The organism is Candidatus Pantoea deserta, assembly GCF_003813865.1.
In the GTDB taxonomy this organism is placed as follows: Bacteria; Pseudomonadota; Gammaproteobacteria; order Enterobacterales; family Enterobacteriaceae; genus Pantoea; species Pantoea deserta.
The window spans coordinates 229,453-341,908 of sequence record NZ_RMVG01000001.1; the positions used below are offsets into that span (position 1 = coordinate 229,453).

Sequence of the window (112,456 nt, forward strand, 5' to 3'; positions counted from 1 at the left end):
TGTTTCATCAGCGACCGCAAACGCCGCCGCCGGTTATCAGACTGAGCGGCGACGAGCGCCTGCACCTCGACTTTAATCTGCGCATCGGACTCTACAACCGCGCCAGCCTGCTGGGCGCGATGATGCTGGCGCCGACGCGGCTGGGACTGCCGTCAGGCGTCGATAAAGCGCGCGCGTAGCCAGTGCGTAAAGGTCGTCACCGCGCGCGGCACCTGCGCGGCGTACGGCCGGACGATCCACAGCCTTGCGGCAAAGGCTTCCACCGCCCGCCAGCGCGGCAGCACCTCATGCAGCGCGCCGGACGCCAGCGCTTCGCTGGCGCTGAAGTCCGGCAGCATGGCGATGCCCAGCCCCTGAAGCGCCGCGTCGCGTATCGACTCGCTGTTATTGGTGGCGAAGCGTCCCTGAATGCGCACCTGCACCCGCTCGCCCTGCGCCGCATCGGCAAAGGTCCAGCGCGGAGATTCCACGCCGCGCGGATAATAGAGACAGTTGTGCTGCGCCAGATCGTGCGGCGTCAGCGGTGCGCCCTGCGCCGCGAGATACTCCGGCGAGGCCACCAGCAGCGTGCGCGTGTCGCACAGCGGCAGCGCGACGTGGGTTTCCGGCAGCGTATCGCTATGGCGAATCGCCAGATCGAAGCCTTCGCTGCTGAGTGACACAAGGCGATCGGTAACGTCGAGCTGCAACCGTATCTGCGGATAAGCGCGCAGAAAATCCCCGATAATCGGCACCAGCTGCTGACGCGCGAACGCCACCGGCGCGCTGACCCGCACCAGACCGCGCACCGGCCCGACGGCGTCGCGCACGCTAAAGAAGCCCTGTTCGATACGCGCAAAGGGATCGCGCAGCTCCTCAACCAGCTTCTCCCCAGCCTCGGTGAGCCTGACGCTACGCGTGGTGCGCTGCACCAGCGCCACGCCTGCCGCCTTCTCCAGCTCTTTTATTTTCTGGCTCATTGCCGCCTTGCTGACCTCAAGCCGCTCCGCCGCGCGGGTAAAACTGCCCTGCTCCGCCAGCACCAGCAGCCAGTGCAGGTGAACCCAGAGCGCATCTGTTTTTATCTCTTTCATCGTAGATTGTTCATCATATTGAATAATCAGTTCAGCCAGGGCGCTTTTTCTTTGCCCTCATAAACGCCAGGATAAGGCCATCAGCATACGCAAAGCGCGACCTCAAGAGGAGTCAGAATCATGCCGTTACTGCAATTTGATGTTATACAGGGCCGTTCCGAAGCCGAACTGCGCACCTTGCTGGACGCCGCGCACCGCGCGGTGTTGACCGCGTTTAAGGTGCCAGAGCGCGATCGCTATCAGATTGTTCACGAAAACAAAGCTTATCAGATGGTTTTTCAGGACACCGGGCTGGGCTTTACGCGCGGCGATAACCTGGTCATGGTGCGCGTCTATACCAGCCCGCGCAGCGCTGAGCAAAAGCAGCATTTTATGGCGGAGCTGGCGCGCGAGCTGCGCGAAAGCAGCGGCGTGGAAGGTCGCGATCTGATGATCAGCTTTATTACTAATGACAAAGGCGACTGGAGCTTTGCCGACGGCGAAGCGCAATATCTTACCGGTCGGCTTTGATTTAGCGTCGTTTTCTCCTGTTGTCGACGATGGCTGCCCGGCCATCGTCGCCCGTTCCTTTCGGAAAGATTATCCACCGCACAATTCCAGCTGCGCAGGTTGCAGCGCTATGACAGCCATTATAGATTGACGCCAATCACTCCACGCTTATCGCGGGCCGCGCAGGAAGCGCTGATTTATTGCAAGAGAGGATCTGACGTTGTCCGAATTTGTCTCGGTGGTGCTGTTTCTGGCCGCTATCGCTGTTTACTCCTGGAAAGCCGGGCGGAATAAGATCTGGTTTTCGCTGGTGTTAACCCTGCTGGTGCTGTTTGTCCTGCTTAATGCGACGCTCTACGCCAGCAACTACTTTACCGGCGACGGCATTAACGATGCGGTGCTCTATACGCTGACCAACAGCCTGACTGGCGCAGGCGTCAGCAAATATGTCGTGCCCGCTATCGGGCTAATTTTGCTGTTGTTTTTGCTGATCTGCCTGCTTAGCTGGCTGCTTCGACGCCACGACCGACCGCATCGGCTGGGCTGGAGCCTGCTGGCGGTCGCCTGTGCCGCCGGTTCGGTGCAGACGACGCCCGCCTTTCGTCAGGTCGCCAGCCTGGTCGCCTCGCACACTCGCCTGGCCGACTCCGACTTTGACGACTACTACAAAGTGCCGAAAAAGGTCATCAGTCACCCTCAGCTCAACCTGGTGTATATCTATGGAGAAAGCCTGGAGCGCACCTATTTCGATGAGCAGGCGTTTCCAGGGCTGACGCCGGAACTGGGACAGGAAAAAGCGCAGAGCCTGGATTTCAGCGAGACGGTGCAGCTTCCCGGCACCGACTACACTATTGCGGGCATGGTGGCGTCGCAGTGCGGCATTCCGCTGTTCGCGCCTTTTGACGGCAACGCCTCCGCCTCTCTCTCCAGCTTTTATCCGCAAAACATCTGTCTCGGCGATATTCTGAAGAATTCCGGTTATGAAAACTGGTTTATTCAGGGCGCGGATCTGCGCTTTGCCGGTAAAGATGTGTTTCTCACCTCACACGGCTTCGATCCCGCCAGAATGTACGGCTCGCAGGAGTTGAAAAGCCGGGTGGCCGATCCCGCCTACCGCAACAACTGGGGCTATTACGACGACACCGTGATGGATGAGGTGTTTGAGAAGTATGAAGAGCTGTCGCGCCAGCAAAAGCGCTTCGCCCTGTTCGCCCTTACCGTAGACACGCACCATCCTGACGGCTTTATCTCACGCAGCTGCCAGCGCAAAAGCTACAGCTATGAAGGCAAGCCCAATCAGTCTTTCAGCGCGGTAACCTGCTCGCAGCAGCATATTGCGCGGCTGATCGCGCGCATCAAAGCCTCGCCTTATTTTAAAAATACCCTGATCGTCGTGACCTCCGATCATCTGGCAATGAACAACACCGCGCATCAGTACCTGATCAAACAGCCGCGTCGCGATCTGTTTATGGTGATCCGCGGCGATCGTCCGCAGGCCGAGGTGATCGACCAGCCGCGCAGTACGCTGGATAACGGCGCGACGGTACTGGACATCCTCGGCGGCGATAGCGCGATTGGCCTGGGCCGCAGCAGCCTGGCGGGGCTGACGCTGGCAGGCCAGCTCACGGATTTTCAGAACCATATCAACCGCTGGAAGGCCGACATCATCCAGCTGTGGAACTTCCCGAAAAAGCTCGATCGCTTCGTTATCGATCAGGCAAAAAACAGCTTTAGTTTTTCCGGCGCAACCTTCCGGCTGCCGATCCTGTTTCGCGTCAGCGACAACCACGTTGAGCCGCTGCCGGAAGGGGAATACTCCGCGCCGCTGCGCTATCAGCTGGCCGATTTCACCGCTGGCGAGAAGTTTGTCTGGGTCGATCGCTGCTTCCGCATGGCGCGACTGTGGAAGCCGGAGCTGGCCATCTCGACCGACCTCTGCGTGGCGATGGGGCAGCTCGGCGGCCAGCCGAGCGTAACGCGTATTGATAAGCCGCAGTGGAAAGGTCAGGTGAATTTTCCGCAGGGCGCGCTGAGCACAGAGAATTATCAGCGTAATCAGCAGATGATTCGCGTCGAGGATAATGACATTCGCTACGACGCCGATCGCTTTTTGTTTGCCGTACCGGGCGCGCCGAGCAGCGTGAAGCGCTTCAGCGGCATCTCGCGCTGGGAGAACTGGGGGCGCTGGTCTAACGCCAACCTTGCCCCGGAGGTCAATATTGAATATGTCGATCCGCTGCCTGCGCGCTTTGATGTGGTGATCACGGCGCGCGCCTTCGGACCCAACGCGAACCGCCCGATTCCGGTTCGCGTGGGCGATCAGCAGCAGCTGCTGACGCTGGGTGAAACCCCGTCCACCACCACGCTGCACTTTACCAACCCCAGCGGCAGCCATACGCTGAACATCACGCCGCCGGAGCCGCAGCAGAGCAACCTGGGCAACATCACCGGTCAGGATCCGCGTCGGCTGGGCATCGGCATGGTCGACATTAAAATCGTGCCGCAAAGCTGAGTCAGGGGCGCTGGCGCAGCGCCTCCAGTTTGTGCTTCTGCTGGCCGTCGGCGCTAAAGTTGTCCGCCGCCAGCCAGCGCTCAAAGCCCTGTTTTACCTGCGGCCATTCGCTGTCGATAATCGAAAACCAGCTGGTATCGCGCGTGCGGCCGCGATAGACGATGGCCTGACGGAATTCGCCTTCATACTGGAAACCCAGCCGCGCGGCGGCCCGGCGTGAAGGCGCATTGAGACTGTCGCACTTCCACTCGTAGCGGCGATAGCCAAGCTGGTCGAAGGCGTAACGCATCAGCAGGAAATGCGCCTCGGTCGCCATACGCGTTTGCTTCAGCAGCGGCGAAAACGTGACGTGCCCCACCTCCATCACGCCGTGTTTCGGTTCGATGCGCATCAGCGCCAGCGTGCCCAGGGCGCGTCCGCTCTCCCGATCAATCACCGCGAAGTGCAGCGGATCGCGGCTGTTTTCCATCTGCTGCGCATAGGCCATAAACTCAGCCTTGCTGTGAAAGGGACCGGCGAACAGATAGGTCCAGTCGCGCCCGTCCTCCGCCAGCGCCCAGGCCGCAAACAGCGCCTCGCCGTGCTGCGCCACACTCAGCGGCTCCAGCCGACAGTAGCGGCCCTCCAGCACGTCAGGCTGCGGCAGCGCACGCGGCTGCCAGTCCGGTAACGGCTCACCGATCGGCTGGCCGTACTCGTTCGTGGTGTGTGACATTATGCCTCCTTGTGTTGTGAACAACAGCAGCTTGCCAGTTTGCCGCCCGGCTAAACATCCCCCCGCAGATAAAAAAGGCGAGTCCAGCCTGCTGTACCTGCAACGCGGCGCATCTCACACTCTGCGCGCCGCGCGCCAGACCAGCGCCGCCTGACCGGCCTTCTTTGACGCCGCTCACATTTACTCGCCGCGGATTTACCAACACTGCCTCCAGATCATCAGACTGGAGTCCAGCATGCTGGAAATAACACCTGTGCCCGCCCTGACGCGCGGCATCGCCATCCTCAACTTTATCGCCGAACAGGGTCCATGCAGCGCGGCCGAGATCATCGACGGCCTGAGCCTGCCGAAGAGCAGCGCCTACCTGCTGCTGGCCGAGCTAAAAAAACAGCGCCTTATCACGCTGGATCGCAACGACCGCTACTCCCTGTGGACTCGGCTGGTGGAGTTCGCCGGACACGCGCTGGAGAAAATGGACATCCGGGAAATCGCCCGTCCGCGCCTGACGCGCCTGATGCAGGAGAGCAATCTGCTCTGCCACCTCGGCATTATCGACGGCGGCCACGCCTGCTACATCCTCAAGCTGGAGTCGCCCGCCACCATCAGCGTGCGATCCCACGAAGGCAAAAGCCTGTCGCTGCATCGCTCCGGCATCGGCAAATGCCTGCTTGCCTGGCAGCCCGCCGAAGAGCAGGCGCGCATTATCAGCCAGCTGCGCTTTGTGGCGGTGACGCCGACCTCGATCCGCAGCGCCGACGAGCTGATCGCCGAACTGGCGCGTATCCGCCGTCAGGGCTGGAGCCTGGATAACGGCGAAGACTATCCCGACGTGCGCTGCGTCGCCGCGCCAGTCTTTGACGCGCGCCGCCAGCTGGTGGCCGCCATTTCGCTGGTGGGGACGCGGCTGCAAATCGACGAAGACAACCGTGACTATCTGGCGGGCCGGGCGCTGGCCTGCGCGCGCGACATCTCTTACGAACTGGGCTGGCGCAGCCCGGCGGTATCTTTTGCTTCTTAACCTGGAGAATCCTATGTCCCTGCCAAAAATCAAAACCGTCCGCGCCTGGTTTACCGGCGGCGCAACCGCAGAGAAAGCCGCTGCTGGCGCTGACTATCACGACCAGCCCGGCGGTCACTGGATCGACGATCACATCGCCACGCCGATGAGCAAATACAAGGCCTATGAGCAGTCGCGCCAGTCGTTTGGCATTAACGTGCTGGGCACGCTGGTAGTGGAAGTCGAGGCGGATAACGGCCAGATCGGCTTCGCCATTTCAACCGGCGGCGAGATGGGCTGCTTTATCGTCGAAAAGCATCTGAACCGCTTTATCGAGGGGCGCTGCGTCAGCGACATTAAGCTGATCCACGACCAGATGATGAACGCGACCCTGTTCTATTCCGGTTCCGGCGGCGTGGTCATGAACACCCTCTCCTGCGTCGACCTGGCGCTGTGGGACCTGTTCGGCAAGGTCACGCAGCTGCCGGTCTATCAGCTGCTGGGCGGGGCGGTGCGCGACGAGCTGCAATTTTACGCCACCGGCGCGCGCCCCGATCTGGCGCAGGAGATGGGCTTTATCGGCGGCAAGATGGCGGTGCAGTGGGGACCGCACGACGGCGACGAGGGCATTCGCAAAGAAGCGGCGCGCCTCGCCCACTATCGCGAAGCCTGCGGTCCCGACTTCTGGCTAATGCTCGACTGCTGGATGAGTCAGGACGTTAATTTCGCTACCCGGCTGGCGCACGCCTGCGCGCCCTACAACCTCAAATGGCTGGAAGAGTGCCTGCCGCCGCAGCAGTACGAAGGCTATGCGCAGCTGAAGCGCCAGGCGCCGCCGGGCATGATGATCTCCAGCGGCGAGCATCACGGCACCCTGAGTTCTTTCCGCACGCTGGCCGAGACCGGCATCGATATTCTGCAGCCGGATGTTGGCTGGTGCGGCGGGCTGACCACCCTGGTCGAGGTCGCGGCGCTGGCGAAATCGCGCGGGCAGCTGGTCGTGCCGCACGGCTCGTCGGTTTACTCACACCATGCGGTGATCACCTTTACCAACAGTCCGTTTAGCGAATTTCTGATGACCAGCCCGGACTGTAGCACGCTGCGCCCGCAGTTCGATCCGCTGCTGATTGACGAACCGGTACCCACGCGCGGTCGGCTGCACAAATCGGCGCTCGACAAGCCCGGTTTCGGCGTCGAGCTGAACCGCGACGGCCTGAAACGTCCTTATACCCACTAATGATGCAGGCTGCGCGGCAGCCTGATGCGTGACTCTGCGGAGAGGAGCGATGTGATGAACAGCCTTGTACAACAAGCGGCGCGCAAAAACCGCGCCCGCCTGATCCCTTTTATGCTGATGCTTTACGTGCTGGCGTTTCTCGATCGCGCCAATATCGGCTTTGCGAAAGAGTCCTATCAGCTCGATACCGGCCTGAGCAACGAGGCCTACGCGCTGGGCGCGGGTATCTTCTTTGTGGTCTACGCGCTGTTCGGCGTGCCCGCTAACCTGATGATGCGCCGTTTCGGGGCGCGCAGCTGGATCGGCGGCACCACCCTGCTGTGGGGATTTCTCTCCGCCGCGATGGCCTTTGCCGATACCGAGGCCAAATTTTTGCTGGTGCGCACCCTGCTCGGCGCAGCGGAAGCGGGCTTTTTCCCCGGCATGATCTATCTCACCTCCCAGTGGTTTCCCCAGCAGCAGCGCGCCAGTGTGATGGGTCTGTTCTATATGGGCGCGCCGCTGGCGCTTACCTTTGGTTCGCCGCTTTCCGGCGCGCTGCTGGAGATGCACGGCTTCCTCGGCCACCCCGGCTGGTTCTGGATGTTTATGATTGAGGGACTGATGGCAGTGGCCGCCGGCGTGTTTACCTTTGCCTGGCTCGATAACAGCCCGGCAGAGGCGCGCTTTCTCAGCCGCGAGGAAAAAGCGGCGCTTCAGCAGCAGCTGGAGAGCGAGGAGCAGCAAAAAACCACTGCGCGGCTGCGTGACGCTCTGCGCCACGGACGCGTCTGGCATCTGGCGCTGATCTATATGACGATCCAGATTGCGGTCTATGGCCTGATCTTCTTCTTACCGTCGCAGGTCGCCGCGCTGCTGGGCACCAGAGTGGGGTTTGTCGCCTCGGTGGTGGCGGCGATTCCGTGGATCGCCGCGCTGTTCGGCACCTGGCTGATTCCGCGCTATGCCGATCGCAGCGGCGAGCGCCGCCTTATCGCGGCGGCGACGCTACTGGCCGCCGCCGCAGGCATCGGCGTCTCCGGGCTGGTGACGCCGGTGCTGGCGATCGTGGCGCTGAGCGTCGCGGCCATTGGCTTTATCGCCGTCCAGCCGGTGTTCTGGACCATGCCCACGCAGCTGCTCTCCGGCAGCGCGCTGGCGGCGGGCATCGGCTTCGTCAACCTGTTTGGCGCGGCAGGCGGCTTTCTCGCTCCGCTGATCCGCGTGAAGGCCGAATCGCTGTTTAACAGCGGCAGCGCTGGTCTGCTGGTACTTGCCGCCATCGCCGCCCTGGGCGCGCTGATGATTTTCGGCCTGAATTCCGACTCTCGCGTCGCGCTGGCGTCGCAGACAAAGCATTAACACTGGAGGCTCTATGCAGGATCCGTTACACAATACGTTCAAGGCCGGTCTGGCGCGCGGCGAAACCCAGCTCGGCCTGTGGCTGAGCAGCACCTCCTCTTATCTGGCGGAGATTGCCGCCACCAGCGGCTACGACTGGCTGCTGATCGACGGCGAGCACGCGCCCAATACGGTGCAGGATCTCTACCACCAGCTTCAGGCCATTGCGCCCTACCGCAGCCAGCCGGTGATCCGTCCGGTGGAGTTCCAGCAGGCGCTGATCAAGCAGGTACTGGATATTGGCGCGACAACGCTGCTGGTGCCGATGATCGATACGGCTGAGCAGGCGCGCGCGCTGGTGGCGGCGACGCGCTATCCGCCGGTCGGCACGCGTGGCGTAGGCGCGGGCGTGGCGCGGGCGGCCCGCTGGGGACGCGTGGAAAACTATATGGCGCGCGCCAGCGACGCGCTGTGTCTGCTGATTCAGGCAGAGAGCAAAACCGCCATTGATAATCTTGACGCGCTGCTGGAAGTAGAGGGCATTGATGGCATCTTTATTGGTCCGGCCGATCTCTCCGCCTCGCTCGGCTACCCCGATAACGCGGCGCATCCGCAGGTGCAGCAGGTGATCGAGCAGAGCATCCGCCGCATTCGCAAGGCAGGAAAAGCCGCCGGGTTCCTCGCAGTAGATATTGCTATGGCGCAGCGAGCCATTAGCTGGGGCGCGAACTTCGTCGCGGTCGGCGTTGACACCATGCTCTATACCGACGCGCTGGATCGGCGGCTGGCGCAGTTTCGCCAGTCGGCCGCCGACGCGCCGCGCGCCAGCTACTGAGCAGGAGCGGCAATGGAGTGCCGCATCATCAGCGCCGCGCTAAAGGCGGGCATCGGCCCGACGTTTTCGCCGCGAATATCGGCGATCAGACGGCGCGCCGCCTCGCGGCCCATCTCATACACCGGCTGCGCCACCACCGTTAGCGGCGGCGTCACGATTTCGCTCCAGGGAAAGTTATCGTACATGATAAAGGAGATGTCCTGCGGTATACGCAGCCCCCGCTGCGCCACCGCGCGCAGCAGCGACATCGCCACCAGGCTGTCGGAGGCGATCAGCGCGGTCGGCGGCGCGGCGCGCTGCCACAGCGACGCGACAATGCGGGCTATCTGCGCGTCGCTGCCGGCGTTAGCCTGGATGAGCGTGGTATCGTAACGGCGACCGGCAGCGGCAAAGGCCGCCATCATACCGCCCACGCGCTGCGCCACCGGCGTCAGGCCAAAATCCGCCTCATCGCGATATTCCCGTTCCAGCTCCATGCTGGTGATATAGGCAATACGCTCGTGACCGGCCTCCAGCAGCCGCTGCGTGGCCTCGCGCGCTACAGTGGAAAAATCACAGCAGATCGCCTCAACATCCAGACCGATAACCGCGCGATCGAACAGCCTCAGCGCCCGGCCCTCTTCCAGTATCTGAAGCAGATGACCGTTTTTCTCCCGCGCCGAATGGCTGGGCGCGACGATAATGCCGTCAACGCGCTTCTCCAGCATCACGCGCACCGCGTCCTGCTCCGCCTGCAACTTCTCATCACTGTTTCCCAGCAGCAGGTGAAAGCCCGCCTGACGCGCCACGTCGGCCATGCCGCGCAGCGCCAGGCCGAAATGGGGGTTCTCAATGTCTCCTACGATGACGCCAATAGTGTTGGAACGACCGGTATTCATGGTGCGCGCCACTTCGTTGGGGCGATAGCCCAGCGCCGCAGCCGCGCGGTTCACGCGCAGCTGCACTTCTTCACTGACGGCGCCGTAGCCGCCAAGCGCCCGTGCCGCCTGCGCTTTTGACACGCTGGCCGCCCTGGCAACATCCGCTACGGTGGGTGCTCTGGATCGCGTTTTCTGGTTGGTCATAATTAATTCGAATCACAGGTTGATGACAGGAAGATTGACGGCGAAAAAAGGCTGTGCTTAAACTCATTCTAACGCCTTGAGACCGGTCTCACAACCACTGTGCTCCTGTCGTTACCTGCGTTGAGACCGGTCTCACAACTCTATTATCACCGGCTCAGCTGTCTCTGATGTTTAACCTGCAAAAACGGATGAGCTATGAAATTACCTGTTCACCTGAGCGCCCTGTGTGGCGCGGCAATCGCACTCTGTTCACTCTCTTTCAACTCGCTGGCGGCCAGCAGCGACAACCCCTATGGCCTGCTGGAGCCGGGCCATCTGCGCATCGCCAGCGTCGGCGACTCTCGTCCCTATACCTTTACCGACGCCAGCGGCCAGTTCACCGGCTTCGACGTGGAGTTCTTCAAAAACGTGGCGCACCGTATGGGCATCGATCAGGTGGACTTCGTGGGACAGGATTTCTCCGCGATTCTGCCTGCCGTCGCTAACGGTCAGTTTGACGCGGCCGTCGCCGCCATCGGCATTACCCCGGCGCGCGAGAAAACCGTCGACTTCTCTACCGGCTATCTGGCGGGCTACCTGACAGTGCTGACGCGCAGCGACAGCGGCGTGAAGAACGTTGAAACCCTGGCGAAACGGCGCATCGGGGTGATTCAGGGCACGCTACAGGAAAGCTACGCGGTGCAGCACTTTACCCAGAGCGACGTGGTGCGCTTTCCCGACAATAACGCGGCGGTCTCCGCGCTGAACAACGGCACGCTGGACGCGGTTTTCCTCGACTATGAAGCCGCCAAAAGCTACGCCGAGCGCTTCAAACTTATCTCCGCCGCCGACATTCCCTCGTTCGATGCGCCCGCCGGTATCGCCATCGCCAAAAACAAACCGGCGTTTAAAGCCGCGCTCGACAGCGCCATCAAGGCTGCCATGCAGGACGGCACCTGGAAACAGCTTTATCAGAAGTGGTTTCCCGGCTCGCCAATGCCAGAGCAGTACCTGCCCGGCGGTCAGTAATACGTGAACGCTGCGCGTTCGGCTTTTCACTGGTGACGGGGTTGCCCGTCACACGTACCCGTGGAGTAAGGCGATGGATCTTCTGACAATGCTTTCCCGCACCTTCTTTGACTTTGCCTCAATGAAGGAAGTACTGCCGCAGCTGCTGGCGACCGGACTGGTCAATACGCTGATCATCTCGATCGCCGCCACGCTGCTCGGCACCCTGTTCGGCCTGCTGCTGGCGATGATGGGCATTTCGCCGTCGCGCTGGCTACGGCTGCCCGCACGGATTTATACCGATCTGTTTCGCGGCCTGCCGTCCATTCTCACCATTCTGCTGATTGGACAGGGCCTGGCGCGCTTCAGCTACCAGCTGTTCGGCCCGACGCCCTATCCCCTCGGCATCTTTGCCCTCAGCCTGATCGCCAGCGCCTATATGGGCGAGATTTTTCGCGCGGGCATTCAGAGCGTGGAGCGCGGGCAGATGGAGGCGTGCCGCGCGCTGGGCATGAGCTATGGCCGCGCGATGCGACTGGTGGTCATTCCGCAGGGCATCCGCCGCGTGCTGCCCGCTATCGTTAACCAGTTTATCGCCATCATCAAAGACTCGTCGCTGGTCTATCTGCTTGGCCTGATGACCGGGCAGCGCGAGCTGTTCCGCGTCGGGCAGGATGCGGCGGTACTGACCGGCAACCTGTCGCCGCTGATGCTGGCCGGGCTGTTCTATCTGGTCATTACCGTGCCGCTGACGCACGCGGTGAACATTATCGACGTGCGCTACCGCACCGGCCGCCGTCGGCTGACCGCGCCGCAGAGCGGCCTGAAAGAGGTCGAAGAAGTGCAGACGCGCCCCGAAGGCGCGCTGACCGCACAACCCATAACCGGTAATCGGGGGCATTTATGAGCGTGGCAATGAAACTGAGCGAGCCGCCTGCCGCGGCGAGCTGGAAAGGGTCCAGTCTGGAACTGCGCGACCTTTCGCTCTCCTACGGGCCGATCGACGTCTTACGCAGCGTCTCGCTGCGCATCGCACCGGGCACCACCACCTGCATTATCGGCCCGTCCGGTTCCGGTAAGTCCACCCTGCTGCGCGGCATCAACCGCCTGCACGAGCCTAAGTCGGGCGATGTGCTGCTGGCGGGCCGCTCGGTGCTGAAAGATAAGCCCGACGCGCTGCGCCTGCGTATCGGCATGGTGTTTCAGCACTTTAACCTTTTTCCTGACCACAGCGCGCTGGAGAACGTGGCGCTGGCGCCGTGGAAGGTAAAAGGCCTGCCGAAGGCGCAGGCGATGGCGATTGCGCGCCAGCGGCTGGAAGAGGTTGGACTCGGCGCGCGCGCCGACCATCGGCCGCGCGATCTCTCCGGCGGTCAACAGCAGCGCGTGGCGATCGCCCGCGCGCTGGCGATGGATCCAGAGGTCATGCTGTTTGATGAGGCAACCTCCGCGCTCGATCCCGAACTGGTGAAAGGGGTGCTGACGCTAATGGCCGATCTCTGTCGGCGCGGCATGACCATGGTAGTGGTGACCCATGAGATGGGCTTCGCGCGCAAGGTGGCCGATCAGGTGGTGTTTATGGACGAAGGCGAGATTGTCGAGGCGGGGCCGCCAGCCGAGCTGTTCGATGCCCCTAAATCGCCGCGCCTGCAACGTTTTCTGTCGGAAGTGCTGTAAGCCCTTCCCTTTTCGAACTGAATAAGGAACCGAATCATGGCTTTAGAACATTCTCGCCGCGTGGTGGTACTGGGTGGCGGCGCGCTGGGCGTCTCCAGCGCGCTTCAGCTGGCAAAACGCGGCGCAACGGTCACGCTGGTGACCGAGGCGGAACTCTGCTCCGGTGCGTCCGGCCGCTCGCTCTCATGGCTTAACTCCGCCGGCGAGCGCTCTGCCCCCTATCACGCGCTGCGCATGGCGGGCATCGATCGCTACCGCACGCTGTTTGCCGAAGATCCCACGCGCGACTGGCTGCGCTTCGACGGCGGCCTGTTCTGGGCGGCGGACGACGTCAGCGGCACGCGCGCGCGCCATGCGTATGAAAAGGCGCACGGCTACGACTCGCGGCTGGTGACGCGCGACACCCTGGCGCAGGCCGATGCGCAGGTAGACGGCGAGGCGTTGCCGCAGGAGGCGATCTTCAACCCTGGCGAAGGCTGGGTCAGCCTGCCGCATCTGGTGGACAGCCTGGCGCAGCAGCTGCGCGCGCTGGGCGGTGAAATCGTGGAGCACGCCGGAAAATGCGAGGTGCTGCGCGACGGCCAGCGCGCCAGCGGCATTAAGCTGGCAAGCGGCGACCAGCTGCGCGCCGATGCGGTGCTGGTGGCCTGCGGTCCCGCTACGCCAGATGTGGTCGCGCCGCTCGGCGTCACTATCCCCAACGGCTCGCCCGTCTCGATGCTGGTGATTACCACGCCCGGCGCCCACGGGCTGAAAGCGGTGCTGAACACGCCGCGGGCGGCGGTGCGGCCTAATCCGGGCAACACCTTCGCGCTGGATCACGACTGGTATGAAGAGGATATTCGCTTACAGGCTGACGGCAGCTACGTCATTGATGAGCAGGTGGTGGCGCAGCTGGCCGCCGAAGCCAGCAAACTGATCAAGGGCGAGCCGCTGCGCGCCGCGAGCTGGAAGCTGGGATTGAAACCTATACCTGGCGACGGCGAGCCGGTATTCGGCGAGCTGAAGAGCGTGCCGGGCTGCTTTGTCGCCTTTACCCACTCTGGCGCGACGCTGGCGCTGATCGCGGGCGAACTGCTGGCTGAAGAGATCCTCACGGGGGAAAAACAGCCGATGCTGGCCAGCTTCCGCCCGGAGCGTTTCGCATAAAAAAAGCCGGTCGCGCTGACCGGCTCCTTTCTCGCTACGGCTTATCCGCGATAGTAAATATCGCCGGATTCCGCCTTGAGGATCTTGCCCACGTCATTGGTGATCAGCAGGTAGTTGCCGCCGATATAGGTCCAGTGGCTGCCGGTTTCCGGCGCGGGCAGATTGCGTTTCTGCCACTCTACGATGTTGTAGGATTTGTCGAGATACTGCTGCGGCACGTTGTCGCCGACTTTGTACTCTTTATAGTCGATGATAATGCGGTTGAGATCGTAGTTTGACTGCGCCTGCGGGCTGCCTGCGTTGGCGTCCGGCGCGGGCGCGCTGCCGGCTTCCGGCTCTTCGGCATTGGGTCCCAGCGGCGGCTGACCGCTGCTGTCCGCGCCATCGCCCTGCGGCTGCGCATCGGCTGGCGCCTGCTGCTGCACCTGCGGCGGCGGCGGAACGGTATCGGTGGCGTCGCCTTCGGCCTGTGCGGCGGGAACAAGGCTCAGCGAGCCAAACAGTAATCCTGCTAAAAAGAGTGCGTTCTGAGTCCTGCGCATAGTGTTTTCCACGTTGATTGATTTTGTTAACAGTAGACCAGGATAAAGACAATCTGTACAGCCTGTCAGTTCCGCACGGAAGCCTGGTAAATGTAAAGAAACACGTCGCGCTCATGGCGAGCCGCACAGATGCGGGGAACGATCTTCATCGCCTCGCTGACGGCGAAATTCATCGTCATGCCGGGCTTCCACCGCATCACCATCATCTGTCTCAGCGCCAGATTACCTACTTCCACATCAATCGCTTCGACGTCGCGCCAGGCGCATCGCCAGCGGCGGCTGCGAAGCGATTTCGCATAGCGAAACGGGATGCTCGTCCGCAGCGCGTAGCCCCATCCCTTTATCATGCGCCCTAAAAGTTGACAGCAAGTTGCTCAGGACAGATGGTCTACTTGCCGCTTATTCACCAACGACAATGTTTTGGTTATAAAGGTTAAAGCCATCGCTAATTTTTCCATTCGAAAGCCGAAAGAAAAACCAATTATTAATTAGCTAATAATTATATTTACACATAAAAAATTAAAATTTCGATGTAATGTTTTTTTGGATTAATTAACACTTTAGCCACAGCATGGCCAACAGATTATACACTTTTGACACCGATCAATAATCACTCCTTTTTTAAAGCGTAGCGTCAATGCTCTTTTAATGAAAAGGAGTTCTTATTATGGCTATCCCTGCTTATTTATGGCTGAAAGATGATGGCGGCGCAGATATCAAAGGTTCGGTTGATGTACAGGATCGGGAAGGCAGTATTGAAGTCCTCAGCTTTATGCACGGTGTAGGTATTCCTTCCGATCCCCATACTGGAAAACTGACCGGCACACGTATCCACAGCGCGCTTGAGTTTGAAAAGGAGTTTGATTCTTCCAGCCCCTGTCTTTATAAAGCTGTATCCTCCGGCCAGACGCTAAAAAGCGCTGAAATAAAATGGTATCGCATTAATTATGCAGGTCAGGAAGAGGAGTACTTCAACATGTTGCTTGAAGGCGTAAAGATCATCTCTGTTAACCCTCTGATGCACAATATTAAAACCATCGAAAATATGAACCATCTTGAGTCTGTCACGCTGCGCTACGAAAGAATCACCTGGAAATATTGCGACGGTAATATCCAGCATTCCGACTCCTGGAAAGAACGAGCATAAGGTTGACTTTACATGGCGCAGGTTTGCGTCATCCATCACAAGGAGAAGAGTGATGACATGGGTTTATGATGTCAGAAAAAAGACATTCACGCATAACGGCGTGTATCAGTTTAGCGCACGCTATGCTGGCGCGCCGGGCTATAAAGACAATCCTGATTATGAGTGCCTGAAGAATAAAGGGCCGCTGCCGAGGGGTAAGTACAGGATTGTTGGAACCCCTTTTACTCATTCAATTGCAGGGCCTTACACGTTAAAACTGCAACCTTACAGGGAGAATGATATGTGTGGTAGAGCAGGTTTTCTTATTCATGGAGACAGTATAAAGGATCCCGGGAACGCCTCAAACGGCTGCATTATCTTAGCACCTGACTATCGTAGAAAACTTTTTAAATCAGGCGACCATGAGATTGTTGTCATATGAAAAAGATAATATTACTGGCATTGCTCTCCATCAGCTTTAATGCATTCACCTCTGTAAAACCAGAGGAATGTATTCCTGTTGAAGAGGATGTAGGCATAGCGACGCTTTTTACTATGGTGGAGGATTTTGACATCCCAATAGCTCAGGTTGACCGGAGCAAAACCAAGGCCAGGATACTGTATACAGAGCCTGTAAATCATAAGCTTGCACTGATCTATGGTAAAAAAGAGAGAATCCTTAGTGGCGGAGAAATGAGTGATGACAAAACCACCGCAGAGCAATATGCCGAAGGATTCATGTGGAACAACGCTAAAAATATCATAGTGAAATATAACTTTTATAATTATCAGGGAAAAGAGAACATTTTAATTATCTCTGCATTCGTTAGTGATACCGACTGCGCGGTGCGCTGGAATGGGTATGTGGTAGTGAAGCGAGAGTTTTAATAGTTGCCAGTTAAAAAATTCCTGTGACAGCATTAACGATCTTACGTAACGCAATCCGCTTTTAATCCTCACACGATTGCCAGGGCTGAACGCGCTACATTACTCTTCTTCGCTGGCTGCAAGAGCCGGCGGAGCCGTAAGTATCTCGCAGCGCTTATCTAACAGGGATTCCACCGAGGCGCGGTTGCCTTTATCCCAGCCGCGCCGCGTGGTCAGCAGGATAAACCCTTTCTCTCCCGCAAAGGTGGCAGGCACCAGCGCGACGCCATACTCTGCCAGCTGCGGCGGCGACAGGTGGAACTCGCGCGCCACAGAGGCGACAGGATAGATCCCCATCGCCGTCGGCTGCATTACGCGGCGGGCGTACCAGGTATGATTCAGCATTCTGTCAGGCAGCGGACGCCACTGCTCACTTATGTAGGGCCGCTCGGCCTGAAGCTGGCGGCGCACATCCTCACGCAGGCAGGTAAGATGAATATGCAGCTGATTCTGACTGCGTCCAAAAGCGGAGTTAATCGCCATCCCCAGCATATCCTCAGGAACCGCCGCGCCATAAGTCGCCATCAGGCGGTAGCGCATCAGCCAGGCGTAGCCAAAGTAATCGGTGCGGCCCTCGCGCGACAGAGCGATGCTCTCAATGCCGGACATCGCAAGATTTGGCACCAGAATAAAATGGTAGGGGTAACGGGGATTCTGCAGGATGCTAAAGCCCTGCTCTCTGCCCTGCGGCTGATAGACCTGCTGGCAAGGCGCAGGATCGTGCCGGTAGGCATAATGGGTCATACAGAGATCCTGCGTCACCAGCCATAACGCATCGGAGCGCGCGCATCCGGTCAACAGCAGCGCCGTAGCCAACATCAAAAATGCGCGATAAATGCACAACAGCATAACACCCTGCCAGTTAGTTTTTGGACTGAATCGCTGCGTAAAAAGAGCCGGGCATGATTTCAGGGGCAGGCAGAACTATCTGCCGTTAAGGCGTAGCCTTTCCCTGTTAACCTGGCCGAATGAATTTCTTATAACGCGTATGCCTTACAAAGATGATGTTTTGCCTGGCGCGGGAAATCTATCAGCAAAACCCTTTACCCGACGTATTGGCCTGACAAGAATAAAATCTTCAGTGAGCCTTCAGCCTGGCTGGGCTGATCCAGCGGCACGGCTGCCCTCATTATAACTGCTGTCGGTCGCTGCCTGAATAACGCCCTTTCGCACCGTAACCTTCATCCTGAAGCCGACAAGGTTAGCGCAGGATACACAGAAGCGATGAAACAGTCCTCAGCCAGCAAAGTAGTGGCTAACGCCTGACGATGAGAGACTGCATTTTATTTATCTCGCCAGCATCTGTGAAAACAACACTGATTCAACCTGTGCTCAACTCTTAGTGACTCAGCGCGTTGATTCAGGGATAAACAGAAACAGTGGTAAGAAAGGTAGCAGAAAACTAAACCACACCGGGATGTGTTTTATTTAATAAAAGGAGTGACAGAACTTGAAAAATAAAAAACAGGAAAATAACATGACACAGATAAAGAATATTTTAACATTAACCATGCCGATATATATCCTCTGTCTCATGGCGGTGAAGATATATCAGCCTTCGTTTTATCCCGCCCTGCTCCCTGAAAACAAACCCCGGCATGTAAAACTGAGCATTCTATTGAAAGACAAAATAAAGTCCAACCAATCATACCGAGTGAAACAAAGCATACCGCCTCAGAATACTTCGTAAAAATTGCTTAAATAAGGTATGTATTTTTACCCAACCACTATTGGGCAACACGGCATATCAATTGGCATGAAAACTCTTTGTTTAATGTTAACAACCGCACGTAAAAAAATAAAGTTGCGTTAATATCAGGCCGTCGCGACGGAAAGCAATGCTCAAGATGCCTACAGGGAGTTAAAAAATATGAAGAGTTTAGTTTATTTAGCTTGTTCAGCAATGCGCTGTAAACTTATTGCCATGGTGACTCTGTCAGCCATGTTAACAAGTTGCGCCATGCACCCTTCGAATATTGAGAAGCGCAACGGCTATTATGCCAGCCATGCGCATAAAGCAGTTGCTCAAAATGAGAGAGTGCGATTCCTTATTCAACACTATACCGCGCTGGATGAGAGTCACTCCTTAAAGACGCTGACTGAGGAGCAGGTTAGCGCTCACTATTTAGTTCCACCTCAGCCCAGCCTGATACAGGGTCAGCCGGTGGTCTGGCAGCTTGTTGATGAAGACAAGCGGGCCTGGCATGCTGGCGTCAGTTTCTGGAACGGTCGATCCAGCCTGAATGATTCGTCCATAGGGATTGAGATCGTTAATAAAGGATTTACCGAGGATATGGTGGGACAGCGTACCTGGTATCCCTTCCCGGAAAAGCAGGTGGACGCCCTCATCGCGCTGACAAAAGACATTATTCAGCGTTATCAGATTACCCCTGACAATGTGCTCGGACACAGTGACATCGCGCCTTTACGCAGCAGGATCCGGCAAGCTGTTCCCCTGGGAACGCCTCGCGGCGGCGGGCATTGGCGCATGGCCCGATCCGTTGACGGTCATCCACTACCTTGCCGGTCGTGCTCCAGACGCGCCCGCTGACGTTAGCGTTATTCAGTCGCTTCTCAAGCGATACGGATATGATCAAATCCCGCAGGACGGCGTGCTGGACGAGGATACGCAAAAAACTATTAGCGCATTCCAGATGCACTTCCGTCCCAGGGATATTAGCGGGCATGCCGATGCGGAAACCGAAGCCATCGCGCACGCGCTTGTTGATAAGTACCGCCCCGTCGCGACATCGACTCTGGAGCCAGAGACCGTGTGCGTGACTAAACCAGCAGCCAGCGCCTGAGTCGGGTTTATAACCGGGAAAAGAAATCATGAGAATTTTTCTGATGCTAACGTTAATAACCTCTCTCCTCTCCGCCTGTAGTTTCGGTAACCGCGAGCCAGGCAGCGCACCGGTAGCCTCAGCATGCACCATGCCGGATATTTTCCAGCCGATGACGCCCTCTCAGCAGCAGGCGGTGATGTCTGGCGAGCGGCCCGACTGGACAGAAGTTTCGCCGCCCAAAATTCCACACCGTTAAAGCCAGGCGTCTGCAATCCGCGAAGCGTTGCAGACGCATAGCGCACTATCCGGCACAGCGCGATGCGGGGCGCGCCCTGCCCCGCATCAACGCCATCCGGTCAGGGAGTTACCGGGATCACCGAGCCGTGGTACTGCTGTTCGATAAACTTCGCCACCTGCGGCGAGGCAAGGTCTTTCGCCAGCTCTTTGATACGCGGATCGTTAGCGAGTTTCGGCGTGGTCACCAGCACGTTGGCGTAAGGATTGCCCTGCGCTTTCTCCAGCGCCAGCGCATCTTTCGACGGCGTCAGGCCCGCTTGCAGCGCATAGTTGCCGTTAATGACCGCGAAGTCTACGTCATCCAGCGCGCGCGGCAGCTGCGGCGACTCGATCTCAACGATCTTCAGATGGTGCGGGTTGCTGCTGATGTCCGCCGGCGTCGCCAGATTATTGATGGCGTCGTTTTTACCCGCTTTCAGCGTGATCAGCCCGTTAGCCTGCAACAGATAGAGGGCGCGGCTCAGGTTGGTAACGTTGTTAGGCACCGCCACCTGCGCGCCGTCAGGTATCTCTTGCAGTGATTTGACTTTGTGCGAGTAAAGGCCAAGCGGTTCGATATGCACCGTTGCCGCCACGTCAAACTTCTCGCCCAGCGCTTTTTCCTGATCGCGCAGGTAGGGCACGTGCTGGAAGTAATTGGCATCCACATCACCGCGCGCCAGTAGCTCGTTGGCGTTGAGGTTGCCGTTCAGCTCGATCACCTGAAGATCGAGTTTGGGATCGATCTTCTTCACGTAGTTAAGGATCTCGCTGTGCGGCACCGGATCCGCCGCGACGCGCAGCACCGCCGCCGAGCTGTAGCCAGAGAACAGCGCCGCCAGCGCCAGTGTCGCTATTGTCTTCTTTTTCATGCCGTGTCCTTTGAAGTCGTCTGCAAATAATCGCCGTAATAGCGCTGCGCCACATCGCGGTGCGAGCGTAAACGTCCTTTGAGGTAGTTCCAGCCCACGTCGCGCAGCAGCGGGTTCGTGGGATCGCTGGTTGGGCCGAGCGCTTCTGCCGCCAGCGCGTCGGGCAGCTGGTAGACAGGCACCTGGGTATCCAGCTGCGCGCCAAGGAAAAAGGCAATGGAGAGGCGCTCCTGCCCTTTCGGCGGTGACAGCACCCGGTGAACGGTGGCGCGCAGATAGCCGTTGGTCGCCAGCTCCAGCAGTTCGCCGATATTCACCACGAACGCGCCCGGTATCGGCGCAGCATCAACCCAGTTATCCGGCGTCACCTCAACCTGTAATCCGCGCTGTTCGTCCTGAAGCAAAAAGGTCAGGAAGCCGGAGTCTTTGTGCGCGCCGACGCCCTGCTGGCTCTCATCGGCAGCCTGACCCGGATAGCGAATCAGCTTGACGTGTTCGTTGGGATAACGGCCATAGAGCGCATCGAAAGCATCTTCCGGCAGCGACAGCGAGCGGGCAAAGGCGCGCAGCAGACGCAGCGCCACAGCGGTCATCTCCTGCTGCCAGGCGTTGATCACCGGACGCAGCTGCGGCAGCGCCTCTGGCCACAGGTTTGGTCCCTGAAGGCGCTTCCACGCCGGATCGCCCGGTTGCAGCAGCAGCGCGTCGCGATCGGCGCCGATGTCGAACTGTTCGCGCTGATCCCGCTGCTCGCGGGTGTACTCCACGCCCGCCAGGTTATAGCCGCGGAAGTGCGGCGAATGGATCATTGAGACGCGCAGCTTCTCTTGCTGCGGCAGGTCGAAAAAGGCGCGCGCGAGACTCTGCACGTTCCGCTGGAGCTGATCGCTGATACCGTGGTTGATGAGGTAGAAAAAGCCCACGTCGCGTGCGCTTTCGCGCAGGCGGGTTAAGAACTCGGTTTGTTCGGTTTCGCTGCCGGCCAGTTGCGCCAGATCCAGCACCGGTAAGCTTGTCCAGGTCATTATGCGTTTTCCAGAGAGGATGCCCGGAGCTACCCTCGCACTAATAAAGCGCATCGGGAAATAGTGAAGCGCTATATGTTATCGCAAGGGGTTTTTAGAAGAAGTTGGGGAAAGGGTATGCGGGAAAGAGATTTGGGATTGGGAAATTGACTGCGGTTTAAATTTTATTTTTATGTTGCGTCTATTTGTAAAGGTGCAGATAACACAATACATTAATCGGGATACTTTAAATCAGCCAGTTAATTAATACATCACCCCTTGTGATTGCAGTCACATTCTGGCTTACCTTGTAGCCATAAAGTTATATTACTTTGATATTTATCAAAAATGAAATAACACTGAAGTGTAGCGTTAGGATTTTTAGCAAATATACCTTTTAGTATATTCATGCGCGCGTATTTTTAGTTATAAATGATTGCAGCGCTCGCATTAGAATCTTGCTTCATTCGCTAGATGACACCAGCAATACCATGAACTTCACTTCTATGTATAGCTGAAAACACATATAAACTTTTTACACTAAAAACTTCTGGCAAATGGATGCGCTGATATAGGGCTTACTTTTCAGCTTAATTAATAAAAGGATATAAATGGATTATGGCATTACATGGAAAGATGATTCTGAATGGCGCTGACTATGCGCCTTTTAACCTATACGGCGTTGGTGTATTTATGGCTTTTTCTGGTAATGGCGCTTACCGGAACAAAAGTGCTTGCAGCGCTATTAAAGGTGATGGTCCTTTGCCTCCTGGAAAGTATTGGATTGTTGAGCGCGGCTCTGGTGGTTTTTTCTAAAAGGCAAAGACTGGAATTCAAGACGCCTTTAACAAATTCTATCATGGAGCAGAATTCGGACGTGATGAATGGTTTGCTCTATATAAAGATGACTGGAGCATTGATGACGGCACTTGGATAGATGGTGTTCATCGCGGATTATTCAGGCTTCATCCGGGCACGGTATCTGAAGGCTGCATAACGATTGCTCATAACTCCGATTTTGCAATGATACGTAACGCGCTTATGAACACTTCCCTTATGCGCGTTCCCTGTATGCGTTCTCTTATGGCTCACGGATGGGTTGAGGTAGTGGCTAATGGCTCAAATACTTGCCCGTAGAATTGCTAAAACGTTATTTTTTATAGTAATTATGTATATCGTTGCTCGCTCACTTGGCAATCCTGAGGTTTATGTTAATCACGATCTTGCACACAAAGTAGCTGAAATAATTAGCGGTGATATAAATGCCGAGTCAGTTTCAGACGCTTACTTTTATCTGGATGTTATCTCAGCATTAATGATAACCACTCTTATTTATTTAATAGCGATAAGATTATTCCTCAAGATAAGGAGAAAATAAAATGCCAATCCCTCCATATATGTGGCTCAAAGACGATGGTGGCGCAGACATCAAAGGTTCTGTAGACGTTCAGGATCGTGAAGGAAGCATAGAGATCATTGGGCTTAGTCATGGCATTAATCTCCCTGTAGACAGTGCCAAAGGTAAGATCACTGGCACACGCCAGCATTCATCCATGATGATTGAAAAAGAAGTTGATAGTTCTACACCGTACCTCTATAAAGCTGCCGCTACAGGCCAAACCCTTAAAAGCGCCGAAATTCGTTTCTACCATATAAACGACGCGGGACAGGAGGTTTGTTACTACACAGTTTTGATGGAAAAAGTAAAAATCATGGGTGTTAACTGTGGCGTACCTAATGTCAAGTTAGCAGGTAACGATAAGATGAATCATGTCGAGAGTGTCAGCTTGCAGTATGAAAAGATTACATGGCGCATTGTAGATGGAAACATTCAGTACACTGATTCCTGGAACGAGCGCCCTACTGTATAGTAATTAAAAGGAAATTAGATGAATGTACCTCTATCTACTGCTTGCCTAATGAGTTATCAGAAAGCGGAATCAAGATTCTACAAAAACGACCATAATGACCAGGAGTTTTAGTAGTTTCGTATTGCCTTAAAAAAGGTGCGCATCAAAGGTATTGAGTCATTTATTTTCAATGTAAAAGATACTGCCTTTGTAAGGCATAATCACCTTGATGCGCTTTCCCTATGCTATGAGAAGATCACCTGGCATTATATCGGTGGCGGCTTACGCCTTTGCCCTCTTACCAAATGCACGAACGCGACAGCTTGATGTCACAGTGATAGCAAGCGAAGCCTCTGATGGCTGGATAGTTACGGCGCTAAAACACAGGAATATTATATCCGCCAGCAGCAACCATTCACTGACGGTAGAGTAGCCTTATGAAAAGATTTTTTGCCCTTTATCTCTTCGCATTACCCGCCTTATCGTCGTCTGACATTGATGCAGGCTGCGCAAAAGCTGGCACACTTATGTACATAGATTTGACCGATGCGATTGCGCGCGATTTGCATATTGATCGCGCCATGCTGGTAGAAAAGAATACCACCGTTGAAGTGATAGACATATCACCGGTGTCAAAATTGTTTGCTGAGCAAATGGCGAATGCAGATTATAATGAACAAGCAGAGCACTGGCTGAGCAAAGAAGAGTATTTTGATATCTATTACAATCATAGGGTGAAGAACATTACTGCAAAATATACTTTTAAGGATATTAAAGGTAACAGAGATGTTTTTATAGCATCCAGCCTGCTTAATGATGATGAGTGTTCGGTTCGTTTTAATGGGTATATGACGCTTTCTCGCGAGTTTTAAGGCTAAACAATTAGTCTCATCTTAATAACAGGTTTTACTGAAGATGTCCCACTCTACGAAAAGCATCTTCACCCTTCTCATTTAGTCATATAACCAGCAACCCGCTTTTGCTGATTCTGCGAGCATTTTTAATGTAAGCGGCTCAGGCTTAACCCAACGCCATTTGTGCTCTTGAGAACGTAAGAAATTCAAGGGAGGAATGGCTTCTTCATTAGGCCAGTATTTAACGAATGAGAAATTTTTTCTGTCTACATTGAAGCGTCTAAAATAGTCATCAACTATCTCTATAGCATCCTCGTTTGCCCAAGGGTATTTTCCTGTGGAGAGGCTTGTCTCTATAGTCAGTGCTGGTTTTTTGAAAAAAGGTAATACTCGGCCGTTCCAGTTATTTTCATACCAGTCCATTACCTGTTTTTCGAAATCATGTAAGTCACTCATATAGTCCCTACCAGATACGATCGGATGGATGGGTTCGTCGGAAAAACGCTTCTTCATGGGGATATCCTCATGTGGCTTATGAAGACATTACTAACATCACGGTGTATTAATCAACGGGGAGTAGTTCAGACCCGCCCATCGTTCTAAAGGTCCGTAGTGAGCGAGGAACGGAAATTGCTGACAGCATTCTGTGTGAACCAACAGGGAGCAAGTCATGTTAACCAACAAAGATATATTTTCTCCACATGCACGTTCAAATACATTGCGCTACTACACTATATAATCGCTAACAATGATAAGTATAATTATATAAGTCTTTGCCCTACATTTGGGATTAACCTATTGAAATTTTACGAAAATAATGATAAACCAAAAAAGTAGCAATAATCATGGATTAAATTATGGAATGGAAATTTTTAGGTTCTATATCAGAGGCCAGGAAATCTGGCTGTAGCGGAGTTTATCTTATTGTACATAAAGGACTTTTCAATCGTGTGGTTTATGTTGGGGTAAGTTGTAATGTAGGTAGAAGAATAAACGAACATTACGACGGTTACCTAAGAGGAAACCGAACAATTTACGACGCGGGTCACGATGACGACGTGTATCGCTTCATGTCAGCTTATAAAATTCATAACCACACAAAATACTATCAAGCCTTGGCGAAGGATTATAAGATATGGGCATCTACAACATTGCATTCTGATTTGCCGAAAAACATGCTAGCAAAAAGCCAAACCTTTGATACTGACTGGCAGAGAATTGCATTAGAAAAATATATTCCTCAACTGGTAGTATGGGCTCTTCCAATGGCAACTTACTGTTATTCAAATGCAAGCAGGATTGAAAGTGTAATCCAATTAAAGCTCATTAAATCTTTTGATTTGAGAGGTTTTTTTAATATAAAACAACTAAGCATATTGGGTAAAATTGAATATCCCCATATGGAAAAGGTCAAGGCTTTTATTATTGACACGCCTGATTTAAACCCGGCATCCCAACTTATTTTTAGCAATCTGTATAACAAAAAAACTGATGAAAATTTCTTTAAAGAGTTCCGTTCACAGTTTAAATGCGAGATTTTTCAGAGGGAAAGTGAAGCTCAGAGAAAGAGAACTATCAGGGAGCATAAGGTTTCTCTTTATGAAAATTATGGCAAGCCATGGACTTTAAAGGAAATGGAAAAACTTAGAGTCATGCTTGTTGATTTTGATTTATCCCCGACAGAAATATCTGAGTATCTAGGAAGAGAGCCTCGCTCTATCTCTAAAAAAATAAAAGAAAATGATAAAGTTACTAATTATAAATGGCGAGAAAGCGTCGGCTGGTTGTGACGTTACGTTTTGATTGAAAGAACCCCATTTTGCAAGGTCCGCTCCTGACACAGAGCTGCCTGTCAAATTAGGTTTAGATCTGTGCCATAGCTGTGTCAGGTAAAATCTGAGCCAATACAATTTAGATAAGTCAATCTATCCGCATGGATTTATTTGTTATAATATTTGGTAAGCGCCTACTCGCCCATCTTTATTATATTTACTATTCCATCGATTCGCAGACAGACTTTTTAAATATCACTCACTCTAAACACTCGCTTTTCATTAATCTATACTTTTTTAATCCACTCTAATATCCATTAATAAACATTAGAGCGGATTATCTATTCCAGAGCGCTTTGTGTATTTTTCCTGTCTGGTGATAATCGGAAACCAGATCGATGAACTCTTTAAAGTCTTTGTTCTCTACCACCAGGCGGTTGACGGATTGCCAATCAACACTTGTTCGCTCTCGTGCAGGAATCAGAGTTTGGCTATTACCGGGATCTTGCGGATTAAGAAGGATCACGCCAATACCATGCAATGCACACAACATCTGTAGTTCTCTTTCTACACCACGCTGTTTATCTTCATTTATTTCAGTCGCGACGAGATAACCAAAATGGGCCCAGCTTGAATTGCTCACAGCCTGGAAGAAACATTCTCGAACATTGCTACGGTTAAGCTGACGCTTTACCTCAAAAGACCATAGACGGGTTAAACGCCCTTCGCTATACCGTACGCAGTTTTGCACGACGCTATCCCAACCTTTATCGAGAGGCTGCAAAGCAACAATATCCGGATAAAGCCAATGGTTTGCGCCAAGTCCTTTGTTGTTGCTTGAACGCTTTTCATCGATACGACGGCAAAGTAACTCTTCTTCTTCAGAAAGGTACTCAATCAAAAGCGGATAAAGAGCATGCTCAGAAAAAGCTACCGTCTCAGCAGACGGAGTCGGAGCAATATCAAAAGATGACTCTTGTTGCACGCCATTATCGATTTCCTTACCCCAGTAATAAAGTCTGGGTCGAGGTTTGTCACGCGTCATAACCTGAGGACACATCGCTTTTGCCTGAACGGTTCTACTCCCACCGACTTCAGCAGCTATTTGACTCAAGAAATCTTCATCGCTGCCGAATCGAGGATTTTGACGCTTTACAGCAAGCTCTGCGCCATAGTGATCAATGATTTTTTGGGCAAGCTGACGGGCTGTAAATTGCTCATCAGGATTAGCCTGAAGAACATTAATAATCATCTGTGGCCGACTAGTCATGGCTCCTGCCTTTGATGTAACAGTAAGAAAGCTTCTATCTGAATGAATGGCTAAACCTCAGATGCTGCTTTTCTGATGAGACAGTGTAAAACTACCTATCACTTGAACCAAGCTTACAATATGAGTGTTTGGCATTGAACAACAGATTTCATTATCAAAAAGAAAACTCCATTAGAAGCTATGTTAGAGAAAAAATAAGGTATGTCAGACATATACCTTCAATACATCTAATCATTCCGTGTTTAATTTGGCAAAATCAAACGGACTCACCGCCTTCTCAAGATTCGCATCAAAAAAATCAGCCCACCACTGCAGCATCAGTCGCCGCTCATCAAGATGCTCAGCCTTATAAATGTAAGCTGCACGTACTGAGTTACGCTCCATATGACTCATCTGCCGTTCAACCGCATCCCTCGACCACAATCCCGATTCTATCAATGAACTACATGCCATCGTCCTGAAACCATGCCCACAAACCTCTACCTTAGTGTCATAACCCATAACGCGCAGCGCCTTATTCACCATATTTTCACTCATCGGTTTACGATGGTTGTGATCGCCAGTGAAAACAAAATCGCGAGCGCCACTAAGTCTGTGTACCTGTCTACGGATTGCTAACGCCTGACGAGATAACGGCACCAAATGAGGTGTACGCATTTTTGCGCCGCGCTGGGAGTGCTTTACCCCTTCAATTGCTTATCGCTCAGCTGGAATCGTCCACATAGATGTTTCAAAATCGATCTCTGACCAACGGGCAAAACGCAGTTCACTGGAACGAATGAAGACGAGCAGGGTTAGCTCAACGGCAAGGCGAGTTAAGGTCTACCGGTATAGCTATCAATTCGTTGCAGAAGCTCGGGAATACGTTTCAATTCAAGAGCAGCTTGATGCTGTCTGTTACTTGAAGCAACGACACCAACCATCTCCTGCGCGGGATTGTAGTCGAGCAAACTGCTCTATATGGCATAACGCATAATTGCCGCAGTTCGCTGTTGCAGCCGTGATGCAACTTCAAGAAGTCCAGAAATCTATACGACTTTTATCGGGACTAATAAATTCCGTGTTTTAAGTTCGGCAATATTACGTTTGCCAATGGCTGAAAAAAGATTGTCCTCCAGACTTTTCAGTACTCGTCGGCTATGTTCTTCCGACCACTTTTTATTTTTGGCATGCCACTCAACAGCAAGCTGTTCGAAAGTACTTGCTTGTTCCTGCTCAACCTTATCATTTTTCTTTATTTCTCCCGGATCGACGCCATTCGCTAGCAGCTTACGCGCTTCGTCACGACGTGCTCTGGCCTCCGCCAGTGTGATTTCAGGATAAACCCCAAGTGCCAACATCTTTTGCTTGCCGTCATAACGGTACTGCAAATGCCAGTACTTAGAACCACTTGGGTGGACAAGAAGATGCATACCGTTGTCATTAGTAACCTTGTATTACTTATCCGTTGGCTTGGCTGTTCTAACTTTGATATCTGTTAGAGCCATGCTTATCCCCTCCCTGTTGGTACAAGCATTATCGAACCGGAAATACCATCATCTGTACCAACCTCTGTTGGTAGATGTACATGGATGTCGGTTGATCTTGAGAGAGTTAAAATAGCGAGAAAGGTAAATAAATACTAAATTCCAGACACAAAAAAAGCCGCCCATAAGCGACCTCTCTCTTTTCCGATGGTGCCGAAGGCCGGACTCGAACCGGCACGTATTTCTACGGTTGATTTTGAATCAACTGCGTCTACCGATTTCGCCACTCCGGCACGGAAGGGATGCGGAAAACGTTGAGGATTATACCCTTACCCACCTGGCGCGCAACCGGAATCACCGCGTCTGTGCGCTAAGCGTCGAAAAAAACATCAGTCCCCGCCCCGCGCCAGTTCTCTTCTGATACGCTCGCCGCCTCCCCTACAGAATCCTCCTATTCCGCCCCGGTCACTCTCCCCTGCCGGAACTTTCCCCCCTCAGATTCCTCTTAGCAAAGCTAGCGGCGCAACTCATAGCGCGCGGTTCGAATATAAACGAGGTTGAGATGAATAAAGCGACACAACGTATTTTTTTAGGGATGGGGTTCAGCGCGCTTCTGTTAGCAGGCAGCGCATCGGCGGCAAGCTGGCAGGATCAGCTGAGCAGTGCGGCATCGCAGCTCAGTCAGCAGAACAGTAGCAACAGCAGCACAACCACCAGCACAGCGCAGAACGGCGGGCTGTCTCTGGGTACGCTGACCGGCCTGCTGAACGGCGGCGACAAAGCGGTAAGCTCGAACAGCATGACCAATGCGGCAGGCGTGATGCAGTACTGCGTGCAGCATAACGTGGTGGATAACAACGTGAAGTCGGTGAAAGAGCAGGTGCTGGATAAGCTCGGCCTGAGCAGCCAGACGGCGCAGACGCAAAACACCGACTACCAGCAGGGCATCGCCGGCCTGCTTAATACCGGCAACGGTCAGCAGCTTAACCTGCAAAGCCTGAGCAACTCGCCGATGGGCGAGAAGCTGAAAACCAAGGCCTGTGACGTAGTGCTCAAACAGGGCAAAAAATATATCGGCGTGTAATGCCAACGGCGCGGAGTCGGGAGGAGCTGTCCCTCTTCCCGCCAGTCTCTCCGCGCCCTCTCTTCCCCGTCAGCCATTCCACATCAGTCTCTTATAACCTGCACGGGCCGCATTTCCCCGCCAGACTAACAGCGCTATAGTGAAGGTTTTAAGCCACAAAGGACAGCGCGCATGAAAGGCATCAACATTGCGATTTACTTCGATCCCGATCTTATTTTTGCCACGGTGCATCAGCCAGACGGCAGCTATCTGAGCAAAAACTTTCAGTATGACGATGCGGTTATTGAAGAGATCTACCAGTGGCTGGAACAGTTCACGCCGAACCGCACCCATCTCTGCCTGCTTGAGCATGACACTGCCGACATCCTTGCCGATGAGCTGGTCGATAACGGCTATCACGTCCATCGCGTCAGCACGCATCAGCTGCTGGAGTGGTTTACATCGACGCCGCCCGCCACGCCGGATGGTTCGCCGGTGCGTGCGCTGCTGCGCTATCTGGAAGAGGAAAAGCCTGAAGAGTATGTGTCGCGCACGCCGCAGATCGAAGCGCTGCTCGATATGTTCGACGATCTGGATGCGCTGGAAGAGGTGGAAGAGGACGATGATGAAGACAGCCTGCCGGATGACGTGCTGCGCCTGGTAAAGCAGAAAAAGATAACCGGTATCGCGGCGGCGCAGAGCCTGATCCCGGAACTGAACGAACGTATCCGCGAGCACCTGATGCGCTACCCTGAGCTGATGACGCCAGAACTGCTGGAAGACTTCTTCCCGGAACTGCTGGAAGCGATGGAGCGTCCTAAACACTAAGTCTTTCGGCCGGGTCATATACAGAGGACGCTTATGCAGGCGTTATTAGAAGCCACTGGATTAGGGCTGATCGTGCTGCTGCCGCTCGCTAACCCGCTCACCACCGTTGCGCTCTTCCTGGGGCTGGCGAGCGAGATGAATAGCAGCGAGCGCAACCGCCAGGCGCTTCAGGCCTCTACTTATGTGTTCGCCATCATGATGGTGGCCTGGTACGCGGGCAACGCGGTGCTTAACACCTTCGGCATCTCGATTCCTGGTTTGCGCATCGCGGGCGGCCTGATCGTCGCCTTTATCGGCTTTCGCATGCTGTTTCCCGCCCAGCCGATTGGTCATTCGGTCGAGGCGCAGCATAAGCAGGATGAGCTGGACCGCAGCCATGCGCGTCAGGAGCCGGTCAATATCGCGTTCGTGCCGCTGGCGATGCCGAGTACCGCAGGGCCAGGCACCATCGCGATGATTATCAGCTCGGCGTCCACGGTAAAAAGCGGCGTCACCTTTCCTGCCTGGGTGATCGCCGTCGCCCCGCCGCTGACCTTTCTGATCGTCGCCGTGATCCTGTGGATCGCGCTGCGCAGCTCAGGCAGCATTATGAAACTGGTAGGGAAAAGCGGTATTGAAGCGATTTCGCGCCTGATGGGCTTTTTGCTGGTCTGTATGGGGGTGCAGTTTGTGATTAACGGCGTGCTGGAAGTGGCACATAACTTCCATTAAGGCCGGTGTCGAAAAGCGCACGTCAGGCAGTCAAAATGTTCTGTCAAACGGCTAACAAACTCAAAACGCGGGTGACATGGCCCGAAGAGCAAAGCGTCCCGCGACTGGACAAAAACGCCGGGAGCGTTTTTGAACAACGCGAAGCGTTGGCCCGTTTACGGGCGCACCTCAGGGATGAGGTGCGTAATTGCGCGGGACGAGCGGGCAAGGATGCGTAAAGCGCCTTTGCGATCGGGCCTTGTCACCCGCGTCTGCGCATAACAGCCAACAAAAAAGGGCGCCGCGGCGCCCTTCACTTTTACTTTTCTTCGTGCTTCAGCGACTTCCGCACATCCGCAACCTGATCCTTGCTCACCGCCGGCGCGCTGTTGCTCCAGCCCTGGCGAATAAAGGTGGCAAGCTGCGCCACTTCGTCGTCGCTCAGACGCTTGCCGAAGCCCGGCATCGCCAGCGTTGACGGCGCTTTCTCCGTCGACGGCTGCTGCGCGCCTTCAAGGATGGTATGGATCAAACCGGTCGGATCCTTAGCGTTGACGATCGTCGCCTGATCCAGCTCCGGGAAGATCCCCGGCGCGCCCTTACCGGTGACAAAGTGGCATGCGGCGCAGTTGTCGAGATAGAGACGCTCGCCTTCACTGAGGTTCTTCGCCGCCGTCAGCTTCGCTTCGGTCGCCTGCTGCGCCTGTACGTTATAAGCCTGCAACGGTGGGTTGCCGCCGAGGAACTTCAGGTACGCGGCGACGGCTTTAAGATCGGCATCGGTCATATGCGAGCTGCTGTGTTCGATAACCGATTTCATCTCGCCGCCGACAGCGGCTTTGTCGTTGCGTCCGGTTTGCAGGTAATCAACGATCTCCTGCTCGCTCCAGCGCGGCAGACCACGCAGCGACGGCACGTCCCAGTTATTCAGGCTGCCGCCCGCCAGGAACTTCGCATCGCTGCTGTCTAGCGCTTTCTCGTTCATACCGAGGCCGCGCGGCGTATGACAGCTGCCGCAGTGGCCGAGGCTCTCGACGATGTAGGCGCCGCGGTTGATCTCTTCAGACGCGCCGCCAATCGGCTGGAACGGCTTGTCGCTGGTAAACGCCCAGTTCCAGAAACGCATCCCCCAGCGCTGGCTGAACGGGAAGCTAAGGCTGGTTTCCGGCGGCTGCTCAGCGCTCGGCTTGACGCCTTTCATGAAGTAAACATACAGAGCATGCATATCTTCATCGCTGATTTTGGCGTAATCCGGGTAAGGCATCGCCGGATAGAGGCGCGAGCCATCCGGCAGCACGCCTTTGCGCACCGCGTCAGAGAACTGCTGTTCGCTGTAGTTGCCGATGCCGTGCTCTTTGTCCGGCGTGATATTGGTCGAATAGATGGTGCCGAGATTCGACTCAATCGCCAGGCCGCCGGCGTAGTCCGGCTTGCCAGGAAGCGAGTGGCAGGCCATACAGTCACCGAGGCGCGACAGGTATTCGCCCTTCTTGATCAGCTGGGCCTCATCTTCCGCATGCGCCTGGGTCGCCATGCATCCCAGCAGCACGGCGTTGGCGAGTAACAATGATTTCAGTTTCATATGCTTATGCCTGTACCAGTGGACCGGGGTTTTTCAGATACTGTTCCTTGATCGCCTGCGCCGCCATCAGGGTAATCGCGCCGATGGTGTCGGTCGGGTTCGCCTGGAAGTTCTGCGGGAAAGCGTTGCCGCCCGGTACAAACACGTTATGCACGTCCCAGCTCTGCAAATACTTGTTCAGCGCAGAGGTTTTCGGGTTGTCGCCCATCACCGCGCCGCCCACGTTGTGGGTAGAGACGTATTTGGTCAGGTCGAAGTTGGCGTCCATCGGCAGGAAGCTCATGCTCATGCTGTCCGGATTCAGCTCTTTGCTGATATTGCCAACGATGCCTTTCAGATACTGTTGCAGCTTCAGCTCGTTCTGTTTCCAGTTAAACGTCATGCGCAGCAGCGGCTGTCCGCGGTGGTCGGTGTAGTTCGGATCGAGATCCAGATACACGTCGCGGTACGACTGGCAGGTCGTGGTAATGCTGATCTTCATAGAGTGGCCGTACCACTCTTCCAGACCCTCTTTATAACCCATGCCCCAGCTCGGCGTGCCTTTCGGCAGCGCGGTGCCGATCGGCGTACCGGTGGCCTGAGAGCTGTGGATCTTCGCGCCGCCGAGGAAGCCGAGACCCGGACCGTCGAAGTTGCCTGGAGAGATGTCATTGAACATCTGACCGGTCGCGCCTGCAGTCGCGTAGGGGTTGAAGTTTTTGTCCTTGAAGAACAGAGTCGCGCCGCCGTTCGACAGGAAGGCGTAGTTACGCCCTACCACGCCCTCTTCAGTGATCGGGTTGTACGGCTTGCCGATGCCGGAGAGCAGCATCAGGCGCACGTTATACAGCTGGAAGCTGGAGAGCACGACGATTTTCGCCGGCTGGAATACTTCATTGCCGTCTACGTCGTAGTAAATCACGCCTTTCGCCGTCTTTTTATCGTCGTGCAGCACCACTTTCACGACTTCCGCATGCACTTCGTAAGAGAAGTTCGGCATACGCTTCAGCGCATCCATCACGGCGGTCTGCGGTGACGCTTTGGAGTAGTTCAGGCATGGGTACTTCGAGCAGTAGCCGCAGTAGTTACAGGGCGCGATCTGGTTGCCGTACGGGTTTTTCCACGCGCGCGATACGCAGGCTGACGGGTTGGGGAACGGATGATAGCCCAGCTTCGTCGCCGCTTCTTTAAACATCACGTTGTTCAGCGTGTCATCCAGCGCAGGCAGCGGGTAAGGCTCAGAGCGTGGGCCTTCAAACGGGTCGCCGCCTTCGAGGATCTGACCGCGCAGGTTGCCGGTGTTGCCCGACTGACCGCAAATCAGCTCAAACTTGTAGTAGTACGGCTCGATCTCATCCCAGGTGAACGGGAAGTCCATCACGCGCATATCTTCCTGAAGAATGCCCGGTTTGTAAGCTTCGTCTACATAGGTTTTCAGCTTAAGGTCGGTAGGCGTCGGACGGATCAAAACCGCCGTCCAGTGCATGCCTGCGCCGCCTACGCCGGTACCCGGTGCGAACGCGCCCCATTTACGGGTCGGCAGCGCCGTCTGGGTGGTGTCATAACGGACGGTGACCGCCACCTCTTTCGGCGTGGCGAAAACTTTGTTACGCACGCTATAGGCGTATTCATCAGCCGGTTTCGGATAGGCGAAATCCGGGTAATCACGCTCGCCGCCGCGCTCTAACGCGCGCACTTCGAGACCTGCCAGCGCCAGTTCGATGCTCATCAGCGAGCCGGCCCAGCCGAGGCCGCAAACGACGACGTCGACTTCTTTTTTAGTAATCTGTGCCATGATAATCCTGTCTCAAATACCTGATTCAACGCCGTTAAGCGCGCTCACCCAAAAGGCTGACCGGTCCCAGCGGATAAGGCACGTTGTGCTGCTTCACCCATTCAGTGAAGCTGGCGCGCGCGCCGGGGAAGCCGATGGCGATCCAGGCTTTCATGCCTTTGTTGCCGCCGTACATCGGATCCGCGAGATAACCGTGTTTGGTATCAGAGAGCAGCTGGCTAAAGAACTGTGACGCTTTCATATTAGGTTCGCCCAGCGCGGCGAAATCGATGCCGTTTTTGTTGAGTTTGGTCAACACGTCATCTTTCTCTTCCAGGGTGAGCTGCTGGAACGGCTTGTTGTAGGTGGTCTGTACCCACTGCGTCACCAGCTTGATGGCGGTGTGGTACATCTGCTGCGGGGTAAACGGAATCTGATAGCCGAAAGTGGCGTCAGCATGCACGTTAAACGGACCTTGCAGATAGATTTCATCGCCGAACTCGCTGGTTTGCAGCTGCTGGTCGATGAAAATCGGCACGTTGGTTTCCAGCGCGCCCGGCGCTTTGCCTTTGCCGCCTGCCGGGATCAGGCGATCGGTTGCGGCCAGAATAAACTGCCACTCGTCCGCGCTGAAGAAGCCCGGTTTATAGTCGGCCAGCTCTGGCGCGGCCATTTCAGCTGCCTGCGCCGCAGTCAGCCCTTTTAAAACCAGATCACTTAATGGCAATGCCAGTAAAGACCCGAGCAAAAACTTTCGTCTGGTGGTGGGTTTTTCAAGAAGCATAGCCGCACGACTCTCACTTGCTATAAAAGTAATATATTTGTTAAACACAAATCTTATCGGTTAATAACGCGGCAATATTAGGGATATAGATATTTCTAAATGTAAAAATAGAATTAAAAATGTTTTTTAGTGAAAAATTATCATTGTGTTAGCGGATGGTTGCAGGCAGGTAACAGGCTTTGAAAGCAGAAATTTCGCCTAAAACCCTATAATTGTCGGTGTTTAAGACGAAAAAAGAGGGGGTTAGCGGCTTTTTATTTGCGACGAGTGACAGTTTCATAAAATTATCAATTAAAAAAAATCATACTTCCATACAAGAGAATAATTCTCATCGGCAACCCTATATTTATCTGTTTAGCGCGGCAATAAGAGCACGCCGGAAATGTGATCGTTGCTGAATGAAACTTTATTTCACCGCCGGGCAAAGACAAATTAGATTATTTGCTGATAGCGCGCGGCAGCGGGTTAGCATTGCAGCGGATTCAGACGATTTTTTTATGCAAAGCTCAGAACAAAGCGGCATTTTGACTCGGTGATACTCCGGATACAGTAGGTTTATCAACCACTCAGGATAAACCCCTATGCGTCGCATTTTGCTTTTGATTTTGGGCGCGCTGGCATTCGCGCCCGCAGTACACGCCACTACGCCAAAAGACACGCTGGTGATCGCCGTGCCGCTCGACGGCATTATCAGTTTCGATCCGGCGGAAAGTTTTGAGACGGTCAGCAACAGCATCCAGCGTAATGTTTACCAGACGCTGGCAGAACCCAATAAAGACGATCCGCAAAAACTCTCTCCGCTGCTGGCGCGTAGCTGGCAGCAGGGCGCGACGCCTCACAGCCTGACGTTTAACCTGAATCCCGATGCGCATTTCGTCAGCGGCAATCCCGTGACGGCGCAGGACGTGGTGTTTTCGCTGACGCGTGCGGTGAAGCTCAATAAAGCCCCCTCTTTTATTCTCGGCGAGTTTGGCTGGACGCCTGACAATGTGGATAGTCAGTTTAGGGTGGTGAACGATCACCAGCTGGAGATCCGCTGGCCGGCGCAAATCGGTCAGGATCTGGCGCTGCGCCTGCTGACCGCGCCGGTCGGTTCGATCGTGGACAGTAAAACCGCGCTTCAGCATGCCAGCGGCGGCGACACCGGCAACGGCTGGCTGAAAACCCATTCGGCGGGTAGCGGCGCCTTCACTATCAAACAGTTTGTCCCGCTCCAGGCGCTGGTGCTGGAAGCGAATCCGCACGCCAGCCCGCAGCCGCACCTGAAACGCGTTCTGCTGAAAGGCGTCGCCGATGCCAGCACGCGCCGTCTGCTGGTGCAGCAGGGCGATGTGGACGTCGCCTATCAGCTGGGACCGGACCAGATTGCCGCCCTGAAGAGCGATGCGAATGTGCGCATCGACGCCTTTCCGTCGAGCCTGGTCTACTACCTCGGCTTTAATACCAAAGACGCGAAACAACCCGCGCTTGGCAATCCGGCGCTGTGGCAGGCGGCGCGCTGGCTGGTGGATTACGACAGCATCGCCAACCAGCTGCTTAAAGGTCAGTACCGCATCCATCAGAGCTTTTTACCGGACGGCTTCGACGGCGCGCTAAATACTACCCCGTTCCATTACGACGTGGAAAAGGCAAAAGAGATTCTGAAGCGCGGCGGTATTGCGCCGGGCGCGCATATCGCCCTGACCGTGGTCAATCAGCCGCCCTATATCGACGTGGCGCAGGCACTACAGGCCAGCTTCGCCAAAGCGGATGTGAATCTGGATATTCAGCCGGTGGCGGAATCAGAGCTGTGGAGCAAGATGCGCGGCCGCGATTTCCAGTCCATCTTTATCTACTGGGGCGCAGACTATATCGACCCTAATACTAACGCCAGCGCCTTCGCCTATAACGTGCCGGGCGGTTCGAAAACACTGGCCTGGCGCGTAGGCTGGGATATTCCTGAGCTGAGCGCCGAAACGCGCAAGGCCGCAGGAGAAAGCGATGCGACGCAGCGTCGCGCGATTTACACCCGGTTGCAGACTGAACTCCAGCAAAACTCGCCGTTTGTCACCATCTTGCAGGGCGCGCAGCAGGTCGCGGTACGTAACAACCTCAGCAACGTTAAGCAGGGTATCGGCGTAAGCATGCTGCTACTGGACGAAGTGCAAAAGTAATGCATCTGGCGCGCTGTCAGCCTACAGCGCGCCAACTTCAACAAGGCTTATATCGTCGCGCCGTTTCAGCGCAATCCTCTCACCGATCCCCGCACCGCTTGCTATCCTTGAGGCAAGATCCTTTGCCAGAGAGAGTAAATATGACTGCCCCGCTGCTTATTGCCCAGACGCCCGACGTTAAGCTTCATCTGCTGCCTGCGATGGCCAACCGCCACGGTCTGATTACCGGCGCGACCGGTACAGGTAAAACCGTGACGCTGCAAAAGCTGGCTGAATCCTTCTCGGCTATTGGCGTTCCGGTGTTTATGGCAGACGTAAAAGGCGATCTGACCGGCGTCGCCGCAGAGGGCGAAGGCAGCGAGAAACTGCTGGCGCGCCTGGCGAAAATCGGCGTTACCGACTGGCAGCCGCAGCGTAACCCGGTCGTGCTGTGGGATGTTTTTGGCGAGCAGGGCCATCCGGTGCGCGCCACCGTCTCCGATCTCGGCCCGCTGCTGCTGGCGCGCCAGCTTAATCTCAATGAGGTTCAGAGCGGCGTGCTGCAAATTATCTTTCGCGTCGCTGATGACCAGGGATTACTGCTGCTGGATTTCAAAGATTTACGCGCGATGACGCAGTATATCGGCGATAACGCGAAAAGCTTTCAGACCCAGTACGGCAATATCAACAGCGCCTCGATCGGCGCCATTCAGCGCGGGCTGCTGGCGCTGGAGCAGCAAGGCGCGGAACACTTCTTTGGCGAGCCGATGCTGGATATTCGCGACCTGATGCGCGTCGACAGCGCAGGTAAAGGCGTGATCAATATTCTGGCGGCGAACAGGCTCTGTCAGCAGCCGAAGCTTTACGCCACCAGCCTGCTGTGGCTGCTGTCAGAGCTGTATGAACACCTGCCGGAGGCGGGCGATCTGGCGCAGCCGAAGCTGGTGTTCTTCTTTGACGAGGCGCACCTGCTGTTTAACGATGCGCCGCCGGTGCTGCTGGAGAAAGTTGAACAGGTGATCCGTCTGATTCGCTCCAAAGGCGTTGGCGTCTGGTTTGTTACCCAGAATCCCGCCGACGTGCCCGACAGCGTGCTCGGCCAGCTCGGCAACCGCGTGCAGCACGCGCTGCGCGCCTTTACGCCGAAGGATCAGAAAGCGGTGAAGAGCGCCGCGGAAACCCTGCGCGCCAACCCCGCGATTAATACCGTCGAGGCCATTCAGGCGCTGGGTACCGGCGAAGCGCTGATTTCATTTCTGGATGAAAAAGGCAGCCCGTCCGTGGTTGAGCGCGCTATGGTGATCGCGCCCGGTTCACGTCTGGGACCGGTCAGCCTTGATGAGCGCAACGGCCTGATTAATCACTCGCCGCTGGCAGGGAAATATGATGAGGAGATTGACCGTGAATCCGCCTATGAGAAGCTGCATCAGGGCGTAAAAGGCGCCAGCGAGCAGGCCAGCGCGCCGCAGGCAAAAGGCAATCAGGTCGAGGTCGATAACGGTATTCTCGGCGGGCTGAAAGACGCGCTGTTCGGGCATACCGGTCCACGCGGCGGCAAACATGACGGCATCGTACAGAGCGTGGCGAAAAGCGCCACGCGCCAGATCGCTAACCAGATTATTCGCGGGGTGCTCGGCAACCTGCTGGGCGGGCGTCGTCGCTGAGGTTATTCCCGCAGCGGTTTCGCCTCTGCTAAGCTGTGTAAATGGATAAATTACGCGAACTTAAACGGACAAAACGTCTGGCGCTGGGGCTGCTGCTGCTGGCGGCCGCTACTTTTATCGTCACGCTCTTTCTGCCGCCCGGCTTCTGGGTCAGCGGCGTGAAGGCGATTGCTGAAGCGGCGATGGTCGGCGCGCTGGCTGACTGGTTCGCCGTAGTGGCGCTGTTTCGCCGCGTCCCGGTCCCCTTCGTCTCCCGGCATACGGCGATTATTCCGCGCAATAAAGACCGTATCGGCGATAACCTTGGCCGCTTCGTTCAGGAAAAATTCCTCGATACCGACTCGCTGCTGGCGCTTATTCGCCGTCACGATCCGGCGCAGATGCTGGCGCAGTGGCTTAACGCGCCGGGCAACGCCGATCGCATCGGACGGCATCTGTTGCAGGTGATGCGCGGATTTCTCGACTTCACCGATGACGCGCGTATTCAGGCCTTTATGCGCCGGGCGGTGCATCGCGCCATCGATAAGGTCGATCTTTCGCAGACCAGCGCCGTGCTGCTGGAAAGCCTGACGAAAAACAACCGACATCAGGAGCTGCTGGATGCGGCGGTAGAGCAGCTGCTGCGCCTGCTGCATAAGCCCGCCACGCGCGATTTTATCGCCATGCAAATTGTGCGCTGGCTGAAGCGCGAACACCCGATTAAAGCCAAAATGCTGCCCACCGAATGGCTGGGCGAGCACAGTGCGGAGCTGGTCGCTAACGCGGTGGACTCGGTGCTGGATGACGTGGCCGCCGATCAGGGTCATGAGCTGCGCCTGGGCTTTAATCGCGCGGTCGATCGGCTGATTGACAAGCTAAAGCACGATCCTGAGATGGCCGCGCGCGCCGAAGAGATTAAACGCTGGATAAAAGAAGACGCCTCGCTCAACCGCTATATCGGCGAGCTGTGGAACGATCTGCGCGCCTGGCTAAAAATCGATCTCAACAGCGAGGATTCACGCGTGCAGGAGAAGGTGCGTCAGGCGGCGCTGTGGCTGGGCGAGAACCTGGCGCGCGACGATGCGCTGCGCGCCTCAATGAATCGTCATCTTGAGGATGCCGCGCGCAGCGTCGCGCCGGAGTTCGCCGCTTTTCTCACGCGCCATATCAGCGATACCGTGAAAAGCTGGGACGCACGCGATATGTCACAGCAGATTGAGCTGAATATCGGCAAGGATTTACAGTTTATCCGCATCAACGGCACGCTGGTTGGCGGCACTATCGGGCTGATTCTCTATCTGCTGTCGCAGCTTCCAGCGCTGTTGCCGCTGCTGGCGCGTTAAAACCCCGTAAGGCGACAGACAGAACCCGCTTTATAAGGCGGGTTCTTTTATTATGTTGGCCAGTGTGGGTATCGGCTTCAGAGGGTTAATGGTCGCCGAGGCGATCGAGTTCTTCTTCCGTCAGCCCGGTAGCCTGCAAGATGGTGTCGCGCGGCAGTTGCATTTTCAGCAGGCTGCGTGCGACGTCGAGTTTGCCCTTGAGCTCGCCTTCAAGTATCCCTTCCCGTTTGCCCTTTAGCTCGCCTTCCTGCCTGAGTTGTTCTGCAATCGTCATCAATGGGACCTCCTGTTGCGGCATTCGCTGCGCCAGTTCGCGAACAAAGGCGCTGGCATCTGTGGTTTCGCCTGCCTGAATAATATAGTTTACCAGCGAGAGTGTTTGTGATGAAGATTTGTCCGCCTGCCAGGCTGCTACCAACAGGTCCATTATCTCTGCTAAATCGCGCTGGCGAATATGTTTTTGCAACAGCGTCAGCGCCGCCATACGGCGATGCCGCACGATTTCATCGTCAGGAATAACGGTGACGTCGACCAGCGGAAAAGCCTTGCCGTAAAGGGCGGCGGCCAGCGCCGGGTCGCTGAACCCGTCCAGCCAGCAGGTTGAATATGGATAAGGGCTGCGCTGACCGGCGTAAAACAGCACCGGTATCACCAGCGGCAGCCTCTTATGTCCGGCGTCGAGGTGGCGCTTCATCGCCGCCACCGCGTAGCGCAGCAGCCGAAATGCCATCTGTTTATCCGGCGTCGACTGATGCTCAATCAGCACCTGCACATAGCCGTCGTCGCCGCTGCGGGTTTTCATGCTGTAGAGCACGTCGCTGAAGTAAGGGCGCAGATCATCTTCCACAAAAGAGCCGGAGGCCAGCCTGAGCGTGCTGAGGTCGCAGAGCGCAAGGAGTTGCGGCGGAAGGTGAATTTCCATAAAGTCGCGCGCCACGTCCGGCTGGCTGAGAAGCTGTCGGAAGACGGCGTCGTGCGGGGTCGGCGTACTCTTTTGCTTCTTCATCTTTCCTGGCTCTGAAAAAAACCTGCGCAGAGCCTGGCATAGCTGAGAAAAACAGTCATTAGCGACACCGGTAAAAATACGCTTTTTCAGCGAGTTATAAGAGCGAGGCCGCAAATTGCGGCCTCACTTTTGCTACTGCGTCGCTGCCCGGACTTAGCGCCGCTTAATCAGCAGGAACAAGCTAATGGCGAAGAACGCCGCGCTGGGCAGAATAGCGCCCATAATCGGCGGCAGCCCGTATACCAGGCTGAGCGGACCGAAGATCTGGTCCAGTACGTAGAACAGAAAGCCAAAGCTGATGCCGGTCACCACGCGCACGCCCATCGACACGCTGCGCAGCGGGCCGAAGATAAACGACAGCGCCATCAGCATCATCACCGCCACCGACAGCGGCTGGAAAATCTTGCTCCACATATTGAGTCGATAGCGTCCCGACTCCTGGCCGCTCTGCGTCAGATACTTGCTGTAGTTGTAGAGGCCGCGAATCGACAACGCGTCGGGATCCAGCGCCACCACGCCAAGCTTGTCCGGCGTCAGATTGGTTTTCCATTCGCCGCCGAGGCTTTGCGAACCGCTAATCTGCTTTGGATCGTTCAAGTCGGACTCATCGACCTGCGCCAGATTCCAGCGCTTGTGGTTCTGATCCCAGGTGGCGCTGGCGGCGTAGCGCACGCTTTTCAGGCGACGATCGTCGCTGAAGTTATAGATACTGACGCCGTCGAGCTGGTTATCGCCGCGCACCCGTTCAATGTAGATGAAGTTGTTGCCATCCTTCGCCCACAGGCCGTTCTGCGTGGAGACCAGCGCGCCGCCGTAGAGCTGCGTCGCGCGGTAGTTGCGCGCCATCTGTTCGCCCGCAGGCGCAAGAAACTCGCCGATCGCCATGGTCAGCAGCACCAGCGGAATCGCCGTTTTCATCACTGACAGCGCGACCTGCATGCGGGTAAAGCCCGCCGCCTGCATCACCACCAGCTCGCTGCGCTGCGCCAGCGTGCCAAGCCCCAGCAGCGCGCCAAGCAGCGCCGCCATCGGGAAGAAAATCTCAATATCTTTCGGCACGCTGAGCAGCGTGTAGTAACCGGCGGCAAGCGCGGTGTACGCGCCCTGCCCGGTCTTGCGCAGCTGATCGACGAACTTGATGATGCCAGAGAGCGACACCAGCATGAACAGCGTCAGCATAATGGTATTGAAAATGGTTTTACCGATATAACGGTCGAGAACGCGAAACATCAGACGGAACCTCCGCGACTGAAGCGGGCGCGTACGCGGCGCATCGGCACCGTATCCCACAGGTTAAGCGCTACCGCCAGCAGCAGATAGCTGATGTTGACCACCCACATCCAGATGGCGGGATCCAGCCGTCCTTTCGCCGCATTCGACTTCAGCGAGCTTTGCAGCAGGAAGAAGATCAGATAGAGCAGCATCGCGGGCAGCATTGACAGCACGCGGCCCTGACGCGGATTCACGACGCTAAGGGGCACCACCATCAGCGCCATCACCAGCACCGAGAAGATCAGCGTAAGGCGCCAGTGCAGCTCTGAACGGAACGCCGGGGTATCGTTGCTCAGCAGCGTAGACAGGCTGGACTGCTCGGCGTCATTGGGATCGAGCGTCGCCTCTTTATAGCCCACCAGCGCCTGGTAGTTAGTAAAGTCGGTAATACGGAAATCGCGCAGCATCGCGGTGCCCTCAAATCGCGTGCCCTTATCCAGGGTGACAATCTGAGAACCGTCTTTACGCTGCTCCATATGACCGCTGTCCGCCAGCACCACTGACGGACGCGCATTCCCTTTCGCGCGCAGCTGCGCCAGGAACACGTTACCGAACTGGTTGCCCTTAACGTCTTCGATAAACAGCACCGAGTTGCCGTCGCTGGAGGTCTGGAACTGCCCCGCCGCCAGCGCCGCCGCGCCTGGGTTGGCTTTGGCGTTTTGCGTTACCTCGTCCTGATAACGCGAGGACCAGGGGCCGAGCCAGATAACATTGACCGCCGCCACCAGCGATGTGAGCAGCATCAATATCATTGCCGCCTTCACCAGTACGCTTTTGCCTAAACCGCAGGCGTGCATCACGGTGATTTCGCTGTCGGTATAAAGCTTGCCCAGCGTCATCAGGATGGCCAGAAACAGGCTTAACGGAAGGATAAGTTGTGCCATTTCAGGCACGCCAAGCCCTAACAGAGTCAGAACGAGATTTGTTGGGATTTCGCCGTCCACCGCAGCCCCTAAAATCCGCACTAACTTCTGACAAAAGAAGATAAGCAGCAGGATGAAAAGGATAGCCAGCTGGCTTTTGAGCGTCTCCCGAACCAGATATCTAATGATGATCACGCTTAGTACGCCTGTGATAACTTGTCTTTTTGCAGGAAAATCGCTAGTTTCAACGCTTATTAGCCATTTTTCTTCATCAACGGCCAGTGTCGCAGCTAAAATGGTATGGCAAACGCGTTAGGGTGGTGAAAATTAATGCATTGCCACACTAAACGTAGTTCGAACGCTGATTACCAACAAACTTTTTGCCCATTTGGTAACAAGCGGACCATTCTAGCGACAGCTGCGGCCGTTGTCTTTAAGATTCAGGAGAGTGCATGGAGTTCAGTGTAAAAAGCGGAAGCCCGGAAAAACAGCGCAGCGCCTGCATTGTTGTCGGTGTTTTCGAGCCGCGTCGTCTGTCGCCGATCGCCGAACAGTTAGATAAGATCAGCGACGGCTATATCAGCGCCCTGCTGCGCCGCGGCGAGCTGGAAGGCAAAGTCGGCCAGACGCTGCTGCTGCATCATGTGCCGAATATTCTTTCCGAGCGCATTCTGCTGATTGGCTGCGGCAAAGAGCGTGAGCTGGACGAGCGGCAGTACAAACAGGTCATCCAGAAAACCATCAATACGCTGAACGATACCGGCTCAATGGAGGCAGTCTGCTTCCTCACCGAACTGCATGTAAAAAGCCGCAATACCTACTGGAAAGTGCGTCAGGCGGTCGAAACCTCCAAAGAAACCCTTTATAACTTTGACCAGTTAAAAAGCAATAAGACCGAACCGCGCCGTCCGCTGCGTAAGCTGGTGTTCAACGTCCCCACGCGCCGCGAGCTGACCAGCGGAGAACGCGCCATTCAGCACGGCCTGGCGGTCGCCGCTGGCGTTAAGGCCGCCAAAGATCTGGGCAATATGCCGCCCAATATCTGCAATGCCGCCTACCTTGCCTCACAGGCGCGTCAGCTGGCAGACGCCTACAGCCAGAACATCACCACGCGCGTCATTGGCGAACAGCAGATGAAAGAGCTGGGCATGAACGCCTACCTGGCCGTCGGCGCCGGCTCGCAAAACGAATCCCTGATGTCGGTTATCGAGTACAAAGGCAATCCGGACCCGGAGGCGCGCCCCATTGTGCTGGTAGGCAAAGGATTAACCTTCGATTCCGGCGGCATCTCTATCAAGCCCGCCGAGTCCATGGACGAAATGAAGTACGACATGTGCGGCGCAGCCTCGGTCTACGGCGTGATGCGTATGGTGGCCGAACTGAATCTGCCGCTCAACGTGGTCGGCGTGCTGGCGGGCTGCGAAAATATGCCGGATGGCCGCGCAATGCGTCCGGGCGACGTGCTGACCACCATGTCGGGCCAGACGGTCGAAGTGTTGAACACCGATGCCGAAGGCCGCCTGGTGCTGTGCGATACCCTGACCTACGTCGAACGCTTCGATCCGGAAGTGGTGATTGACGTGGCGACGCTGACCGGCGCCTGCGTGATTGCGCTGGGCCATCACGTCAGCGGCCTGCTGTCGAACCACAATCCGCTGGCGCATGAGCTGATCGGCGCGTCCGAACAGTCCGGCGATCGCGCCTGGCGTCTGCCGATGGCGGATGAGTATCAGGAGCAGCTGGAGTCCAATTTCGCCGATATGGCCAATATCGGCGGCCGTCCCGGCGGCGCCATCACCGCCGCCTGCTTCCTGGCGCGTTTTGCCCGTAAATACAACTGGGCGCACCTGGACATCGCGGGCACCGCCTGGCGCTCCGGTAAAGCCAAAGGCGCAACCGGTCGTCCGGTGCCGATGCTGTCGCAGTTCCTGCTGAACCGCGCCGGCCTTAACGGCGACGATTAACCCGCTGCGCGCCGCCTGACCCGGCGGCGCGCATTGATTTATACCGCTGCCGACGCCATATCCATCTCATCGGGAAGTGCTACCGCACGCCTTAGCTGGTAATATCCTCATCTCTCACCCACAAGGCCTTTCCATGAAAAACGCAACCTTTTACGTAATGGAATCGGACTCGCACAGCGATGAACTGAGCGCCATTGAAGCGCTGGTGTGCGATCTGGCGGAAACGCGCTGGCGGGCGGGCAAACGTATTTTGATCGCCTGTGAAAATGAGCAGCAGGCCATTCGTCTCGACGAGGCGCTCTGGCAGCGTCCGGCTAACGCTTTTGTGCCGCACAATCTGGCAGGCGAAGGCCCGCGCTACGGCGCGCCGGTCGAGCTGGCCTGGCCGCAGCGTCGCGGCAGCTCGCCGCGTGACTTGCTGATCAGCCTGCTGCCGCAGTTTGCAGATTTTGCTACTGCTTTCCATGAAGTGATAGACTTCGTACCCTACGAAGAGTCTCAGAAACAGCTGGCGCGCGACCGCTATAAAGCGTACCGCAGCGTTGGTTTCCAATTGAATACGGCCACGCCGCCGCAGCCGCAAACGACATAGCAGAAATGGAAAAAACATATAACCCGCAAGACATCGAGCAGCCGCTTTACGAGCACTGGGAAGAGCAAGGCTATTTCAAGCCTAACGGCGATACCAGCCAGGAAAGCTTCTGCATCATGATCCCGCCGCCGAACGTCACCGGCAGCCTGCATATGGGTCATGCCTTCCAGCAGACCATTATGGACACCATGATCCGCTACCAGCGCATGCAGGGTAAAAATACGCTTTGGCAGGCAGGGACTGACCATGCAGGCATCGCGACCCAGATGGTTGTTGAGCGCAAGATTGCCGCTGAAGAGGGCAAAACGCGTCAGGATTACGGCCGCGACGCCTTTATCGATAAAATCTGGCAGTGGAAAGCCGAATCCGGCGGCACCATTACCCGTCAGATGCGTCGTCTCGGCAACTCCGTGGACTGGGAGCGCGAGCGCTTCACCATGGATGAAGGTCTCTCCAACGCGGTAAAAGAGGTCTTTGTTCGCCTCTATAAAGAGAATCTGATCTACCGCGGCAAACGCCTGGTGAACTGGGATCCCAAGCTGCGCACCGCTATTTCCGATCTCGAAGTGGAAAACCGCGAGAGCAAAGGCTCTATGTGGCATATCCGCTATCCGCTGGCGGACGGCGTGAAAACCGCCGAAGGCAAAGATTATCTGGTGGTGGCGACCACCCGTCCGGAAACCCTGCTGGGCGATACCGGCGTCGCGGTTAACCCGGAAGATCCGCGCTACAAAGACCTGATCGGCAAAGAGGTGATCCTGCCGCTGGTAAACCGCCGCATTCCCATCGTCGGCGACGAGCACGCCGATATGGAGAAAGGCACCGGCTGCGTGAAAATCACGCCGGCGCACGATTTCAACGACTATGAAGTCGGTCGTCGCCACAAGCTGCCGATGATCAATATCCTGACCTTTGACGGCGACATCCGCGAGCGCGCTCAGGTATACGACACCAATGGCGAAGTCAGCGACGCCTGCTCGGATGAAATCCCGGCGCAGTTCCAGCAAATGGAACGTTTTGCCGCGCGTAAAGCCATTGTGGCCGCGGTGGACGAGCTGGGCCTGCTGGATGAGATCAAACCGCATGACCTGACCGTGCCTTATGGCGATCGCGGCGGCGTGGTGATCGAACCGATGCTGACCGATCAGTGGTACGTGCGCACCGCGCCGCTGGCGAAAGTCGCGGTTGAAGCGGTCGAGAACGGCGACATCCAGTTTGTGCCTAAGCAGTATGAAAACATGTACTTCTCCTGGATGCGCGATATTCAGGACTGGTGTATCTCACGTCAGCTGTGGTGGGGCCACCGTATTCCGGCATGGTATGACAACGACGGCAACGTCTACGTTGGCCGCACCGAAGAAGAGGTGCGCAGCGAGAACAACCTGAGCGCAGAGGTCGCGCTACGTCAGGATGACGACGTGCTCGATACCTGGTTCTCCTCTGGTCTGTGGACCTTCTCTACTCTCGGCTGGCCGGAAAACACCGAAGCGCTGCGCACCTTCCACCCGACCAGCGTGCTGGTGAGCGGCTTCGACATTATCTTCTTCTGGATTGCCCGCATGATCATGCTGACCATGCACTTCATCAAAGATGAGAACGGCAAGCCGCAGGTGCCGTTCAAGACCGTCTATATGACCGGTCTGATCCGTGATGAAGAAGGTCAGAAAATGTCGAAATCCAAGGGCAACGTCATTGACCCGCTGGATATGGTTGACGGCATCTCGCTGGCGGATCTGCTGGAGAAACGCACCGGCAATATGATGCAGCCGCAGCTGGCGGAGAAGATCCGCAAGCGCACCGAGAAGCAGTTCCCGAACGGTATCGAACCCTCAGGCACCGATGCGCTGCGCTTTACCCTGGCCGCGCTGGCGTCAACCGGTCGCGACATCAACTGGGATATGAAGCGTCTTGAAGGCTATCGCAACTTCTGTAACAAGCTGTGGAACGCCAGCCGCTTTGTGTTGATGAACACTGAAGATCAGGATTGCGGTCAGAACGGCGGCGAAATGACGCTGTCGCTGGCGGATCGCTGGATCCTCGCCGAGTTCAACAATACGGTGAAGGCGTATCGTGACGCGCTGGACAGCTATCGTTTCGACATCGCGGCCAACCTGCTGTATGACTTCACCTGGAACCAGTTCTGCGACTGGTATCTGGAGCTGACCAAGCCGGTCATGAACAGCGGCAGCGAAGCGGAACTGCGCGGCACGCGCAACACCCTGGTAACGGTACTGGAAGCCCTGCTGCGCCTCGCCCACCCGATTATTCCGTTTATCACCGAGACCATCTGGCAGCGTGTGAAAGTGCTGAAAAACATCAGCGACGACACCATTATGCTGCAACCCTTCCCGCAGTTCGACGCGGCGAAAGAAGATGCGGAAGCGATGGCGGACATCGAGTGGATGAAGCAGGCGATCGTCGCGGTGCGTAATATCCGCGCCGAGATGAATATCGCCCTGAGCAAGCCGCTGGATGTGCTGCTGCGCGACTGCTCCCCGGCGGCCCTGCGCCGCGTCGAGCAGAACCGCAACTTCCTGTCGCGCCTGGCGCGTCTTGAGAGCCTGACCGTACTGCCTGCTGGCGAAAAAGGTCCGGTTTCCGTGACGAAAATCGTTGAGGGCGCGGAGCTGCTGATCCCGATGGCGGGCCTGGTGGACAAGGCCGCGGAGCTGGAGCGCCTGGCGAAAGAGCTGGGTAAACTTGACGTTGAGATCGAGAAGATTCAGGTCAAGCTGGCGAACGAAGGTTTTGTGGCGCGCGCGCCGGAAGCGGTGGTCGCGAAAGAACGCGAGCGCGTAGCCGAGCTGGAACAGTCGAAAGCAAAACTGATTGAACAGCAGGCCGTGATTGCGGCATTGTAAGCATCTGAGTCTGACAGCTTAAAAACCAAAGCCGGGCTTGCCCGGCTTTATTATTTTAACCGGAAAAGATTATGACGACTTCAGCATTGCGGCTGGCGCTTCAGCTGCGCCCCATCAGCGCCGCCGACAATCCCCACATCGCGCAGGTGATCCGCACCGTCTCGGCAGAGTTCGGCCTGACGGCGGACAAGGGCTATACCGTCGCCGATCCGCAGCTCGACAATTTATATGAACTCTACCGCGCCGAGCACAGCGCCTACTGGGTTGTGGAGCATCAGGGGAAGGTGATGGGCGGCGGCGGCATCGCCCCGCTCGCCTGTAGCGCGCCGGATATTTGCGAGCTGCAAAAGATGTATTTTCTGCCGGACGTGCGCGGCTTCGGCGTGGCGCGTGAGCTGGCGCTGCGCGCGATGGCGCATGCGCGTCAGCGCGGTTTCCGCCGCTGTTATCTGGAAACCACCGGCAGCCTGACGCGCGCCATCAAACTCTACGAGTCGCTCGGCTTTGAGCGCATCGACAATGCGCTCGGCTGCACCGGCCACGGCGACTGCGAATACCGCATGCTGAAAACGCTGTAAATCAGAATGCCGGAACGCCGCTGTGGAAACGCAGCTCCTTATCCGGCTCGCTAATCAGCTTCGCCTCCGCTTCGCCAATCGCCCGCACGCGCGGCGTAATATCTTTCGGCGATATGTGCGCCGCCAGGGTTAAATAGTCCTGATAGTGGCGCGCTTCCGAACGCAGCAGCGAGATATAGAACTTCTCCAGCTCCGCATCAAGGTAAGGCGCAAGGCTGGCAAAGCGCTCGCAGGAGCGCGCCTCGATATAGGCGCCGCAAATCAGCTTATCCACCAGCGTGTCCGGCTCGTGCGTGGTGATCTCTCGCAGCAGCCCTTTCGCGTAGCGGCTCGAGGTAATCTTGCTATAGGGCAAGCCGCGCGCCTGCATAATCTCCCAGACCTGATAAAAGTGATGCAGCTCTTCTTTGATCAGCAGCACCATCTTTTCGACCAGATCGTCCGCCCAAGGCAGTTCGTTGCGCACAATAATGCTTTTGGTCAGGTTTTTATGGGCGTGAATAAACTGGCTGTCGGCATGCTCGCGGAAGATGAAATCTTCATAAGGCTTCAGCCAGGCGAGAATGGCCTCGCCGCTCGGCTTGTCGGCGACATATTTACGGATAAGCCAGGTCGCCGTCTGCGCGGCTTTCAGCTCGCAGACCAGATGGTCGGTCAGCAGCAGCGTCAGGTTTTCCGGTTTGCTCGCCTCATCAATCCAGGCTTGCGGGGTGCGGCAGAGTAAAAACTGATGGATAGGTTCAAGCAGCGGTGCGTAGTTCATGTCGGTTCAGAAAGCAGAAGAGCAACAAGGCGGAGCGCGCGGCTCCGCCAGCACAATCAGTGGCGAACGCCAGTATCTTCGTCGTCGTCGATGACATCGCCGTCATCGTCGTCGTCTTCATCTTCGGCGTCTGGATCTTCAAAGTAAGTGCCCCAGCCGTCATAGTCGACGTTGTATTTACCCACCAGATTAACCAGCTGCTCGACCTGCGCATCGATCAGCTCTGGCTTAAGCGCCGACTCGCTGAGAATATCGACGCACATCACCGTGGTGCCATCCTCCAGCTCCAGCTCTTCCGGTTCGGTAACCTCGTAGCCCAGCTTGAACGCGTCGACAGCCGCTTTTTCCAGTGAATCGAAGTTGTTGCAGGAGAGATGATGCTCAATGGTATAGAGCGCATCCGGATCGCTACCGTCTTCCAGTAGTTCGTCAATGATCAGGCGTGTCTCTTCACGCTGCTCTTCCAGCAATGCTTCATATGCCATGACGATTTCCCCTCAGTATTTGGCAATAAATAAGTATTTTCCCACACTGCCCGGCGCGCCACTACTCAAAACGGAAAGTTTCTTGTCGCCGGGGTTGAAAATGAATATTCATACGTTTAAATTGAATTTTCATTCAACCGGAATGGACGCACTGGAGCCTGTTATGAGTCAGCTTTTTCAACGCCACTTCCTTCGGCTGCTGGATTTCACCCCAGCCGACATCGCTTTTCTGCTTGACCTCGCCGCTGAATTAAAACGCGATAAAAAAAACGGTAGCGAAACGCCGCGCCTGAAAGGCAAAAATATTGCGCTCATCTTCGAAAAAGACTCGACCCGCACCCGATGCTCTTTCGAAGTTGCCGCATACGATCAGGGCGCTAACGTCACCTATCTTGGCCCAAGCGGCAGCCAGATTGGTCATAAAGAGTCGATGAAGGATACCGCCCGCGTGCTGGGCCGCATGTATGACGGCATCCAGTATCGCGGCTACGGCCAGCCGCTGGTGGAAACCCTGGCGGAATTTGCTGGCGTGCCGGTGTGGAACGGGCTGACCACCGAGTTTCATCCCACTCAGCTACTGGCCGATCTGCTCACCATGCAGGAGCACCTGCCGGGCAAGGCGCTGAACGAAATGACGCTGGTGTACGTCGGCGACGCGCGCAATAACATGGGCAACAGTATGCTGGAAGCGGCGGCGGTGACGGGTCTGGATCTGCGCCTGGTGGCGCCGAAAGGCTGCTGGCCGGAACCGCAGCTGGTGGAGGCGTGTCGTCTGGCGGCGCAGAAAACCGGCGGCAAGATTACCCTGACCGAAGAGATTGAAGAAGGCGTTAAGGGCGCGGACTTTATCTACACCGACGTCTGGGTTTCCATGGGCGAAGACAAAAAAGTGTGGGAAGAGCGCATCGCGCTGCTGCGCGACTATCAGGTGAATCAGGAGATGTTGCAGCTCACCGGCAACCCGCAGGTAAAATTCCTGCACTGCCTGCCCGCCTTTCATGACGATCAGACCACGCTGGGCCGTCAGATGGCCGAACAGTACGGTCTGCGCGACGGGATGGAAGTCAGCAACGCGGTATTTGAATCTGAGCACAGCATCGTCTTTGATCAGGCGGAAAACCGCATGCACACCATAAAAGCGGTCATGGTGGCGACGCTCAGCAAAGGCTAACGCGCCGCAAACGTTTTCCCTTGATGCAAATGGCCGGACGCGTATAATGCGCCCCAGTTTGCCGGGAGGAAGCATGCAACAGCGCACCCTACACATTGACGCCACGTCACGCCTGACCGCAGGCGGCGCGCCTGTTTTTTTCCGTTATCAACCCGATCCTAAAAAAGCCCCTTTAATCCGGGGCTTTTTTTTGTCCGCAATTCGGCAGCGCAGAGAGGCGATCTATGGCTAACCCGTTATATCGTAAGCACATTATCTCTATTAACGATCTCAGCCGCGACGAGCTGGAACAGGTGCTGCACACCGCCGCCCGGCTTAAAGCGCATCCACAGCCTGAGCTGCTGAAGCATAAGGTGATCGCCAGCTGCTTCTTTGAGGCCTCAACGCGCACGCGCCTGTCGTTCGAAACGGCGATCCATCGGCTGGGAGCCTCGGTGGTGGGCTTCGCTGACGGCAGCAACACCTCGCTCGGCAAAAAGGGCGAAACCCTGGCGGACACCATTTCCGTGATCGGCACCTACGTCGATGCCATCGTGATGCGCCATCCGCAGGAGGGCGCGGCGCGGCTCGCCACTGAGTTTTCCGGCGGCGTGCCGATCCTCAACGCAGGCGACGGCGCGAACCAGCACCCGACGCAGACGCTGCTCGATCTCTTTACCATCCGCGAAACGCAAAGCCGTCTGGATAATCTGAGCATCGCCATGGTCGGCGATCTGAAATATGGCCGCACCGTGCACTCTCTGACGCAGGCGCTGGCGAAGTTCGACGGCAATCGCTTTTACTTTATCGCGCCCGATGCGCTGGCGATGCCGGCTTATATCACCGACACGCTGGACGAGCGCGGCATTGTCTGGTCGCGCCACGACAGCATTGATGAAGTGATCCCGCACGCCGACATTATCTATATGACGCGCGTGCAGAAAGAGCGGCTCGATCCGTCAGAATACGCCAACGTGAAAGCGCAGTTTATTCTGCGCGCCGCAGACCTGGCCAACGCGCGCGATAATATGAAAGTGCTGCACCCGCTGCCCCGCGTTGACGAAATCGCCACCGATGTGGATAACACGCCTTACGCCTGGTATTTCCAGCAGGCCGGCAATGGTATCTTCGCGCGTCAGGCTCTGCTGGCGCTGGTCCTCAATAGCGAACTGGATCTGTAAGGAGCAATCGCCATGACGCATGACAACAAATTACAGGTAGAAGCGATTAAGCGCGGCACGGTTATCGACCACATTCCGGCGCAGGTTGGGTTTAAGCTGCTGTCGCTGTTTCGCCTGACCGAAACCGATCAGCGCATTACCATTGGGCTTAACCTGCCCTCTGGCGAGATGGGCCGCAAGGATTTGATCAAAATCGAAAACACCTTTCTTACTGAGGATCAGATCAATCAGCTGGCGGTTTACGCGCCGCATGCCACGGTGAACCGCATCGACGATTACGAGGTGGTGGCCAAGATCGCGCCCGCGCTGCCGGATCGTATTGAGCGCGTGCTGACCTGTCCTAACGGCAACTGCATCAGCCGCAGCGAGCCGGTTTTCTCCAGCTTTGCGGTGAAAAAACGCGGCGATGAGGTGCTGCTGACCTGCAAATATTGCGAGAAGGCCTTCGCGCATCACGTTGTGCTCGGTCACTGGTAATCGCCTCCTCCCTCCCTATAATGGGGCAATATTTCTCACCAGCGGCGCGCTGTGCCGCTGCGTCACTTTTAAGGAGCAGGTATGTCTCGCGAAATCAGTACGGAAAAAGCCCCAGCGGCGATCGGTCCCTATGTGCAGGGCGTGGATCTGGGCAGCATGATCATCACTTCGGGTCAGATCCCGGTCGATCCGGTGACCGGCGCCGTCGCGGAAGAGATCGCCGCTCAGGCGCGTCAGTCGCTGGAAAATGTGAAAGCCATTGTCGAGGCGGCAGGATTGCAGGTAGGCGACATTGTAAAAACAACGGTCTTCGTGAAAGACCTCAATGATTTCGCTACCGTTAATGCGACTTATGAAGCCTTTTTTACCGAGCACAACGCCAGTTTCCCGGCGCGCTCTTGCGTAGAAGTGGCGCGTTTGCCCAAAGACGTGAAGATTGAAATCGAAGCGATCGCGCTGCGTCGCTGATACCCTTGCGCGCGCTGCCGCACGGCGCGCGCATGCGATTCCCCTCCCTGTTCCCTTTTGCGCCGACACCCTTCTCTTCTTTGTTTCAGGTCAACTTCGCTGCGATTAAATCCCCCCACATATCCATATGTAGTAGCTAAAATCCTCCCTGGCACAATATGTAGCTAACGGAGAGAGCATGGTAAGAGTAGTGGTGAAGCGCGACGGCTGTCGTTGTGAATTTGACACAGCAAGGATTGAAGCGGCGGTTGTCGCGGCAGCGCGTGCGGCACAGGTCGAGGATGCGCAGTGGTGCGCTACCGTCGCGCAGCGCGTCAGCGAAAAGCTGGCTGGCCGCGCCGAGGTCGACATCCGTGATATTCAGTTCGCCGTCGAAGAGACGCTGATGGAAGGACCTTATCCTCAGCTGGCGCGCGCCTATATTGAATATCGCCACGACCGCGACGTCGCGCGCGAGCAGCGCGGCAAACTGCATCATGCGATTCGCGGGCTGGTCGAGCAGACCAATGCCGCCCTGCTCAACGAGAACGCCAATAAAGACAGTAAGGTGATCCCTACCCAGCGCGATCTGCTGGCCGGGATCGTGGCGAAACACTACGCGCAGCAGCAGCTGTTGCCGCGCGACGTGGTGCAGGCGCACGAGCGCGGCGAAATCCACTATCACGACCTCGACTACTCGCCTTTTTTCCCCATGTTCAACTGCATGCTGATCGACCTGAAAGGTATGCTCACTAACGGCTTTAAGATGGGCAACGCCGAGATCGAGCCGCCAAAATCGATCGCTACCGCTACGGCGGTAACCGCGCAGATTATTGCTCAGGTCGCCAGCCATATTTACGGCGGCACCACCATCAACCGCATCGACGAAGTGCTGGAACCCTTTGTGCTGCTCAGCATGGATAAACACCGCACCGTTGCCGCCGAATGGCGCATTGCCGACGTGGAAGCCTATGCGCGGGCGCGCACGGAGAAAGAGTGCTACGACGCCTTTCAGTCGCTGGAGTATGAGGTTAATACGCTGCATACCGCCAACGGACAGACGCCGTTCGTTACCTTTGGCTTTGGACTCGGCACCAGCTGGGCGGCCCGCCTGATCCAGCAGTCGATCCTGCGCAACCGCATCGCCGGTCTGGGGAAAAACCATAAAACCGCCGTTTTTCCCAAACTGGTATTTGCTATCCGCGAAGGCGTCAATCGCCGTCCGGGAGACGTTAACTACGACATCAAGCAGCTGGCGCTGGAGTGCGCCAGCAAGCGTATGTATCCCGATATTCTTAACTATGACCAGGTGGTGAAAGTAACGGGTTCCTTTAAAACCCCGATGGGCTGTCGCAGCTTTCTCGGCGTCTATGAAGAGAACGGCGTCGAAATTCACGACGGGCGCAACAACCTGGGGGTTATCAGCCTTAATCTGCCGCGCATCGCGCTGGAGGCGCAGGGCGACGAAGCGCGCTTCTGGACGCTGCTCGACGCGCGGCTGGCGCTGGCTAAGCGCGCGCTGATGACGCGCATCGCCAGGCTGGAAAAAACCAAAGCGCGCGTAGCGCCCATTCTCTATATGGAAGGCGCCTGCGGCGTACGACTCAACGCCGACGATGAAGTGGGCCCCATTTTCCGTAACGGCCGCGCCTCGCTGTCGCTGGGCTATATCGGCCTGCATGAAACCCTTAATGCTCTCAGCGGCGGCGCGCGCCATCCTTATGACGATCCCGCGCTGCGCGCCAAAGGCATCGAGATTGTGGCGCATCTGCGCGCGGCCACCGACGCCTGGAAAGCGGAAACCGGCTACGGCTTCAGCCTCTACAGCACGCCCAGCGAAAATCTCTGCGACCGCTTCTGCCGCCTCGACGCCGCGCAGTTCGGCGTGGTGCCCGGCGTGACGGATAAAGGCTACTACACCAACAGCTTTCATCTCGACGTCGAGAAAAAGGTTAATCCCTACGACAAGATTGACTTTGAAGCGCCCTATCCGCCGCTGGCGAACGGCGGCTTTATCTGTTACGGCGAGTATCCTAACCTTCAGCACAACCTTAAGGCGCTGGAGGATGTCTGGGACTACAGCTACGATCGCGTGCCCTATTACGGCACCAATACGCCGATTGATGAATGCTATGAATGCGGCTTCACCGGCGAGTTTAGCTGTACCAGCCGCGGCTTTACCTGCCCGAACTGCGGCAATCACGATCCGGCGCGCGTCTCGGTAACGCGCCGCGTCTGCGGCTATCTTGGCAGTCCGGATGCGCGACCTTTTAACGCGGGCAAGCAGGAAGAAGTCCAGCGCCGCGTTAAACATCTGGAGAGCGGGCCGCTGGGATGATGCGCATTCACCGCTACTACGACGTTGACGTGGTTAACGGCCCAGGCACGCGCTGCACGCTGTTCGTAGCCGGATGCGAGCATCAGTGTCGCGGCTGCTATAACCAGAGCACCTGGCGACTCGACTCCGGCACGCCTTTTACGCTGGAGATGGAAGAGCGCCTGATTGCCGATTTGCAGGACACGCGCATTCGACGCCAGGGGCTGTCGCTGAGCGGCGGCGATCCGCTCCATCCGCACAATGTGCCCTGTATCCGGCGGCTGGTGAAGCGCGTGCGCTCAGCCTGTCCGGATAAAGACATCTGGCTGTGGACCGGCTATCAGCGCGCCGAACTTAACTGCGCCCAGCGCGAGGTGCTGACCTACATAGACGTGCTGATCGACGGACGCTTTATCGAAGCGGAGAAAGATGCCACGCTGCTGTGGCGCGGCAGCCGCAATCAGATTATCTGGGATCTGCGTCAGGAGCGGATCGAACGCGCGATCTGACCAGATTCGACGATCTCGACTTTCTCGCCGCTCGGCTGAAACGCGCGCTCGTGCATGCACTTCGCCACCGCTAACGCAGAGACGGCGCGCCAGTCGCCGGGCAACAGGCGGAACAGCGGCGCCAGCATACTTTCGCCTGTCCGCTTACGCTGCCGCTCGCCCAGCAGCAGCGAGGGGCGGATCAGCGTCAGGCGAGGCCAGCCCTGATGCCGCAGCGCATTCTCCATTTCGCCTTTTACCCGGCTGTAGAAAAAAGGCGAATGGCGATTCGCGCCGTGCGCGCTCACCGCCACCATCTGTTTCGCGCCCAGCCGCAGCCCGCTTAAGCCCGTATCCACCACCAGCGTATAGTCCACATGCAAAAACGCCGCTTTGCTGCCCGCCTGTTTGCGCGTGGTGCCGAGGCAGCAAAACACGCTGTCGACGGCGAGCCTGAGCGGCCGCAACGCGTCGGTTAAATCGGCTTCGACCGGGTTCACTACTTTTCGCATCGGCGGCAGCGGGCGGCGCGTCGGCGCGATAATCTCATCCACGCGGCTGTCCTCTGCCAGCAGGCGCAGCAGATGCGCGCCCACCAGTCCGGTTGCGCCGGTCAGTAATACACGATGCATGTCGCCTCCCGCTAACCTGTTGTCGTTATCCTAAAATATAGTCAGCTTTCGCCGCCTGGCTTGATTTCTCAGCATAAACAACCAGGCTTAACCTGTTCACCAGGAGAGCGCCATGTGCGCAAACCACAACGAGGAGGGAAAGATGAGCAAGAAGATTGCGGTGCTGATTACCGATGAATTTGAAGACTCAGAATTTACCTCGCCGGCCGACGCTTACAAGCAGGCGGGCTTTGAGGTGGTAACCATTGAGAAAGAGGCGGGTAAAACCGTCACCGGCAAACAGGGCGAAGCGCAGGTAAAAATTGATCGCGCCATCGACGACACCAGCCCGGCAGAGTATGACGCGCTGCTGCTGCCCGGCGGACACTCACCCGATTCGCTGCGTAGCGATGACCGTTTTGTCGCTTTTACCAAAGAGTTTGTCGCCAGCGGCAAACCCATTTTTGCCATCTGCCATGGGCCGCAGCTGCTGATCAGCGCTAACGGCGTGCGCGGCCGCAAAATGACCTGCGTGAAGGCGATCGCTATCGACCTGCGCAATGCCGGCGCCGATTTCTATGACGAAGAGGTGATTGTGGATGACGATCGTCTGGTGACCAGCCGAACGCCCGACGATCTGCCCGCGTTTAACCGCGAGTCGCTGCGTATTTTGCAGGCGCTGTAACGCCCTTTTCCCTTTCCCTGCGGGGAAAGGGATTCACGCTTCCTCGCGTCGCCAGACGATCTTTTTACCAAAGCCCAGCGCATTATCGGTCATTTTGACCTCATCAAGCCGGATCTCCCACAGCGGCGCTGTGACTTTGCGCGCGACCGGAAAACGCTTCTGATAAATCCTGCGCGCCTGCGCTTCCGCTTCTCCCTCAAGCCGCACTCCTTTTCCGCGATACTGCACGCCCTTGATCAACAGCACCGTTTTCGGCTGGCCGTTCACCGTCCCGGCCACCTGAGGATTCGCCTGGAGCAACACGCCGTGGCGCGTGTCGGGTTCGGTCATTAGCCAGAACGCCATACGCGCTTCATCAAACACGTAAAAGCAGTTGGCGCACCAGACATCATCGCCAGCATAGCAACAGAGGGAAAGGACATGCTGTTTCTTCAGGTAACGCACCAGATGGGAATGGTCAGACACGCTGTTTTGCTCCGGGCAAAGAGTGCCGGATAGCCGCCGCGCCGCTGGCGCGCTACACTGCCCGGCAGAAAAAGTTCAGGGATGCATATTATGAATGAAGGCTGGCAGCTTTACATCGTTCAAACGGCGGCAGGCGTGCTCTATACCGGCATCTCGACCGACGTGGCGCGGCGCGTAGAGCAGCACCGGAGCGGACGCGGCGCGCGCGCGCTTCGCGGCAAAGGCCCGCTGGCGCTGGTCTACCGCTGCGAGGCAGGCGATCGCGCGGCAGCCTCGCGTCTGGAGTACCGGGTCAAGCAGCTCAGCCGACAGCAAAAGCTGCGGCTGGTGGCGCATCAGCCCGACTGTCTCGCCAGCTGGCTTACGCAAAACGGTTGAACGGCTCGGCAAATTCCACCAGCCCTTCTGCGCCGACAAAGGCATCCTCCGCCAGACGATAGACCTGAAAGGCCGCCTCCGTTCCCTGCCAGCGGCAGTGCAGCGCGTGGCGCGCCGCCGATTCAAAGCCGAAGCGGTTGTAGTACGCGGGATCGCCTAACACCACCACCGCGCTGTAGCCGAATTCGTTCAGCGTATCGAGTCCGGCGTAAATAAGCTGCTCGCCGATTTTCTGGCCGCGAACGCTTTCGTCGACCGCCAGCGGGGCCAGGCCGACCCAGTTACGATCTTCGCCCTGTAGCATAACCGGGCTGAAAGCCGCGTAGCCCAGCACCTGTCCTTCGTCGTCTGTCGCTACCACGCCCAGCGTCAGCAGGCCATCTTCCCGCAGCTGCTGAACCAGTTCGGCTTCTGCGTCGGTCTTAAAGCTACGTCTTAATAAACTGTCGATGCTTGCCGCATCCACCCCTATTTCTGTGCGAATTAACATACACTCTCCGCGCGCGCCTGTGCGGCCTTCGCGTCCTGTTTCATTCCTGCCTCAACAAAGGCTGCCAGCTGATGCAGTCCCGTACGCAACGCCGTGGGCATAGCCTCAAGCTCCAGAGCATCCATCAGGTTTTTCACCTCCAGTCCCAGCTCTGTGTCGCCTTCAATCAGCAGACGACGCTGGAAAAACAGCATATCGGGGTCCGCTTTACGGGCGGCGACCAGCAGCAGATCATTGGCATTGCCGCGAAACCAGACGTCTGCCTCCGCATCCTGCACAACCCTGAGCTGCCCCTCTTCAATGGTGGTAATCCAGCGTAAGTTAACATCTGCGATCTCAATACCCAGATGACGCGCTTGCAGAAAGTCTAACTCACCTTCCGCTAAAGCATGGCGAAATTGCCAGTTTAGGAGTTGTTGCAGAAAGTACTTTTTCAACGGGAATGGCGTCAGTGAAACTGGTAACGACAGGAATTTAGGCGCTTTTTTTACTAACTCAACGTGTAATTGCTCGAACACGGACGTCTCTCCCTTTAGAAAATTTCAGGTATATTGCCATATCCAGCGCCGCGCGCCGCAGTCTGGATCAATAATTTCGCTGCCTCCCTGGATGAAAATTACGCCATCCGCCTGACCAACTGGCTATTCACTGCCTCAAATCAACATTTGTCTTTAGCGGCTTGCCTAGACTCGACGCCTTGTCCTGTCGACGAGGAATCACTATGGAACTGCTGTGTCCGGCCGGGAATTTGCCTGCCGTGCGTTCAGCGGTAGAGAATGGCGCGGATGCGGTGTATGTCGGTCTGAAAGATGACACCAACGCGCGCCACTTTGCCGGGCTGAATTTTACCGATAAGAAGCTGCTGGAAGCGGCGCGTTATCTGCACCAGCATCGCCGTAAATTACACGTGGCTATCAATACCTTCGCCCATCCCGACGGCACAGGCCGCTGGCGACGCGCCATTGACGTGGCGGCGCAAAACGGCGCGGATGCGCTGATCCTTGCCGATGTCGCCACGCTGGAGTATGCGGCGCAGCGCTATCCAGAGGTTGAGCGTCATCTGTCGGTGCAGGCCTCCGCCACTAACCTGGAGGCGGTGCGCTTCTACCATCGGCACTTCGCGCTGAGCCGCGTGGTGCTGCCGCGCGTGCTGTCGCTGCATCAGGTTAAGCAGCTGGCGCGCGACACGCCGGTGCCGCTGGAGGTGTTCGCCTTCGGCAGCCTGTGCATTATGGCCGAGGGCCGCTGCTACCTCTCTTCCTGGCTGACGGGCGAGTCGCCCAATAGCGCCGGGGCCTGTTCGCCCGCGGAGTTTGTGCGCTGGCAGCAAACGCCCAACGGCATGGAGTCGCGCCTTAACAATGTGCTGATTGACCGCTACGCGCCCGATGAGAGCGCGGGCTACCCCACGCTGTGCAAAGGACGCTACCAGGTTGACGGCCAGCGCTATCACGTGCTGGAAGAACCCACCAGCCTCAATACCCTGACGCTGCTGCCGGAGCTGCTGCGCGCGGGCGTCGCCTCGGTGAAAATCGAGGGACGTCAGCGCAGCCCGGCCTATGTGGCGCAGGTGGCTCGCGTCTGGCGTCAGGCCATCGATCGCTGTAAAAGCGCGCCGGAAAGTTTCGCGGTCACAGATGCGTGGATGGCGGCGCTGGACGCCCTGTCCGAAGGTTCACAGACCACACTCGGTGCCTATCACCGGGAATGGCAGTAAGGAGAACAACATGCAATACGCAATCGGTCCGGTGCTGTGGTACTGGCCGACAGAACAGCTGGCGGACTTTTACCAGCAGGCGGCGAACAGCAGCGCGGAGATCGTCTGTCTTGGCGAGGCGGTGTGCAGTAAACGACGCGCCACCCCGTTTCAGCGCTGGATGGAGATGGCGCGCGAGCTGGCGGCCAGCGGCAAGCAGGTGGTGCTGAGCACGCTGGCGCTGTTGCAGTCGCCTTCAGAGCTAAAAGAGCTAAAGCGCTATGTCGAAAACGGCGAGTTTCTGATTGAGGCGAACGATTTTGGCACGGTAAATATGGCCGCCGAACGTAAGCTTCCTTTTGTTGCCGGCCCGACGCTCAACGTCTATAACGTCGATACGCTGCATCTGCTGGTAAAGGAAGGCATGGTGCGCTGGTGCATGCCGGTCGAAATGTCGCGCGACTGGCTGCTACAGCTGTTGCAGCAGAGCGAGGAGCGCAACATTCGCGATCGGTTTCAGGTTGAAGTGCTGGGCTACGGCTATCTGCCGCTGGCGCTATCGGCGCGCTGCTTTACCGCCCGCGCCGAGCATCGCGCGAAAGATGACTGCCAGACCTGCTGTATTAACTACCCTAACGGCCGTCGCGTTCATTCGCAGGAGGGTCAACAGGTCTTTGTACTGAATGGTATTCAGACCATGAGCGGCTACTGCTACAACCTCGGTAACGATCTGGCGGGCATGCGGGGCTGGGTTGATGTGCTGCGTTTGTCGCCGCAAAGCGCCGCGACGCTGGATGAAATCCCGCGTTTCCGCGCCAACGAAGCGGGTCAGGCTCCATTAATGATGGCCTCGGGCAATGACTGTAACGGCTACTGGCGCAAAGTCGCCGGCATGACGCTCACGTCTTCCTGAAAGGCACATACAGGCTAGCCGCCTGCCGTTGTTAGCAGTTTTAATATGGGCATTATTACGTAATACTGACGGGTGCAGGTCAATCATCACCTGCGCCATACCCAACTGGAGTGCCCATGTCTGAGAAAAAAAATCTTCGTCTTTCGGTGTTGGATCTGGCACCGATTCCTCAAGGCTCAACCGCGCGCGATGCCTTTCAAACTTCGCTGGCGCTGGCACGTCAGGCGGAAACGTTGGGCTATGAGCGTTACTGGCTGGCCGAACACCATAATATGACCGGCATCGCCAGCGCGGCGACCTCGGTATTGATCGGCTACCTGGCGGCCAACACCACGACGCTGCATCTGGGATCGGGCGGGATTATGCTGCCAAACCACGCGCCGCTGGTGATCGCCGAACAGTTCGGCACGCTGGAGTCGCTCTATCCTGGCCGCATCGATTTAGGCCTGGGCCGCGCGCCGGGTTCCGATCAGCGCACCATGATGGCGCTGCGCCGTCACCTCTCCAGCATCCAGGCGGATACCTTCCCGGAAGATGTGCAGGAGCTGATTAACTGGTTTGACGCCGATAAAGATGCGCAGCCGGCGGTCCAGCCCGTGCCGGGACTCGGTATGAAAATCCCGGTCTGGCTGTTAGGCTCCAGCCTTTATAGCGCGCAGCTGGCGGCCCAGCTCGGCCTGCCCTTTGCCTTCGCATCGCACTTCGCGCCCGACCTGCTGTTCCAGGCGCTGCATGTTTACCGTGAAAAATTTCAGCCGTCGGCGCGTCTGGAGAAGCCCTACGCCATGGTCTGCGTCAACGTGGTGGCCGCCGACAACGAGCGCGACGCGCGCTTTCTGTTTACCTCGCAGCAGCAGCAGTTTATTAACCTGCGCCGCGGCAAACCCGGCCCGCTGCCCGCGCCAGTGGAGAACATGGACAACCTGTGGTCGCCGTCTGAGCAGTATGGCGTACAGCAGGCGCTGAGCATGTCGCTGGTCGGCGATACCGATAAGGTGCGGCACGGCCTGGCGGCGCTGGTGCGTGAAACTCAGGCAGACGAGATTATGGTTAACGGTCAAATCTTTGATACCGAAGCGCGCCTGCGCTCCTTTGCTATCGCGATGGAAGCCGCGCGTTCGCTCTGATCCTTCCCGGCGGCGGAGGCGGCTACTGCGCGCCCTCCGCTAGCTGGCGCACGTCCCGCGCGGGTGACTGCCCGTAAAAACGGCTGTATTCGCGACTGAACTGCGACGCGCTCTGATACCCTACGCGATACCCCGCCGTGCCTGCATCCAGTTTGTCTACCATCATCAGGCGACGCGCCTCATTAAGGCGCAGCTGCTTCTGATACTGCATCGGCGTCATAGCGGTTACCGCTTTGAAATGGTGATGCAGCGATGAGGCGCTCATGCCAACGCTGCTGGCGAGATGACCGATTTTCAGCGGCTGATGGAAGTTCTCGCGCAGCCAGCGCGCCGCCCGCGCCACCTTGTTGCCGGGTCGCTCCGACAGCGCCATATTGAGGATGCGTCCCCCTTCCGGGCCGGTCAGCAGGCGATAAAAAATTTCCTGCTCAATAAGCGGAGCCAGCGCGGCGATGTCCTGCGGCTGATCCAGCAGGCGAATCAAACGAATCACCGCATCCACCAGCAGGGGCGAAACTTTATGTGCGGCAATGCCGCGCTCGGTGCGCGCCTCCGTCTGCGAGAGCGTAAGCGGAAAGGTATCGAGATAGTGCATCAGCCGGGACTCATTGATGGTAATGCCAATGCCCAGATTCGGCTCTTCCGGCGTCGCCACCGTCACGCAGGATCGTACCGGCATATCCATGGTCACCAGCAGCAGATCGCCGGGTCCGTAATGGATAATCTCTTCTCCTATGCGCAGCGCTTTGCCGCCCTGCGCTACCAGCGCAAAGCTGGCCCATTGAGCATGATAAACCGGTTCGGATGGTCTGGAGCTGCGGCCGAAAAAGAGAAAATCAATGGCGCTGCTGTGGCGGCCATCGTCCACGGCATGACGAGCGATAAGCTGTGCCAGATGCTGTAGCTGCGCCGACTGCGCCATATTTTTTCTCCCCGGTGACCGCCGTGATCTGTTGTGTTTATGTTACCTGAATCGTCAGCGGACGCAGCCGTCTCGCCGTGAGATTTGCAGGATCGTGCAAGAGACTTGCAGGATTGCGCTACCGCACAATCGGCCTGAAAGCGCATATTTTGCAAACGCGAGACTCAGGTGGAGAGACAACATGAAAGCACTTAGAGGAAAAATTGCGCTGGTGACAGGAGCCTCAAAAGGGATCGGCGCGGCGATTGCCACGGCCTATGCCGCCGCTGGCGCGCGCGTGGTGGTCAACTATCGTCAGGATGAAGTGGGTGCGGCGGACGTGGTGAGCGACATCCGTACCCTCGGCGGCGAGGGCCTGGCGGTGCAGGCGGATATTTCTCGTGAACAGGATGTGGTGCGCCTGTTCGACACCGCGCAGGCGCATTTTGGCGTGCCCGATATTGTGGTCAACAATGCCGGTCAGTTTCATCACGGCGAGTTTAACAGCCTGAGCCTGCTCGATATGCAGCAGCAGCTTAACGTGAACGTGCTCGGCACGCTGCTGGTTTGCCAGCAGGCGGCCCTGCGCTTTCCCGCTCAGGGCGGCTGCATTATCAATCTGAGCGCGCTGAATAGTCAGCAGAGCACGCCGGGTTCGGTACTCTGGGCTACCACCAAAGGGGCGATTGATACCCTGACCCAGGGGCTGGCGCGTGAGCTGGGACCGCGCAATATCCGCGTTAACGCGCTGGCGCCGGGTATTATTCTGACGGAAGGATTGCTGGCGGCAAAGAAACTTAACCCTCAACTTAAGGCGCAGCTGCTGGCGGCAACGCCGTTGGGACGCTTTGGACTGCCGGAAGACGTCGCGCAGGTGGCGCTGTTTCTGGCGTCTGAGGAGGCCGCCTACGTGAGCGGCGAGCGCGTCCTGATAGCGGGCGGCGCGTAAGGTAAAAAAAAGGGAAGCCCGCAGGCTTCCCTCTCTGTTTATCAGCGTGGCCGATAATTAAAATTCGCGACGACGCGGAGCGGCTGCGCCACCCTCTTCGCGACGCGGACCACGACCGCCTTCACGGCTGAAGCTGCTGCGTCCGCCTTCACGACCGCCTTCGCGACGCTCGGAAGAGAAACGACGTCCGCCTTCACGACCGCCTTCACGGTTGCCGCCACGACGCTCGCCGCCGAAATCACGACCACCGCCGCGACGCTCGCCGCGCGACTCGCTCTGCGGCTGAGCATCGCCCAGCAGCTGCATATTCATCGGTTTGTTCAGAATACGCGTGCGGGTGAAGTGTTGCAGGATTTCGCCCGGCATACCTTTCGGCAGTTCGATCGTTGAGTGTGAACCGAACAGCTTGATGTTACCGATGTAACGGCTGCTGATGTCGCCTTCGTTAGCGATAGCGCCAACGATATGACGAACTTCAACGCCGTCGTCGCGACCCACTTCAATGCGGTACAGTTCCATCTCGCCAACGTCACGACGTTCGCGACGCGGACGATCGCCACCTTCACGGCTGTCACGCGCATCGCGGCTGCCACGACGGTCATCACGACGATCGTCACGATCGCGGAACTCACGACGCTGCGGACGCGGTGCATCCGGCTGTACGATCAGCGGACGTTCGCCCTGTGCCATTTTCAGCAGCGCAGCGGCCAGCGTTTCCATATCCAGCTCGTCTTCACCCTGCGGAGAGAGTTTCTCCAGCAGCGCGCGGTACTGGTCCAGATCGCTGCTTTCCAGCTGCTGCTGAACGCGGGCGGCGAATTTCGCCAGACGACGAGTGCTCAGCAGTTCTGCGTTCGGCAGTTCCACTTCTGGAATGGTCAGCTTCATGGTGCGCTCAATGTTGCGCAGCAGACGGCGTTCGCGGTTCTCAACGAACAGGATTGCGCGGCCTGCACGGCCCGCACGGCCGGTACGACCGATACGGTGTACGTAAGACTCGGCATCCAGCGGAATGTCGTAGTTAACGACCAGGCTGATACGTTCAACGTCCAGACCACGCGCCGCAACGTCGGTAGCGATCAGGATGTCGAGACGACCGTCTTTCAGTCGCTCCAGCGTCTGCTCACGCAGCGCCTGGTTCATGTCGCCGTTCAGCGCAGCACTGTTGTAACCGTTACGCTCCAGCGCTTCGGCCACTTCCAGCGTGGCGTTTTTAGTGCGCACGAAGATAATAGCGGCGTCAAAGTCTTCCGCTTCCAGGAAACGCACCAGCGCGTCAGTTTTACGGCCGTACGCCGTCCAGTAAGACTGGCTGATGTCCGGACGCGTAGTAATGCTGGACTGAATACGCACTTCCTGCGGATCTTTCATGAAACGCTTAGTGATGCGGCGAATCGCTTCCGGCATGGTCGCTGAGAACAGCGCGGTCTGATGACCTTCCGGGATCTGCGCCATGATGGTTTCAACGTCTTCGATGAAGCCCATGCGCAGCATTTCATCTGCTTCGTCCAGTACCAGACCGCGCAGGCTGGAGAGATCCAGCGTACCGCGTTTCAGGTGGTCGAGCAGACGGCCCGGCGTACCTACGACAATTTGCGGGCCCTGACGCAGCGCGCGCAGCTGCACGTCATAACGCTGGCCGCCGTACAGCGCAACAACGTTAACGCCGCGCATGTGTTTAGAAAATTCAGTCATTGCTTCAGCAACCTGAACCGCCAGTTCGCGGGTCGGTGCCAGCACCAGGATCTGCGGCGCGCGCAGAGAAGGATCGATGTTGTTTAACAGCGGCAGCGAGAAGGCCGCTGTTTTACCACTACCGGTCTGCGCCATACCCAGCACGTCACGGCCCGCCAGCAGGTGAGGAATACACTCAGCCTGGATCGGAGAAGGCTTAACGTAGCCCATGCCGTTCAGTGATTCAAGGATGTCGGCGTTCAGGCCCAGATCAGAAAAAGTGGTTTGGATATCAGTCATGTAGTACACGTGCCTCTTAGATTGCGGCGGCCAGTCTACATAACTCGTCGTGAAAATTTTCAGTCATTTTCATCAAAAAGTGTGAACCGGCTCAAATTAGAAGTTTCGACGAACAGAAAAGCCCTCATCCCGGAAGATGATGACTTAACGGGTACTTCAGGCAATAAAAGTTCGTCAGCTATTGCTGGTCAGATTCTGATAAATCGTCTTGTGCCTGGCCGAGTTGCGCCAGTTCCAACAATGCGTATCGGTGTTCAACAAAGTTATTGACGTTGTTGGCCACCGCCAGTTTGAACAGCGCTTTCGCGTTGTCCTTCTCCCCCAGACTTAGGTAGTGCTTACCTAAATAGAAGTTGGTTTCACTGAGATGTTCAGCGAGCGAGGTGTTATCCGTTGCGTCTGCCTTGAGACGTTCCATCAGCGTGCTTTCACTGATGTCGCCAAGGTAGAACTCGACAATGTTCCATCCCCACTGATCGCGGGCCGCTTTGTCGTAACGCTGTTGTAGCGCCACTTTTGCCTTGTCGGCGTCCATCTCGCTTTCATCGAGGTAGAGCCACAGGCTGCGGAAAGGATCGTTGGGATCGTCTTGATAAAACGCCAGCAGATCATCTTGCGCTAACTTGTATCGACCGCCGTAATAGAGGGCGATACCACGGTTTAAATGCGCATAGTTGTAAGTTGGATCAAGCTCAAGTACAGAATCAAACGCTTCATAGGCAGCATCAAAATTGCCTGCCTGCGTTAAATATATGCCGAGATAGTTAAACACTTCCGGCATATCAGGTCTTATAGACAGCGCTTGCGAGAAATCGTTCCGCGCCAGTGCTCTCAGACCGAGACTATCATACAACACTCCGCGCTCATATAACAGCTGTGCGCGTTCATCATCGGTAAGGGCGCGACTGGCAAGAATTTGTTCCATTCGCGCCAGAATCACTTCCTGTTGCAGTGTGGGCTGTAAAGGTACTGCAAGAACTTCGTTCTTACGCCAATTGGAGTTGCTGCATCCTGCCAGCGAGATAGCTGTCGCAACAAAACACCAGCGCAAAAAAGGCTTCATTTCCCACTCCCGAATACAAACATTAGGATAACGCTCCTGTCATCCGGCTGCTGTGCACAAGGATTCCTGCCCTCGCGATGACACTAATGCCTCTCCCGCGCGTTCAGCGCGAGAGAGGCATACAGGAAATTACTCGGCGTCTGACACGTTGACTGCTGCAGCGTCTTCAGCCTGAGGCTTAGACTCTGTCGCTTCTTTGATGCTCAGACGGACGCGGCCCTGACGGTCCACTTCCAGTACTTTAACCGGTACTTCCTGGCCCATTTGCAGGTAATCAGTCACTTTCTCAACGCGCTTGTCGGCGATCTGAGAAATGTGAACCAGACCCTCTTTACCACCGCCAATGGCGACGAAGGCGCCAAAGTCAACGATGCGAGTGACTTTACCGGTATAAACGCGACCGACTTCGATCTCAGCGGTGATCTCTTCGATGCGACGAATCGCCTCTTTCGCTTTCAGACCGTCGGTTGCCGCGATTTTCACGGTGCCGTCGTCTTCGATTTCGATGGTGGTGCCGGTCTCTTCGGTCAGCGCACGGATCACGGAACCGCCTTTACCAATCACATCTTTGATCTTGTCGGAATTGATCTTGATGGTGTAAATGCGCGGCGCGAACTCAGAAATTTCCTGACGCGGCGTGCTGATAGCCTGCTCCATCACGCCCAGGATGTGCAGACGCGCGCCTTTGGCCTGATTCAGCGCAACCTGCATGATTTCGCGGGTGATGCCTTCGATTTTAATGTCCATCTGCAACGCGGTCACACCTTCACGGCTACCGGCTACTTTGAAGTCCATGTCGCCGAGGTGATCTTCGTCGCCGAGGATGTCAGACAGAACGACAAACTTCTCGTCTTCTTTTACCAGGCCCATCGCGATACCGGCAACGGCGGCTTTGATCGGCACGCCGGCATCCATCAGCGCCAGCGATGCGCCGCAGACGGAAGCCATAGAAGAAGAACCGTTTGATTCGGTGATCTCTGACACCACACGTACGGTGTACGGGAATTCTTCCTGCTTCGGCATGACAGCCAGCACGCCGCGCTTCGCCAGACGGCCGTGACCGATTTCACGACGCTTCGGCGAGCCAACCATACCGGTTTCACCGACCGAGTACGGAGGGAAGTTATAGTGGAACAGGAAGCTGTCGGTGCGTTCGCCCATCAGCTCATCCAGGTTCTGCGCATCACGCGCGGTACCCAGGGTCGCGGTTACCAGCGCCTGCGTTTCGCCACGGGTAAACAGAGAAGAGCCGTGAGTACGCGGCAGTACGCCAGTGCGCACGTCCAGACCACGGATCATATCTTTTTCACGGCCATCGATACGCGGCTCGCCGTTCAGAATACGGGTACGCACCACGTTCTTTTCCAGACTATGAACGATGTCGCCGATTTCGGCCTCGTCCAGCGTCTCATCTTCGGCCAGCAGCGCAGCGATGGTTTCGTCTTTGATAACGCCAACCTGTGCGTAACGCTCCTGCTTGTCGGTAATGCGGTAAGCGTCGCTGATGCGCGCTTCAGCCAGCGCGGCAACGCGTGCGATCAGCGCGTCGTTAGCTGGCTCAGGCTGCCAGTCCCAGCGCGGTTTGCCCGCTTCTGCAACCAGAGAATTGATGTTCTCAATCACAACCTGCTGTTGGTCATGGCCAAAGACCACGGCGCCCAGCATCTGCTCTTCGGTCAGGATGTCCGCTTCGGATTCAACCATCAGCACCGCGTTCTGCGTACCGGCAACCACCAGATCCAGACGAGACTGTTTGATTTCGTCAGCGGTCGGGTTCAGCACATACTGATCGTTGATGTAACCGACGCGCGCTGCGCCGATCGGGCCGTTAAACGGAATACCCGACAGAGACAGCGCGGCAGACGCGCCAATCATCGCAACGATGTCCGGGTTAACCTGCGGGTTAACAGAGACCACGGTAGCAATAACCTGAACTTCGTTAACGAAACCTTCCGGGAACAGCGGACGCACCGGGCGGTCAATCAGACGCGCGATCAGGGTTTCGCCTTCGCTCGGACGGCCTTCGCGACGGAAGAAGCTGCCAGGGATGCGTCCAGCAGCGTAGGTACGCTCCTGGTAGTTAACGGTCAGCGGGAAGAAGTCCTGACCTGGTTTGGCTTTTTTCTGACCAACAACGGTAACGAATACCGCAGTGTCGTCCATGCTGGCCATTACGGCTGCGGTGGCCTGGCGCGCCATCATGCCGGTTTCCAGCGTGACGGTATGCTGACCATATTGGAATTGACGTACGATCGGGTTCAGCAAAATTAATTCCTTAACTTCGGGGCAACGCCTTTCTGGCGTGCCATGGATTACCGATCTTCAGTTGCATCCTCGCGACTAATGACAACCTTTAACCGAATCTGTGGTAAAGCCTCTCATTAGCCGCGCGAACCTCTGCAAACGAAGATCACTCACTGCAACAATACATGAGTTTGGTCCGGATTGCTGCGCATTGCTCGAAAAAAGGGGCCATAAAGGCCCCCTTTTCGTGAAACTCGCACGAATCTGATCGCAAGATGCGTTTTTTTGCAGGTTGCCTGCATTACCTCTTTGATCAGATTCTTCAGACTTAGCGACGCAGACCCAGGCTTTCGATCAGGCTGGTGTAGCGTGCAACGTCTTTACGCTTCAGGTAGTCCAGCAGCTTACGACGCTGGGATACCATGCGCAGCAGACCGCGACGGCTGTGGTGGTCTTTTTTGTGCTCAGAGAAGTGACCCTGAAGGTGGTTAATCTGAGCAGTCAGCAGAGCAACCTGAACTTCGGTTGAGCCGCTGTCGTTAGCACCACGACCGTATTTAGCAACGATCTCTGCTTTAGCTTCTACGCTTAGAGACATAATAAACTCCAGTAATAAATGAATGTATGGGCGCCGATCTCTAATTCAGCTACCCGCTTTAAAGCCGCACTATTCTACTCTTCACCCGATAGCAACGCAAATGCGCCGTAACCGGTAATGACAAGAAGCGTTACGCGGGGAACTCTACCACCAGACGACGCGGCGCTACCCGTCCGTCATCGGCGACTTCGGCCATGCCGATAAATTTGCCGTCGTCACCTTCTGTGACGCGAACCAGTCCCTGTGGCGGCACATTTGTCGCCTGAACGGGCATTCCCTGTTTGAAAAAGGCCGCAACGGAAGACGGCAGATTCACCACGGGAAAATCTTCTGCCGGACTGTCCATTGGCAGCAACAGCGCGTCGAGCGGCGCATAATCCGGCGTCTCCGCCACGTTGACCTCGGCCGCAATGGCCTGAAGCTGTTCCAGAGTCATCATCTTTTCGATGGGGTAACGAGCGACCTGCAAACGACGCAGCATAATTACATGCGCGCCGCAGCCAAGCTTTTCACCCAAATCGTCGATAATGGTACGAATATAGGTGCCTTTGGAAACGTGAATTTCCAGCTCCAGCTCACTGCCTTCCCAACGGATAAATTGCAGCTCAAACACCGTAATCGGTCGCGCTTCACGCGGGACGGTGATGCCTTCGCGCGCGTATTCATACAGCTTGCGGCCCTGATACTTCAGCGCTGAAAACATCGTCGGCACCTGCATCGTGTCGCCGCGGAAACTGTCCAGCGCAGCATCAAGCTCTTGCTGGCTAAACGTCACCGGACGCGTGTCGATAAGATTGCCGTCGGCGTCAGAAGTATCGGTACGCTCGCCGAGGCGCGCGATAACGCGATAACGCTTGTCTGAATCGAGCAGATACTGGGAAAATTTGGTGGCTTCGCCTAGGCAGATCGGCAGCATGCCGGTCGCCAGCGGATCGAGCGCGCCGGTATGGCCCGCTTTATTCGCGTTAAACAGGCGCTTAACTTTTTGCAGCACATCGTTGGACGACGCGCCCTGCTGTTTATCCAGCAGAAACACGCCGTGGACGTCGCGGCCGCGACGACGAGGACGACTCATCAGTCCTCCTTGTCATCTTCCGCCGGGTTTTCCCCGCGACGCTCGACATCGCTTCTGATCACGTTAGAGACCAGGTTCGACATGCGCATACCTTCAATCAGCGAGTTGTCGTAGAAGAAGGTCAGATCCGGCACGATGCGCAGACGCATGGCCTTACCAAGTAGAATACGGATATAGCCCGACGCCTCTTTCAGCGCCTTCAGGCCGTTTTTCACCGCATCCTCGTCCTGATCGTTGAGGAAGGTGACAAATACTTTGGCATAAGCGAGATCGCGCGACACTTCCACGCCAGATACCGTAACCATCATGCCGAGACGCGGATCTTTGATCTCGCGCTGCAAAATGATTGCGATCTCTTTTTGCAGCTCCTGCGCCACGCGCTGTGGGCGGCCAAATTCTTTCGCCATAATCATCTCTCCAAAATAATTCGGGAGGCCAGCGGCCTCCCAAATTGCAACACATCGCTGAATAATTACTCGATGGTGCGCTTAACTTCAATTACTTCGAACACTTCGATCATGTCGCCAACGCGAACGTCGTTGTAGTTCTTCACGCCGATACCACACTCCATGCCGTTACGCACTTCGTTGACGTCATCTTTAAAGCGGCGCAGAGATTCCAGCTCGCCTTCATAGATAACCACGTTGTCGCGCAGAACGCGGATCGGGTTGTGACGTTTGATGTTGCCTTCGGTGACCATACAGCCCGCGATTGCGCCAAACTTCGGTGATTTGAACACGTCGCGCACTTCAGCCAGACCGATAATCTGCTGTTTGAATTCCGGCGCCAGCATACCGCTCATCGCTGCTTTCACTTCGTCAATCAGGTTATAGATAACGGAGTAGTAACGCAGGTCGACGTTTTCAGCATCAATAACGCGACGCGCAGAGGCATCGGCACGCACGTTGAAGCCGAGGATGATAGCGTTGGACGCTGCCGCCAGCGTGGCGTCGGTTTCGGTGATGCCACCCACGCCCGAACCGATAATCTTCACCTTCACTTCGTCGGTAGAGAGTTTCAGCAGCGAGTCGGAGATCGCTTCTACAGAACCCTGTACGTCAGACTTCAGGACGATGTTCAGTTCAGACACTTCGCCTTCGGTCATGTTAGCAAACATGTTCTCCAGCTTGGCTTTCTGCTGACGCGCCAGTTTCACTTCGCGGAATTTGCCCTGACGATAGAGAGCGACTTCACGCGCTTTCTTCTCGTCACGTACCACGGTCGCTTCATCACCCGCTGCCGGCACGCCGGACAGACCGAGGATTTCAACCGGGATAGACGGGCCCGCTTCCAGCACTTCGCGACCCAGTTCGTCACGCATCGCACGAACACGGCCATATTCGAAGCCGCACAGCACGATGTCGCCTTTGTTCAGAGTACCTTCGCGTACCAGCACGGTCGCAACCGGACCACGTCCTTTATCCAGGAAGGATTCGATTACCACGCCGCTCGCCATACCTTCACGGATAGCGGTCAGCTCCAGCACTTCCGCCTGAAGCAGAATCGCGTTCAGCAGATCGTCGATACCGGTACCGGCTTTCGCAGAGACGTTGACGAACATGTTTTCGCCGCCCCACTCTTCCGGGATGATGCCGTACTGCGTCAGCTCGTTCTTCACGCGATCCGGATCGGCTTCTGGCTTATCAATCTTGTTGACGGCAACCACTACCGGCACGCCGGCCGCTTTCGCGTGCTGGATTGCTTCGATAGTTTGCGGCATCACGCCGTCGTCTGCGGCCACGACCAGGATAACGATGTCGGTCGCCTGCGCACCACGCGCACGCATCGCGGTAAACGCGGCGTGGCCAGGGGTGTCCAGGAAGGTGATCATGCCGTTGTCGGTTTCGACGTGGTATGCACCGATGTGCTGAGTAATACCGCCCGCTTCGCCAGAGGCGACTTTGGTCGAACGGATGTAATCCAGCAGAGAGGTTTTACCGTGGTCAACGTGGCCCATAATGGTCACGACCGGCGCGCGAGATTCCTGCGCGGCATCGGTATCACGATCGCTCATTACCGCTTCTTCCAGCTCGTTCTCACGGCGCAGGATCACTTTATGACCCATCTCTTCCGCGACCAGCTGAGCGGTTTCCTGATCGATAACCTGGTTGATGGTCGCCATCGCGCCCATCTTCATCATCGCTTTAATAACCTGCGAACCTTTCACCGCCATTTTGTTAGCCAGTTCGGCTACGGTGATGGTTTCGCCGATGATGACGTCACGGTTAACAACCTGAGCCGGCTTGTTGAAGCCCTGCTGCAAGGCGCTCGGCTTACGGTGTTTGCCGCCTTTGCCGCCGCGAATAGCGGCACGCGCTTCTTCACGATCGGTTTTGGCTTCAGAGTGTTTGTTGCCTTTTTTCGCCGGGCGCGTTGCTTTAGCGGTAGTACGCGCACGCGCGCGTCCCGCTTCTACCTGGCGGTCGTTTTCGTCTTCTGCCTGACGGGCATGAGTCGAGGTGGTGACGTGATAGTCGCCTTTATCCTCTTCCTCTGGTTTTTCCCATTCGGCTGATTTCTCTTCCGCCAGACGGCGCGCTTCTTCAGCTACGCGGCGAGCGTCTTCTTCCAGCTTGCGGCGCGCTTCTTCTTCTGCTTTACGCTTCAGTTCAGCCGCTTCCGCTTCGCGACGGGCTTTATCAGACTGCGCAGCCTTGGTCATATCGTCGGTTTGATGATTCGTCACTTTTTCTTTTTCCGCTGCTTCACGCTTCGCCTTTTCAGCGGCTTCGCGCTTGGCTTTCTCTTCGGCTTCACGTTGCGCTTTTTCTTCAGCTTCGCGACGGGCTTGTTCTTCAGCCTCGCGTTGCGCCTTTTCTTCCGCTTCACGCTGAGCCTGGGCTTCTGCTTCTGCCTGTTCAGCTTCCGCATCACCTTTTACATAGGTGCGCTTTTTGCGGACTTCGATTTGCACCGATTTACTTTTACCCCCGGTGCCTGGGATATTCAAGGTACTGCGTGTCTTACGCTGCAATGTTAACTTGCCTGAGCCGGTCTGACCATGCTCGCGATTGAGGTGAGACAATAAAGTTTCTTTTTCTTGCTGCGTGACCGCGTCGTTCTCCGACTTGCGGATCCCTGCGTCAGCAAATTGCTGAACCAGGCGATCGACCGGGGTCTGAATCTCTGCGGCCAGCGATTTTACGGTTACATCTGTCATGCTGTTCCTTCCTGTTATTACGCGTCATCGCCGAACCAGCAGATATTTCGCGCGGCCATAATCAGCGCGCCGGCTTGCTCATCATTCAGCCCTTCAATATCCGTCAGGTCGTCGACACCTTGCTCGGCGAGATCTTCCAGCGTGCAAACGCCTTTCGCCGCCAGGCGGTACGCCAGCGTACGATCCAGACCGTCGAGATTCAGAAGATCCTCAGCAGGCTCCTGATTTCCACGGCTCTCTTCTTTCGCCAGCGCCAGGGTGGTTAACGCATTTTTGGCTCGTTCACGCAGGGCTTCTACGGTCTCTTCATCCAGACCATCAACGTCCAGCAGTTCGTTGATCGGCACGTATGCCAGCTCTTCCAGCGAAGAGAAGCCCTCTTCCACCAGTACGGTGGCGAACTCTTCGTCGATGTCGAGATGTTTAGTAAACATATCAATAGCAGCATGCGCTTCGGCCTGGTGTTTCGCCTGCAAATCATCGACGGTCATCACGTTCAGCTCCCAGCCGCTCAGCTGGGAAGCCAGACGCACGTTTTGGCCGTTACGGCCAATCGCCTGAGCCAGATTGCCGGCTTCAACAGCGATATCCATGGTGTGGTTATCTTCATCAACCACGATTGACGCCACGTCAGCCGGAGCCATGGCGTTAATAACAAACTGCGCCGGGTTGTCATCCCACAGCACGATGTCGATACGCTCGCCGCCCAGCTCGCTGGAAACGGCCTGAACGCGAGCGCCGCGCATACCGACGCACGCGCCAACCGGGTCGATGCGTTTGTCATTGGTTTTCACCGCAATTTTAGCGCGTGAGCCAGGATCGCGAGCCGCCGCTTTAATTTCGATGACTTCTTCGCCAATCTCCGGCACTTCAATGCGGAACAGTTCGATCAGCATTTCCGGTTTAGAGCGGGTGACGAACAGCTGCGCGCCGCGCGCTTCCGGACGTACGGCGTAAAGCACGCCGCGGATACGGTCGCCTGGGCGGAAGTTTTCACGCGGCAGCATGTCTTCACGCAAAATCACCGCTTCGGCGTTGCTGCCGAGATCCAGCGTGATATTGTCGCGGTTCACTTTCTTCACCACGCCGGTGATGATGTCGCCTTCGTGCTGACGGAACTGATCGACCACCATGGCGCGTTCGGCTTCGCGCACTTTCTGCACGATAACCTGCTTCGCCGTCTGCGTGGTGATACGGTCAAAGGTGACCGATTCGATCTGATCTTCAACGTAATCGCCCAGATTGAACGCTTCGTCTTCGAAGCGGGCTGCTTCCAGCGTGATCTCGCGCGTCGGCTGCGTAACTTCTTCTACGATTTCCCAACGGCGAAAAGTGTCGAAGTCGCCGCTTTTACGATCAATGCTGACGCGAACGTCAATCTCTTGCTCGTATTTCTTTTTGGTTGCAGTTGCCAGCGCGCTCTCCAGCGCTTCGAAGATTTTCTCACGCGGCAGGGCTTTTTCGTTAGAAACGGCTTCTACAACAGCTAAGATCTCTTTGTTCATCCTGGTTAGCCTCAATCCGGACTTTTAAAAGTGGGGGACCAGGTTCGCTTTCTGAATATTGCTCAGCGCGAACACCTCATCTTTACCCTCAACGGTCACCGTCACCATCTCGCCTTCAACCGACTTGATGATGCCCTGCCATTTGCGGCGGTTTTGCACCGCCATGCGCAGGACCAGACTCACTTCTTCGCCGGTAAACCGCACATAGTGTTCGGCGGTAAACATAGGGCGATCCAGTCCCGGTGAGGAGACTTCAAGGTTGTAAGCCACGGTGATGGGATCTTCCACATCCAGAACCGCGCTTACCTGGTGGCTGACATCCGCGCAATCGTCGACATTGATGCCATCTTCACTATCAATATAGATGCGCAGGGTTGATGTGCGACCGCGAACAAATTCAATACCAACCAGTTCGTAGCCGAGCGCTTCTACCGGAGCCGATACCAACTCTGTCAATTTTTGCTCTAATGTGGACAAGCCCACCCCCAAGACATAAAAAAAGGGCTTAATAGCCCAGTGATGCGATTTCCTGATAACAAAAAACCCCGAAAATTCGGGGCTTTTTGTGACTGGACCCTGTATGCCGCAATGCGGCTCGGCACTGTCCAGAAGAATTTTTTTCAAAACTCGCTGCGATGCGCCCGTCGATGCATACAGTATATTTGAAAAAGAACTCTAAGGGAAAGTGGTTGCGGGGGCCGGATTTGAACCGACGACCTTCGGGTTATGAGCCCGACGAGCTACCAGGCTGCTCCACCCCGCGTCCGAAAACGTGACGAATGTTACGCCGATCTTGCGATATTTGCAAGTAAAACCAGATTTGGTACCGAGGACGGGACTTGAACCCGTAAGCCCAATCGGGCACTACCACCTCAAGGTAGCGTGTCTACCAATTCCACCACCTCGGCACTTAATGGACTACGACCTGATACTGTCGCGTCGCAAGCGTTGACGAATTTATTTAGGAATATCGTTACCCGGCGCGGCCGGTTGTGCAGGCTGCTGAGTCGGTTGCGTTGACTGAGCCGGCGCTGACAGATTTTCCCACTTGCTTCCCTGTGAAGTCTTATTGGTGTTCAGGTTACCCAGAACCAGGCTGATGATGAAGAACAGCGCCGCGAGAATGCCGGTCATACGCGTCATGAAGTTGCCAGAACCCGTAGAACCAAACAGCGTTGCGGATGCGCCTGCACCAAATGAGGCTCCCATATCAGCGCCTTTACCCTGTTGCAGCATGATCAGACCCACAAGGGCGATGGCCACAATAAGGAAAATAACTAAAAGAGCTTCGTACATAATCAACCTGTTTCCTTGCGCGATAACCGCACAGTTAAGCTTCAACCAGTATCGATGGGCCGTGTCGTCATCACCCATCAGAAGCGGGTGTGAATACTAACCAAAGGCGTACCCCTCTGCAAGCGCAATTTTCTTTGATGCGACTGACTGCGGAAAAAAGCGCCATCGTGATGATTTTAACGGCGGATCAGCGGGAAAACCGACCGCCGTTCGCCCGTTAAACGGCCTTTACCTGCTCGGCGATACGATGCGCCAGTTCGGTGACCTGCGCTTCATTTTCACCTTCAACCATCACGCGAATCAGCGGCTCGGTGCCCGACTTGCGCAGCAGCACGCGTCCGCGTCCGGCCAGAGTTTTTTCAACTTCCGCCGTCACGCTTTTTACCGATTCAGCGTCCAGCGGATCGCTGTCTCCGCTAAAGCGCACATTCACCAGCACCTGCGGCAGCATTTTCATGCCGCTGCACAGGTCGTGCAGGCTCATATGGTTGCGCACCATAGCAGTAAGCACCTGCAAACTTGCCACGATACCGTCGCCGGTGGTGGTTTTATCCAGCAGAATAACGTGGCCAGAGTTCTCCGCGCCAAGACGCCAGTGTTTTTCCTTCATTTTTTCCAGCACGTAGCGGTCGCCCACTTTCGCGCGCGCAAAAGGAATACCCAGTTGCTTAAGCGCCAGCTCCAGGCCCATATTACTCATCAGCGTGCCCACCACGCCGCCGCGCAGCTGTCCCTGACGCAGCCCTTCACGCGCGATGATGTAGAGGATCTGGTCGCCGTCTACTTTCGCGCCCAGGTGATCCACCATCATGATGCGGTCGCCGTCGCCGTCATAAGCCAGCCCCAGATCGGCCTTCTCGGCCAGCACGCGCTGTTGCAGCATACGCAGATCGGTCGCGCCGCACTCTTTGTTGATATTCATGCCATCAGGCTGCGTCGCGATGGCAATCACGGTCGCGCCCAGTTCGCGCAGCACGTTTGGCGCGATGTGGTAGGTTGCGCCATTGGCACAGTCCACGACGATTTTCAGACCATTCAGGCTGAGTTCGCTGGGAAAGGTGCCTTTACAAAATTCGATATAGCGCCCTGCGGCATCCACGATGCGGCTGGCGCGTCCCAGCTCGGCGGACTCTACGCAGGTCAGCGGCTTCTCCATCTCCAGCTCAATCGCCTCTTCCACTTCATCAGGAAGCTTGGTGCCCTCGGCAGAGAAAAATTTGATGCCGTTGTCGTCAAACGGGTTGTGCGATGCAGAGATCACAATGCCGGCCTCGGCGCGGAACGTGCGCGTCAGATAGGCGATAGCGGGCGTTGGCATTGGACCGGTAAAGGCAGCGGACAGCCCCGCCGCCGCCAGGCCTGCTTCCAGCGCCGACTCCAGCATGTAGCCGGAGATGCGCGTGTCTTTGCCGATCAGCACCTTTTTAGAACCGTGACGCGCCAGCACCTTGCCTGCCGCCCAGCCCAGTTTCAGTACAAAATCAGGGGTGATTGGCGCTTCGCCAACCTTGCCGCGAATGCCATCTGTACCGAAATATTTACGATTACTCATGCCTTAATTATCCTTTTGCTCGCCGTGTCGCTTCGACAACGCGCATCGCTTCGACCGTCTCTTTTACGTCATGCACACGAATGATCTGCGCGCCCTGCATAGCGGCAATCACTGCGCAGGCCAGGCTGCCTGTCAGGCGCTGGGACGGACCGACATTCAGCAGCTGACCAATCATCGACTTACGCGACATGCCTACCAGCAGCGGCAGTTCAAAGTGGTGAAAATGGCTCAGATGGGCCAGTAGCTCATAGTTGTGGTTGAGATTCTTACCGAAACCGAAGCCAGGGTCGAGCAGCAGATTCGCTTTTTTGATACCGGCGGCTTCACAGCGCGCTATCTGATCGACGAAGTAAGCATCGACTTCGCTCACCACGTTTTGATATTCAGGCGCCTGCTGCATGGTGCGCGGCTCGCCCTGCATATGCATCAGGCAAACCGGCAGATCGGCCGCCGCGGCCGCTTCCAGTGCCCCTGGCTCTGACAGGGAGCGAATGTCATTGATGATGTGAGCGCCCGCTCTCGCGGCTTCGCGGATAACCTCAGCCTTAGAGGTGTCAACAGAGATCCAGACTTCAAAGCGCTGCGCGATGGCTTCCACAACAGGGATGACGCGCGCCAGCTCTTCTTCCACGCTGACGTCATCGGCGCCTGGCCGCGTCGACTCGCCGCCGACGTCGATAATGGTTGCCCCGGCATTGACCATCTCATTGGTGTGAGTGAGCGCTTCCACCAGCGAGTTATGCTTTCCACCATCAGAGAAGGAGTCCGGCGTGACATTTAAAATACCCATCACATGGGGAAAAGAGAGATCGAGATGGGCATCACGGGCGTACAACTTCATGGGGGAAATCTCCTCTGATTACCTGATTACGGATGTAAAAAACCCCGGACCAGCCGGGGTTTTTGCAAGGGTAAAACCCTGTTATTTGTCGAACTGCTCTGACATGGTGTTGCCAGGATTCGGCGTGCGCGGTTCATCAACCGGACGCGGCGCCTTCGGCGTGCCGTTGCTGTCAGAATTGCTGCCTGGATCTTCCCAACCCGCTGGCGGACGCACTTCGCGGCGCGCCATCAGGTCGTCGATCTGCGGCGCATCAATGGTTTCATACTTCATCAGCGCGTCTTTCATCGCGTGAAGGATGTCCATGTTTTCGCCCAGAATGCGGCGAGCGCGCTGATAGTTGCTGTCGATCAGGTGCTTAACTTCCTGGTCGATAATGCGCGCGGTTTCGTCGGACATGTGTTTCGCTTTTGCCACAGAGCGGCCCAGGAACACTTCGCCCTCTTCTTCCGCATACAGCAACGGACCCAGTTTTTCCGAGAAGCCCCACTGCGTCACCATGTTGCGCGCCAGGTTAGTGGCCACTTTGATGTCGTTAGAAGCGCCGGTAGAAACGTGTTCCGCACCGTAGATGATCTCTTCCGCCAGACGGCCGCCGTACAGGGTAGAGATCTGGCTTTCCAGTTTCTGACGGCTGGCGCTGATAGCATCGCCTTCCGGCAGGAAGAAGGTCACACCCAGCGCGCGGCCGCGCGGAATGATGGTGACCTTATGAACCGGATCGTGCTCCGGCACCAGGCGACCAATAATCGCATGGCCCGCTTCGTGGTACGCGGTTGACTCTTTCTGCGCTTCCGTCATCACCATGGAGCGACGTTCCGCACCCATCATGATTTTGTCTTTCGCTTTCTCGAACTCAACCATAGAGACCACGCGCTTGTTTCCACGAGCGGCAAACAGCGCGGCTTCGTTCACCAGGTTGGCGAGATCCGCACCGGAGAAGCCCGGCGTACCGCGCGCGATGATAGCCGCGTCGATGTCGGTCGCCAGCGGAACGCGGCGCATATGCACTTTCAGAATCTGCTCACGGCCACGCACGTCCGGCAGTCCGACCACAACCTGACGGTCGAAGCGGCCTGGACGCAGCAGCGCAGGGTCGAGCACGTCTGGACGGTTCGTTGCCGCGATAACGATAATGCCTTCATTGCCTTCAAAGCCGTCCATCTCAACCAGCATCTGGTTCAGCGTCTGCTCACGTTCATCGTGACCGCCGCCTAAGCCTGCGCCACGCTGACGGCCTACGGCGTCAATCTCATCGATAAAGATGATGCAGGGCGCGGCTTTCTTCGCCTGTTCGAACATGTCACGCACGCGAGATGCGCCGACACCCACAAACATTTCAACGAAGTCCGAACCTGAGATGGTAAAGAACGGCACCTTAGCTTCGCCCGCGATCGCTTTCGCCAGCAGGGTTTTACCGGTACCCGGCGGGCCAACCATCAGCACGCCTTTGGGAATTTTACCGCCCAGCTTCTGGAAGCGGCTCGGCTCACGCAGATACTCGACCAGCTCGCCGACCTCCTCTTTCGCTTCGTCACAGCCTGCAACGTCGGCGAAAGTGGTTTTGATCTGATCTTCCGTCAGCATACGGGCTTTGCTTTTGCCAAAGGACATTGCGCCTTTACCGCCGCCGCCCTGCATCTGCCGCATAAAGAAGATCCACACGCCAATCAGCAGCAGCATCGGGAACCAGGAGATAAAGATTGAAGCCAGCAGGCTCGGCTCTTCCGGCGGTTCGCCAACCACTTTGACGTTTTTGGTCAACAGGTTATCGAGTAACTTGGGATCATTGACAGGAATGTAGGTTGTATATTTATTACTGTCTTTCTTGATTACGTTAATCTCACGCCCGTTAATACGTGCCTCGCGGACCTGATCCTGGTTCACTTCCGACAGGAAGGTTGAATAATCAACCCTACGGCCATTCGACTCGCTGGGCCCAAAGCTCTGGAATACTGACATCAGCACGACCGCGATGACTAACCAGAGAATCAGGTTTTTCGCCATGTCACTCAAGGGATTAACCTCATATTACAACGGTGTTAACAGACAGCGTAGGGTACTATATATCCTTCATACATGGAATCGCGGCCGGTGGGCTGCAACTTCATCAATTGGGCTATAGTTTGCGCCCTGTCGCCACAATGTACACTTCGCGCGAACGAGATCGCGAAGCGTCCGGCTTACGAATTTTCACTTTCGTAAACAGGGAGCGAATTTCCCGCAGGTATTCATCGAAGCCATCTCCCTGAAACACTTTCACTACAAAACTGCCGCCTGGTGCCAGGATGTCCCGACACATTTCCAGCGCCAGCTCAACCAGATACATTGACCGTGGAATATCAACAGCCGGCGTACCGCTCATGTTAGGCGCCATATCCGACATGACCACCTGCACTTTTTGATCGCCAACACGCTCAAGCAGCGCCTTAATCACCGATTCTTCACGAAAATCGCCCTGAAGAAAATCGACACCGACGATAGGATCCATCGGCAGAATATCGCAGGCGATAATGCGTCCGCCAGAGCCGATCTGCTGCACCACGTACTGTGACCAGCCGCCAGGGGCCGCACCCAGATCTACCACGGTCATACCGGGTTTGAAAAGCTTGTCACCCTGTTGTATTTCATCAAGTTTAAACCAGGCGCGCGAACGCAACCCTTTTTTCTGTGCCTGTTGCACATATTTATCGCTAAAGTGTTCCTGTAACCAGCGGCTGGAGCTGGCTGAACGCTTTTTACCCGTCATAATTTTCTCAACTAAATCGTCATCGTAGCGATAAACCTGCACGCAATGGGTCGCGTTGATTTGGTGATAACCCCGAGATGGCGGTAGAATGAACCGTTTTCAATCCCTGAGTAAGCAAAAAATACGATGAATCTAAGTACCAAACAAAAACAGCACCTCAAAGGCCTTGCCCATCCACTGAAACCGGTGGTGATGCTGGGCGGCAACGGCCTGACCGAAGGCGTGCTGGCCGAGATCGAATCTGCACTGGACCATCACGAACTGATCAAGGTGAAGATTGCCTCTGAAGATCGTGAAACTAAGCAGTTGATCGTTGAGGCTATCGTGCGTGAAACCAAAGCCAGCAACGTGCAGGTTATCGGCAAAACGCTGGTGCTGTATCGCCCTTCTAAAGAGAGCAAGATTTCTCTGCCGCGCTAAGGCGTACGTCGGCAAGCCGACCAAAGAAAGTGCCATGCTCCCGCATGGGATAAAAGGCCGCATCGCGGCCTTTTTCCATTCTTTACATTATGCTGCAATGCTTTTCAAAGCGTAGCTGTCTCTTAAAGGTATTCCACTTTAAGAATTTCATACTCAACATCGCCGCCTGGGGTTTTGATGATGGTCACATCATCGACTTCTTTCCCCACCAGCCCACGCGCCATCGGCGAGTTTACCGAGATCAGATTTTGCTTAAAATCCGCCTCGTCATCGCCCACAATGCGATAGGTTGACTCTTCATCCGTCTCAGTATTCAGCACGGTAACGGTCGCGCCAAAAATCACGCGGCCATTATTGGGCATCGCGGTGACGTCGATCACCTGCGCGTTAGAGAGCTTGGCTTCAATCTCCTGAATACGGCCTTCGCAGAAGCCCTGCTCTTCGCGCGCGGCATGGTACTCCGCGTTTTCTTTAAGATCGCCGTGCTCGCGAGCTTCAGCGATTGAGGCGATGATGCGCGGACGTTTTACCGTTTTCAGCTCGTTCAGCTCTTCACGCAGCTTTTCGGCGCCCCTTAACGTCATCGGAATCTGATTCATTTAAGCTCCTCGCTCTCTTTCCTGTTTTAACGGCGTCATCCTGACCAGTGTCCACAGAAAAACCGGTTCTGTAGGGTCTGACCCTCGTTTTGCAAACAAAAGAATCCTGACCCGGAAAAGGTTCCAGGCCAGAATGTGGTTTTGCATTTTGATACGTATTTTAACCCAGAGTTCCCTGCTGGTCATCGTTTACTTTCCACCGTAACGGGACGTAGTATTGACGCCTTCACCTGCCAGTTAACGCGAGATTATGCGATTTTCACGACTTGTTACCGGATTAACCTGTGCGTTTATGCTGCAAGCACAAGCAGCGCCCGTTGATGAATACATGCAGTACTTGCCAGATGGTGCCAATCTGGCGTTGATGGTGCAGAAAGTCGGCGCCAGCGCCCCGATAATCGATTATCACGGTAAACAGATGGCGCTACCCGCCAGCACCATGAAGGTGATTACCGCGCTGGCCGCGCTGCTGGAGCTGGGCGGCGACTACCGTTTTCAGACCACGCTGGAAACCAAGGGCGCGATTAGCGACGGGACGCTAAATGGCGATCTGGTCGCCCGCTTTGCAGGCGATCCTACGCTGAGCCGTCAGGATCTGCGCAATATGGTGGCCGCGCTTAAAAAGCAGGGCGTCACGCATATTAAAGGCAACCTGGTGATCGATACCTCGGTATTTGCCAGCCATGATATGGCGCCGGGCTGGCCGTGGAACGATCTGACGCAGTGCTTCAGCGCGCCGCCGGGCGCGGCGATTGTGGATAAAAACTGTTTCTCCGTCTCGCTTTATAGCGCAAGCCAGCCAGGCGAAACCGCATTTGTGCGCATCGCCTCTTATTATCCCGCCCATATGTTCAGTCAGGTGCGCACCATCGGCCGTAACAGCGGCGAGGGACAGTATTGCGAGCTGGACGTGGTGCCGGGCGAACTGAATCGCTATACGCTGACCGGCTGTATGCGCCAGCGCGCGGAGCCGCTGCCGCTGGCGTTTGCCGTCCAGGACGATGCCGCCTGGGCCGGAGAAATCCTCAAGCAGGAGCTGCGTCAGGCCGATATCGACTACAGCGGGCATCTGGTGCGCCAGACGCAGGTGACGTCGCCGGGCACCGTGCTGGCTTCGACGCAGTCTGCGCCGCTGCACTCGCTGTTGCATACTATGCTGAAAAAGTCTGACAACATGATCGCCGATACGGTGTTCCGCACCATTGGCCATCACTATTTCAACGTGCCGGGCACCTTCCGCGCCGGATCGGACGCCATTCGCCGTATCCTGCGAGAGAAAGCGAATATTGATTTAGGCAACAGCATTCAGGTCGATGGCTCAGGCCTGTCGCGCCACGATCTTATCGCGCCGGATACCATGATGCAGGTATTGCAGTTTATTGCGAAGAACGACGCGACGCTGGATTACATCTCCATGCTGCCGCGAGCGGGCTATGACGGCACGCTGCAATATCGTGGCGGTCTGCACGAGGCGGGCGTTGACGGCAAAGTCTCGGCGAAAACCGGTTCGTTGCAGGGCGTCTATAACCTGGCGGGCTTTATTACTACGGCCAGCGGGTCGCGGGTCGCCTTTGTGCAGTTCCTGTCAGGCTATGCTGTGCCGCCGCAGGATCAGCGCACGCGACGTATTCCGCTGGTTCGCTTCGAGAGCCGTCTCTACAGGGACATCTATCAGAACAATTAGCACATGAAAATATTGATTGTTGAGGATGACGTTTTATTGCAGGCGGGCCTGATGCAGGCCCTGAGCAGTCAGGGCTATGCCGTTGACTGCGCCGCCAGCGCCGCTGAAGCGGATGCGCTGCTGCACAGCGCGCAGTACAGCCTTATCGTGCTGGATCTGGGTCTGCCGGATCGTGACGGCAGCGATCTGCTGCGGCAGTGGCGGCGATCCGGCGTCAACCTGCCTGTGTTGATCCTCACCGCGCGCGATGCGCTCAGCGACCGCGTTGAAGGACTCGATGCTGGCGCCGACGACTATTTGATCAAGCCGCTGGCGCTGGTCGAATTACAGGCGCGCGTTCGCGCGCTGATCCGCCGCTATCAGGGGCACAGCGATAATCTGCTGCAACAGGGCGATCTCACCTTAAATCTCTCCTCGCAGCAGGTGCTGCTGGAGAACCGGCCGCTTGACGTGACGCCAAAGGAGTTTGCGCTGCTGACGCGGCTGCTGATGCGCATTGGTCAGAACGTGCATCGTGAAACCCTGCAACAGGATCTCTACAGCTGGCAGGATGACACCGGCTCCAACACGCTGGAAGTGCATATTCACAACCTGCGCCGCAAGCTCGGCAAAGACCGTATCAAAACCGTTCGCGGCGTCGGCTATCGGCTGGAGCACCGCGAATGAACAGCATGCGTCAGCGCTTGCTGATTATGCTGGCGTTGATACTGCTGACCTGTCAGATCATGAGCGCGTTCTGGCTGTGGCATGAGAGCCGCGAGCAGATCAGTTTCCTCGTCAATGAAACCCTCTCCGCTAAAGCCCGTAACGATCGCGTTGAAAATGAGATTCGGGAGGCTATCGCCTCACTGCTGCTGCCCTCAATCGTGATGGTTGGCCTGACGCTGGTGCTCTCTTTCTGGGCGATTAGCTGGATCGTGCGTCCGCTCCGCGCCTTGCAGACCAGCCTGGCGCAGCGCTCCGCCGATAATCTTACGCCGCTGCCTGTTGATTCTGATATGGAAGAGGTGGTCGCTGTGACCGGAGCGATTAACCAGCTGCTGGCGCGCCTTGACCATACGCTTCAGCAGGAACGGCTGTTTACCGCCGACGCCGCGCATGAGCTGCGCACCCCGCTCGCCGGACTGCGTCTGCATCTGGAGCTGTTGCAGCAGCAGGGCGTGCCGCACAGCGACATGCTGGTGACGCGTATCGATCAGCTGATGCATACCGTTGAGCAGCTGCTGATGCTGGCGCGCGCCAGCCAGGCGCTGGCCAGCGGCCATGCGCAGCCGATTCGCTGGCTGACAGATATTCTTCGGCCCTTACAGCCAGAGATGCAAGAGCTGGTCGAACAGCGTCAGCAACAGCTTATCTGGCCGGTAAAAGAGGTGGCGCAGAGTCAGGGCGAACCGGTGCTGCTGCGCCTGCTGTTACGGAACTTGCTGGAGAACGCTTCACGCTATAGCCCGCCGGACAGCCAGATCGCGATTACGCTGGAAGAGGATGAACGCGGCATTGTGCTGAGCGTTATTGATGAGGGACCGGGCATCGATCCCGATGCGGCGCAGGAGCTGACCCAGGCGTTTCGCCGTCGCGATCAGCGCTATGGCGGCAGCGGACTGGGACTGAATATCGTGCTGCGCATTCTGCAAATGCACTATGGCGAGCTGCAATTAACCAATCGCAGCGATCGCAGCGGGCTGATTGCCCGCTGCATACTGCCGCTACGTCTGAACTGATCAGAAATGCGTATTCAGGCTGACATAATACGTCCGACCTGACTCGTTATAGGTATTGGCGCCCGCGCCATACAAATAAGAGTTGGTGGTAGCATTGCCGGTAGTCTGCGCGTTGCCCTGTCGATAGTGACGTTTATCAAACAGGTTATCGACTCCCACCGTCACGCTGGCGTACTTGTTGACGTCATAGGTGCCGCTCAGGCCCACGATTGAGTAAGGGCTGACCTCATCGGTGGCGCTGCCGGTCACCGCATTGCCCTTGTAGTCATACTTTTTCGGCACCTGCTTGCCATACCAGGTCAGGGTGGTTTGCAGCGACAGATCCTGTGTCGCCTGCCAGCTCAGCGTAGAGTTCAGCGTGTAATCAGGAATAATCGACAGGCGATCGCCGGTCTCTTTATTCTTGCTCTGCAACATATAGGTAAAGTTATTATTCCACGCAATGCTGTCTGTAACTGGAATATTTACCGTGCCTTCCAGTCCTTCGACGACGGCTTTCGGTACGTTTTCCCACTTATAGATGTCGGTGGTGCCGTTCGCGGCTTTGCCGGAAGGCGCATAGCCCGCTTCGATTTTATTGCGGTAGTCGTTGCGGAACCAGGTCAGCCCCGCCTGATAGCCTTCATGCTTCCACTCCAGCCCAATCTCTTTGTTGATGCTGTTTTCCGCTTTCAGATCCCGGTTGCCCTGCAAATAGCACGCGCCTGTGCTGGCCGCGCAGCCTTGCCCGTTGCTGTAGAGCAGATAGTTCGGGTTGGTCTGATACAGGCTCGGCGCTTTATAAGCGCGGCCAATTCCCATCTTCAGCGTGAAATCATCGCCCAGCCCCTGAGAAAGATTCAGCGACGGACTCCAGTTATTGCCGACGATCGAGTGATGATCGAAGCGCAGGCTCGGCGTCAGCATGGTGCTGTCGGTCAGCTCCATATTGTCTTCGGCAAACAGCGAGAAGATTTCCGCCTGCGAATAAGGACTACGACCCGTGCTGGAGATGCCCGGCACCGCGCCATTGGACGCCGCCTGGGTGGTCGACGACGGATCTTTCATGCGCTGCTGGTTCCATTCAATCCCCATGGTAGCGGTCTGATTGACCAGCAGCTCAAAGGGCACGCTGACTTCACTGTGCAGCAGCACATCATCCAGCTGAATAGTATTAAAGCCGCTGTTAGAGAAGATGCCTTCCGTGCCGCCCGCCAGCCCCTCATTGATGCGTGAGTTGCGGGTATTTTCATAGCGCGCGTAGGTGTTGGTGCTGACGCCGTTATCCCAGGCGCCGGTCCACTTAACGGCGAAATTCTGGCGATAAAGACGGTTGGTCTCGTCGCCGTACAGGCTTTTTACCAGCGCGCTGGTGTTGGTGTTCTGGGTATCACCTGCATAGAGGTTGCCCTGGCGGCTGTAGCCCGCCTGAAACTCCAGCGCCTGCATCGGCGCAAACGCCCAGCGCAGCATGGCGTTAATATCTTTATTCACCACGCCTTCGCGGCCTGCCGGATAGCTGCCGGCATAGCTTCCGGTGCGCTCTGCCTCATGACCTTCGTTAATGTCGTAAGCGTCGGCCTGAGTCTTTGCCAGATTGCCGTAAAGGCGGAAGCTGACGTCATCGCCCAGCGGCCCTTCAAGGCTGAAATTGGTGCGACGGGTCGCGCCTTCGGCCTTATGTTCGGGCACGTTGTAATAGGCGTTCCAGGAACCGTGCCACGCCTTATCGTCATACTTTTTGGTGATGATATTCACCACGCCGCCCGCCGCGCCGTTGCCGTAGCGCACCGCTGCCGGGCCGCGAATCACTTCGATACGCTCAATCATCTCCGGCGGCACCCAGTTGGTATCGCCGCGCGTATCACGTTCGCCGCGCCAGCCGAGACGAACCGAGTTGCGGCTGGAAACCGGCATGCCGTCCACCAGAATCAGCGTATTTTCCGGTCCCATACCGCGAATATCGATCTGACGATTGTTACCGCGCTGGCCGCTGGTGGAGTTGCCGGTCAGGTTGACGCCCGGCATGGTACGGATGATTTCCGACACGTCGCGGGCGGGCGGACGCTTTTTAATTTCGTCGGCGGTAATAGTGGAAACGCCAGGGGCCTGCAAATTCTGCTGCGCGGCGCTGACGACCATCGTATCGCCGTTGCTGGATGAAGAGGTGCTGGTGTCCGCAGCCTGTACGCTGGCTGTGGCAAGGCCAAGTTCGATCAGAATGGCTAATGACAAACGCGATAATTTAGGCATTTTTTATGTTCCTGGATTGCCAGCGGAACCAGACGGGTTCCTGCGGGCGCGCCGGTGAAAGAGTCTTTCTTTTAGGCACGCATTCCAGCCGAACCCAGGCTCTCCTTCGCGGAACATTGCCTGACAATGCAGACAGATGAGGCTGGCGGAACGCATGCGCTCCTCATATCGGAGCGGGAAACACCCTATTGCAAATGCAAATAATTATCAATAGTATTATTTATAACATTCGCGCACCTGGCCCAGTAAATACATTATTTATGAAGTGGTTAACTAACGAAACCGGCAGCGAAACCTGGTGGCAATCTTTACAGCGTCAGGGTCTGCCCCTCATCGAAGCCGCCGACAACGGCCAGTGCGCCGTGACCTTTTTCTGGCGCGACCCGCAGGGAAATGAAGCCACCTCGTCTACCCGTCGCGTCTGGATCAACATTACTGGCGTCACCGATCATCATCAGCGCGCGGCGCCCCACTCGTTTAGCCGGGTGGCAGGCACTGACGTCTGGTTCTGGCGCACAGAGCTGCCCGCCAGCTGGCGCGGTAGCTACTGTCTGATGCCTGACAGCGATCCCGCCTCATTCGAGGGCGAACCCGATATGCAGAAGCTACGGGCCTGGTGGAGCAGCAAATTTCCCACCGCGCAGCATGACCCCCTGAATCCATTGCGCGGCTGGTCGGGCGGACGCGGTATGCGCGTCTCGCCGCTGCACCTGCCAGATGCGCCAGACCAGCGCGTCTGGAAGCAGGTCGATGAAGGCCGCGCGCCTGTTCTTTCGCTTCAGCACCATATCTGGGACAGCGCGCGCCTCGGTAATCGCCGCTCGGTATGGATTTACGCCACCGGCGAGGCGCGGCCCGCAGAGCGCCCGCTGGCGCTGCTGCTGGATGGTCAGTTCTGGGCCAGCAGTATGCCGGTGGCCTGGCCGCTTCAGCAGCTCACCGACGCAGGCGAGCTGCCGCCCGCGGTTTACGTCATGATCGACATCATCGATCGCGAGCATCGCAGCCGCGAGCTACCCTGCAACCCTGACTTCTGGCTGGCGTTGCAGGAAGAGCTGCTGCCGCAGGTTCACGACTGGGCGCCGCATCGCGCCAGCGCCGCCGACACCCTGGTCAGCGGCCAGAGCTTTGGCGGCTTGTCGTCTGTCTACGCCGTGCTTAACTGGCCGCGCAGATTTGGCGGCGCCATTAGCCTCTCCGGCTCTTTCTGGTGGCCGACGCGCGGTCAGCCGAATGGCGAGCTGATCCAGCAGTTGCAGCAGGGCGCATTCACCTCTTCGTCATCGCGTTTCTATCTGGAAGCCGGACGGCGCGAACATCTGATTTATAAAGCAAACCAGCAAATTCAGCTGGTTCTGACCGCAGCAGGACATCAGGTCCTTTTTCATCCGGTCGACGGCGGCCATGACGCGCTGTGCTGGCGCGGCGGCCTGCTCAATGGACTGAAAGCAATGTGGCAACACCTTCTTTAAATCGCCTGGCTAGCCCGGCTATTGCGGGCAGGAGACCGATATGCAACCCAATCCCTTTGACGATCCGCAGCAGGTTTGTCTGGTGCTGAAGAACGCGCAGCAGCAGTACAGCCTGTGGCCCGCTTTCCGCGCCCTGCCTGCTGGCTGGCGCAGCGTGTTTGGCCCCCAGCCGCAAACCGACTGCCTGAACTGGCTCAACGCGAACTGGCACGATATTCGTCCGGCGCATGCAACCGCAAACCGGAGCGACCATGACTGACCTCCTGATGACCCCACGACATACCGATCAAAAAGTCCTGCCGCTGGTAGCGGCACAGCCCGGCATCTGGATCGCCGACCAGCTGTCGCCCCACGGCAATGCCTATGCGGTGGCGCATTTCGTCGAACTGCGCGGCGAACTGAACAGCGCGCTGCTGGGTCAGGCTATCGTCGCTGGCATGCAGGAAGCCGATACGCTGAACATGGCGTTTGGCGAGCAGGACGGTGAACCAGTGCAGTGGCTATCGCCGCAGACCTTTACGCTGCCTGAGGTCGTCGATCTGCGCCGCGAGGCCGATCCTGAGGCGGCAGCGCGCGCGCTGATGCGCGCCGATATGTCCGGCGAGCTGCGCGTGCTGAGCGGCGCGCCGCTGTGGCATCATCAGCTGATGCGCGTTGGCGATCGGCACTGGTTCTGGTATCAGCGCTATCACCATCTGGTGGTAGACGGCTTCAGCTTTACCGCCCTGACGCGACGTATCGCTAATCTCTACAGCGCCTGGATGCGCAACGAAACGCCGGAACCCACGCCTTTTGTGCCTTTCAGCGACGTGGTAGAGGAGTACCAGCGCTACCAGGCTTCTTCAACCTGGCAACGCGACCGCGAATTCTGGCGCGAAAAGAGCGCACAGCTGCCGCCGCCCGCCTCGATTTCTCCGCTGCCGCTGGCCGGGCAGAGCGCCAGCACCACGCTGCTGCGTCATACCTTCTCACTGGACCGCCCTCTCTTCCAGACGTTAACCCAGCAGATGGCGGTCAGCGCTGCTGACGCCGCCTTTGCGCTGGTCGCGCTCTGGCTGGCGCGCCTCAGCGGCCAGAATGACTTCGCCGCAGGCTTTATTTTTATGCGCCGCATCGGTTCGGCAGCGCTCTGCGCGACCGGGCCGGTGATCAACGTGCTGCCGATGGCGGTCCATTACGATCCCAACCAGCCGCTCAGCGCGCTGGCTCGCCAGCTGGCTGCCGAAGTGAAAAAGATGCGCCGCCATCAGCGCTTCGACGCCGAACAGGTACAGCGCGATGCAGGCCGCCTCGGCGACGGCGATCCGCTCTACGGGCCGGTGATTAACCTGAAGATGTTTGACTATCAGCTCGACTTTAACGGGCTGGAAGGCATTACCCATCAGCTGGCGTCCGGGCCGGTGCGCGATCTGGAAATCGCCATCTATATCAGCGAACAGGGCGACGTGACGCTGGAGCTGCTGGCTAACGCCGGGCGCTATCAGGAGAGCATGCTGAAGCAGCATGCCAGCCGCTTTGACTGGCTGCTGCACCAGCTGGCGGCGCAGCCCGCGCGCCCGTGCGGGGAACTGGATCTGCTTAGCGAGGCGGAACACCAGCAGCTGGATAAGGTTAACCAGACCGCCATCGCGCTCCCGGAGGCCACGCTCAGCAGCCTGCTACAGGCGCAGGCGCTGCGCACGCCGGACGCGCCTGCGCTGGCCGACAGCGAGCATCAGCTCAGCTACAGCGAAATGCGGCAACAGGTCGAGGCGCTGGCGCAGCAGCTAATAGCCAGCGGCGTGCAGCGCGGCGATATTGTCGCCGTGGCGCTGCCGCGCTCGATCTTCCTGTCGCTGGCGCTACAGGCCATCGTCAGCGTCGGCGCGGCCTGGCTGCCGCTGGATACCGGCTATCCCGACGATCGTTTAAAGATGATGCTGGAGGATGCCGCGCCGAAAACGCTGATCGTCAGTCACGCGCTGGCCGCGCGCTTCGCCGCGCTGTCGCCGGTTGCGCCGCTGTTCTATGACGCCCTGCTGCCGGAAGCCGCGGCAGGCGCGCTGTCACAGGGCCCGCGCCCGCAGGATGGCGCCTATATTATCTATACCTCCGGCTCGACCGGTCGGCCGAAAGGGGTGCTGGTCGGTCATGAAGCGATCGTTAACCGCCTGCTGTGGATGCAGGCGCACTATCCGCTGAGCGCCGATGATGTGGTATTGCAGAAAACGCCCAGCAGTTTCGATGTTTCAGTCTGGGAGTTTTTCTGGCCGCTGCTGACCGGCGCGCAGCTGGTGATGGCTCCGCCAGAGGCGCACCGCGATCCCGACGCGCTGCAACAGCTGTTTGCGCGCTATCGCGTCACCACGACGCACTTTGTGCCGTCGATGCTGGCGGCATTTGTCGCCTCGTTGCAGGACAATACGTCCGTGGCGCGCTGCGCCAGCCTGCGCCGCGTCTTCTGTAGCGGCGAGGCGCTGCCTGCCGATCTGTCGCGCCAGTGGGAAAGCCTGACTCAGGTGCCGCTGCATAATCTCTATGGTCCGACCGAAGCGGCCGTCGATGTCAGCTACTACCCGGCCTTTGGCCCTGAGCTGGCGGCGGTGGAAGGCGCCAGCGTCCCGATCGGCTTCCCGGTATGGAATACGGGGCTGCGCATCCTGGACGCCCGTCTGCAACCGGTTCCGCCAGGCGTGGCGGGCGATCTCTATCTCACCGGCATTCAGCTGGCGCACGGCTACCTCGACCGGCCCGATCTGACCGCCAGCCGCTTTGTCGCCGATCCCTTTGGCAACGGCACGCGCATGTATCGCACCGGCGACGTCGCGCGCTGGCTCGCGAACGGCGCGGTGGAGTATCTGGGCCGCAGCGACGATCAGCTGAAAATTCGCGGACAGCGTATCGAACTGAATGAGATCGACCAGGCGCTGGCCGCGCTCCCAGGCGTACAGCAGGCGGTAACCCATGCGGTAGTGCTGGGCAACGCCAGCGCGCAGCAGGGAGACGCGCGTCAGCTGGTAGGCTATGTGGTGGCGAGCCAGCCGGTAGACGCCGCCGTCATGCGCGCCGCGCTGGCGCAGCGGCTGCCCGCGCATATGGTGCCGGTGGCAATAGTCGCGCTCGACGCGCTGCCGCTCAGCAGCAACGGTAAGCTGGACCGCAAGGCCCTGCCGCTGCCGCAAAGCGACACGGGCGGCGCAGGCCGCGCGCCGCGCGCCGGACTGGAAACGCGTCTGGCAGAGGCGTTTGCCGCGCTGCTGGAACGCGACGCCATTGGCGCGCAGGAGGACTTCTTTGCGCTGGGCGGTCATTCGCTGCTGGCAATGCGGCTGGCGGCGCAGCTGCGACGCGATCTGAAGCTGCCGGTTTCCGTCGGGCAGATTATGGTTGCGTCCACCGTTGAGAAGCTGGCCGCGCTGCTGGATGACAAACAGGCCGCGCAACGCGCCGGTTTCGAACCGGTATTGCCGCTGCGCAGCGGCAGCGGTCCGACGCTGTTCTGCTTCCATCCGGCATCCGGCTTCGCCTGGCAGTTCAGTATCCTGCAACGCTACCTTGACGCGCGCTGGTCAATCGTCGGCATTCAGTCACCCGACGCCAGCGGTCCGCTGAATCAGGCTGAGCATCTGGATGCCGTCTGCGACGCCCATCTGGCCACGCTACGCCAGCAGCAGCCGCACGGCCCTTACTACTTCCTCGGCTACTCGCTTGGCGGCACGCTGGCGCAGGGCATTGCCGCGCGGCTGGAAGCGGCGGGCGAAAAAGTCGCATTTCTCGGCCTGCTTGATACCTGGCCGCCGGAAACGCAGAACTGGGACGACAGGCGCGGCGAGAACCGCCTCGATCCGGCGGTGCTGGAGGAGGTCAATCGTGAGCGCGAGCAGTTTATCGCGGCGCAGCGTCAGCAGGCGGGCGAAGGGCTGGAGGCGATGTTTGACGCCATTGAGTCCAACTACGCCAGTTCGGTGCGTCTGCTGGCGACAGCGCGCAGCGCGCGTTTTAACGGCCGCGCGACGCTGTTTCTCGCAACGCAGACGCAGCAGCCGGGACAGGATGCGCGCCGCGCCTGGGCGCCCTATGTCGGTGAGCTGGAGGTCTGGCCGCTGGAGTGCGCCCACGTAGAGATTATCTCGCCGCGCCTGTTCGAACAGATCGGCCCGCAGTTGCAGCGGCTGCTGGCGGAGTTGAGCTGACGCCCTTTTTTGCAGGCAGCAGCTTAGCCGGAAAGTGGATAGTATGGCCCAGAGCGCGAAGCGTCCCGCGGCAAGGACATAAACGCCGGAAGCTCTGTAGACAACGCAGCGCGCTGGCCCGGCAACGGCGCGCCTCAGGGATGAGGTGCGTATTTGCGCGGGCCGCGCGAGCAGAGAGGCGTAAAGCGACTTTGCAGTCGGGCCATATCATCCGCTTCGGCACTCGTCCCCTGCCTCCTCTTACATTCAGCGCAGTGTAAGAGGAGCCTTTCAGCGTCTGTCGCGTCCCAGCGGCACAATCATCGGCGTCTGCGCCACCGGATCGTCAACGATAACGCAACGCAGCCCGTACACCGCCTCAATCAGTTCCGGCGTGACAATCTCAGACGGCCTGCCTTCGGCAATAATCTGGCCGCTGCGCATCGCAATCAGGTGCGTGGCGTAGCGACACGCCTGATTAAGATCGTGCAGCACCGCCACCAGCGTGCGCCCATGCTGCTGATTAAGATCCTGCATCAGCTCCAGCAGCTCGATCTGATGGGTAATATCGAGCCAGGTGGTAGGCTCATCCAGCAGCAGCAGCGGCGTCTGCTGCGCCAGCACCATCGCGATCCAGACGCGCTGACGCTGACCGCCTGAGAGCTGATCGACCGGCTGCGCGGCAATATCCGCCACGCCGGTGGCGCGCATCGCCTGCTGTACCGCCGCCTCATCCTCGTCGCGCCAGCGGCCAAACAGCGGCTGATGGGGATAGCGGCCCCGCGCCACCAGCTCGCTGACGCTAATGCCCGACGGCGCCTGCGAACTTTGCGGCAGCAGGCCGAGACGCCGCGCCACCTCTTTCGTGGACAGGCGAGCAATCGCTTCACCGTCGAGCAGCACCTGCCCCTTCAGCGGCGGCGCAAGCCGACTCAGCGCGCGCAGCAGCGTCGATTTACCGCAGGCGTTAGGGCCGATAATTACCGTCAGTTCGCCATCCGGGATGCGCACCGACACATTTTCCGCCACGATTTTCTTGTCGTAGCCCAGCGTCAGCGCGTCGCCTTGCAGGCGAGCACTCTTCTCTGTCATTGGCGTCGCGCCTCCCGAACCAGTAGTGCAATCAGATAAAGGCCACCGAGGCTGACGGTAATCACGCCGACCGGCAGCTGATAAGGCAGGAAAAGATGCTGTGCCGCGTAGTCTGCCGCCAGCAGCAGCAGCGCGCCGCACAGCGCCGCCAGCGGCAACGCGCCCTTAATGCCGCCGCACAGGCGACGGGCAATCTGCGGCGCCAGCAGCGCAACAAAGGAGATCGGGCCTGCCAGCGCGGTCGAGGCGGCGGTCAGCAGCACCCCAGCCAGCATCAGCCACAGCCGGGTACGCTCTACCGGCACGCCCAGCGCGCAGGCGGTGTCATCGCCCATCTCCATCAGGCGCATACGCCGCGCCAGCAGCGCGGTTGCCAGCAGCGCCAGCAGCAGCACGGCGATCGCCGCCGGCGTTTTCGCCCAGGTGATGCCGTTGAGCGAGCCGGCGCTCCACAGGCCCGCGCTGAGCGCCGCCTCCAGCGAAGCGCTGATGATTAACCAGCCGTTGAGCGCCATCAGCAGCGCACGCACGCTGATGCCGACGATAATCAGCCGGAAGGTCTCCACGCCGTTGCGCCAGGCAAAGAGATAAACCACAGCGGCGGTGAGCACGCCGCCGATCAAGGACGCCAGCGTCATCGCCTCGCTGCTCTGATGAAACAGCACCAGCGCCACCAGCACGCCGCTATACGCGCCGGTGTTAAAGCCAAGAATATCCGGACTGCCGAGCGGATTACGCAGCAGCGACTGAAAAACGGCGCCGCTGACGCCCAGCGCCGCGCCGATCAGCAGCGCCATCGCCACGCGCGGCAGACGCCACTCCACCACAATCAGCTGAACGTTACGCGCCGCCTCGCCGTTAAGCAGCTGCCAGATCTGCCCGCCGCTAATCGGCAGCGCGCCGCGCGTCACCCCCAGAAAGGCCAGCAGCGCGCAGAGCGCCAGCAGCCAGATAGCCTGTTTTATCGCCCGGTTCATATCTGCCCTCTTCCCAGCTTGCGGCGCACCAGCACGATCAACACCGGCGCGCCGATCAGCGCGGTCACCACCGCGACGCGCAGCTCGCCGGGGACCATCACGCGGCCCAGAATATCGGCAGCCAGCAGCAAACAGGGGGTAATCAGCAAGGTGCCGGGCAGCATCCAGCGGTGATCGCTGCCCCATAGCCAGCGCGCCAGATGCGGCGTCATCAGTCCGATAAAGGCCACCGGGCCAACGGCAGCCGTCGCCGCGCCGCTCAGCAGCGCGATTGCCAGCAGCCCCAGCAGCTGCGTGCGCGCCACGCGCGTACCGAGCGCCGTCGCCAGATCGCCGCCCATGCTCAGGCTGTTAAGTGAAGGCGCCAGCAGCAGCGCGATCAGCACGCCGAGGATAACCGCCGGACAGGTGGCGCGCAGTATGGCAAAACTGCGAATATCCAGCGAGCCGCTGTGCCAGAAGCGCAGATGGTCATACAGATCGGGATTCAGCAGCGACAGGCCGGAGGTCAGCCCTTCCAGCACTGCGCCCAGCGCCACGCCAGCCAGGGTTAAGCGCACCGGATTGACGCGGCCGCCGCCGATGGCGCCGGTCAGCGCCACCAGCAGCGACGCCAGCAGCGCGCCGCCAAAGGCAAAGCCAAGCCAGTCGGCAGGCGAATCCGCGCCGAACAGCGCGATCCCCAGCACCACGGCGAAGCCCGCGCCGGCATTCACGCCGAGAATGCCGGGATCGGCAAGCGGATTGCGCGTCAGGCTCTGCATCAGCGCGCCCGCCAGCCCCAGCGCGCAGCCAGCCAGCAGGCCGGCGAGCGTGCGCGGCAGACGCGCTTCGCGCACGATGACGCAGTCGGCGCTATCGCAGCTGGAGGTCAGGGCAAGAGAGACATCATGGATTGCGATCGATTTCGCGCCAAGCATCAGGCTGAGCGCGAATAAGAGCAACAGCAGCATCCCTGAGGCGGCTATTGCGGTGAGCTGGCGCATAACATTCCGAACCTTCACTGTTCACTGATACGTCTGGCGCATCAATTTGATAATGATACTCGTTATCGTTATTACTCGTATTTTTATATGTTACCATGATTCGCCTCGACATAACGGGGAAACCGCAGCAGAAGGCGAAGAAATGAACAAACCCTCCCACCTGATCGATTTCAGTCTGTTGAAAACGCATCCGGCATTCCGTGCCGTCTTTATTGCCCGTTTTATCTCTATTGTCGCGCTCGGCATGCTGGCGATTGCCGTTCCGGTACAGATCCAGCAGCTGACCGGCTCGCCTGCGCTGGTCGGGCTGGCCGTCACGCTGGCGGGCGCAGGCATGTTTGTCGGGCTGCTGACCGGCGGCGTACTGGCGGATCGCTATGAGCGTAAACGTCTGATTCTGATTGCGCGATCCACCTGCGGGCTGGGTTTTGTCGCGCTGGCGGTCAATGCCTCGCTGCCGACGCCCTCAGTGGCGGCGGTGTTCCTGCTGGGGCTGTGGGACGGTTTTTGCGGCGCGATTGGCGTCACTGCCCTGCTGGCGGCAACCCCGGCGCTGGCAGGACGCGAAAATCTGGCGCAGGCTGGCGCGATCACGATGCTGACCGTGCGCTTCGGCTCTATTCTCTCACCCGCTATCGGGGGACTGGTGATCGCCCACGGCGGCGCGGCCTGGAACTATGGCCTGGCCGCCTTCGGCACGCTGCTGACCGTGCTGACGCTGCTGCGGCTGCCGGTCATGCCGCCGCCGCCTCAGCCGCGCGAGCATCCGCTCAGGGCGCTGACCGGCGGCGTGCAGTTTCTCTTTTCCGCGCCGGTTGTCGGCATGGCCGCGCTGATCGGCGCGCTGGTCACGCTGGCGAGCGCGGTGCGCGTGCTCTATCCGGCGCTGGCCCCGCACTGGCAGGTCAGCCTGAATCAACTCGGACTGATGTATGCCGCCGTGCCGCTTGGCGCGGCGCTGGGCGCGCTGACCAGCGGACGGCTGACCCACTCGCCGCAGCCTGGCAGGCTGATTATCGGCAGCGCCATCGCCGCTTTTCTTGCGCTTGGGTTGTTTAGCCTGATGCCGTGGTTCGCGCCAGGGCTGATCTGCCTGGCGGCGTTCGGCTACTTCAGCGCCATAACCAGCCTGGTGCAATACACGCTTATCCAGTCGCTGACGCCCGACGCGCTGCTGGGCCGCATCAATAGTCTGTGGACGGCGCAGAATGTGACCGGCGACGCCATCGGCGCGGCGCTGATCGGCGCGATGGGTTCCTGGCTGCTGCCCCAGCAGGCCGCCACGCTTTTGGGATTCGGCGCGGCGCTGCTGGGTCTGCTGATGTGGCTGCTGATGGCGAAGCTGCGTCGCTACCAGCCGCCCGCGCCCGAGCTGGCGGAAGAGCCGCTATGATTTAACGAACAGCTGCTCCAGACGCGCCAGCAGATGGCTGGCGCTGTAGTAATCGAGGCGGAATGTATCCGCGCCCAGCGCATACACCTGCCGTTGTTTGACCGCCGCGGTCTGCGCCAGGAAAGGGTTCTCTGTTACCTGCCGCACGGCGGGTTGTTCTGCGGCAAACAGCAGGAAACTGTTGCCGTTCAGCCCGCTGGCCACGTTTTCGCCGGAGAGCTGAATAATATCTTTGCGCTGGCCCATACTGTGCGACTGCTGCACGCTGGCGGGCGGCACGGCAAGGGTAAAGCCGAGCTGCTCCAGCAGCTGACCCTGTGACGACGCGCTGGTCCACACATTCACCGCGCGGCCGCCGCCGTTGAACACCATGGCGGTCACGGGCTGCGGCGGCAGCGTCATTTTCTGCTTCAGCGCCGCCTGCTGCGCATCAAAAGCTTTAATGCGCGCCGCCGCATCCGCCTCGTGGCCGGTCGCCTCTCCAAGCTGCGTCATCAGCTGCTGCCAGCTCTTATCGTCATAGTTCACCACCAGCGTAGGCGCGATAGCGGAGAACTGATCCATCAGCCTGATAGCGGAGTCGTTGCCGGTGGCGCTGACGATAATCAGATCTGGCGCTTCGGCGGCCACCGCTTCGGCGCTGGCTTCCCCGATATAGAGGCGCTTAACGTTTTTACGCTTCGCCTCCTCGCCCCACTGGCGGAAAAAGCCCTGCTCGTCGGCCAGCCGACTGCCGGGAGCGGTTGCGCCGCTGGCAATCACCGGCGCATTGATCGCCAGCAGCGAGCCGGTCAGCGTCACGCTGGTCGAGACAATGCGCTGCGGTGCCTGTTGCAGCGTGATGCTGCCGTTGACGCTTTGCAGGGTGCGCGGCCAGCCGCTGCTGGCGCGCGCGCCTGAACTGGCTAAGACCGTAACGAAAACCAGCGCGGCAAACGCCGTAAAGCTCCGCTTAAACATAAGATTCAATCCACCTTTAACTGGGATACCACACCCTGTAAATCCTCTGAATAACCCAAAGGGCCAGCTCAGAACACCGCGAATTTATTGACACTCCGCCGTAATCAACGTAGGTTACAGGACCACAATACAAATGATAATCATTATTAATACTCTTATCATTTATAGGTGAAAATTATGGTGGAAACATTGACGTTTGGAAATCCCCTGCTTGAGGATTTCTCCGCGCTCTGTCGCGGATTTCTCTTCACATCGCCGTGGCGCAGTATCGCTACGCAAGGCTGCTACACCACCATCGCCTCGCCGGTGACCGATGGCGACGCGCTGAATGGCGCTTTTCAACAGCAGTTAAAGCACCACTTCGCTTCGGCGAAAAAGCAGGGTATTACTCACCCCATTCTGGTCGGCGCGATTCCATTCGACGTGGCGCAGCCCGCCGCGCTGTTTATCCCCGAATCGCATCAGTTCTTTGATCGCGGCGACTTGCAGGCTGCCCTGCCCGCGACGCAGGCGGCGTTGCCGCAGGTGCGCCGCCGCGCGGCGGTGCCGGATCACGATGTGTTTACCGATATGGTGGCGCAGGCCGTTGCCGCCACCCAGCGCGGCGAGCTGGATAAAGTGGTGCTGTCGCGCCTGATGGACATCGTGACGGAACAGCCGGTGGACGTCGCCGCGCTGATGCAGCGTATCGTGGCGCAAAATCCCGACAGCTATCATTTCCATCTGCCGCTGCCGCAGGGCGGATCGCTGGTGGGAGCCAGCCCGGAGTTGATGCTGCGTAAGCAGGGACGCGATTTTAGCTCCTGCCCCCTTGCCGGATCGGCGCGGCGCGAGGCTGATGCGCAGCGCGATCGCGCGGCGGGCGATACGCTGATGCGCTCTGCGAAAGATCGCCATGAGCACAGACTGGTGACCGATGCGATGCGCGAGGTATTGCAGCCGCGCAGCCGCCTGCTGGCGGTGCCAGAAACGCCCTCTCTGCTGACCACCGCCACGCTGTGGCATCTTGCCACGCAGATTGATGGTGAAGCGCTCGACGAAAGAGAAAACGCGCTGTCGCTCGCCTGCCTGCTGCACCCCACTCCGGCGCTGAGCGGTTTCCCTCATCAGCACGCCCGGCAGCTTATTCAGACGCTGGAACCCTTTGAACGTCAGCTGTTCGGCGGCATCGTTGGCTGGTGCGACGAGCAAGGCAACGGCGAATGGGTGGTGACGATTCGCTGCGGCACCGTGCACGGCGCGCGCGTGCGCCTGTTCGCCGGCGCGGGCATTGTCGCCGATTCCCAACCCGAATCAGAATGGCGCGAAACCGGTGTCAAACTCGACACCATGCTGCGCGCGTTTGGACTGCAATAAAGGAAATACCATGTCGATTCCCTACTATCGCTGGCCAGAGGATCTGGCGGCGCGCTATCGTGAAAAAGGTTACTGGCTGGATGTGCCGATGACCGACATTCTCGACCGTCACAAGCACAGCGACGTTATTGCCGTTATCGAAGGCGACAGGCAGCTGAGCTATCGCCAGCTGGCGCAGCGCAGCGACAATCTCGCCGCCGCGCTACAGCGTCGCGGCGTAAAGAATGGCGATACCGCGCTGGTGCAGCTTGGCAACGTCGCCGACTTCTACGTTACCCTTTTCGCGCTGTTCAAACTTGGCGTCGCCCCGGTCTGTGCGCTGTTCAGCCACCAGCGCACCGAATTGCAGGCTTACGCCGCGCAAATTGAGCCAGCGCTGCTGATCGCCGATCGGCAGCACGCGCTGTTCGCCGGCAACGATTTTATTGACGGACTGTGCGAAGCGCACTCCTCGCTGCATCAGGTTATTCTGCGCAATGACCGGCAGACGGAAAACACGCTGGAGGCGCTGATGGCCGAACCGGCGGGCGATTTCCAGCCCACGCCGACCGCCGCCGATGAAGTCGCTTTTTTCCAGCTCTCCGGCGGCAGTACCGGTACGCCGAAGCTGATCCCGCGCACGCACAACGACTACTACTACAGCATTCGCGCCAGCGACGAGATCTGCGCGATTACCGCCGAAACACGCTATCTGATCGCCCTCCCTGCTCCGCATAATTTTGCGATGAGTTCACCCGGCTCGCTGGGCGTCTTCTATGCCGGAGGTCAGGTGATTCTGGCCGACGACCCCAGCGCGACACACTGTTTCCCGCTAATTGAAAAGCATCAGGTGACGGATACCGGGCTGGTGCCGCCAGCGGTGAGCCTGTGGCTACAGGCGATCAATGACTGGGGCAGCAATAAAGCGCTGGCGTCGCTGCAACGTATGCAGGTTGGCGGCGCGAAGCTGGGCGAAACGCTCGCGGCGCGCATTCAGCGCGAGATCGGCTGTCAGCTTCAGCAGGTCTTTGGCATGGCCGAAGGCCTGGTGAACTACACCCGACTCGATGATGACGAAAAAACGATTCTCACCACGCAGGGCCGTCCGATTTCGCCCGATGACGAAGTCTGGGTCGCCGATGAGAACGGCGAGCCGCTGCCGCCTGGCAAGATGGGTCGTCTGATGACGCGCGGGCCTTATACCTTCCGCGGCTATTACCAGAGTCCGGCGCACAACGCCGCCAGCTTTGACGCCAACGGATTTTACTGCTCAGGGGATCTGATCGAGATGAACCCGCAGGGCTATATCACCGTGCAGGGCCGGGAAAAAGATCAGATTAACCGCGGCGGCGAAAAGATTGCCGCTGAGGAGATTGAAAACCTGCTGCAACGCCATCCCGATGTCATCCATGCGGCGCTGGTCTCGATGCACGATGAGCTGATGGGCGAAAAGAGCTGTGCCTTTATCGTCGCCCGTCAGCCGCTTAAGCCGGTGGCGCTGCGTCGCCATCTGCGCGAACTGGGCGTGGCTGAATATAAGTTGCCCGACCGTATTACCTGCGTAGACGCGCTGCCGCTGACGCCTGTCGGCAAGGTAGACAAGAAGCGTCTGCGCCAACAGCTTGCCGATCACCCCGCGCAAGCCTGACCTGTTCCGGAGATTCTATGGCTATTCCAAAACTGACTTCCTATGCGCTGCCTGCGGCTGCCGAGCTGCCCGCCAACAAGGTGAAATGGACGCTGGAGCCGCAGCGCGCCGCGCTGCTTATTCATGATATGCAGGCCTACTTTCTGAATTTCTGGGGCGAGAACAGCCCGCTGGTTAATCAGGTGGTGGAAAATATCGCCCGCCTGCGTGCTTACTGTAAAGCTCAGGGCATTCCGGTGTTTTATACCGCGCAGCCAAATCAGCAGAGCGATGAAGATCGCGCCCTGCTCAATGATATGTGGGGACCGGGCCTGAACAAACATCCGGATCAGCAGAAAATCGTCGAGGCGCTGGCACCGGATGCCGATGACCATGTGCTGACCAAATGGCGCTACAGCGCTTTTGTTCGCTCGCCGCTGGAATCGATCCTGCAAGAGATGGGGCGCGACCAGTTAGTGATCACCGGCGTCTATGCGCATATCGGCTGCCTCACCACCGCCACCGACGCCTTTATGCGTAACATTCAGCCCTTTATGGTGGCCGATGCGCTGGCGGACTTCAGCCGTGACGAGCATATGATGGCGCTGACCTACACCGCCGGACGCAGCGGCAAGGTGGTGATGACCGCCGATCTGATGCCGCTGCCGCTCAGCAAAGCGGATCTGCGCGCGCTTGTTCTGCCGCTGCTGGAGGATGACGAGACGCCAGAGGATGATGAAAACCTGATCGACTACGGTCTGGATTCCGTGCGCGTGATGGCGCTGGCGGCGCGCTGGCGTCAGGTGCACGGCGACATCGATTTTGTTAGCCTGGCGAAAACACCCACCATCGACGGCTGGTGGGCGCTGCTGTCGCGGGAGCCTGCGCAATGAGCCACAGCTTCGACTTCAGCGGTAAAATCGTCTGGGTAACGGGCGCTGGCCAGGGGATCGGCTATCACACCGCCCTCGCGTTTCACGCGGCGGGCGCGCAGGTGCAGGGCTTTGATCGGCGCTTTCACGATAGCGACTATCCTTTTGCCTGCCATACGCTGGACGTGGCCGATCCAGATCAGGTGAAAACCGTCTGTCAGCGTCTGCTTGCGGAGCAAACGCGCCTCGATGTGCTGGTAAACGGCGCGGGCATTCTGCGCATCGGCGCCACCGACGAGATTTCGTTTGCCGATTTTCAGGCCTGCCTGGCGGTGAACGTCGGCGGCGCATTCAATATGTTTCAGCAGACGCTGCCGCTCTTCCGCCAGCAGCGCGCAGGCGCGATTGTCACCATTGCGTCTAACTCCGCCCATGCGCCGCGCATCGGCATGTCTGCCTATGGCGCGTCTAAAGCCGCGCTGCGCAGTCTCTGCCTGACCGTCGGCCTGGAGATGGCGCCGTTCGGCGTGCGCTGCAATATCGTTTCGCCCGGTTCGACCGATACCGAGATGCAGCGCAGCCTGTGGCACACGCCCACCGCCGAGCAGGAGATGATCGACGGCTTTCCGGATCAATATAAGCTGGGGATCCCGCTGCGTAAGATCGCGCAGCCGCAGGAGATCGCCCACAACGTCTTGTTCCTCGCCTCGGATCTTGCCAGCCACGTCGTATTGCAGGACATCGTGGTCGACGGCGGCGCGACGCTGGGAGCCTGATCGATGGCGATCTGGAAACGGGAAACCGATCTCGAGGCGCTAAACGCGATGGGCGAGAGGTCGCTGGTGGCGCATCTCGGCATTCGCTTTACCGCTATCGGCGACGACTATCTGGAGGCGGTGATGCCGGTGGATGCGCGCACGCATCAGCCTTTCGGCCTGCTGCACGGCGGCGCGTCGGTGGTGCTGGCGGAGTCGATGGGTTCGATCGCGGGCTATCTCTGCACGGAAGAAGGTAAAAGCGTGGTCGGCATTGAGGTAAACGCCAGCCATCATCGCTCGATTTCCAGCGGCGAAGTGCGCGGCATCTGCCGCCCTGTGCATATCGGCTCACGCAACCAGGTGTGGCAGACAGAGATCCGCAACGCCCGTGGTCAGCTGCTCTGTTCGTCGCGCCTCACGGTCGCGGTGCTGGGATAAAGCAAAAGGGACAGCTTTCGCTGTCCCTTTTTTTCGGCATTAACGCTGGTAGATGATCTCGACGCCTTCGTCGTCATCCTCATCCCAGTCGTCATCCCACTCTTCGTCTTCTTCTTCTGCCACGCTCTCCATCGCTTCACGGTGGTAATCATCCCACATGAACTCGACTTTCTCGGGTTTCTTCTCTTCTTCTTCCGCTTCCTTCGGATTGGCGTTGATGAAACTCATCACGTCCCAGCAGAGATCCTGCACGCCCTGACGGCTCGCGGCGGAGATCAGGTAATATTTCTCTTCCCAGCCCAGCGCTTCAGCAATGGCTTTCGCGCGCGCCTGCGCTTCCTCTTCGTCGATCAGGTCGACTTTGTTGAACACCAGCCAGCGCGGCTTGTTGAAGAGCTTGTCGCTGTACTTTTCCAGCTCGCCGAGAATAATGCGCGCGTTTTCTACCGGATCGGATTCATCAATCGGCGCGATGTCGATCAGATGCAGCAGCACGCGGCAGCGCTCCAGGTGCTTCAGGAAGCGAATGCCCAGGCCTGCGCCTTCCGCCGCGCCCTCAATCAGGCCCGGAATATCGGCGACGACAAAGCTCTGCTCGCTGTCCATACGCACCACGCCGAGGCTTGGCACCAGGGTCGTGAACGGATAGTCCGCCACTTTCGGCTTGGCTGCGGATACGGCGCGGATAAAGGTCGATTTACCGGCGTTAGGCAGGCCCAGCATTCCGACGTCAGCCAGCAGCATCAGCTCCAGCTGTAAATCGCGTTTTTCGCCCGGCGTACCCATGGTTTTCTGACGCGGGGTACGGTTAACAGAGGATTTGAAGCGCGTGTTGCCCAGGCCGTGCCAGCCGCCTTTGGCCACCATCAGCTTCTGCTCATGACGCGTCATATCGCCCAGCGTTTCGCCGGTGCCCTGATCGATTACGCGCGTGCCGACCGGTACTTTGACAATGATGTCCTGACCGCGTTTGCCGGTACAGTCGCGGCTCTGGCCGTTCTGGCCACGCTCGGCGCGAAAAGACTTCTCAAAACGGTAGTCAATCAGGGTATTGAGGTTTTCGTCGGCCACCAGATAAACATCGCCGCCGTCGCCGCCGTCGCCGCCGTCCGGACCGCCTTTCGGAATATATTTTTCACGGCGGAAGCTGACGCAGCCGTTGCCGCCGTCGCCTGCAACCACCAGGATGGTTGCTTCATCAACAAACTTCATTTTCTTTCTCCGTCACACAATCGCCCGTCGCGCGAGTCGCTGCTGCGGGCGGGTCCGCCAGGGTCTGTCTGCGCTGACCGGCGGCGGATAAATCAGGGCTGATTTTCATCAGGCGTACATAAAGTGTACAGCAATACAGCGCGACAGGTCGCAGAATGTAAAAAGCCCCGCAATGGCTGCGGGGCTTTTATTCGTGCGTTCAGACAGTCGCTGTCTGCGTCACGACAACCTTACTCAGCAACGATGCTGATGTATTTACGGTTGTTCGGACCTTTCACTTCGAATTTTACTTTGCCGTCTGCGGTAGCAAACAGGGTGTGGTCACGACCACAGCCTACGTTAGTACCAGCGTGGAATTTGGTGCCACGCTGACGAACGATGATGCTACCTGCCAGAACAGATTCGCCACCGAAACGTTTTACGCCCAGACGTTTTGCATTGGAGTCACGACCGTTACGAGTCGAGCCACCAGCCTTTTTATGTGCCATTTGTCAGATCTCCTCTTAAGCGCTGATGCCAGTAATTTTCACATCAGTGAACCACTGACGGTGGCCAGCCTGCTTACGGTAGTGCTTACGACGACGAAACTTAACGATTTTAACTTTCTCGCCGCGACCGTGCGCAACGATTTCAGCTTTGATCACGCCGCCTGAAACCAGTGGCGCGCCGATTTTCACGTCTTCGCCATTTGCGATCATCAGCACCTGGTCAAACTCAATGGTTTCACCGGTTGCGATGTCCAGCTTTTCCAGGCGAACGGTCTGACCTTCGCTTACTCGGTGTTGTTTACCACCACTTTGGAAAACCGCGTACATATAAAACTCCGCTTCTGCGCATGCCTTTCGTTCATCAGGCGGCGCGATAAATATTCACAATAGGGCGCGAATTCTACGCAAATCTCCAGCAGAAGACAAGTGCACTTTGCACTCTCTTGCAGAAAAAAAACACAGGCCGATCCCAAACGTTTCTCATCTGGAAAATTCAAGTACAATCAGTAACAGATAACCTGAACTCAGGCTGGTTAAAGCACGTACCATACGCCGTTGAAACGAGTCAAAGCTGAAAAGACGAATGAACTTAGAACAGATTAATGAATTAACCGCGCAGGATATGGCGGCCGTCAACCAGACCATCCTCGACCAGCTGAATTCCGATGTCTCGCTGATTAACCAGCTGGGATATTACATCATCAGCGGCGGCGGCAAGCGCATCCGCCCTATGATCGCCGTGCTCTCCGCACGCGCGCTCGGCTATCAGGGCAACCTGCACGTCACCAACGCGGCGCTGATCGAATTTATCCATACCGCCACGCTGCTGCATGACGACGTGGTGGATGAATCCGATATGCGTCGCGGCAAGGCCACCGCTAATGCGGCCTTCGGCAACGCGGCCAGCGTGCTGGTCGGCGATTTTATCTATACGCGCGCTTTCCAGATGATGACCAGCATGGGGTCGCTGCGCATTCTGGCGCTGATGTCCGAAGCCGTGAACGTGATCGCCGAAGGCGAAGTGTTACAGCTCATGAACGTTAACGATCCCGACATCACGGAAGAGAGCTACATGCGCGTGATTTACAGTAAAACCGCGCGTTTGTTCGAAGCCGCCTCGCAGGCCTCCGCGATTCTCGCCGAGGCGACAGCCGAGCAGGAGAAGGCGATGCAGGATTATGGGCGCTATCTCGGCACGGCGTTCCAGCTGATTGACGATCTGCTCGACTACAGCGCGGATGGCGCGACGCTGGGCAAAAATACAGGGGATGACCTGAGCGAAGGCAAGCCTACCCTGCCGCTGCTGCATGCGATGCACAACGGCACGCCGGAACAGGCGAGCATGATTCGCGACGCCATCGAACAGGGCAATGGCCGCCATCTTCTGGAACCGGTGCTGGCCGCCATGCAGCAGTGCGGCTCGCTGGAGTGGACGCGCAAGCGCGCCGAGCAGGAAGCGGACAAAGCGATTCAGGCGCTTAACGCCCTGCCGGAATCCCCCTGGCGCAGCGCCCTGGAGTCGCTGGCGCATATGTCTGTGCAGCGCGATTTCTGACGCTTTTCGGAGCTGCGTCCGCAGCAGCTCCGCTGTTTCCCGCCCGGATCTCTTTTTACAGAAATGCATCCTGCCTGTTGCTGCGCTTTTGCGTAGCGGCACGCACTTCTCTTGCCAGCGGCAAAAATTACTGGAATTAAATGGAAACTATCTGCTATAAAAAAATCCATAAATTTCCAGATAAAGGAAAACTGCCGTACCTGAATAACACAGGAATAGTTAACGCAAGGAACAAGGAGAATGCGATATGCGAAAAAGGATCGAAGACTGGCATCCTGCTGATGTCATTGCCGCGCTGCGCAGACGCGGCACCACACTGGCAGCATTGTCACGACAGGCGGGATTGAGTTCCTCTACCCTGGCTAATGCTCTTTCGCGTCCCTGGCCGAAAGGAGAGTGGCTGATTGCGGAGGCCATTAACGTTCACCCCGCCGAGATCTGGCCAAGCCGCTACTACGATCCGCAAACGCACATGCTGCTGGATCGAAAAAAACGCATTCGATCTTCTGGCGAGCAAAATAAGAAGAAGCAGGATCCCGCCAGCGCCTGAGGATCGTTCAGGCGAAAAAAAACCAGCCGCGCAAAGGTGGCTGGTTTCATTTTATTAGCCGCAGCGCGGGTTACTCGGCGCTCACGCGCTCGATCTGTGCGCCCATCGCTTTCAGTTTATCTTCGATATGCTCATAGCCACGATCGATATGGTAGATACGATCGACCAGCGTCGTGCCTTCAGCAATACAGCCTGCCAGCACCAGACTGGCCGACGCGCGCAGATCGGTCGCCATTACCTGAGCGCCAGAGAGTTTTTCAACCCCGTGGCAGATCGCCGTATTGCTTTCGATCTCCGCGTGCGCGCCCATACGAATCAGCTCAGGGATATGCATAAAGCGGTTTTCAAAAATGGTCTCGGTGATCACTCCGGTGCCTTCCGCTACCAGATTCAGCAGGGTGAACTGCGCCTGCATATCCGTCGGGAAGCCTGGATGCGGCGCGGTGCGCACGTTAACGGCTTTCGGACGCTTGCCGTGCATGTCCAGACTGATCCAGTCGTCGCCGATCTCAATATCGGCTCCCGCGTCACGCAATTTCGCCAGCACCGCGTCAAGCGTGTCCGGCTGAGTATTGCGGCACAGCACTTTACCGCCGGAAATCGCCGCAGCTACGAGGAAGGTGCCGGTTTCGATACGATCCGGCAGCACGCGGTAAACGCCGCCGCCCAGACGTTCAACGCCTTCAATCGTAATCTTGTCCGTGCCTGCGCCGCTGATTTTCGCGCCGAGGGTAATCAGGAAGTTAGCGGTGTCGACGATTTCCGGCTCGCGCGCCGCGTTTTCGATAATCGTCACGCCTGTCGCCAGCGTTGCCGCGCTCATGATGGTCACCGTCGCGCCGACGCTGACTTTATCCATGACGATATGCGCGCCTTTCAGACGACCGTCGACAGAGGCTTTAACGTAGCCCTCTTCCAGTTTGATCTCGGCGCCCAGCTGCTCCAGACCGGTAATATGCAGATCCACCGGACGCGCGCCGATGGCGCAGCCGCCCGGCAGAGAGACCTGTCCCTGACCAAAGCGCGCCACCAGCGGTCCCAGCGCCCAGATAGAGGCGCGCATGGTTTTCACCAGCTCATAGGGCGCACAGAAAATATCCACGCAGCTGGCATCGACGTGTACGGAGCCGTTGCGCTCAACCTTCGCACCCAGCTGGCTCAGCAGCTTCATGGTGGTATCGATATCACGCAGCTTCGGCACGTTCTGAATCTCGACTGGCTCTTCGGCCAGCAACGCAGCAAACAGAATCGGCAGCGCGGCATTTTTCGCACCGGAAATGGTCACTTCACCACTCAGACGGGTGGGGCCTTGTACACGAAATTTGTCCATTAACACGGCTCTCAATTAACTAAAGACAGGTTTAGCTCGCCGGCGGCGAGCGCCCCTGATGGATGCTCAGAAACCGTTAAGTTTACGGTCACGCGCCCACTCAGCAGGGGTATAGGTTTTAATGGAGACAGCATGAATGCGGTTATCGGCGATGTATTCCATCAGCGGCGCGTAAACAGCCTGCTGTTTTTTTACACGGCTCAGTTCGCCAAACATTTCGCCTACGGCAATCACCTGAAAATGGCTGCCGTCGTTGCTCATTACATGCACTTCGTCCAGCGGCAGCGCTTGCATCAGCACGGCCTGAATTTCACTGTTTTCCATCGCTCACGACTTCACTTGAAAATAATAAAGGGTCACATCTTAGAGGAAAGCGACGGACTCTTAAACAGACAAAAGCCCCTGCAAAAAACAGGGGCTTAACGAGGTTGAGAAAGGTCAGGTGTTTTTTTCCGCAGAAACAATAATCTGCTGAAGGTTATACAGGGTAATCAGCGACTGCAATTTATCGCTAATCCCGCTAAAACGCGGTGTGACGCCCTGCGCCCGCGCAATTTCGCGCAGGTGCACCAGTAGAGCCAGCCCGGCTGAATCGACACGCTCCAGCGCGGAAACGTCGATAACCTCTACCTTATCGATCACCGTCTCGCGCTGCTGCCACAGCGCCAGCAGCGTATCGCGATCGAGTTCGCCAAAGAGCGAGAGGGTGCTGGCGTCACGCTGCCAGCGTAATGACTCATGCATCGTTACTGTTTATCCAGCGTAATCGGCTGCGCCGCGTAGGTTTTAAGCTGTGCAGTCAGGCCGTCGATGCCTTTGGTGCGCAGCAGATCGCTCCATTCGTTTTGCTTGGTGGTGATCATGCTGACGCCCTCTGCCACCATGTCATAAGCCTGCCAGTTCCCGGTCTGGCTGTTCTTGCGCCACTGGAAATCCAGGCGTACCGGCGGACGGCCGTTGGGATCGAGAATGGTGACGCGAATCGCGATGATGTTCGCGTCGCCCAGCGGCTGCTCTGGCTGAATCTGATAAGTCTGTCCGTGATAGAGCGCCAGCGCCTGGCCGTAAGCCTGCGCCAGGTAGTCGCCGAAGGCGTTGAAATAGGCTTCGCGCTGCGCCGGCGTCGCCTCACGATAGTAGCGCCCCAGCACCAGCGCGCCCGCATATTTAATCTGCACGTAGGGCAGCAGCTCCTGGCGCACGATATCGCGCAGATAGTTGGGGTTCTGCTTGATTTTCGGCTGCTCGTTTTTAAGACGCGTAAAGGTTT

107 protein-coding genes, 3 tRNA genes and 3 pseudogenes (2 of these 113 running past the window's edge) are annotated in these 112,456 nt (G+C 57.4%); 58 read left to right on the forward strand and 55 right to left on the reverse strand.

All coding sequences use genetic code 11. The features are described 5' to 3' along the window. On the forward strand, positions 1–179 hold the end of the coding sequence (locus tag BBB56_RS01010; RefSeq protein WP_123798083.1) for a glycosyltransferase family 32 protein. 835 nt of this gene lie to the left of the window's left edge; the window shows 179 of its 1,014 coding nt (coding positions 836–1,014); its start codon lies beyond the left edge, outside the window; it ends in the stop codon at positions 177–179. Here the strand turns inward: BBB56_RS01010 and BBB56_RS01015 are convergent. After that, positions 153–1,073 (reverse strand): LysR family transcriptional regulator, encoded by a 921-nt coding sequence (locus tag BBB56_RS01015; RefSeq protein ID WP_123798084.1) that lies wholly within the window; start codon positions 1,071–1,073, stop codon positions 153–155. The genes BBB56_RS01010 and BBB56_RS01015 overlap by 27 nt on opposite strands. 120 nt (positions 1,074–1,193) lie before the next feature. Between BBB56_RS01015 and BBB56_RS01020 the strand changes: the two genes are divergently transcribed. Both BBB56_RS01020 and opgB read left to right on the forward strand, forming a co-directional pair. Next, positions 1,194–1,583, forward strand: coding sequence for a tautomerase family protein (locus tag BBB56_RS01020; protein ID WP_123798085.1), 390 nt, complete (start codon positions 1,194–1,196; stop codon positions 1,581–1,583). 199 nt (positions 1,584–1,782) lie between these two features. Then, on the forward strand, positions 1,783–4,074 hold the full coding sequence (gene opgB / locus BBB56_RS01025) for a phosphatidylglycerol--membrane-oligosaccharide glycerophosphotransferase (protein ID WP_123798086.1): 2,292 nt from the start codon (positions 1,783–1,785) through the stop codon (positions 4,072–4,074). Between the two features lies 1 nt (position 4,075). On the opposite strand, the gene BBB56_RS01030 is transcribed toward opgB, so the two are convergent. After that, complete coding sequence (locus BBB56_RS01030; RefSeq protein ID WP_123798087.1) at positions 4,076–4,789, reverse strand: GNAT family N-acetyltransferase; 714 nt, start codon at positions 4,787–4,789, stop codon at positions 4,076–4,078. 235 nt (positions 4,790–5,024) lie between these two features. Here BBB56_RS01030 and BBB56_RS01035 point away from each other — a divergent pair, with 235 nt between their 5' ends. Genes BBB56_RS01035 through yfaU form a run of 4 tightly spaced genes read left to right on the forward strand, consistent with a single transcriptional unit; the run spans position 5,025 to position 9,178 of the window. Then, entirely contained in the window at positions 5,025–5,807 is a 783-nt protein-coding gene (locus tag BBB56_RS01035) for an IclR family transcriptional regulator (RefSeq protein ID WP_123798088.1), read from the forward strand. Positions 5,808–5,820: 13 nt separating this feature from the next. Continuing rightward, entirely contained in the window at positions 5,821–7,023 is a 1,203-nt protein-coding gene (gene rhmD, locus BBB56_RS01040) for an L-rhamnonate dehydratase (RefSeq protein ID WP_123798089.1), read from the forward strand. 54 nt (positions 7,024–7,077) lie between these two features. Beyond that, positions 7,078–8,364: an MFS transporter gene (locus BBB56_RS01045; protein ID WP_370661844.1), complete on the forward strand. Its 1,287-nt coding sequence runs from the start codon at positions 7,078–7,080 to the stop codon at positions 8,362–8,364. Between the two features lie 13 nt (positions 8,365–8,377). Further along, the gene (yfaU, locus tag BBB56_RS01050; RefSeq protein WP_123798091.1) at positions 8,378–9,178 is read left to right on the forward strand and encodes a 2-keto-3-deoxy-L-rhamnonate aldolase; all 801 of its coding nucleotides are present in this window, start codon (positions 8,378–8,380) and stop codon (positions 9,176–9,178) included. Here the strand turns inward: yfaU and BBB56_RS01055 are convergent. Continuing rightward, the gene (locus BBB56_RS01055) at positions 9,172–10,242 is read right to left on the reverse strand and encodes a LacI family DNA-binding transcriptional regulator (protein WP_123798092.1); all 1,071 of its coding nucleotides are present in this window, start codon (positions 10,240–10,242) and stop codon (positions 9,172–9,174) included. The genes yfaU and BBB56_RS01055 overlap by 7 nt on opposite strands. Positions 10,243–10,437: 195 nt before the next feature. On the opposite strand from BBB56_RS01055, the gene BBB56_RS01060 reads away from it, so the two are divergent. The 4 genes from BBB56_RS01060 to BBB56_RS01075 all read left to right on the forward strand — a co-directional run bounded on the left by BBB56_RS01060 (position 10,438) and on the right by BBB56_RS01075 (position 14,055). Beyond that, positions 10,438–11,250 carry an ABC transporter substrate-binding protein gene (locus BBB56_RS01060; RefSeq protein ID WP_123798093.1) on the forward strand — a complete coding sequence of 271 codons (813 nt, stop codon included), beginning with the start codon at positions 10,438–10,440 and terminating at the stop codon, positions 11,248–11,250. 73 nt (positions 11,251–11,323) lie between these two features. After that, a complete protein-coding gene (locus BBB56_RS01065) occupies positions 11,324–12,136 on the forward strand; it encodes an amino acid ABC transporter permease (RefSeq protein WP_123798094.1) in 813 nt (270 codons plus the stop codon). Next, the gene (locus tag BBB56_RS01070; protein ID WP_233592965.1) at positions 12,133–12,906 is read left to right on the forward strand and encodes an amino acid ABC transporter ATP-binding protein; all 774 of its coding nucleotides are present in this window, start codon (positions 12,133–12,135) and stop codon (positions 12,904–12,906) included. The genes BBB56_RS01065 and BBB56_RS01070 overlap by 4 nt, the downstream gene beginning before the upstream one ends. Before the next feature lie 36 nt (positions 12,907–12,942). Next, a complete protein-coding gene (locus tag BBB56_RS01075) occupies positions 12,943–14,055 on the forward strand; it encodes an NAD(P)/FAD-dependent oxidoreductase (RefSeq protein WP_123798095.1) in 1,113 nt (370 codons plus the stop codon). Between the two features lie 41 nt (positions 14,056–14,096). Here the strand turns inward: BBB56_RS01075 and BBB56_RS01080 are convergent, their stop codons facing one another. Both BBB56_RS01080 and BBB56_RS01085 read right to left on the reverse strand, forming a co-directional pair. Further along, positions 14,097–14,597, reverse strand: a complete 501-nt coding sequence (locus BBB56_RS01080; RefSeq protein WP_123798096.1) for an RcnB family protein — start codon at positions 14,595–14,597, stop codon at positions 14,097–14,099. A gap of 65 nt (positions 14,598–14,662) precedes the next feature. Then, positions 14,663–14,944 carry a hypothetical protein gene (locus tag BBB56_RS01085; protein WP_123798097.1) on the reverse strand — a complete coding sequence of 94 codons (282 nt, stop codon included), beginning with the start codon at positions 14,942–14,944 and terminating at the stop codon, positions 14,663–14,665. 320 nt (positions 14,945–15,264) lie between these two features. On the opposite strand from BBB56_RS01085, the gene BBB56_RS01090 reads away from it, so the two are divergent. Genes BBB56_RS01090 through BBB56_RS01100 form a run of 3 tightly spaced genes read left to right on the forward strand, consistent with a single transcriptional unit; the run spans position 15,265 to position 16,611 of the window. Beyond that, positions 15,265–15,744, forward strand: coding sequence for an Hcp family type VI secretion system effector (locus tag BBB56_RS01090; protein ID WP_123798098.1), 480 nt, complete (start codon positions 15,265–15,267; stop codon positions 15,742–15,744). A gap of 52 nt (positions 15,745–15,796) precedes the next feature. Beyond that, positions 15,797–16,165 (forward strand): tlde1 domain-containing protein, encoded by a 369-nt coding sequence (locus BBB56_RS01095; RefSeq protein WP_123798099.1) that lies wholly within the window; start codon positions 15,797–15,799, stop codon positions 16,163–16,165. Continuing rightward, complete coding sequence (locus BBB56_RS01100) at positions 16,162–16,611, forward strand: hypothetical protein (RefSeq protein WP_123798100.1); 450 nt, start codon at positions 16,162–16,164, stop codon at positions 16,609–16,611. Before BBB56_RS01095 ends, BBB56_RS01100 begins: the two co-directional genes overlap by 4 nt. 99 nt (positions 16,612–16,710) lie before the next feature. On the opposite strand, the gene BBB56_RS01105 is transcribed toward BBB56_RS01100, so the two are convergent. Continuing rightward, positions 16,711–17,499 carry a CDP-diacylglycerol pyrophosphatase gene (locus tag BBB56_RS01105; protein WP_123798101.1) on the reverse strand — a complete coding sequence of 263 codons (789 nt, stop codon included), beginning with the start codon at positions 17,497–17,499 and terminating at the stop codon, positions 16,711–16,713. Positions 17,500–18,553: 1,054 nt separating this feature from the next. Between BBB56_RS01105 and BBB56_RS01110 the strand changes: the two are divergent. Both BBB56_RS01110 and BBB56_RS01115 read left to right on the forward strand, forming a co-directional pair. Then, positions 18,554–19,454 (forward strand): annotated as a pseudogene (locus BBB56_RS01110) (N-acetylmuramoyl-L-alanine amidase). 43 nt (positions 19,455–19,497) lie between these two features. After that, positions 19,498–19,692, forward strand: coding sequence for a hypothetical protein (locus BBB56_RS01115; protein WP_123798102.1), 195 nt, complete (start codon positions 19,498–19,500; stop codon positions 19,690–19,692). Positions 19,693–19,792: 100 nt separating this feature from the next. On the opposite strand, the gene BBB56_RS01120 is transcribed toward BBB56_RS01115, so the two are convergent. Next, entirely contained in the window at positions 19,793–20,584 is a 792-nt protein-coding gene (locus BBB56_RS01120; protein WP_123798103.1) for a MetQ/NlpA family ABC transporter substrate-binding protein, read from the reverse strand. Beyond that, entirely contained in the window at positions 20,581–21,609 is a 1,029-nt protein-coding gene (locus tag BBB56_RS01125; protein WP_123798104.1) for an isopenicillin N synthase family dioxygenase, read from the reverse strand. The genes BBB56_RS01120 and BBB56_RS01125 overlap by 4 nt, the downstream gene beginning before the upstream one ends. A gap of 597 nt (positions 21,610–22,206) precedes the next feature. On the opposite strand from BBB56_RS01125, the pseudogene BBB56_RS01130 reads away from it, so the two are divergent. The 4 genes and pseudogenes from BBB56_RS01130 to BBB56_RS01145 all read left to right on the forward strand — a co-directional run bounded on the left by BBB56_RS01130 (position 22,207) and on the right by BBB56_RS01145 (position 24,310). Beyond that, positions 22,207–22,725: pseudogene (locus tag BBB56_RS01130) on the forward strand (DUF2778 domain-containing protein). Beyond that, positions 22,703–22,966, forward strand: a complete 264-nt coding sequence (locus BBB56_RS01135; RefSeq protein WP_233592966.1) for a hypothetical protein — start codon at positions 22,703–22,705, stop codon at positions 22,964–22,966. The pseudogene BBB56_RS01130 and the gene BBB56_RS01135 overlap by 23 nt, the downstream one beginning before the upstream one ends. Position 22,967: 1 nt before the next feature. Then, positions 22,968–23,459 carry an Hcp family type VI secretion system effector gene (locus BBB56_RS01140; RefSeq protein ID WP_123798105.1) on the forward strand — a complete coding sequence of 164 codons (492 nt, stop codon included), beginning with the start codon at positions 22,968–22,970 and terminating at the stop codon, positions 23,457–23,459. Positions 23,460–23,875: 416 nt separating this feature from the next. Next, positions 23,876–24,310 carry a Shiga toxin A subunit gene (locus tag BBB56_RS01145; RefSeq protein WP_123798106.1) on the forward strand — a complete coding sequence of 145 codons (435 nt, stop codon included), beginning with the start codon at positions 23,876–23,878 and terminating at the stop codon, positions 24,308–24,310. 81 nt (positions 24,311–24,391) lie between these two features. Here the strand turns inward: BBB56_RS01145 and BBB56_RS01150 are convergent, their stop codons facing one another. Further along, positions 24,392–24,805 (reverse strand): DUF1493 family protein, encoded by a 414-nt coding sequence (locus BBB56_RS01150; protein ID WP_233592967.1) that lies wholly within the window; start codon positions 24,803–24,805, stop codon positions 24,392–24,394. A 344-nt stretch (positions 24,806–25,149) separates the two neighbouring features. Here BBB56_RS01150 and BBB56_RS01155 point away from each other — a divergent pair, with 344 nt between their 5' ends. Further along, positions 25,150–26,082, forward strand: coding sequence for a GIY-YIG nuclease family protein (locus BBB56_RS01155; protein WP_199756180.1), 933 nt, complete (start codon positions 25,150–25,152; stop codon positions 26,080–26,082). Positions 26,083–26,401: 319 nt separating this feature from the next. Here BBB56_RS01155 and BBB56_RS01160 read toward each other — a convergent pair whose 3' ends face one another. The 3 genes and pseudogenes from BBB56_RS01160 to BBB56_RS01175 all read right to left on the reverse strand — a co-directional run bounded on the left by BBB56_RS01160 (position 26,402) and on the right by BBB56_RS01175 (position 29,093). Further along, a complete protein-coding gene (locus tag BBB56_RS01160) occupies positions 26,402–27,334 on the reverse strand; it encodes a COG2958 family protein (protein ID WP_123798108.1) in 933 nt (310 codons plus the stop codon). Between the two features lie 231 nt (positions 27,335–27,565). After that, positions 27,566–28,821: pseudogene (locus BBB56_RS23685) on the reverse strand (tyrosine-type recombinase/integrase). Positions 28,822–29,008: 187 nt separating this feature from the next. Continuing rightward, positions 29,009–29,093: transfer RNA gene (locus BBB56_RS01175), tRNA-Leu, on the reverse strand. A 269-nt stretch (positions 29,094–29,362) separates the two neighbouring features. Between BBB56_RS01175 and BBB56_RS01180 the strand changes: the two genes are divergently transcribed. From BBB56_RS01180 to BBB56_RS01190, 3 genes are all read left to right on the forward strand, one after another. Further along, positions 29,363–29,884, forward strand: coding sequence for a YjjA family protein (locus tag BBB56_RS01180; RefSeq protein WP_123798110.1), 522 nt, complete (start codon positions 29,363–29,365; stop codon positions 29,882–29,884). 171 nt (positions 29,885–30,055) lie between these two features. Continuing rightward, complete coding sequence (locus BBB56_RS01185; RefSeq protein WP_123798111.1) at positions 30,056–30,691, forward strand: hypothetical protein; 636 nt, start codon at positions 30,056–30,058, stop codon at positions 30,689–30,691. Between the two features lie 33 nt (positions 30,692–30,724). Continuing rightward, positions 30,725–31,402 (forward strand): MarC family NAAT transporter, encoded by a 678-nt coding sequence (locus BBB56_RS01190; protein WP_123798112.1) that lies wholly within the window; start codon positions 30,725–30,727, stop codon positions 31,400–31,402. Between the two features lie 298 nt (positions 31,403–31,700). On the opposite strand, the gene BBB56_RS01200 is transcribed toward BBB56_RS01190, so the two are convergent. From BBB56_RS01200 to BBB56_RS01210, 3 genes are read right to left on the reverse strand one after another with little or no spacing between them, the layout of a single operon-like run. Continuing rightward, on the reverse strand, positions 31,701–32,963 hold the full coding sequence (locus tag BBB56_RS01200; protein WP_123798114.1) for a c-type cytochrome: 1,263 nt from the start codon (positions 32,961–32,963) through the stop codon (positions 31,701–31,703). Between the two features lie 4 nt (positions 32,964–32,967). Beyond that, complete coding sequence (locus BBB56_RS01205) at positions 32,968–34,737, reverse strand: GMC family oxidoreductase (RefSeq protein WP_123798115.1); 1,770 nt, start codon at positions 34,735–34,737, stop codon at positions 32,968–32,970. A gap of 34 nt (positions 34,738–34,771) precedes the next feature. After that, positions 34,772–35,500 carry a gluconate 2-dehydrogenase subunit 3 family protein gene (locus BBB56_RS01210; protein ID WP_123798116.1) on the reverse strand — a complete coding sequence of 243 codons (729 nt, stop codon included), beginning with the start codon at positions 35,498–35,500 and terminating at the stop codon, positions 34,772–34,774. A gap of 581 nt (positions 35,501–36,081) precedes the next feature. Here BBB56_RS01210 and BBB56_RS01215 point away from each other — a divergent pair. The 3 genes from BBB56_RS01215 (at position 36,082) to BBB56_RS01225 (ending at position 40,618) form a co-directional block, all read left to right on the forward strand. Next, positions 36,082–37,653 (forward strand): ABC transporter substrate-binding protein, encoded by a 1,572-nt coding sequence (locus BBB56_RS01215; RefSeq protein WP_123798117.1) that lies wholly within the window; start codon positions 36,082–36,084, stop codon positions 37,651–37,653. 140 nt (positions 37,654–37,793) lie between these two features. After that, positions 37,794–39,296, forward strand: coding sequence for a helicase HerA-like C-terminal domain-containing protein (locus BBB56_RS01220; RefSeq protein WP_123798118.1), 1,503 nt, complete (start codon positions 37,794–37,796; stop codon positions 39,294–39,296). Positions 39,297–39,337: 41 nt separating this feature from the next. Continuing rightward, positions 39,338–40,618, forward strand: coding sequence for a DUF445 domain-containing protein (locus BBB56_RS01225; RefSeq protein WP_123798119.1), 1,281 nt, complete (start codon positions 39,338–39,340; stop codon positions 40,616–40,618). An 85-nt stretch (positions 40,619–40,703) separates the two neighbouring features. Here the strand turns inward: BBB56_RS01225 and BBB56_RS01230 are convergent, their stop codons facing one another. The 3 genes from BBB56_RS01230 to lptF all read right to left on the reverse strand — a co-directional run bounded on the left by BBB56_RS01230 (position 40,704) and on the right by lptF (position 43,954). Further along, complete coding sequence (locus BBB56_RS01230; RefSeq protein ID WP_123798120.1) at positions 40,704–41,624, reverse strand: Rpn family recombination-promoting nuclease/putative transposase; 921 nt, start codon at positions 41,622–41,624, stop codon at positions 40,704–40,706. A 153-nt stretch (positions 41,625–41,777) separates the two neighbouring features. Further along, on the reverse strand, positions 41,778–42,854 hold the full coding sequence (gene lptG / locus BBB56_RS01235) for an LPS export ABC transporter permease LptG (protein WP_123798121.1): 1,077 nt from the start codon (positions 42,852–42,854) through the stop codon (positions 41,778–41,780). Next, positions 42,854–43,954: an LPS export ABC transporter permease LptF gene (gene lptF, locus BBB56_RS01240; protein ID WP_123798122.1), complete on the reverse strand. Its 1,101-nt coding sequence runs from the start codon at positions 43,952–43,954 to the stop codon at positions 42,854–42,856. Before lptF ends, lptG begins: the two co-directional genes overlap by 1 nt. Before the next feature lie 257 nt (positions 43,955–44,211). Here lptF and pepA point away from each other — a divergent pair, with 257 nt between their 5' ends. The 4 genes from pepA (at position 44,212) to BBB56_RS01260 (ending at position 49,754) form a co-directional block, all read left to right on the forward strand. Beyond that, complete coding sequence (gene pepA / locus BBB56_RS01245; protein WP_123798123.1) at positions 44,212–45,723, forward strand: leucyl aminopeptidase; 1,512 nt, start codon at positions 44,212–44,214, stop codon at positions 45,721–45,723. Positions 45,724–45,856: 133 nt separating this feature from the next. After that, complete coding sequence (locus BBB56_RS01250; RefSeq protein ID WP_081136856.1) at positions 45,857–46,315, forward strand: DNA polymerase III subunit chi; 459 nt, start codon at positions 45,857–45,859, stop codon at positions 46,313–46,315. Between the two features lie 5 nt (positions 46,316–46,320). Next, a complete protein-coding gene (locus BBB56_RS01255; protein WP_123798124.1) occupies positions 46,321–49,176 on the forward strand; it encodes a valine--tRNA ligase in 2,856 nt (951 codons plus the stop codon). Between the two features lie 71 nt (positions 49,177–49,247). Beyond that, positions 49,248–49,754, forward strand: coding sequence for a GNAT family N-acetyltransferase (locus tag BBB56_RS01260; RefSeq protein ID WP_123798125.1), 507 nt, complete (start codon positions 49,248–49,250; stop codon positions 49,752–49,754). Position 49,755: 1 nt separating this feature from the next. Here BBB56_RS01260 and miaE read toward each other — a convergent pair whose 3' ends face one another. Both miaE and rraB read right to left on the reverse strand, forming a co-directional pair. Then, positions 49,756–50,517, reverse strand: a complete 762-nt coding sequence (gene miaE / locus BBB56_RS01265; RefSeq protein ID WP_123798126.1) for a tRNA isopentenyl-2-thiomethyl-A-37 hydroxylase MiaE — start codon at positions 50,515–50,517, stop codon at positions 49,756–49,758. Between the two features lie 56 nt (positions 50,518–50,573). Then, complete coding sequence (rraB, locus tag BBB56_RS01270; RefSeq protein ID WP_123798127.1) at positions 50,574–51,002, reverse strand: ribonuclease E inhibitor RraB; 429 nt, start codon at positions 51,000–51,002, stop codon at positions 50,574–50,576. 163 nt (positions 51,003–51,165) lie between these two features. Here rraB and argF point away from each other — a divergent pair, with 163 nt between their 5' ends. The 6 genes from argF (at position 51,166) to nrdG (ending at position 57,083) form a co-directional block, all read left to right on the forward strand. Further along, the gene (gene argF / locus BBB56_RS01275; protein WP_123798128.1) at positions 51,166–52,173 is read left to right on the forward strand and encodes an ornithine carbamoyltransferase; all 1,008 of its coding nucleotides are present in this window, start codon (positions 51,166–51,168) and stop codon (positions 52,171–52,173) included. A gap of 224 nt (positions 52,174–52,397) precedes the next feature. Then, the gene (pyrB, locus tag BBB56_RS01280) at positions 52,398–53,333 is read left to right on the forward strand and encodes an aspartate carbamoyltransferase (protein WP_123798129.1); all 936 of its coding nucleotides are present in this window, start codon (positions 52,398–52,400) and stop codon (positions 53,331–53,333) included. A 12-nt stretch (positions 53,334–53,345) separates the two neighbouring features. Beyond that, complete coding sequence (gene pyrI, locus BBB56_RS01285) at positions 53,346–53,810, forward strand: aspartate carbamoyltransferase regulatory subunit (protein WP_123798130.1); 465 nt, start codon at positions 53,346–53,348, stop codon at positions 53,808–53,810. Positions 53,811–53,891: 81 nt separating this feature from the next. Next, positions 53,892–54,278 carry a 2-iminobutanoate/2-iminopropanoate deaminase gene (gene ridA / locus BBB56_RS01290; protein ID WP_123798131.1) on the forward strand — a complete coding sequence of 129 codons (387 nt, stop codon included), beginning with the start codon at positions 53,892–53,894 and terminating at the stop codon, positions 54,276–54,278. Positions 54,279–54,456: 178 nt separating this feature from the next. Continuing rightward, positions 54,457–56,595 (forward strand): anaerobic ribonucleoside-triphosphate reductase, encoded by a 2,139-nt coding sequence (gene nrdD / locus BBB56_RS01295; RefSeq protein ID WP_123798132.1) that lies wholly within the window; start codon positions 54,457–54,459, stop codon positions 56,593–56,595. Next, positions 56,592–57,083: an anaerobic ribonucleoside-triphosphate reductase-activating protein gene (gene nrdG / locus BBB56_RS01300; protein ID WP_123798133.1), complete on the forward strand. Its 492-nt coding sequence runs from the start codon at positions 56,592–56,594 to the stop codon at positions 57,081–57,083. Before nrdD ends, nrdG begins: the two co-directional genes overlap by 4 nt. On the opposite strand, the gene BBB56_RS01305 is transcribed toward nrdG, so the two are convergent. Then, complete coding sequence (locus tag BBB56_RS01305; protein WP_123798134.1) at positions 57,056–57,694, reverse strand: NAD-dependent epimerase/dehydratase family protein; 639 nt, start codon at positions 57,692–57,694, stop codon at positions 57,056–57,058. The genes nrdG and BBB56_RS01305 overlap by 28 nt on opposite strands. A gap of 142 nt (positions 57,695–57,836) precedes the next feature. Here BBB56_RS01305 and BBB56_RS01310 point away from each other — a divergent pair, with 142 nt between their 5' ends. Continuing rightward, a complete protein-coding gene (locus BBB56_RS01310) occupies positions 57,837–58,358 on the forward strand; it encodes a type 1 glutamine amidotransferase domain-containing protein (protein WP_123798135.1) in 522 nt (173 codons plus the stop codon). A 33-nt stretch (positions 58,359–58,391) separates the two neighbouring features. On the opposite strand, the gene BBB56_RS01315 is transcribed toward BBB56_RS01310, so the two are convergent. After that, the gene (locus BBB56_RS01315) at positions 58,392–58,823 is read right to left on the reverse strand and encodes a YhbP family protein (protein WP_123798136.1); all 432 of its coding nucleotides are present in this window, start codon (positions 58,821–58,823) and stop codon (positions 58,392–58,394) included. A gap of 90 nt (positions 58,824–58,913) precedes the next feature. Here BBB56_RS01315 and BBB56_RS01320 point away from each other — a divergent pair, with 90 nt between their 5' ends. Then, complete coding sequence (locus tag BBB56_RS01320) at positions 58,914–59,201, forward strand: GIY-YIG nuclease family protein (protein WP_123798137.1); 288 nt, start codon at positions 58,914–58,916, stop codon at positions 59,199–59,201. On the opposite strand, the gene BBB56_RS01325 is transcribed toward BBB56_RS01320, so the two are convergent. Together BBB56_RS01325 and ubiT are read right to left on the reverse strand one after the other, a co-directional pair. Beyond that, positions 59,185–59,691 (reverse strand): GNAT family N-acetyltransferase, encoded by a 507-nt coding sequence (locus BBB56_RS01325; protein WP_123798138.1) that lies wholly within the window; start codon positions 59,689–59,691, stop codon positions 59,185–59,187. The two genes, BBB56_RS01320 and BBB56_RS01325, sit on opposite strands and share 17 nt — an antisense overlap. Further along, complete coding sequence (gene ubiT, locus BBB56_RS01330) at positions 59,685–60,209, reverse strand: ubiquinone anaerobic biosynthesis accessory factor UbiT (RefSeq protein ID WP_123798139.1); 525 nt, start codon at positions 60,207–60,209, stop codon at positions 59,685–59,687. The genes BBB56_RS01325 and ubiT overlap by 7 nt, the downstream gene beginning before the upstream one ends. A gap of 203 nt (positions 60,210–60,412) precedes the next feature. Between ubiT and ubiU the strand changes: the two genes are divergently transcribed. The 3 genes from ubiU to BBB56_RS01345 all read left to right on the forward strand — a co-directional run bounded on the left by ubiU (position 60,413) and on the right by BBB56_RS01345 (position 63,427). Then, complete coding sequence (ubiU, locus tag BBB56_RS01335; protein ID WP_123798140.1) at positions 60,413–61,408, forward strand: ubiquinone anaerobic biosynthesis protein UbiU; 996 nt, start codon at positions 60,413–60,415, stop codon at positions 61,406–61,408. A 10-nt stretch (positions 61,409–61,418) separates the two neighbouring features. After that, a complete protein-coding gene (locus BBB56_RS01340; protein WP_123798141.1) occupies positions 61,419–62,300 on the forward strand; it encodes a U32 family peptidase in 882 nt (293 codons plus the stop codon). A 116-nt stretch (positions 62,301–62,416) separates the two neighbouring features. Next, complete coding sequence (locus tag BBB56_RS01345) at positions 62,417–63,427, forward strand: luciferase-like monooxygenase (RefSeq protein WP_123798142.1); 1,011 nt, start codon at positions 62,417–62,419, stop codon at positions 63,425–63,427. Positions 63,428–63,449: 22 nt separating this feature from the next. On the opposite strand, the gene BBB56_RS01350 is transcribed toward BBB56_RS01345, so the two are convergent. Then, positions 63,450–64,349, reverse strand: a complete 900-nt coding sequence (locus BBB56_RS01350; RefSeq protein WP_123798143.1) for an AraC family transcriptional regulator — start codon at positions 64,347–64,349, stop codon at positions 63,450–63,452. A 181-nt stretch (positions 64,350–64,530) separates the two neighbouring features. On the opposite strand from BBB56_RS01350, the gene BBB56_RS01355 reads away from it, so the two are divergent. Then, positions 64,531–65,277 carry an SDR family NAD(P)-dependent oxidoreductase gene (locus BBB56_RS01355; protein ID WP_123798144.1) on the forward strand — a complete coding sequence of 249 codons (747 nt, stop codon included), beginning with the start codon at positions 64,531–64,533 and terminating at the stop codon, positions 65,275–65,277. Between the two features lie 57 nt (positions 65,278–65,334). On the opposite strand, the gene BBB56_RS01360 is transcribed toward BBB56_RS01355, so the two are convergent. The 17 genes from BBB56_RS01360 to rlmE form a co-directional block, all read right to left on the reverse strand. Further along, positions 65,335–67,251: a DEAD/DEAH family ATP-dependent RNA helicase gene (locus tag BBB56_RS01360; RefSeq protein ID WP_123798145.1), complete on the reverse strand. Its 1,917-nt coding sequence runs from the start codon at positions 67,249–67,251 to the stop codon at positions 65,335–65,337. A gap of 16 nt (positions 67,252–67,267) precedes the next feature. Next, positions 67,268–67,324 carry a protein YrbN gene (yrbN, locus tag BBB56_RS23950; RefSeq protein ID WP_100229640.1) on the reverse strand — a complete coding sequence of 19 codons (57 nt, stop codon included), beginning with the start codon at positions 67,322–67,324 and terminating at the stop codon, positions 67,268–67,270. 105 nt (positions 67,325–67,429) lie between these two features. Beyond that, positions 67,430–68,314, reverse strand: coding sequence for a lipoprotein NlpI (nlpI, locus tag BBB56_RS01370; RefSeq protein ID WP_123798146.1), 885 nt, complete (start codon positions 68,312–68,314; stop codon positions 67,430–67,432). 129 nt (positions 68,315–68,443) lie between these two features. Next, positions 68,444–70,579, reverse strand: coding sequence for a polyribonucleotide nucleotidyltransferase (pnp, locus tag BBB56_RS01375; RefSeq protein ID WP_123798147.1), 2,136 nt, complete (start codon positions 70,577–70,579; stop codon positions 68,444–68,446). 307 nt (positions 70,580–70,886) lie between these two features. Beyond that, on the reverse strand, positions 70,887–71,156 hold the full coding sequence (gene rpsO / locus BBB56_RS01380; protein WP_010615981.1) for a 30S ribosomal protein S15: 270 nt from the start codon (positions 71,154–71,156) through the stop codon (positions 70,887–70,889). A gap of 130 nt (positions 71,157–71,286) precedes the next feature. Further along, the gene (truB, locus tag BBB56_RS01385; RefSeq protein WP_123798148.1) at positions 71,287–72,231 is read right to left on the reverse strand and encodes a tRNA pseudouridine(55) synthase TruB; all 945 of its coding nucleotides are present in this window, start codon (positions 72,229–72,231) and stop codon (positions 71,287–71,289) included. Continuing rightward, positions 72,231–72,638, reverse strand: coding sequence for a 30S ribosome-binding factor RbfA (gene rbfA, locus BBB56_RS01390; protein ID WP_123798149.1), 408 nt, complete (start codon positions 72,636–72,638; stop codon positions 72,231–72,233). Before rbfA ends, truB begins: the two co-directional genes overlap by 1 nt. 65 nt (positions 72,639–72,703) lie before the next feature. After that, positions 72,704–75,391: a translation initiation factor IF-2 gene (gene infB, locus BBB56_RS01395; RefSeq protein WP_123798150.1), complete on the reverse strand. Its 2,688-nt coding sequence runs from the start codon at positions 75,389–75,391 to the stop codon at positions 72,704–72,706. A gap of 17 nt (positions 75,392–75,408) precedes the next feature. Further along, positions 75,409–76,896: a transcription termination factor NusA gene (nusA, locus tag BBB56_RS01400; RefSeq protein ID WP_123798151.1), complete on the reverse strand. Its 1,488-nt coding sequence runs from the start codon at positions 76,894–76,896 to the stop codon at positions 75,409–75,411. A gap of 24 nt (positions 76,897–76,920) precedes the next feature. Then, positions 76,921–77,373, reverse strand: a complete 453-nt coding sequence (rimP, locus tag BBB56_RS01405) for a ribosome maturation factor RimP (protein ID WP_147402108.1) — start codon at positions 77,371–77,373, stop codon at positions 76,921–76,923. A 209-nt stretch (positions 77,374–77,582) separates the two neighbouring features. Beyond that, positions 77,583–77,659: transfer RNA gene (locus BBB56_RS01410), tRNA-Met, on the reverse strand. Positions 77,660–77,717: 58 nt separating this feature from the next. Continuing rightward, positions 77,718–77,804: transfer RNA gene (locus BBB56_RS01415), tRNA-Leu, on the reverse strand. A gap of 49 nt (positions 77,805–77,853) precedes the next feature. Continuing rightward, positions 77,854–78,192, reverse strand: a complete 339-nt coding sequence (gene secG, locus BBB56_RS01420; RefSeq protein WP_123798152.1) for a preprotein translocase subunit SecG — start codon at positions 78,190–78,192, stop codon at positions 77,854–77,856. 217 nt (positions 78,193–78,409) lie between these two features. Further along, positions 78,410–79,744 (reverse strand): phosphoglucosamine mutase, encoded by a 1,335-nt coding sequence (gene glmM, locus BBB56_RS01425; protein ID WP_123798153.1) that lies wholly within the window; start codon positions 79,742–79,744, stop codon positions 78,410–78,412. Positions 79,745–79,751: 7 nt separating this feature from the next. Then, positions 79,752–80,585, reverse strand: a complete 834-nt coding sequence (gene folP, locus BBB56_RS01430; RefSeq protein WP_123798154.1) for a dihydropteroate synthase — start codon at positions 80,583–80,585, stop codon at positions 79,752–79,754. A gap of 81 nt (positions 80,586–80,666) precedes the next feature. Further along, positions 80,667–82,592, reverse strand: a complete 1,926-nt coding sequence (gene ftsH, locus BBB56_RS01435; protein WP_123798155.1) for an ATP-dependent zinc metalloprotease FtsH — start codon at positions 82,590–82,592, stop codon at positions 80,667–80,669. Positions 82,593–82,704: 112 nt separating this feature from the next. Further along, entirely contained in the window at positions 82,705–83,334 is a 630-nt protein-coding gene (gene rlmE / locus BBB56_RS01440) for a 23S rRNA (uridine(2552)-2'-O)-methyltransferase RlmE (RefSeq protein WP_123798156.1), read from the reverse strand. A gap of 126 nt (positions 83,335–83,460) precedes the next feature. Here rlmE and yhbY point away from each other — a divergent pair, with 126 nt between their 5' ends. Next, positions 83,461–83,754 (forward strand): ribosome assembly RNA-binding protein YhbY, encoded by a 294-nt coding sequence (gene yhbY, locus BBB56_RS01445; RefSeq protein ID WP_123798157.1) that lies wholly within the window; start codon positions 83,461–83,463, stop codon positions 83,752–83,754. A 122-nt stretch (positions 83,755–83,876) separates the two neighbouring features. On the opposite strand, the gene greA is transcribed toward yhbY, so the two are convergent. Further along, complete coding sequence (greA, locus tag BBB56_RS01450; protein WP_123798158.1) at positions 83,877–84,353, reverse strand: transcription elongation factor GreA; 477 nt, start codon at positions 84,351–84,353, stop codon at positions 83,877–83,879. Positions 84,354–84,603: 250 nt separating this feature from the next. Between greA and dacB the strand changes: the two genes are divergently transcribed. From dacB to pmrB, 3 genes are read left to right on the forward strand one after another with little or no spacing between them, the layout of a single operon-like run. Continuing rightward, a complete protein-coding gene (dacB, locus tag BBB56_RS01455) occupies positions 84,604–86,037 on the forward strand; it encodes a serine-type D-Ala-D-Ala carboxypeptidase (protein ID WP_123798159.1) in 1,434 nt (477 codons plus the stop codon). A 3-nt stretch (positions 86,038–86,040) separates the two neighbouring features. Then, positions 86,041–86,703 carry a two-component system response regulator PmrA gene (pmrA, locus tag BBB56_RS01460; protein ID WP_123798160.1) on the forward strand — a complete coding sequence of 221 codons (663 nt, stop codon included), beginning with the start codon at positions 86,041–86,043 and terminating at the stop codon, positions 86,701–86,703. Then, the gene (pmrB, locus tag BBB56_RS01465) at positions 86,700–87,758 is read left to right on the forward strand and encodes a two-component system sensor histidine kinase PmrB (RefSeq protein ID WP_123798161.1); all 1,059 of its coding nucleotides are present in this window, start codon (positions 86,700–86,702) and stop codon (positions 87,756–87,758) included. Before pmrA ends, pmrB begins: the two co-directional genes overlap by 4 nt. On the opposite strand, the gene BBB56_RS01470 is transcribed toward pmrB, so the two are convergent. Further along, positions 87,759–89,990 (reverse strand): TonB-dependent siderophore receptor, encoded by a 2,232-nt coding sequence (locus BBB56_RS01470; protein WP_123798162.1) that lies wholly within the window; start codon positions 89,988–89,990, stop codon positions 87,759–87,761. Between the two features lie 260 nt (positions 89,991–90,250). On the opposite strand from BBB56_RS01470, the gene fes reads away from it, so the two are divergent. Genes fes through BBB56_RS01485 form a run of 3 tightly spaced genes read left to right on the forward strand, consistent with a single transcriptional unit; the run spans position 90,251 to position 95,634 of the window. Then, the gene (gene fes / locus BBB56_RS01475) at positions 90,251–91,462 is read left to right on the forward strand and encodes an enterochelin esterase (protein ID WP_123798163.1); all 1,212 of its coding nucleotides are present in this window, start codon (positions 90,251–90,253) and stop codon (positions 91,460–91,462) included. Between the two features lie 40 nt (positions 91,463–91,502). Then, on the forward strand, positions 91,503–91,721 hold the full coding sequence (locus tag BBB56_RS01480; protein WP_123798164.1) for an MbtH family protein: 219 nt from the start codon (positions 91,503–91,505) through the stop codon (positions 91,719–91,721). After that, complete coding sequence (locus BBB56_RS01485) at positions 91,714–95,634, forward strand: enterobactin synthase subunit F (RefSeq protein ID WP_123798165.1); 3,921 nt, start codon at positions 91,714–91,716, stop codon at positions 95,632–95,634. The genes BBB56_RS01480 and BBB56_RS01485 overlap by 8 nt, the downstream gene beginning before the upstream one ends. Positions 95,635–95,904: 270 nt before the next feature. On the opposite strand, the gene BBB56_RS01490 is transcribed toward BBB56_RS01485, so the two are convergent. Genes BBB56_RS01490 through fepD form a run of 3 tightly spaced genes read right to left on the reverse strand, consistent with a single transcriptional unit; the run spans position 95,905 to position 98,668 of the window. Next, positions 95,905–96,705, reverse strand: a complete 801-nt coding sequence (locus BBB56_RS01490) for an ATP-binding cassette domain-containing protein (protein ID WP_123798166.1) — start codon at positions 96,703–96,705, stop codon at positions 95,905–95,907. Continuing rightward, positions 96,702–97,682: an iron-enterobactin ABC transporter permease gene (gene fepG, locus BBB56_RS01495; protein WP_123798167.1), complete on the reverse strand. Its 981-nt coding sequence runs from the start codon at positions 97,680–97,682 to the stop codon at positions 96,702–96,704. The genes BBB56_RS01490 and fepG overlap by 4 nt, the downstream gene beginning before the upstream one ends. After that, positions 97,679–98,668, reverse strand: coding sequence for a Fe(3+)-siderophore ABC transporter permease (gene fepD, locus BBB56_RS01500; protein ID WP_123798168.1), 990 nt, complete (start codon positions 98,666–98,668; stop codon positions 97,679–97,681). The genes fepG and fepD overlap by 4 nt, the downstream gene beginning before the upstream one ends. Positions 98,669–98,810: 142 nt before the next feature. On the opposite strand from fepD, the gene entS reads away from it, so the two are divergent. Continuing rightward, complete coding sequence (entS, locus tag BBB56_RS01505) at positions 98,811–100,061, forward strand: enterobactin transporter EntS (protein ID WP_233592968.1); 1,251 nt, start codon at positions 98,811–98,813, stop codon at positions 100,059–100,061. Here the strand turns inward: entS and fepB are convergent. Beyond that, the gene (gene fepB / locus BBB56_RS01510; RefSeq protein WP_123798169.1) at positions 100,056–101,021 is read right to left on the reverse strand and encodes a Fe2+-enterobactin ABC transporter substrate-binding protein; all 966 of its coding nucleotides are present in this window, start codon (positions 101,019–101,021) and stop codon (positions 100,056–100,058) included. The two genes, entS and fepB, sit on opposite strands and share 6 nt — an antisense overlap. Before the next feature lie 177 nt (positions 101,022–101,198). Here fepB and BBB56_RS01515 point away from each other — a divergent pair, with 177 nt between their 5' ends. The 5 genes from BBB56_RS01515 to BBB56_RS01535 are packed head-to-tail and all read left to right on the forward strand — an operon-like array spanning position 101,199 to position 106,051. Then, a complete protein-coding gene (locus BBB56_RS01515) occupies positions 101,199–102,377 on the forward strand; it encodes an isochorismate synthase (protein WP_123798170.1) in 1,179 nt (392 codons plus the stop codon). A 10-nt stretch (positions 102,378–102,387) separates the two neighbouring features. Continuing rightward, complete coding sequence (locus BBB56_RS01520) at positions 102,388–104,004, forward strand: (2,3-dihydroxybenzoyl)adenylate synthase (RefSeq protein WP_123798171.1); 1,617 nt, start codon at positions 102,388–102,390, stop codon at positions 104,002–104,004. A gap of 17 nt (positions 104,005–104,021) precedes the next feature. Beyond that, complete coding sequence (locus tag BBB56_RS01525; protein WP_123798172.1) at positions 104,022–104,876, forward strand: isochorismatase family protein; 855 nt, start codon at positions 104,022–104,024, stop codon at positions 104,874–104,876. Next, positions 104,873–105,631 carry a 2,3-dihydro-2,3-dihydroxybenzoate dehydrogenase gene (gene dhbA / locus BBB56_RS01530; protein WP_123798173.1) on the forward strand — a complete coding sequence of 253 codons (759 nt, stop codon included), beginning with the start codon at positions 104,873–104,875 and terminating at the stop codon, positions 105,629–105,631. Before BBB56_RS01525 ends, dhbA begins: the two co-directional genes overlap by 4 nt. Before the next feature lie 3 nt (positions 105,632–105,634). Further along, positions 105,635–106,051 carry a hotdog fold thioesterase gene (locus tag BBB56_RS01535; RefSeq protein WP_123798174.1) on the forward strand — a complete coding sequence of 139 codons (417 nt, stop codon included), beginning with the start codon at positions 105,635–105,637 and terminating at the stop codon, positions 106,049–106,051. A 39-nt stretch (positions 106,052–106,090) separates the two neighbouring features. Here BBB56_RS01535 and cgtA read toward each other — a convergent pair whose 3' ends face one another. From cgtA to rplU, 3 genes are all read right to left on the reverse strand, one after another. Beyond that, positions 106,091–107,263, reverse strand: a complete 1,173-nt coding sequence (cgtA, locus tag BBB56_RS01540; RefSeq protein ID WP_123798175.1) for an Obg family GTPase CgtA — start codon at positions 107,261–107,263, stop codon at positions 106,091–106,093. 230 nt (positions 107,264–107,493) lie between these two features. Next, the gene (rpmA, locus tag BBB56_RS01545) at positions 107,494–107,751 is read right to left on the reverse strand and encodes a 50S ribosomal protein L27 (RefSeq protein ID WP_017349604.1); all 258 of its coding nucleotides are present in this window, start codon (positions 107,749–107,751) and stop codon (positions 107,494–107,496) included. A 15-nt stretch (positions 107,752–107,766) separates the two neighbouring features. After that, positions 107,767–108,078, reverse strand: a complete 312-nt coding sequence (gene rplU, locus BBB56_RS01550) for a 50S ribosomal protein L21 (protein ID WP_033749281.1) — start codon at positions 108,076–108,078, stop codon at positions 107,767–107,769. A gap of 256 nt (positions 108,079–108,334) precedes the next feature. Between rplU and ispB the strand changes: the two genes are divergently transcribed. After that, positions 108,335–109,306 (forward strand): octaprenyl diphosphate synthase, encoded by a 972-nt coding sequence (gene ispB, locus BBB56_RS01555; protein ID WP_123798176.1) that lies wholly within the window; start codon positions 108,335–108,337, stop codon positions 109,304–109,306. Between the two features lie 247 nt (positions 109,307–109,553). Further along, a complete protein-coding gene (locus BBB56_RS01560; protein ID WP_123798177.1) occupies positions 109,554–109,856 on the forward strand; it encodes a helix-turn-helix domain-containing protein in 303 nt (100 codons plus the stop codon). Between the two features lie 70 nt (positions 109,857–109,926). Here BBB56_RS01560 and murA read toward each other — a convergent pair whose 3' ends face one another. The 4 genes from murA to mlaC form a co-directional block, all read right to left on the reverse strand. Further along, complete coding sequence (murA, locus tag BBB56_RS01565) at positions 109,927–111,186, reverse strand: UDP-N-acetylglucosamine 1-carboxyvinyltransferase (protein WP_123798178.1); 1,260 nt, start codon at positions 111,184–111,186, stop codon at positions 109,927–109,929. 66 nt (positions 111,187–111,252) lie between these two features. Then, positions 111,253–111,510 (reverse strand): BolA family iron metabolism protein IbaG, encoded by a 258-nt coding sequence (gene ibaG / locus BBB56_RS01570; RefSeq protein WP_123798179.1) that lies wholly within the window; start codon positions 111,508–111,510, stop codon positions 111,253–111,255. Positions 111,511–111,624: 114 nt separating this feature from the next. Further along, positions 111,625–111,930, reverse strand: a complete 306-nt coding sequence (gene mlaB, locus BBB56_RS01575; RefSeq protein WP_123798180.1) for a lipid asymmetry maintenance protein MlaB — start codon at positions 111,928–111,930, stop codon at positions 111,625–111,627. A 2-nt stretch (positions 111,931–111,932) separates the two neighbouring features. Then, positions 111,933–112,456, reverse strand: partial view of a phospholipid-binding protein MlaC gene (mlaC, locus tag BBB56_RS01580; RefSeq protein ID WP_123798181.1) — the 3' portion only. Its footprint extends 109 nt past the window's final position; 524 of the gene's 633 nt are visible here — the last part of the coding sequence; the start codon falls outside the window, past its right edge; its stop codon occupies positions 111,933–111,935.

Excerpts from the sequence above, each read along its gene's own strand:
- BBB56_RS01145 (WP_123798106.1), top strand. The coding sequence starts at position 23,876 with ATGAAAAGATTTTTTGCCCTTTATCTCTTCGCATTACCCGCCTTATCG.
- BBB56_RS01085 (WP_123798097.1), bottom strand. The coding sequence starts at position 14,944 with ATGATAAAGGGATGGGGCTACGCGCTGCGGACGAGCATCCCGTTTCGC.
- BBB56_RS01260 (WP_123798125.1), top strand. The coding sequence starts at position 49,248 with ATGACGACTTCAGCATTGCGGCTGGCGCTTCAGCTGCGCCCCATCAGC.
- dacB (WP_123798159.1), top strand. The coding sequence starts at position 84,604 with ATGCGATTTTCACGACTTGTTACCGGATTAACCTGTGCGTTTATGCTG.
- BBB56_RS01135 (WP_233592966.1), top strand. The coding sequence starts at position 22,703 with ATGGCTCAAATACTTGCCCGTAGAATTGCTAAAACGTTATTTTTTATA.
- BBB56_RS01230 (WP_123798120.1), bottom strand. The coding sequence starts at position 41,624 with ATGAAGAAGCAAAAGAGTACGCCGACCCCGCACGACGCCGTCTTCCGA.
- infB (WP_123798150.1), bottom strand. The coding sequence starts at position 75,391 with ATGACAGATGTAACCGTAAAATCGCTGGCCGCAGAGATTCAGACCCCG.
- BBB56_RS01065 (WP_123798094.1), top strand. The coding sequence starts at position 11,324 with ATGGATCTTCTGACAATGCTTTCCCGCACCTTCTTTGACTTTGCCTCA.
- BBB56_RS01535 (WP_123798174.1), top strand. The coding sequence starts at position 105,635 with ATGGCGATCTGGAAACGGGAAACCGATCTCGAGGCGCTAAACGCGATG.
- BBB56_RS01190 (WP_123798112.1), top strand. The coding sequence starts at position 30,725 with ATGCAGGCGTTATTAGAAGCCACTGGATTAGGGCTGATCGTGCTGCTG.
- BBB56_RS01485 (WP_123798165.1), top strand. The coding sequence starts at position 91,714 with ATGACTGACCTCCTGATGACCCCACGACATACCGATCAAAAAGTCCTG.
- BBB56_RS01215 (WP_123798117.1), top strand. The coding sequence starts at position 36,082 with ATGCGTCGCATTTTGCTTTTGATTTTGGGCGCGCTGGCATTCGCGCCC.
- BBB56_RS01090 (WP_123798098.1), top strand. The coding sequence starts at position 15,265 with ATGGCTATCCCTGCTTATTTATGGCTGAAAGATGATGGCGGCGCAGAT.
- mlaB (WP_123798180.1), bottom strand. The coding sequence starts at position 111,930 with ATGCATGAGTCATTACGCTGGCAGCGTGACGCCAGCACCCTCTCGCTC.
- fepG (WP_123798167.1), bottom strand. The coding sequence starts at position 97,682 with ATGAACCGGGCGATAAAACAGGCTATCTGGCTGCTGGCGCTCTGCGCG.
- BBB56_RS01305 (WP_123798134.1), bottom strand. The coding sequence starts at position 57,694 with ATGCATCGTGTATTACTGACCGGCGCAACCGGACTGGTGGGCGCGCAT.
- pepA (WP_123798123.1), top strand. The coding sequence starts at position 44,212 with ATGGAGTTCAGTGTAAAAAGCGGAAGCCCGGAAAAACAGCGCAGCGCC.
- greA (WP_123798158.1), bottom strand. The coding sequence starts at position 84,353 with ATGAATCAGATTCCGATGACGTTAAGGGGCGCCGAAAAGCTGCGTGAA.
- BBB56_RS01035 (WP_123798088.1), top strand. The coding sequence starts at position 5,025 with ATGCTGGAAATAACACCTGTGCCCGCCCTGACGCGCGGCATCGCCATC.
- folP (WP_123798154.1), bottom strand. The coding sequence starts at position 80,585 with ATGAAGTTGTACGCCCGTGATGCCCATCTCGATCTCTCTTTTCCCCAT.
- ftsH (WP_123798155.1), bottom strand. The coding sequence starts at position 82,592 with ATGGCGAAAAACCTGATTCTCTGGTTAGTCATCGCGGTCGTGCTGATG.
- BBB56_RS01125 (WP_123798104.1), bottom strand. The coding sequence starts at position 21,609 with ATGACCTGGACAAGCTTACCGGTGCTGGATCTGGCGCAACTGGCCGGC.
- BBB56_RS01140 (WP_123798105.1), top strand. The coding sequence starts at position 22,968 with ATGCCAATCCCTCCATATATGTGGCTCAAAGACGATGGTGGCGCAGAC.
- BBB56_RS01345 (WP_123798142.1), top strand. The coding sequence starts at position 62,417 with ATGTCTGAGAAAAAAAATCTTCGTCTTTCGGTGTTGGATCTGGCACCG.
- BBB56_RS01350 (WP_123798143.1), bottom strand. The coding sequence starts at position 64,349 with ATGGCGCAGTCGGCGCAGCTACAGCATCTGGCACAGCTTATCGCTCGT.
- BBB56_RS01020 (WP_123798085.1), top strand. The coding sequence starts at position 1,194 with ATGCCGTTACTGCAATTTGATGTTATACAGGGCCGTTCCGAAGCCGAA.
- rpsO (WP_010615981.1), bottom strand. The coding sequence starts at position 71,156 with ATGTCTCTAAGCGTAGAAGCTAAAGCAGAGATCGTTGCTAAATACGGT.
- BBB56_RS01105 (WP_123798101.1), bottom strand. The coding sequence starts at position 17,499 with ATGCTGTTGTGCATTTATCGCGCATTTTTGATGTTGGCTACGGCGCTG.
- pyrB (WP_123798129.1), top strand. The coding sequence starts at position 52,398 with ATGGCTAACCCGTTATATCGTAAGCACATTATCTCTATTAACGATCTC.
- BBB56_RS01255 (WP_123798124.1), top strand. The coding sequence starts at position 46,321 with ATGGAAAAAACATATAACCCGCAAGACATCGAGCAGCCGCTTTACGAG.
- BBB56_RS01115 (WP_123798102.1), top strand. The coding sequence starts at position 19,498 with ATGCTAACGTTAATAACCTCTCTCCTCTCCGCCTGTAGTTTCGGTAAC.
- yhbY (WP_123798157.1), top strand. The coding sequence starts at position 83,461 with ATGAATCTAAGTACCAAACAAAAACAGCACCTCAAAGGCCTTGCCCAT.
- miaE (WP_123798126.1), bottom strand. The coding sequence starts at position 50,517 with ATGAACTACGCACCGCTGCTTGAACCTATCCATCAGTTTTTACTCTGC.
- BBB56_RS01250 (WP_081136856.1), top strand. The coding sequence starts at position 45,857 with ATGAAAAACGCAACCTTTTACGTAATGGAATCGGACTCGCACAGCGAT.
- BBB56_RS01560 (WP_123798177.1), top strand. The coding sequence starts at position 109,554 with ATGCGAAAAAGGATCGAAGACTGGCATCCTGCTGATGTCATTGCCGCG.
- rbfA (WP_123798149.1), bottom strand. The coding sequence starts at position 72,638 with ATGGCGAAAGAATTTGGCCGCCCACAGCGCGTGGCGCAGGAGCTGCAA.
- pmrA (WP_123798160.1), top strand. The coding sequence starts at position 86,041 with ATGAAAATATTGATTGTTGAGGATGACGTTTTATTGCAGGCGGGCCTG.
- BBB56_RS01515 (WP_123798170.1), top strand. The coding sequence starts at position 101,199 with ATGGTGGAAACATTGACGTTTGGAAATCCCCTGCTTGAGGATTTCTCC.
- nrdD (WP_123798132.1), top strand. The coding sequence starts at position 54,457 with ATGGTAAGAGTAGTGGTGAAGCGCGACGGCTGTCGTTGTGAATTTGAC.
- BBB56_RS01075 (WP_123798095.1), top strand. The coding sequence starts at position 12,943 with ATGGCTTTAGAACATTCTCGCCGCGTGGTGGTACTGGGTGGCGGCGCG.
- BBB56_RS01185 (WP_123798111.1), top strand. The coding sequence starts at position 30,056 with ATGAAAGGCATCAACATTGCGATTTACTTCGATCCCGATCTTATTTTT.
- fepD (WP_123798168.1), bottom strand. The coding sequence starts at position 98,668 with ATGCGCCAGCTCACCGCAATAGCCGCCTCAGGGATGCTGCTGTTGCTC.
- BBB56_RS01210 (WP_123798116.1), bottom strand. The coding sequence starts at position 35,500 with ATGCTTCTTGAAAAACCCACCACCAGACGAAAGTTTTTGCTCGGGTCT.
- BBB56_RS01015 (WP_123798084.1), bottom strand. The coding sequence starts at position 1,073 with ATGAAAGAGATAAAAACAGATGCGCTCTGGGTTCACCTGCACTGGCTG.
- cgtA (WP_123798175.1), bottom strand. The coding sequence starts at position 107,263 with ATGAAGTTTGTTGATGAAGCAACCATCCTGGTGGTTGCAGGCGACGGC.
- BBB56_RS01520 (WP_123798171.1), top strand. The coding sequence starts at position 102,388 with ATGTCGATTCCCTACTATCGCTGGCCAGAGGATCTGGCGGCGCGCTAT.
- BBB56_RS01310 (WP_123798135.1), top strand. The coding sequence starts at position 57,837 with ATGAGCAAGAAGATTGCGGTGCTGATTACCGATGAATTTGAAGACTCA.
- fes (WP_123798163.1), top strand. The coding sequence starts at position 90,251 with ATGAAGTGGTTAACTAACGAAACCGGCAGCGAAACCTGGTGGCAATCT.
- dhbA (WP_123798173.1), top strand. The coding sequence starts at position 104,873 with ATGAGCCACAGCTTCGACTTCAGCGGTAAAATCGTCTGGGTAACGGGC.
- rhmD (WP_123798089.1), top strand. The coding sequence starts at position 5,821 with ATGTCCCTGCCAAAAATCAAAACCGTCCGCGCCTGGTTTACCGGCGGC.
- BBB56_RS01155 (WP_199756180.1), top strand. The coding sequence starts at position 25,150 with ATGGAATGGAAATTTTTAGGTTCTATATCAGAGGCCAGGAAATCTGGC.
- entS (WP_233592968.1), top strand. The coding sequence starts at position 98,811 with ATGAACAAACCCTCCCACCTGATCGATTTCAGTCTGTTGAAAACGCAT.
- BBB56_RS01045 (WP_370661844.1), top strand. The coding sequence starts at position 7,078 with ATGAACAGCCTTGTACAACAAGCGGCGCGCAAAAACCGCGCCCGCCTG.
- nrdG (WP_123798133.1), top strand. The coding sequence starts at position 56,592 with ATGATGCGCATTCACCGCTACTACGACGTTGACGTGGTTAACGGCCCA.
- BBB56_RS01200 (WP_123798114.1), bottom strand. The coding sequence starts at position 32,963 with ATGAAACTGAAATCATTGTTACTCGCCAACGCCGTGCTGCTGGGATGC.
- BBB56_RS01120 (WP_123798103.1), bottom strand. The coding sequence starts at position 20,584 with ATGAAAAAGAAGACAATAGCGACACTGGCGCTGGCGGCGCTGTTCTCT.
- yfaU (WP_123798091.1), top strand. The coding sequence starts at position 8,378 with ATGCAGGATCCGTTACACAATACGTTCAAGGCCGGTCTGGCGCGCGGC.
- ibaG (WP_123798179.1), bottom strand. The coding sequence starts at position 111,510 with ATGGAAAACAGTGAAATTCAGGCCGTGCTGATGCAAGCGCTGCCGCTG.
- BBB56_RS01355 (WP_123798144.1), top strand. The coding sequence starts at position 64,531 with ATGAAAGCACTTAGAGGAAAAATTGCGCTGGTGACAGGAGCCTCAAAA.
- BBB56_RS01325 (WP_123798138.1), bottom strand. The coding sequence starts at position 59,691 with ATGTTAATTCGCACAGAAATAGGGGTGGATGCGGCAAGCATCGACAGT.
- BBB56_RS01470 (WP_123798162.1), bottom strand. The coding sequence starts at position 89,990 with ATGCCTAAATTATCGCGTTTGTCATTAGCCATTCTGATCGAACTTGGC.
- rraB (WP_123798127.1), bottom strand. The coding sequence starts at position 51,002 with ATGGCATATGAAGCATTGCTGGAAGAGCAGCGTGAAGAGACACGCCTG.
- rlmE (WP_123798156.1), bottom strand. The coding sequence starts at position 83,334 with ATGACGGGTAAAAAGCGTTCAGCCAGCTCCAGCCGCTGGTTACAGGAA.
- BBB56_RS01525 (WP_123798172.1), top strand. The coding sequence starts at position 104,022 with ATGGCTATTCCAAAACTGACTTCCTATGCGCTGCCTGCGGCTGCCGAG.
- ispB (WP_123798176.1), top strand. The coding sequence starts at position 108,335 with ATGAACTTAGAACAGATTAATGAATTAACCGCGCAGGATATGGCGGCC.
- glmM (WP_123798153.1), bottom strand. The coding sequence starts at position 79,744 with ATGAGTAATCGTAAATATTTCGGTACAGATGGCATTCGCGGCAAGGTT.
- BBB56_RS01150 (WP_233592967.1), bottom strand. The coding sequence starts at position 24,805 with ATGAAGAAGCGTTTTTCCGACGAACCCATCCATCCGATCGTATCTGGT.
- BBB56_RS01095 (WP_123798099.1), top strand. The coding sequence starts at position 15,797 with ATGACATGGGTTTATGATGTCAGAAAAAAGACATTCACGCATAACGGC.
- ubiU (WP_123798140.1), top strand. The coding sequence starts at position 60,413 with ATGGAACTGCTGTGTCCGGCCGGGAATTTGCCTGCCGTGCGTTCAGCG.
- rpmA (WP_017349604.1), bottom strand. The coding sequence starts at position 107,751 with ATGGCACATAAAAAGGCTGGTGGCTCGACTCGTAACGGTCGTGACTCC.
- BBB56_RS01320 (WP_123798137.1), top strand. The coding sequence starts at position 58,914 with ATGAATGAAGGCTGGCAGCTTTACATCGTTCAAACGGCGGCAGGCGTG.
- nusA (WP_123798151.1), bottom strand. The coding sequence starts at position 76,896 with ATGAACAAAGAGATCTTAGCTGTTGTAGAAGCCGTTTCTAACGAAAAA.
- BBB56_RS01080 (WP_123798096.1), bottom strand. The coding sequence starts at position 14,597 with ATGCGCAGGACTCAGAACGCACTCTTTTTAGCAGGATTACTGTTTGGC.
- rplU (WP_033749281.1), bottom strand. The coding sequence starts at position 108,078 with ATGTACGCGGTTTTCCAAAGTGGTGGTAAACAACACCGAGTAAGCGAA.
- lptG (WP_123798121.1), bottom strand. The coding sequence starts at position 42,854 with ATGTTTCGCGTTCTCGACCGTTATATCGGTAAAACCATTTTCAATACC.
- BBB56_RS01070 (WP_233592965.1), top strand. The coding sequence starts at position 12,133 with ATGAGCGTGGCAATGAAACTGAGCGAGCCGCCTGCCGCGGCGAGCTGG.
- BBB56_RS01055 (WP_123798092.1), bottom strand. The coding sequence starts at position 10,242 with ATGACCAACCAGAAAACGCGATCCAGAGCACCCACCGTAGCGGATGTT.
- truB (WP_123798148.1), bottom strand. The coding sequence starts at position 72,231 with ATGAGTCGTCCTCGTCGTCGCGGCCGCGACGTCCACGGCGTGTTTCTG.
- pmrB (WP_123798161.1), top strand. The coding sequence starts at position 86,700 with ATGAACAGCATGCGTCAGCGCTTGCTGATTATGCTGGCGTTGATACTG.
- BBB56_RS01030 (WP_123798087.1), bottom strand. The coding sequence starts at position 4,789 with ATGTCACACACCACGAACGAGTACGGCCAGCCGATCGGTGAGCCGTTA.
- argF (WP_123798128.1), top strand. The coding sequence starts at position 51,166 with ATGAGTCAGCTTTTTCAACGCCACTTCCTTCGGCTGCTGGATTTCACC.
- BBB56_RS01225 (WP_123798119.1), top strand. The coding sequence starts at position 39,338 with ATGGATAAATTACGCGAACTTAAACGGACAAAACGTCTGGCGCTGGGG.
- BBB56_RS01060 (WP_123798093.1), top strand. The coding sequence starts at position 10,438 with ATGAAATTACCTGTTCACCTGAGCGCCCTGTGTGGCGCGGCAATCGCA.
- BBB56_RS01220 (WP_123798118.1), top strand. The coding sequence starts at position 37,794 with ATGACTGCCCCGCTGCTTATTGCCCAGACGCCCGACGTTAAGCTTCAT.
- BBB56_RS01480 (WP_123798164.1), top strand. The coding sequence starts at position 91,503 with ATGCAACCCAATCCCTTTGACGATCCGCAGCAGGTTTGTCTGGTGCTG.
- BBB56_RS01205 (WP_123798115.1), bottom strand. The coding sequence starts at position 34,737 with ATGGCACAGATTACTAAAAAAGAAGTCGACGTCGTCGTTTGCGGCCTC.
- murA (WP_123798178.1), bottom strand. The coding sequence starts at position 111,186 with ATGGACAAATTTCGTGTACAAGGCCCCACCCGTCTGAGTGGTGAAGTG.
- BBB56_RS01490 (WP_123798166.1), bottom strand. The coding sequence starts at position 96,705 with ATGACAGAGAAGAGTGCTCGCCTGCAAGGCGACGCGCTGACGCTGGGC.
- secG (WP_123798152.1), bottom strand. The coding sequence starts at position 78,192 with ATGTACGAAGCTCTTTTAGTTATTTTCCTTATTGTGGCCATCGCCCTT.
- BBB56_RS01360 (WP_123798145.1), bottom strand. The coding sequence starts at position 67,251 with ATGACTGATATCCAAACCACTTTTTCTGATCTGGGCCTGAACGCCGAC.
- fepB (WP_123798169.1), bottom strand. The coding sequence starts at position 101,021 with ATGTTTAAGCGGAGCTTTACGGCGTTTGCCGCGCTGGTTTTCGTTACG.
- BBB56_RS01340 (WP_123798141.1), top strand. The coding sequence starts at position 61,419 with ATGCAATACGCAATCGGTCCGGTGCTGTGGTACTGGCCGACAGAACAG.
- BBB56_RS01100 (WP_123798100.1), top strand. The coding sequence starts at position 16,162 with ATGAAAAAGATAATATTACTGGCATTGCTCTCCATCAGCTTTAATGCA.
- ridA (WP_123798131.1), top strand. The coding sequence starts at position 53,892 with ATGTCTCGCGAAATCAGTACGGAAAAAGCCCCAGCGGCGATCGGTCCC.
- pyrI (WP_123798130.1), top strand. The coding sequence starts at position 53,346 with ATGACGCATGACAACAAATTACAGGTAGAAGCGATTAAGCGCGGCACG.
- BBB56_RS01180 (WP_123798110.1), top strand. The coding sequence starts at position 29,363 with ATGAATAAAGCGACACAACGTATTTTTTTAGGGATGGGGTTCAGCGCG.
- nlpI (WP_123798146.1), bottom strand. The coding sequence starts at position 68,314 with ATGAAGCCTTTTTTGCGCTGGTGTTTTGTTGCGACAGCTATCTCGCTG.
- BBB56_RS01160 (WP_123798108.1), bottom strand. The coding sequence starts at position 27,334 with ATGACTAGTCGGCCACAGATGATTATTAATGTTCTTCAGGCTAATCCT.